The organism is Rheinheimera sp. SA_1 (genome assembly GCF_001669775.1).
Taxonomy (GTDB): Bacteria; Pseudomonadota; Gammaproteobacteria; order Enterobacterales; family Alteromonadaceae; genus Pararheinheimera.
This window is the reverse complement of the sequence record NZ_LXWK01000015.1, coordinates 57,672-173,014: the sequence shown is the minus strand read 5'-3', so window position 1 is coordinate 173,014 and position 115,343 is coordinate 57,672. Positions and strand designations below refer to the sequence as shown.

Genomic DNA, 115,343 nt, shown 5'->3' with positions numbered 1-115,343 from the left:
GAAACCGACGCCGATTCAGTTGCTGAACAGTTCCTGTGGACCTTACACGGTGAAAAACCAACAGCGCTGCACACCACAGTGATGCAAGCCTCACTGATTTTGTACGCTGAGCACGAATTTAACGCCTCAACCTTTACTGCCCGCGTTTGCGCTTCGACTTTGTCTGATATGCATTCTTGTATCACTGGTGCCATTGGTTCACTGCGCGGTCCACTGCACGGTGGCGCCAATGAAGCGGCGATGGAACTGATTGAACACATGCAAAACCCGGATCATGCCGAAGAAACCTTAATGGGCATGCTGGCGCGTAAAGACAAAATTATGGGTTTTGGTCACGCTATTTATGCTGAATCTGATCCACGTAACGCTGTGATCAAAGCCTGGTCTGAGCAACTGGCGGCCGCCAACGGCGACACTCGCTTGTACGATGTGTCGGTGCGCTGCGAAGCGGTGATGTGGCGCGAGAAAAAACTGTTCTGTAACGCAGACTTTTTCCACGCTTCGGCCTACAACTACATGGGGATCCCAACTAAGTTGTTTACGCCGATTTTTGTCTGCTCCCGTTTAACCGGTTGGGCTGCCCACGTGATGGAACAACGCGCCGATAATCGGATTATCCGGCCAAGCGCTGAATACACCGGCGTTGAACCACGTGAAGTGGCGCCGATTGCCAGTCGCGGCTAAGTCGCGGCCAAGTCACAGACCATCGCTTGAATAAGGGATGCAACCGCATCCCTTTAATGCCTTTGCAGAGTGCATACCCATGACCAATTTAAACACCAATTTCCGTAAGCCGCTTGCCGGCACCTCCTATGACTATTTTGATGCGCGCGAAGCTGTCAATAGCATCAACCCCGGCGCCTGGGAAACCTTGCCTTATACCAGTCGCGTCCACGCCGAAAACCTGGTACGCCGTGCTGATCCGGCGCAGTTAAACGCCTATTTGGGCCAACTGATTGAACGTAAACAAGAATTAGATTTTCCATGGTTTCCGGCCCGTGTGGTTTGCCACGATATTTTAGGCCAAACCGCGCTGGTCGATTTAGCTGGCCTGCGTGATGCTATCGCCTTGATGGGCGGTGATCCGGCCAAAGTGAACCCAGTAGTGCCAACGCAGTTAATTGTTGACCATTCATTGGCGGTGGAACATGGTGGTTTCGAGCCGGATGCTTTTGAGAAAAACCGCGCTATTGAAGACCGTCGTAATGACGACCGGTTTCACTTTATCAATTGGACCAAAAAAGCCTTTAAAAATGTTGATGTGATCCCACCTGGCAACGGCATCATGCACCAGATTAACCTGGAACGGATGTCGCCGGTGATCCATGCCATCGATGGCGTGGCCTTCCCGGATACCTTAGTCGGTACCGATAGCCACACGCCGCATGTCGACGCTTTGGGCGTCATCGCAATTGGTGTCGGCGGTTTAGAAGCAGAGAGTGTCATGCTCGGCCGAGCTTCGTGGATGCGGTTACCGGATATTATTGGCGTGGAGCTGACCGGTAAAGCGCAACCTGGTATTCAGGCGACTGATATCGTGCTGGCGCTGACCGAGTTTTTACGCAAGCAAAAAGTAGTGTCGAGCTACTTAGAATTTTTTGGTGAAGGCGCTAACAGCTTAAGCCTCGGCGACCGTGCCACTATTTCCAATATGACACCGGAATATGGTGCCACTGCGGCGATGTTCTACATCGACCAGCAGACGCTGGACTATTTAACCCTGACCGGCCGGGAAGCGGCGCAGGTGAAGCTGGTTGAAACCTACGCTAAAACCGCCGGTTTGTGGGCTGATAGTTTAATCACAGCACAATATCCACGGGTGCTGAGGTTTGATTTATCCAGCGTGGTGCGTAATATCGCCGGACCTTCGAATCCACATGCCCGGGTCGCCACCACTGAACTCGCCGCCAAAGGTATTAGTGGTGTGGTCGAAAACGAACCAGGCTTAATGCCGGATGGCGCAGTGATTATTGCTGCGATCACCAGCTGTACCAATACCAGTAACCCACGCAATGTGATTGCGGCCGGTTTATTGGCACGTAACGCACATAAACTGGGATTAAACCGCAAGCCATGGGTGAAAAGCTCGTTAGCGCCTGGCTCAAAAGCGGTGGAACTCTATTTAAAAGAAGCCAATTTACTGACCGATTTAGAAGCCTTAGGCTTTGGCATTGTCGGTTTTGCCTGTACCACTTGTAACGGTATGAGCGGCGCTTTAGATCCGGTGATCCAGCAAGAAGTGATTGATCGCGATTTATACGCGACCGCGGTGCTGTCCGGTAATCGCAACTTTGACGGCCGAATTCACCCTTATGCCAAGCAAGCGTTTTTAGCTTCTCCGGCTTTAGTGGTGGCATATGCCATTGCCGGAACTATCCGCTTTGATATCGAAAAAGATGTGCTGGGCGTAACTGCCGATGGTCGTGAAATCCGCTTAAAGGACATTTGGCCAACCGATGCTGAAATTGATGCGGTGGTGGCCAGCAGTGTGAAACCTGAACAATACCGTAAAGTGTATGAGCCAATGTTTGCGGTATCGGTCGATTTTGGCGAGAAAATCAGCCCACTGTATGACTGGCGTGGACAAAGTACCTATATCCGTCGACCGCCTTATTGGGAAGGCGCTTTAGCTGGTGCACGAGCTCTTAAAGGCATGCTGCCATTGGCGGTGCTGGGCGATAACATCACCACCGACCATTTATCCCCATCGAACGCCATTATGCTCGACAGTGCCGCTGGTGAATACCTGCATAAAATGGGCTTGCCGGAAGAAGACTTTAACTCTTATGCCACCCACCGTGGCGATCACTTAACCGCGCAGCGCGCCACTTTTGCCAACCCGAAACTCGTCAATGAAATGGCAGTGGTCGATGGCAAAATCAAGCAAGGCTCGTTAACCCGCGTTGAACCGGAAGGCGTAGTGACGCGGATGTGGGAAGCCATTGAAACCTACATGGAGCGCAAACAGCCGCTAATCATTATTGCCGGTGCCGATTATGGTCAGGGTTCATCGCGTGACTGGGCGGCGAAAGGCGTGCGCTTAGCCGGGGTTGAAGCCATTGTTGCGGAAGGTTTTGAACGTATTCACCGCACTAACTTAGTGGGTATGGGCGTGCTGCCACTGGAATTTAAAGCGGGTGTCAATCGTCAGACTTTGGGCCTTGATGGTACCGAAAGTTATGATGTGCTGGGCGATCGTATTCCAAGAGCAGATTTAACGTTGGTGATTCATCGTCGCAGTGGTGAAACGCTGCAGGTGCCGGTGACTTGCCGGTTAGATACCGCCGAAGAAGTGTCGATTTATGACGCGGGTGGGGTGTTGCAACGTTTTGCCAAAGACTTCCTTGGCCAGAGTAACTGAGTCACTGGCTTGAGTTGACGCTGTTGATCGCTTAGTTGATATAAGTATTGTCAGGCCGCTATGTTCAGCGGCCTTTTTCAAAAAGGGAATCGCATGACTTTTGCCCCACAAATCAAAATTGCTGCCACTTATATGCGCGGTGGCACCAGTAAAGGTGTGTTTTTTAAGCTGTCCGATTTGCCGCCAGCTGCACAAGTACCCGGAAATGCGCGTGATCAGCTATTACTGCGGGTGATAGGCAGCCCGGATCCATACGGCAAACATACTGATGGTATGGGCGGCGCGACGTCCAGCACCAGTAAAACGGTGATTTTAAGTAAAAGTGGCAAGCCAGACCATGATGTCGATTATCTGTTTGGGCAGGTCGCCATCGATAAAGCTTTTATCGACTGGAGTGGCAACTGCGGCAATTTAACTGCAGCTGTTGGCTCATTTGCCATTAGCAATGGTTTAGTCGATGCCAGTCGCATTCCGCACAATGGCATCTGCACGGTACGGATTTGGCAGGCCAATATTCAAAAAACCATTATCGCCCATGTGCCGGTGACCAACGGTGAAGTTCAGGAAACCGGTGATTTTGAATTAGATGGTGTAACTTTTCCGGCTGCCGAAGTGGTGATTGAGTTTTTAGACCCAGCCGCTGATGAAGAAGGTGCGGGTGGTTCGATGTTCCCTACCGGTAATTTAGTTGACCAGTTGGAAGTGCCGGGGATCGGCACTTTTGCCGCAACGATGATCAACGCCGGTATCCCAACCATTTTTGTTAATGCGGCAGATATCGGTTATAGCGGCATCGAGCTACAAGATGTCATCAACAGTGATGTCAACGCACTGGCAAGATTTGAAACCATTCGTGCTTATGGCGCGTTAAAAATGGGTTTGATCACTGACCTTGAGCAAGCCAAAAGCCGGCAACATACGCCGAAAATTGCGTTTGTGGCGCCACCGGCTGCTTACGTGTCATCCAGTGGTAAAGCGATTTTAGCTGCAGATACTGATTTATCGGTGCGTGCTTTATCGATGGGGAAACTTCATCATGCGATGATGGGAACCGCAGCTGTTGCAATTGGCACTGCCGCGGCTATTCCGGGTACTTTGGTGAATCTGGCAGCTGGCGGCGGTGAGCGCACAGCGGTGCGGTTTGGTCATCCGTCCGGTACTTTGCGGGTCGGTGCAGAGGCTGCAATGGTTGATGGTCAGTGGCAGGTAAAAAAAGCCATTATGAGCCGAAGTAGCAGGGTGCTGATGGAAGGTTGGGTGCGAGTGCCAGTCAACTGAAGCCGTCGATGCGCTTTTTAGCGCAGTCGATTGCAAATTAAGATTTTTCTGTTTAGATTGATACAATGAGTTTTCAACACAGCGGGATGCATAAGATGAAAAAGTTGTTTATTGCCGGCTTGCTGGCTGCCAGCATGGGATCAAGTGTTCAGGCAGCTGATCAAGACTATAAACTGGTGACGGTAGCCGGGTATCTGAACTTTTATTTGCTCAATCTGAACGCCTGCCAGGATTTTCATCCTTCGGTGCGTCACGCAGCTTATGATGCAGAAAAATCTTTGTATCCTTGGCTGGATAAGCTGGAGGCCAAAACTAAAAACAGTATTGATGCCAGCGTGATCAGCGACGTGGTGAAAAAGCGTCGTAACGCGTTAAATGCGCAAATCAATGAAGGTGATTTTACTGTGGATCACTGCCAGGCTGTCGTCAAACTGTTAACGGCTGACGGACTGGATAAAACCTTACTGAAAAACCTCGATTAAGCTAAAAAAGGACTTGCCCACTCGCGAAGTGGGCTTATCACTGATGTTGTCTATTCGCCTGATGCAAAGCGCCGATTTACCGGCGGTGATTAAATTGCAAGACCGTTGTTATGCTACCGAGCTATTTGAACCCGCGGATGTGGTGGTCAGTCGTTTTAAAAACTGTGCCGAAACCTGCTGGGTTGCCCTGTATCAGGACAAACTCTGGGGTTACCTTTTTACCTATCCAAGCCTTGCCGGCAAAATTGGCGCATTAGCCGAAGAATTTAGGCCAGTTGCTGCTGCCGATTGTCTGTACCTGCATGATATGGCGGTTAGCAGTGATGCGCGTGGGCAGGGCGTCGCGCGGGCATTACTGGAGCAAGCGCAGCACTATGCATCGACACAGCAGTTCCGAACTCTGGCACTGGTTGCGGTACAAAATTCCAGTTCCTATTGGCAACAACAAGGCTTTGAACCGCTAACCGAAACAACGCCGGAGCAGCAGTTACTTCTGGCCAGTTATATCGGTCAGCAAGCGCAATATCTGCAAAAAATCCTCTAATTGCACTTTTTGAACACATCTGATTGTCATGACGCCGTCATGTTTCGCCGCTAAGCTTCAGTTTTGGTTAGTTTGGGTAAGTGACGAAAAACATGGCGGTTTTGATGCGTTGGTTGTTGTTTGTTTTCAGTTTTAATGTCGCAGCCACCTGTCCAGAGTGGCCATTGGTCATAGCCCATCGTGGTGCCAGTGGTTATCTGCCTGAGCATAGTCTGGCGGCGTACCAGCGCGCGCTGGATCAAGGCGCCGATATCATCGAAGCCGATTTAGTGCCAACCAAAGATGGCGTGTTGATTAGCCGCCATGAAAACGAACTCAGCACTAGTACCGATATTGCCAGCCGCGCTGAATTTACGGATCGAAAAACCCGCAAAATGGTTGATGGTATTACCCTGGAAGGCTGGTTTAGTGAAGATTTTACCCTGGCTGAACTGCGGCGGATTAAATTACGCGAATCGATGCCAAAGCTGCGTCCGCAAAGTGCGGCTTTTAATGGTCAGTTTGATGTGGTCACGTTGCCGGAAATCCTGCAGCTGTTGCAGCGTCATCGGATTGCGACTGGCCGGCAAGTGGGCTTATATCTGGAAACTAAACATCCAACCTATTTTGCCCATGCCGGCACCCGGCTGGACGGATCACCGATCAATAATGATCTCAGCACCTTGTTAGTTGCGCAGTTGCAGCAGTATAAAAGCATCCTGCCAGCGGAGATTTATATTCAGTCGTTTGAAATGTTGAATTTGTGGCAGTTAAAACATCAGTTGCTCCCCAACAGTGAGCTCGCCGGACACAGCACCAAAATACATTTGATCCAATTGTTAGGCGATACCGAACAGGCCTATATGCTGCCACAAGGCAATTTTTCTGAGCCTTATGATGTGGTGTACTGGCGTGAGAAAATGTCAGAAGGGCAGCACGCCGCCTATGCCGCACTTGGAAAATTGCTACCGAAGCTAAATCAGTCCGGTTTTCATTATGGCGATTTGTTAACGCCGCAAGGCTGGCAGGCACTGGCCAGTTACGCCGATGGTATTGGCCCATGGCGCAGCAATTTATACCGCCGTATCGATGAGCCTAGGCCGGTACTGCGTAGTGTCCTTTCCAACGCCCGCCAGGCAGGTCTGTTAGTTCATCCCTATACCTTTCGGGCCGAGGACAATTATCTGACCCATAGTGCCGATGGGACACCAGTGCCGTTAACGCAAGAGCTTCAATGGTTATTCAGCCAGGGGATCGCAGGAGTTTTTACCGATTTTCCCGATGTCGCGGTACAGATGAGGGCGAAAACATGTGCAGAAGCGGCTCGGTAGTTAATACGGAAAATGTTAACAAATGATGATTAAGTTGATGAATATATTAAACAGCTAGCATTGTCATAACTTGTTACGGTTTTTCAGAATCACTCGTTTCATTATTCGCGTACACTCGGCAGAATAAGATATAACTCCTATATGTCATTGCCAGTGGATCTTCTGATGAAACACCAAACTAAAATTATAACTCTGATGGTTTTTGCACTGCTGCAAGGTTGTGGCAAACCAGTGCCATCAACCGAAGCCAAAGACGATAAGCCGTTGATCTTGTCACTGGTCACCGCAGATCTGATGTTGATTGAACAAGGAGAGTTATCGCGGGGACCGATGATTTCTGGTTCATTACAACCGGTGATTAAAGCCGAATTGAACGCTGAAGTTTCCGGTATTGTCACGCAAGTGCTGAAAGACAACGGCGATCTGGTGAAAAGCGGCGAGTTGTTAGTGCAACTTGATCAAACCACTTACCGTGACAAATTAATGTCGGCACAAGAAGCCGAACGTTCCGCAGCTGTTACTTCCGATCAGGCAGCTAAGCAGCTGCGCCGGATGCAATCGCTGAATAAACAAGGTCTGGTCACGGCCGAATTATTAGAATCGGCTGAAATTAAAGCCAATCAGTCACAGTCGGAGCTGGCATCAGCCAAAGCCCGCCTGGTTGAAGCGCGTCAACAGCTTGACAGAACAGCCGTACGTGCCCCCTTTGACGGCGTCGTGTCAATGCGTAAAACCTCGGCCGGTGATACCGCGCAAATTGGTAAAGCATTGATGGTGGTGATTGATCCTGCCAGCATGCGGTTTGAAGGTTATATTGCCGCGGATCAGGTTGGGCAGGTCAAAGTTGGCCAGTCGGTCAATTTCAAAATTAATGGTTATCAGGACCAGCGTTTTGACGGTGTGGTCGAGCGGATTAATCCGGCAGCCAATGAAAATACCCGTCAGGTGCAGTTATTTGTCGCTATTGATAACAAAAAAGATTTGGTCGCCGGTTTATATGCCGAAGGTTTTATTGCGGTGGCTAATCAGCAAAGTCTGATGGTGCCGCCATCAGTACTGGTACAGGAAGGTGATAATAGTTTTGTCTGGCAACTGGCCGACAAAAAACTTAAAAAAGTCAAAGTGACTATCGGTGGCCGCGACCCACGCTGGGGCACGGTGGAACTGTTGTCTGGCGTGAATAGTGGCGACCAGATCCTGCGCCATCCACAAGGAGCCTTAGTTGATGGCGCCGCAGTAACCTTGGATCAGGTGCTGTCTGATAAACCTGCCGAAAAATTACCGGTCAAAGAAACAGCTGCTGTTGCTGTGGTGGGGAACTAACCGATGATCCTATCCGATTTCAGTATAAAACGACCCTTGGTCGTGGTGGTTGTCACCATTGCGCTAATGTTATTTGGCTATTTTGCCCTGACCAAATTAAAAACCAACCAGTTCCCGGATGTGCAACCGCCGGTGTTGGTGGTGAATGTGCCTTATCCTGGCGCGTCGCCGGAAACGGTAGAGCGGGAGATTCTCAACCGCGTTGAAGATTCGATGTCAACCATTCAAGGCATTCGGGATATCCGTTCTTACGCCCGCGATTCCAGCGCCACTATTGTGGTGGTATTTGAATTTGATAAAGATTTAACCGCTGCCGCCCAGGAATTACGTGACAGCATCTCGACGGTCCGTGACAAACTGCCGGCCGAAATGAAAGAGCCTTTTATCAACCGGGCTGATCCGAATGCCCAACCGGTGATGTCGCTGGCGTTATCATCTGATGATCTGAGCCCGTTAGAATTGTCGCGGTTAGCCGAGATTGATATTGGCCGGCAATTGCGAGGCATTCCGGGCGTAGCCCTGGTGACGCTGGAAGGTGAGTTGGAACGGGAAATGACTATTTTCCTGAACAGCAACGCTATGCGCGAAGCCAAAGTGTCGGCGACCGACGTCACCAATGCGCTGCGTACGCAAAACCTTGCAGCACCAGTGGGCCGGGTGATGAGTGGCTTGCAGGAGCAAAGCATTCGCTTGCAAGGCCGGTTAAAAGATGTCAGCGAATTTGAACAAATGGTGGTGAAGCAAAATGGCGATCAGGCCATTCGTCTCGGTCAGATTTCCGACATCGTCGATGGCGGAGCCGAGCAGCGCCGCTTGTCATTTTTTAACGGTAAAAAGGCACTCGGCATTGATATCACCAAAGCGCGTGAAGCGTCGACCATCAGTGTAACGGATGACATTAAGGCCAAACTGGATGAGTTGACACCGCTGCTACCAAAAGGCGTCGAGCTGGTGGTGGTGCGGGATCAGGGCGAAGACGTTGCGGCCAGTATGCGAAACGTTACTGAAGCGCTGGGTTTAGGTGCGTTGCTGACCATTGTGGTGGTGTTTATTTTCTTAAACTCCTGGCGCTCGACGCTGATCACCTCATTGGCGTTACCTACCTCAGTACTGGCGTCTTTTATTGCGGTCTGGGCCTGTGGTTTTACGTTGAATTTTATGTCGTTATTGGGCTTATCGCTGGCGATTGGTGTATTGATTGACGATGCCATAGTTGTACGCGAAAATATCGTGCGGCATATGGAAATGGGCAAAGACAATATGACGGCCGCCCGTGAAGGCACCAAAGAAATAGGGATGGCGGTGACTGCAACCACCATGTCGATTATGGCGGTATTTATTCCAATCGCGTTTTTAGATGGCATGACCGGTCAATGGTTTAAGCCTTTTGGTTTGACCGTCGCTTGTTCGGTGCTGGTGTCGCTGTTTATTTCCTTTACCATCGACCCGATGATGTCTGCTTATTGGCATGACCCGGATCACGACAAAACCAAACAACGCCGTGGTTTAGGCCGGTTGTTTCAACGTTTTAATATCTGGTTTGATCATCAGGCGGAACGTTATTCAAGATTAATTGGCTGGGCGCTGAAGCACCGTAAATCAATGTGGTTCCTGGCCTTTGGCAGCTTTTTTGGCGCTATTTATTTGCAAGCAACGGTCGGTGGCTCTGGTTTTATGCCGGAAACCGATAATGGCGGCTTTATCGTTACTATCCGAGCACCGTCAGAATCAAGTTTGGAGTACACCAAGTTAAAAGCCGCACAGGTTGCTGAAATTACGCAAAAAATCCCTGAGCATCGTTATACCCAAACTACAGTCGGCACATCTGGCAACATTACCAGAGCGCAAATTTTTGTGCGGTTGGTGCCGGAAAAAGAACGAAGCCGCTCGGCGGAAGAAGTGGCGACTGATGTGCGGGCGCAAATTAAAAGTCTGATTGGCGCCGAGTTTACTGTCACCGCTGATTTAAGCGGCGGCGGTGGTGGCGATGGCAAAAAACTGCAGATCCAGTTCCGTGGTCCGGAAACCCGCGTGCTGGAAGGCATCGTGATGGATTATCTGGCCAAATTAAAACAAGTGCCGGGCGCAGTTGATGTTGGTTTGTCAGCGCAGGATCCAAAACCTGAGCTGCAGGTTGAATTTGACCGCGGTTTAGCCTCCAGCCTGGGTTTGTCGATGAGCGATGCCGCCAGTGCGTTACGGTTGGCGTTTGCCGGTGCGGAAATTGGCGACTGGGTTGACCCGACCGGTGAAACCAGAAACGTGTTCGTGCGGATCCGGCCGGAAGAACGTGCCACAGTGCAGGATTTAGAACAGTTGCCGCTGTTATCCAGTAAAACCGGCGCTATGATCCCATTAGAACAAGTCGCGACTGTGACTTTAGGCAAAGGCCCGGCGCTGATTGAACATTTGGACCGTGAAACGATGATGGCGGTTAGCGCCAATGTGGAAGGCCGTAGCTTTGGCGAAGTGTTTAAAGATGCGATGACGCTGGCCAAACAAATTAACTTCCCACCAGGATACGATTTAGTCGTCGGTGGTGAAGGGCGCGACCAAAACGAAGTATTTGGCAGTATCTTTGGTGCTTTAGGTTTAGCGGTCGTGCTGATGTACTTAATTTTAGTACTGCAGTTCCACAGCTTCCTGGCGCCGGTGTCGATTATGATGTCATTGCCGTTGTCGTTGATTGGCGTGGTGCTGGCGTTGTTGATTTTTGATTCGACCCTGAACCTGATGAGCTTAATTGGTGTGGTGATGTTGATGGGGATCGTGGTGAAAAATGCCATTCTGCTGATTGACTGCGCCCGCAAGAAAGAAGCAGAAGAAGGCATGAATCTGGAGGAATCGCTGATTGCGGCAGGCCGCGAGCGGTTACGTCCAATCCTGATGACCACTTTTGCACTGGTGGCAGGTATGTTGCCCGTTGCTGTGGGTATTGGCGAGGGGTCAGGTTTTTACCGGCCGCTGGGTATTGCGGTGATCGGCGGTACTATTACTTCGACAGTGTTAACCTTGTTAGTGGTACCAACTTTCTATGACAGTCTGGAATCGATGAAACGCAAAATCAAAGCCCGCTGGCGCCGCCGGTTTGGCGCGACAGTTCAGGCTACACCGGTGACGACACTGTAGGGCGTGACTCAGCCGCAGGCTAATCCGCCATGATGCTGTGACGATAATGCTATGATCAGAAAGTTGTGTTCATAAAACAATGCCAGAGCTCGCTCTGGCATTGTTGTTTTTAACATTTTTTCATCCAGCAATAATGACAAAAATGTTGCAATATAAATAAGTAACTGCTGATGGTTTATTAAAAATGTAATAGTTTATCCACAAAAAAGTCATCTGTTTCCCCCACTATAAGGCGCCGTCGGAACTGCTCCGACCATGATAAAAATCATCAAGCCTTAATTTTGGGAGATCTCCTCGTGTTAATGACTCGCTTAAGTCCAATCACGCTCGCTGTGGTACTTGCTATGCAACCTCAGTTGGTACTTGCCGAAGAAAATGTCGCTGCTGCTGAAGCTGCTGTAGAGGTGATTTCGGTCACTGGCAAAAAAGTGGCTTATGCCAACAACGTCGCTGATGAATCGGCCAAGCTGCAACAAGCTTCGATCGGTAACGTCATGGATTTGATTGATAAATTGCCTGGTGTCAACGTGGGTCAGGGCGATGCGTTCGGCAGTGATGATTACACCACCACGGTCAGTATGCGTGGTTTTGTGATTGACCGGGCCGATCAACAGTTAGGTATTACTATCGACGGCATTCCAAACGGTGGTTCAGCTTATGCTGGTGGTAGTAAAGCCAACCGTTATCTGGACAGCGAAAATACCCGTTTGGTCGAAGTGGGTCAGGGCTCGGGTGACATCAGCTCAGCATCTTTAGATGCACTGGGCGGTACCATCAACTTTGTGTCAGCCACGCCGGAAGATGAACAGAAAGCACGACTGGATTACAGCAATGGCAGTTTTAACGCCCGTCGTTATTTTGCCCGTTTTGATACTGGCCAATTATTTGGCAACACCAATGCTTATGTCAGCTTGTCGGATAGTTACAACAGCCGCTGGATTGGTACCGGCAGCAATGGTTACTCAGACCGTCTGCACTTTGAAGCCAAAAGTGTAACCCAGCTGGAAAACAGCCGTTTTACTGGCCGCATTTCTTATGACGACGCGCATGAAGATAACTACGACTACCGCAGCCTGACGCAATTTAAACAAAACCCAAAATTTGATGGTTTAACCAATATCTGGACCGGTAATCCGGATATCGATCAAAACTTTGCTGAAGCCTGGTCGACGCTGCGGGAAAATACCCTGGCCTATCTGAAAGGCGAATTTACGCTCACTGACGATCTGCAGCTCGATGTGACGCCTTATGTCCATCTGCAGGAAGGTCGGGGTGACTGGTTACCGCCATATCAGGTGTACGCGACCGACGGCAAAGGCAACCGTATTACCCTGGGTAATGGTGTGAAACGCGAAACTTACAATTATGTTGATGCACAGGGCCGGCCAATTCTGGATCCCAAAGCTGATACCAGCAAAGCAACACGGGTGTCGTCTTACCGCCATACCCATTATGACAAAGACCGTTTCGGTTTTACCTCAAACCTGCAATGGACTTTGGACAGTCATCAAGTTCGTGCTGGTTTGTGGTATGAACAACAACAACGTAATCAAAGCCGCGACTGGCATCAGGTGCTGGATCCTAAGGTTTATCACTACTTCAATGATGCACCGTATTGGGTTCAATTTAACGACGACTATGAAAACGATGTGCTGAAAATGTACCTGCAGGATAAAATCCAGCTCGGTGATTTGCAGTTGACGGTAGGCGTGCAGCAATATTTGGTGGATGTCAGCCGTGAAGACCAGTTTAACGCCGCTAATAACGGCAAGCTGGATAGTGATTCAGATCTGTTACCAAGCCTGGGTCTGGTGTATGCGCTGACCAACGATATCGAACTGTTCAGTGGTTATTCTGAAAACTTCAAAGCCATTCCGGATACATTACTGAATACCGTTGGTCAGGACTTCAATACCCTGGAGCCAGAAACTGCGGAGAACCTGGATTTAGGACTTCGTTATCAGGGCGAATCGCTGAACGCATCGGCCACCTTGTACAGCATCAAATTTAATAACCGTATTACGTTACTGGCCTATCAGGAATTAGACGGAGCGCCGGATTATCTGACTGAACTGGATGGTACCTTTGTCAACGTTGGTGGGGTGAAATCTAAAGGTCTGGAAGCCAATGCCGACTGGCGTTTCAGCGAAACGTTTAGCCTGACATCGGCTTTAACGCTGAACGATTCAACCTACACCGAAAACGTCAACGGCTATCGCGCTGGTGACAATGTGGCGGCAATTCCGGAAAAAATGCTCAGCATGGATCTGAAATATGATCAAGGAAATTACCGTGCAGGTCTGGGTGCGAAATATACTGCTACTTATTTTGGTGCGGCGAAGCGGGCAGTGATTAACAATGTGGCGCAGTGGAACCGCGACGAAATTCCAGCCTACACTTTGCTGAATTTATACGCTGGATACCGCGTGGATTTAGCTCAGGGTTCAGCTATTCAGACTTTGGATTTGTCTTTCCTGCTGAATAACCTGACCGATAAATCTTATATCGCCGGTGGCCAGGAAGGCGCTTATTTATTAGGTGCTGAACGGACTGCCAGCTTTACGGTAAGTTTGGGTTTCTAACTCTACAATTGTGCGAAGTACTAAAAAGGGCTGGCGATAACTTCGCCAGCCCTTTTTTACAATGCTTCCAACAGATAGTTGCCGGTTTTTAGCGCCTCAGCCAATTCTAACGAGCGTTCGGTGACTTCCAGCCAATAGGCGATGCGCACTTCATCCGTCATCTTGGAGAAATCGGTACGATCGGGAATTTTGCCAAAGGGCAGGGATTTTACCCAGGTCTCGCTTGGACACAACAACACCACATTTTGCAGGTTTTTTGCTTTGGCGCGACGCCAGCGCAGCGATTTATCAAACCAGCCCGGCGTGAGATGCGGGTAAAAATGCGGATACAGCACCAGGCCTTTGCTGCTAAACGGCCAGTCAAAATGGTAATCGGTTATACCACCATCGACAAAATGACCAAATCCGGCACCTGGAATATGTCGCACCGGAGCAATCACCAGGGGGATGGCGCCCGAGGCTAATAACGCCGGCTTTAAATTGTCGACCGTTAAAGAGATTCTTTGGGTTGGCAGGTCTTTGACATCAGCAAAAGCCGCCGCTTCACCGGTGAAGGCAGGTGTGGCAGATAACGGATGCTGAAACAAATAACGTTGATAAAACAAGCCCAGTGTTTTGCGACTCACTAAGTTAGCCGCTGCCGTTAAGGTTAATGCGCTAATTTGCGCTGCTTTACCATGGCCACTATTGAGTTTTCGTGATCTTGCGACAATAAAATTCAGCCGGAATACTGGGTTATCAATCACTTGTTGTAAATGATCAGTGGTTGGAAATACCGCATCCATCACTGTTGCTGAAGTTGCGGTAATGTCGGCAATCGTGGCATCTTTGGCATAACATAAGGTGCGGTAGGCGTCGCAAAAACGGCGCGAAGCCGCAGCTGGATCGGCCTGGGCATAACAGCCAAAGCGCCAGGCGCCGGCCGAACTTCCCAATAATTGCAGTGGTTTTTGCCGGCCTTGAAAAAATTCAGCCGCCAGATACTGATCCAAACCAAATAAACAAAACCATTTTGGGCCGCCGCTGGCGCCGACGAGTACTTCAACATCGTCGCTTTGCAGGCCATATTGCTGGATATGTCGCAGGGCGACTGGCCCGGCTTTTAGAACTAAAGGTGCATGCAAAGCTGTGTCCTTACGCTTCTGTTAGAAATGTACGTAGACCAAAAATCATTGAAGATGCGGGTTTAGTTATCACGAACCACGGCCAAACAGGCGTTGATACATCCGCTCGGCGTATTCGTCGGTCATGCCGGCAATATAATCACAAATAGCGCGGTCGCCAAGTTGCACTGCCGAAAGATCACGCCAGCGTTGCTGGGTATTAAACGGCAATAACCGCAGTGGTTCCTGGGCAAAAGCTTCAAACAGCGCTTGTACTATGGTTTGACCACGAAATTCCAGTTGCTGCAGGCTCGGGTGCAAAATGACATGCCGATAGACAAAGGATTTCAGCAGCTGCAAAATTTTCAACTCTTCCGGCGGTAACACCGCGTTATAACGGATCAAGGGTTCGGTGGCGAGCGGCAAACTTTCCTGCCATTGCACACTGGTGATCAAGCGGTTGACCAGCGCGCCAATGGCATCTTTACGGATATGATGCTGAGGTTTAAATAGTTTTTCACCTACTTTGGTGAGGAATTCAACCGTGCTCTGCTGCCAGTTGCCGGTATGTTTGGCGATTTCTTCCAGCCATAATTCACGCTGTACTGTGCCGGTAACGACCGCATCTTCCAAATCGTGCACACCGTAGGCGATATCATCGGCCAGCTCCATAATTGACGCATCCAGTGATTTATATCTGGATTTCAGAAAAGGTGCTGTTGCCAGGGTGTCCGCCGTCTGAAACTGTTCGCGGTCGGTTGGCGACAATGGCGCCAAAATCCAGTCGAGTAAATCGGTATCTTCGCGATAAATCGCTTTGCAGGGTTTGCTATTACTTCGATTCGTTGAAGCAACAGCATCTTTGGGTAACACCGGTTGTAACACCGGGTATTTTAATAAACCGAGCAAAGTCCGGCGGCTTAAATTCATGCCACCTTCGGCGGTATAAGGTTCAAGCTTGCCGACGATGCGCAGCGTCTGGCCGTTGCCTTCAAAACCGCCGGCCTGCTGCATACAATGGTGCAGCGCATATTCGCCGCCATGACCAAAAGGTGGATGGCCAATATCGTGCGCCAGACATAAAGCTTCCATCAGGCTATCGGCTGGCAGCAGCTGCGCCAAATCGGCGGACGGCGCGTTCAATTGCAACTGCGCCACCAGCGCGGTGCCAATTTGAGATGCTTCCAGTGAATGGGTGAGGCGGGTACGGTAAAAATCATTCTGGCCAACGCCCATGATCTGGGTTTTCGCCTGCAGCCGTCGAAAGGCGGCGCTATGTAAAATGCGGGCTTTATCGCGTTGCCATGGCGTGCGGTGATCCTGTGGCCGTTCGCTTTGTTCCTGCTGGCGGCGTTGTTGCCAGATTGACATGGCACTGTTCGACATTGTTGCTCCTTGCTTCAAGACTGCTTCGTAAGCGATAACTTTAATCCTACGCGAAAATACCGGCACAGGCGATACATCCCGCGGCGTCATGCTGATTTGCGCGATGAGAAAATTTTATCCGCAGCAGGGCTGGACAAACTTCAGATTAATACTGTATAAATAACCAGTATCTGATTATATGTGCAACTGAGGTGAGAAAAGCTATGGCTGTCATCGTGAAATATGTGATTGAACGCAACGGGGTTGAGAAAATGACTTTTGCTGCCAAAAGTGAAGCAGACGCTTATGACAAAATGCTCGATATTGCCGATGAGCTGTTTGTGGTGCTGGGCCAAAGTCAATTACTGGCCGATGAGTCACAGCAAGAGTCGCTGGCACTTTATCTGGCGCAAAATAAAGATGAAATTCTGCAGGCGCTGGGTGCAAAAGCGAAAACCGTAAAAAAGGATAAAGCAGCGGAGCCAGCGGCTGATCTGCTGACAGCTACTTTAGAACCGCTGGCGGATGTCGTAACTGAGTCTATCGTGGCTGCGAAACAAGCCGCCAAAGAGCTGATTATTGTGCGCGATGAAGACGACTTATTGCTGGATCGCTCCGCGGCATAACAAGCCGTGACAGTTGGTGCAATTTTGAATGAATTGTACCAACTGTCTGTCTAACTTCAGGTGAAACTCAAAGCTTAGCTGGCGGTTTAGCTAAGCTGTTGGTCTAGGGTTAGTCATCTTTAGCAACTGGGGCTGCAAGCGTTTCAGGCTCCTGTGCCGCCGGCGGCCAACCTGATTTCAGATGTAAATCCCGTTGTGGGAACGGCATGGTGATATTGTTGGCTTTAAACGCCCGCCAAATCGCCAGATTAATTTCTGATTTAACCGAAGCGGTGCCGTTTTCCATATCGGCAATCCACACCCGTAATTGCAAATTAATTCCGCTTTCGGCGAAATCCATCAGTCGCACAGTCGGCTCTGGTGTTGTGAGTACCCGCGGGGAAGCGTTGGCACATTGCAACATCAGCGCCATCGCCTGTTCCGGATCGTTGTGATAACTGATCGGAATTTTTACTTCCAGCCGCACGTTGGGGTCAGCATAACTCCAGTTGATCACTTCGGTGATAATCAGATTTTCATTGGGGATTAACGTATCAACGCCCTGCCGGTTGCGTAGTACCACATAACGGGCGTTCAGTTGTTCGACCCAGCCAAACTTATCACCCACGGTAATGATGTCACCCGGCTTGATTGACCGGTCAAATACCAGAATAAAACCGCTGATAAAGTTAGAAGCGATCCGCTGTAAACCAAAACCCAGGCCCACACCAAGCGCTCCACCAAAAATCGCCAGCGAACTTAAGTTAATACCCACGGCATTCAGTGCGAATAAAAAGGCTGAAGTAACCAGGAAAAACTTGGCGAATTTACTGAAACCAACCTGCATGCTAGGGCTGATGACCTTGGAGTTTTTCATTTTCTGGTTAATCACTTCAGCCAGCCACAATGCCAGAGTGAAGGCCAGAATAATGATCATAATAAGTTTGATCACCATCAACAGCGAAATCCGACTTTCGCCAAAAGTGACTGCCAATGCATCTAACAGTTTTAATAACGGCGCCAACCAACCCAGCAGATGTAACACCACTGTCAGCCAAATGGTAAATACCACAAAAGGCTCTGCTGATTTAATCAGCGGGCTGGATGAAAATGCTTTGCGTAGGATATACACCAGCAATCGTACTACGCCAAGCGCCAAGGCAACCGGCAATAACACATCTAATAATTTGCTTGGTATTTCATTAGCTTCCAGCAACGCGCTGCAAAACCAGAACAACAATGCCAGACTCAGCGGCATAATAATGCGCTGCGAACTACGTAAAGCTACATACATAAAGCCAGTTGGATTATGCAGTGCCAGTTTGGACTGAATATAAGAATTAAACAGCCAGGCCAGCACCAACGAGCCTGCAATTAAGGCCAGCTGGATTAAAAAATGCGGTTGACCGATCAATGTCAGTCCTTGTTGCCAAAAGTCTTGTAGTTGTTTGTTCATAGCTGTTTGTTCATGATAGGTGAAGCCTCAAATTGCCCGCAGGCAAATCTTGTCAGAGATTACGGTACCAACTGCTGAGTCATCGCAGCTGGTGCAGAATTTTGTTTATGGCGTAGTTAGTCCTGTTTGCCTAAACCTGTACTGAGTACGGTTTAATTCGTACAGTTATTGTTGCACCGGTTTTTCTTCGGCTTTTGTTTCAGCTTTTGGCGCTGCATTTGCAGCGGTGTCCGACCCGGCTTGAGCTGCTGGTGGCGCACCGGCTTTTATTTGTTGCTGTAGCTTTTGTACTTTCTGCTGCGCTTGCAATAAAGCATCGCTGGCGGCCTGTTGTTCAGTCTGTGCTTTCACCAGCGCTGCGTTTGCTAAATCTTGCAATGTGCCGGTGTTTGCCTGCGATAGTTGAGTTTCTGCCGCGATAATTTTCGCTTCTGCTTGTTCCAACGCCATTTCCGCCGCCATTTCCTGTTCGGTCGCTTTGGTTAATTGCGCTGTTAAATCTTCGACTGATTGTTTTGCAGTTTCCAAAGCCGGCGGTAGAGGCGTAGTCATTCCTCCGGTTGTTCCGGCTGTGGTTGCAGCGACCGCTTGCTGGGCTGTTAGCTGTTGTTCAGCGTCTTTTTGCGTATTGATCTGATTGATGATTGGATCGGTTGCTTCGGTAACAAATTGTTGTTTTTGTTCCTTTATTTGTTCAGCCGCGCTTTGTTGTTGGTATTTTTCGGATAGCTCTTTGACGCTGGTGCCCTTGGCGAGTTGCGCTGCGGCATCCGCTTGCTCAGCGGTGAGACCCAGATCACCGGTAGCTTTTTCAGTGGCGACTTCTGTGGCCTTTACCGTCGCTGCCTCAGTCGCCTGAGTCGCAGCCAATGCTTTGACATCTCCGCCGGTCGCCGCAGTTTTAACCAGTGCTGATTGATTTTTGGACAGTCCAAGGCTACTACTGGCTTTGTTAGTTGCTGCATCGGTCGCCTGAGTCACAGCCAATGCTTTGACATCACCACCGGAGGCAGCGGTTTTGACTAGAGCCGTCTGGTCTTTCGAAAGTCCCAGTGTGGTCGATGCTTTGCCAGTGGCAGCGTCAGTTGCCTGAGTGACCGCAAGCGCTTTGACGTCGCCGCCGGTGGCTGCTGTGGTCACCAGCGCGGTCTGATTTTCGGATAAACCCAGGTTACTGCCAGCAGTGGTGGCCGCTTTGGTCAGTGCCATCTGTTTCAGTTTGACCGGGTCGGTGTAGTTGACCAGTTCGCTTGGCCAGCTTGGGATCACTTTGGCTGCTTGTTGATTCAGCTGTTCGGCAAACACAAGTGGTGCGCCACCACTGACCAGTAATACCGCCATTTGGTTGGTTTCGGCGTTCCAGACAAAACCGGCTTTTTCAGCCAGTTGTGGGACCGGCGTATAGTTGGACACCAGATAAAACAGCGGGCCTTCTTGCTGAATTTTATTGGCGGTATTGAGCAATGAAACGGCGGTACTGTAGTTATCACCTAACAGCGCCTGCATCCGGCCTTTAAGGAGAGGTTGCTCAAATAAATTCGCGGTTTTCGGGTCTAAGCCAACCAGAGGTTTGAGCAGTGCCCACATCAATTGGCCTTGTGGTGACAGCAACAGCATGGGCGCCACACAGGCCGACAACGACAGCATTAATGCCAGGCTAAGTAGCCAGGTCCGGTAGCGATGAATGAATTGTTTCAAGCGAATAATCCCAGCGAAAGGTTGCCGACGACCGATGAATTTCAGGCCGACAAGGCTACCATAATCGCTGGTTGTTCAGCCAGAGCTGTCCATCGTTAGCGCACAGTTTTAAGCAATTTCGCGATGGTCGGCAGCAGACAGCTGCAGGCCGTTACTAAAGCATCAATAAGCTGAATCATGACCGGAATTACCGCGGCCAAACGCCGGATGCCAGTTGGTCCAGACTGGTTGTAGACCCAGCTCGGTCAGGCGCTGCGCCATTCGCCCGGCACTGCGATCATCATCAATACTAAATTGCTGCAGGCTTTCCGGCGCCACCTGATAGCCACCTGGCTGCGTTTTCGAGCCAGCGCTTAAACTGGTGATCATCAGTGGCAATAGCAGATCCCGAAGCTGAGGGCTTTCGCGGGTGGACAGGGTTAAATCAATTTCTGGCGCCAATAGCCGGAATGCGCAGTACAACTGGACTAATTCACGATCGCTAACCGGAAACTGACTTTCGATGCCACCACTGCAGGGGCGCAAGCGGGGTAAGGCGATACTAAATTGGCAATAAGGGTATTGTTGCTGCAGATACCGCAGGTGTGTTGCCAGTAGCACTGCATCCAACCGCCAGTCGGCCAGCCCCAGCAAAATGCCTAGGCCGATTTTGTCGACACCAGCCGCGCCAATCCGATCCGGGCAATCTAAGCGCCAGATCATATCCATCTTCTTGCCTTTCAGATGGTATTTGGCATAGGCCTGACTTTGATAAGTTTCCTGATACACCAGCACGGTATCAATTCCAAGCAGTTTCAGTTCTCGATACTCATCACACCCCAACGGCTGCACTTCCAGCATCAGCCGGCTAAACAATGGTTTTAACAGTGGGATCTGTTGGCGAAAATAGGTCATGCCGACTTTACGTTCGTGCTCACCTGCCACCAGCAATAACTGATCATGACCTAAAGCTTTAACGGCATTGGCTTCTTCGACCAGTTCATGGTCGGTCAGCACCCGGCGTTTAATTGCCTGACTCATCGAAAAACCGCAATAAGTACATTCGTTGGCGCAGAGATTTGACAGATATAAAGGTGCGAACAATTGCCGGGCCGCACCGAATTGCTGTGTCGTCAGCAAGCTGGCTTTTTCCAGCAGTTGCGGCAGCTTGGGTAATGCGGCCGGGCTTAGCAGTGCCTGAAAATCAACGAGGCTCAGTTTGGTTGAATTGAGCGCGCGTCGAACCGCAGCTTCATCAAAAGTTGCCATTTGCAAGGCGACTAAATCGATTTGGGTGAGGACTTCGCTGAAATTGTTCATCTAAAAGATGTCCTCAGGATAAAAATGTCAGCAGCGATTCAATCGGACTGCTGGCACTGGCTTGCAAACTTGGCGGCGCACAACGAGCGGATCGCGCAGCCATACCGGCCTCAACCGCCAGTCTAAAACCGTGGGCGGCCTGCACCGGATCGGCAGCGGTAGCAATCGCGGTATTGACCAGCACAGCCGCTGCACCCAATTCCAATGCAGCACAGGCATGGCTCGGTAAGCCGATACCGGCATCGACAATCACCGGCACCTTGGCTTGTTCGATAATAATTTCCAGCATGGCTTTATTCTGCAGCCCTTGATTCGAGCCAATGGCGGAGCCGAGCGGCATCACAGCTGCACAACCTGCCTCTTGTAAGCGCAGACAGAGCATTGGATCAGCACTGCAATAGGGCAATACCACAAAACCCAGTTTTACCAATTGCCGCGCGGCAATTAAAGTTTGTTCTGGATCCGGCATCAGATAACGGGCATCCGGATGAATTTCCAGCTTCACCCAGTTGGTCTGTAATAGTTCCCGCGCCAGCTCAGCGGCGAAAATGGCTTCCCGCGCATCAACGGCGCCTGAAGTGTTGGGTAAAATTCGTACCCCGGCTTGCTGCAGTGGGCTGATGAGATCCAGGCTCGGTTGGCCCGGTTTAATCCTTTTTAATGCCACGGTCACCAAGCCGCTGCCGCTGGCTTTGACCGCATCCAACATCCCTTGTGGGCTACTAAATTTGCCGCTGCCAAGCAGCAAACGACTGGGTAATTCAATGTCTGCCAATGTGAACATGCTAACCTCCGGCCACCAGATTAAACATCAGCACCTGATCCCGCGCCTGCAAGGAGCGATCAGCCCAAAGCCGGCGTGGCATAATTTCGGTGTTCAGCGCGATAGCCACATGCTGACCGTCAGCAAATTGTTGCTGCAACTGTTGTAAATCCATGCCAGCGGCGACTTGTAGCCGATCACCGTTTAAATATATATCAATCATTTCAGACATCTGCGGTAACTCCACAACATTCGCATTGGGGATCTGCCAGCAATTGGCACTGGCTGAATTGTTGGTGATGATGTTGGTAAATTTGCACAAAACTGCGCCGACGGCGGCCGTTTGCCAGTTGTTGTAGCGCCATACTGGCCAGTTGCAAGCCAAGCTGGCCGACTAACGGCGTGTAGACGCCTTGTTGCAGGCAGCCACCCGTCAATAGCGGTTGCTGGTGGCCAAGGCAATGTAAACAGCCGCCACTGGTCGGATTAATCAACCAGCTGTACCCCTGATAGCCACTGGCCGAGGCGCCGAGCCAGCACCGTTGTTGTTGTTGGCAAATCCGGTTAATGGCAAGTTTAGTGGCAAGGTTGTCGCTGCAATCGAGCACCAGATCAGCCCAGGCGATCCGTCTGGATAATTCAGCTTCATCCAACATTTGCGGCAATGCATCAATCCGGACAAACGGGTTCAGTTGTTGCAATGTTGCCGCAGCAGCTTCGGCTTTGTTCAGACCAATATCGCTGGTCCGGAACAAGGTCTGCCGCGGTAAGTTACTCAGTTCCACCTTATCGCCGTCAGCCAGTAGGAGCCAGCCGACACCGGCGCCGGCCAGATAAGTAGCGGCCGGACAACCAAGACCGCCCAGCCCGATAATCAATAGCTTTTTCTGCAGCAGCTGTAACTGGCGTTGTTCGGACCAGTCCGGCAATAACAATTGCCGGCTGTAATACAAAAACTGCTGATCGGGTAACGGTGATTGCAGCGATGCCGGTATGCTGTGGTTGGCTGATGTGATCAATTTAATAGGCATCCCGCTCAACCCCCGGTGTCAGTTGTAAGGCATGGCAATATTGCTGCAATTGTTGCAACGCTTTTTCCGGCTGTGGCGCGGCCAGAATGGCGGAAACAACCGCCACTCCACGCACGCCGGTTTGCACCACCGCCTGAATGTTGCGTTCATCGATGCCGCCAATCGCTACCGTCGGCACACTCGGCAATGTCGCGCACAACCTGACATATTGCTGCAACCGTTGCAGTCCTTGCGGCGCAGAAGGCATCTGTTTGGTGTTGGTCGGGAAAATATGGCCAAGTGCAATATAAGACGGCTGCAATGGCAATACCCTGGCGAGTTCGGCATAACCGTGGGTCGAAACCCCCAAGCGTAGGCCTTGTTCGGCAATGGCTGTCAGATCTGCATCCGCGAGATCTTCTTGCCCCAAATGCACGCCAAAGGCCTGATATTTAATGGCGAGCTGCCAGTGATCGTTAATAAACAGCTGGATTTGATAGTCGCGGCATAGTTCTACAGCGTGTTGAATTTGCCGTTCCAGCTCGGCGGCCGTTTTGTTTTTCAGCCGTAGTTGAATGGTCTGTACGCCTAGTGGCAACAGGCGAATGAGCCACTGTAAATCATCAACCACCGGGTACAACCCGATGGGCTGGGTTAAACGGGCAAATTTTAGCTGCTCAGGTAAAGGTGCTGTGCAATCCTGCCAGAGCGGAAAATCAGTTTGCTGACGCGGCCAGCCAGCCACGCCAAGGCTACCGGCACCGGCGCCTGTCGGATAACTTAAACGTAACGCCTGTTGTAAATAGGCGCGGGCAATAGTGACCGCATCTGGTTTGGCATAACCTAGCGCCAACGCCGTTGCCAAGGCGCTCGCAAGGGTGCAGCCAGTGCCGCGGCTATGGTTGCTGGCCTGCCTTGGTGCACTGATGAAACTGCTTTGTTGCCCGGAACACCATAAGTCGGTGCAGTGAAGTGGATCATCACCATGGCCACCTTTGAGTAAAATATCGCCGCTAAAATGCTGGCGCAGAGTATGCAATTGCGACAGCGCCTGCTCGTCGTTGACCGCTGTGGCGATGCGATCGGTCTGACTTAACCACGAAAGTTCAGCCAGATTGGGCGTCAGAATATCCACTACCTGCAACAATTGCCGGATACTGTCAAAAGAGAGCTCCGACAACATGGCACCAGAGCTGGCATAAATCACCGGATCCCAAATCACTGGTGTCGTTTCGGCGGTACGACTGCGAAGCTTTGCCAGCCAGTTTGCCAATGCCAACGCTATTGTCGTGTCCGGCAATTGGCCAATTTTGATGGCGGCCGGTGTTAAATCAGCTGCCAGCGTATCAAGTTGTGCCAACAGCTGTGGTGGCGTGACAGCAAATACTGCGTCCAGTTGCCGTGAGTTTTGCGCAGTGATGGCGGTGATCACCGTGCAGCCGTGGCCGCCGAGCGCAGTGACGGTGCGTAAATCGGCCTGAATGCCAGCACCGCCGCCACTGTCGCTGCCACCTATCAGCCAGACTAAAGGTGGCTTTTCAGCGCTGGCATTGCCTGCTGGATGTAAAAAGCGCTGGCCATTCATACCAGCTCCTTGGCCAGATCTGTTGTATCGCGATTGCCAGTGTCGGAACTAAAAGTGTCGGAAGTACTCATGTTGGTAGTTGCCAATTGCGGCCGCACCGCGTCTACCGGCACCGCTAAATCCCGCAGCTGCTGATTGAGCTTCATTGAACAAAACTTTGGTCCGCACATCGAACAAAATTCCGCATGCTCGTCGGCCTGGCCCGCTGGGGCACTTTGCTGGTAATAAGCGCGGGCGGTATCAGGATCCAAAGCAAGATTAAATTGATCCTGCCAGCGAAAATCATAGCGTGCCGCCGACAGCGCGTTGTCCCGCAGTTGTGCCGCTGGATGGCCTTTGGCTAAATCTGCTGCATGAGCGGCAATTTTGTAGGTAATCAGCCCTTGTTTTACATCTTCCTTGTCGGGCAGGCCGAGGTGTTCTTTGGGCGTAACATAACAGAGCATGGCGCAACCGAACCAACCTATTAAGGCCGCGCCAATGCCGGAAGTAATATGGTCATAACCCGGTGCGATATCGGTGGTCAACGGCCCTAAAGTGTAAAACGGCGCTTCATGGCAATGCTTTAGCTGCTCTGTCATGTTGGCTTCAATTAACTGCAACGGTACATGGCCAGGGCCTTCAATCATTACCTGCACGTCATATTCCCAGGCAATTTTGGTCAGCTCGCCTAAAGTGCGAAGCTCGGCAAATTGTGCTTCGTCATTGGCATCAGCGATGGAGCCAGGCCTTAATCCATCGCCCAGCGACAGTGAAATATCGTATTGGGCGCACAGAGCACAAATCTCACGAAAGTGTTGATAGATAAAGTTTTGTTGCTGCTTGGTCTGACACCACTGCGCCATAATCGCGCCGCCGCGTGAAACGATACCGGTCAGGCGTTTGGCGGTCAGAGGCAAAAATTCCCACAGTACACCAGCATGGATTGTAAAATAATCAACACCTTGCTCGGCTTGTTCCTGCAAGGTTTCGAGGAATAATTCCCAGCTGAGTGCGTCCACTTTGCCACCAACTTTTTCCAGACATTGGTAAATCGGCACCGTGCCAATCGGCACCGGGCTGTTGCGGATAATCCATTCACGGGTCTGGTGAATGCGCCGTCCGGTGGATAAATCCATTACTGTATCTGCACCCCAGCGGGTTGACCAAATCAGTTTTTCCACTTCTTCTTCGATGCTGGAACTAACCGAGGAATTACCAATATTGGCGTTCACCTTTACTAAAAAATTCCGGCCAATAATCATTGGCTCTGCTTCAGGGTGATTGATATTTAACGGAATAATGGCGCGGCCAGCAGCGACTTCTGCCCGTACGAATTCGGCATCAATTTGCTTTGGAATATGGGCACCAAAACTGCGGCCAGTTTGTTGCGGGTGTAACCGTTCATCTTGTTGCGACGCCAGATTGTTGATCGCCATATTTTCACGGCAGGCGATAAATTTCATTTCAGCCGTAATAATGCCGGCACGGGCGTAATGCAGTTGGGTCACGGTTTTGCCGGGCAGGGCGCGGCGGCAACCGGTGCTAAATTCGGTCGGCCATTGTTCCAGCTCAATATCATCTGGTGAAAACTGGCGCTGGGTCGGCGTGGTGTCCAGACGGGCATCCAGCCAGGTTTGTCGAAAAGCGGGCAGACCCCGGCGAACGTTAACCTGCTGCATTGGATCGCCAAAAGCGCCGCTACAGTCATAGAGGAAAATCTGGCTTTTTAGGGCGTCAGTTAAAGTAACAGCACGGCAGGGCACCTGAATATCGTCACCCGCATCCAGATAGACCCGGCTGGAACCGGAAAACTGATGCGGTGTGATCTGGTGAATATTCTGCATCGCCTGCTGGCGCAAAGCCCGACGGTTGGCGCCGGCGCTTGCGGTATTCAGGTTACTTTGGATATCCGAACTAAAAGTAGGGTGATCTAACAGTTTTGAAGACATAGCAATCCTTAATAAACCAATGGGTTAACAAAGTTGCTTGTCTGGAGTAAGTTGGAGTAATGACGGCTGTTGGCCGCTCGGATTGCATATGACGTACGACACTGTAGCAATCCGGTTTGACTGGCGGATTGATCCCAAAAATGACCCGAAAAATGGTCTAAATATGGGAAAAACTCCGGGTACATTACCCTTGTTCCCTTCGCAGGTTCTAACCTGATCAGGTTCAACGGATCCCGCGTAACGCGGTCTCAGCCCAAGTGGGCACTCCGACAAGAGCGCCGAGTATAGGGAAAGATAAAGTTTAAACGCAAGCAAAAACGCAGTTGTTTTTAAAACAAAGCTGCGCGGACGTGAATGAAAGGTACGCTAAATTGAGCGGGTGTTACGGTGAAACTGCGTTTTTGCTGCGGTACTTGATTGGAATTGCAGAATAATTTACTGAAAACCAGCATCTTTGGGTTTGGTCAGCGCATCTTGTTGTTGCTGCTGCTTGGTGTGAATACGCCGTTCGCGATATTGTTCCACCGACTTGGCAACACTGTGATAGAGCAGCGTCATTGGACCCATTTTCAGCAGATGCCCGCGAATGGTCCACCAGATATGTGCCAGTCGGTACCAGCTACTTTGGGGGTTGAACAATTGGGCTAATAACCAACGCATGGAACGACGCTGTGAGTGGTTGGCAAAAGGTTTTAACTGGCTCAGTGCCTGCGCGGAAACGTTTATCTGGAACAACCATTCGAGTACATCAAAGGCATAATAGACCGCAGCTTGCGCATTTAAATCAGTCGCGGCTTGTACGATGTCCGTTTCACCTTCAGCAATTGCATCCAGATATAGCTGGTATAAATCCCATAAGTCTTTGACCAGCTTATGGGTTTCATCCTGATAAAACAAATGCACACAGGCATGCACAAACATCAGTGCTTTGGTCGGCACGGCAAAGGACGAACCCGCCAGCGGGATCGACTGACGCAGCATCGGCTCAATGAGAATGTTTTCCTGCGACGACACCGGATAAATATGATGGTGCAAATCGATGGACACACCACGTAGATAGTGAATTAACGGCGGGTGTTGATGCGACCAGCGTAAGTAATAACGCCGGTCATAATCCGACATCCCAAATTCAATAAAACCGGCTTCATTTAACCGTTGCAATGCATCCGGAAACTGCTGCTGTGGCACCAGAATATCAATGTCAGAAAAGACCCTGCCTCGGGCCATCGCCAATTCAGTCAGTCGGTAAGCACAGCCTTTGAGCAAGACACATGGATAAGGCGCGTCGCTGAAAAAGGGTTCCAGTTTCAGCATTTCTTTGATTAAACTGATTTTTTGTTTTTGCGCGTAGATATAACCGGAATATAAATGTGTTTTTACTTTATCCGGGATCGCATCATATAAACCAGCATCCTGCAGTAGGAAATAACAACTGCCAAGCAGTGCTTGTTCCCGCGCCTGATGAATGAAGTCGGTCCATTGCTGTGTGCTGGCATTCTTAATAAATTGTGCTGGATTTTGCAGCAGTTGCAGGCAGACAGGCGTCATCAGTCAAGCTCCGCAATCAGCTGCAAAGCCTCGTCGGTATCTGCATATTCCAACCGGATCCCGACCACTTGCTTTACTAAACGTCCCAAAGTTTCAAACCCCACTTCTGCCAACACTGTGTAGTTAAAACAGTTCACTGCCAACTGCATGAACAACTGGCTTTGAGCAATACCGGAGAATTCTGTGGCAGCAACATTGGCATTGTATTTGGGGAAAATCACATAAGCAGGTTGCACCGGCTGATGCATCAACTGCCAGCTTTCTGCGGTGGGTGGTAAATAACCGATAGTGCCTTTAAAAGTATCCGGCACCACACATTGCACAATATTTTTGGCATAACGTTGATTGAGCACGGCAATGGAGCGGTTTTTTAAACTGATCGGCCGCACAAAGGGTAAAATTAATCCGGTTTGTGGATCAATCAGGCAATGTTCATCCGATAACAAACGCCAGCCAGACAACATCAACAGCGCGCATAAGGTACTTTTGCCAGAGCCGGGTGGCGCCGGCAAAATCAGACTGATGCCGCTTTTTTCAAGCACCGCGGCGTGAATGCAAAGGTAGCGGTTTTGATACGAAGACACCGCCCAGTTTAAACCCCATTCAAATACACTGAGTAACTGTGGTTTGGCGGTCATCCGAAAATGATGCTGACCCAATTTAAAGGCGTAGCTCTGACTTAATGATAACCAATTCTTTTTGAAGTCAATTTGAAAATCAACAATGTCAGATGCAGGTGTGCTTTGAAGTACCGACGATGGATAAAGTTGTTGTAGTTGATCATACAACACAGAGCCACTGGTATTGACCTGAAAATTAAAAGGGGCAGAGGCCAGCACAAAACTTGTTGTCATTGATGATCAATTTTCTACTGAAGAAGTGGTTACGTTAGCAGTTTCGGGCAGTTGGATCCATGTATCTTGCGTAAATACATCAAAACAGACCACACCCGAGTTGTCGTCGGTGGTGAGTGTTAATGTCGCAGAATGACAACCCCGGAGGATGCTTTTCGCATAGTCCGGGGCAGGGGATTGAGGTTTGTGCAAGCTATCATCAACCGATGGTATAGAACTTTAATAAAGTCCGTAAATCTTCGAGACCATTGTCACGGTTTAATGCGTCCTGATAAGCATCAATCAGGTCTTGTGGTGCCGGGTAACACAATTCACGGCTGCCGTATTGGTTACGGTATTCAGTGTGACGTTCCCAGACTGCACCGATAAAGGCTGCAACCAAATACTGTTCCAGCGTATCGTTCATGCTCAGGCATGTCAGGAAATTTGACGTGGTACCAGTACCAAAAATGTCAGAGAATTTGGTGGTATTGATCAGCACTTTAGTTCCAAACATACCTGGTTCACGTTTAGTGCCGGTAAATTTTGGATAATTTGAGTTGCTCTTTTTGGTGTAGCAAGTAGAAGCTTTAACGGTTGTCCACCAGCTTTTACAGTTGTTCTTGGAGATTTCGGTGTATTTGCTGCCTGATTTGGTGTACAGCGTGTACTGATAAGTGGCTAACAAATAATCATTAAAATCAACACTGAAGACATCTTTGATGATTTTAATGGTCGACCATTTTGGCTTTTTATAAGCTGCTGGTTTGCCATCGCTGGTGGATGTTGCTGATGCAACCGCAGAACCTGAGTTACTCAGGCTGGTTTCACCAGGCGTACATTTCAGATCAATACAACCCCAGGCACTACCGCTTTTGATTGACATGATAACGGGTAAAGAACCCACACCAGCGCGGGTTAAAAACTTACGACGTGACAACCCAGGAGCCTGTTCCTGTGGCAGAACTGCAGGGGTCGCAGTTACATCTGTGGTTTGTGTATCGTGATGTTGGTTCATTTTACTACCTCGAAATCAAATTCGATTGAGTTAAGCAAGAAATCAGCCAATATTATAAGTTGCTGATTTAGCAAACTTAAACGCTAGTATCCGTTAGCATTAACGCCAATGTGTAAAACACTCTGACACTTGAAATGTCGTGCTCGTTAATACCGCATATATTAGCGACTTATTTACTAAATTGCGATGTTAAAAACGATATTTCGCTATCTTCGGCACTCGGCAATTAACCGCTTACAAACCGATACAAGGCCTGCAATATTTGCATTTTTTTCGGGTCGTTTTGCTGACTTTCTGCCGCACTTTCCAGCGCCAGCGTGAAATCTTCAAAAGTTAATGCCGGCTGGTCCAAACCCAGCGTCAATTTATCATGACAATAACGCCGCCATTTTTCCATTTCGTCAAACGTCAGGGTGTGCGGGTAGTTCCGGGCACGAAACCTGAACAGTAATTGATTGAGCCGGTCATCCTGAAACTGAATACTATGTCCCTGCAGTGCCTCAGGCGCTAACTGGTGCAGACGTAGCATTTGTTGTTTGTCGTTGTCCGAAGTAAAGCCTTGATAAAGCATATAATCCGGGTTTGTCTCAGCTTTAAATTCAGCGGCCTGCTGATAAAGCACTACCACTTTTTGTTGGAGCTGGCGGTTTTGTTTTAACCAGTCAAGATTTACCAGGCAAGCTTTACGGTCTATCCCGAGTTCAACTGCGCGCGCTTCGGATAGGGTTTTGGCATTGGCCAGCACCGGACATTTATTCAAATGCACCAGCTTTAAGCCTGGTCTTGGTTCATCATCAGCTAAATCTGTCGTTTTACGGTATAGCCGTTCATTGAGCTGCTCAATGGTTAAATCCGCGAGCAAGCGTGGATCAGACTGTAAGTTAAAACAGATCACGGCATTTTTATTGGTCGGATGAAAAGCCAAAGGCACTATCCAACTGCAACAGCCCTGACTTGCCGGAAACTTCGACGACACATGCACCAGCGGCGTCATACCGGCCACATCAATCAGCGCTTGCACTTGCTGTTTTTTGCGATTCTCGAATAAGTATTGAAACAGCTTCGGCTGCGCTTGTTGCACCAGTTTTGCGATGCCGATTGTCGCATATACATCTGAGCGCGCATCGTGTGCATGCTGGTGCTCCAGGCCATTAGCCTTGGTCAAATCTTCAAGGCGAAAACTTGGGTTGCCGTTGTCGTGTCTTGGCCATTGAATGCCTTCCGGACGCAAGGCATAACAGGCACGAACTACATCAATTAAATCCCAGCGACTGTTACCTTGTTGCCATTCACGTCCGTAAGGGTCAAGAAAATTCCGCCACAAACTATAGCGGGTGATTTCGTCGTCAAAACGCAGATTGTTATAACCAACCACACAGGTTTCAGCAGTACTGAATTCCTGCAAAATCCGCTGCATAAACTGCACTTCCGGCAAGCCTTTCTGATTGCATAACTGGGGCGTTAAACCGGTGATTAACGCTGCGACCGGGTGCGGTAAATAATCCGCAGCCAGTTGGCAGTACCACATCTGCGCTTCGCCAAGCGGGTTTAACGCGAGATCGGTACGTAATCCGGCAAATTGCGCTGGTCGATCTTTTTTCGGATCTGCGCCCCAGGTTTCATAATCGTGAAAGTAAAAAGTTGCCGCCAAAATAACGTCCGCCCGCTGAAATGATTGGCCGCAGTATAAGGCAAAGTCGGTTACTGGCAAATCAGCGCCAGCTAATTTAATCAATTGAAATGCTGTGTAATAATGCGCGTGTTCGATCTGAATGGGTTTGATCTGAATGAGTTTAATCTGAAGTAGCAGTGCACTGATGTCTGTTGCCAAACAAGAGTGATAAAACAATGAAGTTCCAATGGCTGGTCGTTTACGCCGCTTTGTTTCAGCTGAAGAGCTTTGCTTTGCTGGCAGCTCCTGATGATTTTTCTGAAGCGAAACGTCTGGCGCAGCGCATCTACAGCGATGAAAACCAAACCTTTTATTGCGGTTGCCCACTACGTTGGCAAGGCGGTAAAGGTATTCCGGACTTAAAAGCCTGTGGTTATCAGGTGCGTAAAAATGGCCCGCGGGCACAACGAATTGAATGGGAACATGTAGTGCCGGCGCATCAATTTGGTCGTAACCTAAGTTGCTGGCAACAAGGCGGTCGTGAGCAATGTGGCCGCAATGACGCCGAGTTCAAACGGATGGAAGCCGATTTGTTTAACCTCAAACCAGCGATTGGCGAAGTAAATGGCGACCGTGCCAATTTTGCTTTTGCTGAGTTACCCGGTGTGCGTGCACAACATGGCGCTTGTCCAATTCTTATTGATTTTAAACGTAAACTAGCCGAACCCAGAGCCGAAATTCGCGGTGATATCGCGCGCATTTATTTTTATATGGCTGATAAATATGCGCTGCAGCTTGAACATTCACAGCAACAATTGTTTTTAAATTGGCATCAGAGTGATCCGGTCGATGCTAGGGAATTGCAATTACACCAGCGTATAGCCCAGCAGATGGGACAGCCCAATTATTTTGTGACCGGCAGCCGAGAGTGGTATCTGGGCTATCCGCCAACAGGTTATGGCAGAAGTGCAACGACGTCATCGGAAGCGATGCCGGTGCGCAACAGCCGCCAGGCGCCACTATCGGCTGCGGTGACTTCAAAGCAGTCATCGGCTGCGATTGCCGGTTCAGCCAAAGTATTAGGTAATAAAAACAGCAAGTTGTATCACTTATCACATTGCCCCGGTTTTAGTCAGGTTGGTGAGAAAAATCGCCGCTGGTTTATCAATGAGTCGGCTGCGATGGATGCCGGTTTTCGCAAAGCGAAAAACTGCGAATAACCAAGCGAGCTGTTCAGATCCAACGGCAAATGCTGTTAGAACGGCCCAGCTGTAACTGCCGATGGTCACTCACGGTTTAGCCAGGTATTTGACGCCCGCTTTATGCCGTCAACCGCAACCCAACGAATTTTCATTGCTATGGCATAGCTTTTCGCGATATTGCTAATCGAATCCGAATCATCCGTATCTTGTTTTACCGAGGAAAGTTATGAGCAGATTATTTTCAGCCTCCGGCATAAAACCACTGGCATTGGCGCTGGTTGTTGCCGGGCTTGCTATGCCTGTTATTGCCAAAACCGACTTTGCCATTGTTATTCACGGCGGCGCCGGCACTATTAATAAAGCCAGTATGACCCAAGCGCAGCAGGCTGATTATGAGCGCACACTCAAAACGGCGGTGGACGCTGGCTACGTGATACTGGAGCAAGGCGGCAGCAGTTTGGATGCAATTACCAAAGCAGTGTTAGTGCTGGAAGATTCGCCATTGTTTAATGCCGGTAAAGGCGCGGTTTATACCTATGACGGCGGTCATGAACTGGATGCTTCAATTATGCGCGGTGATACCTTGCAGGCGGGCGCCATTGCGGGCGTCACCAATGTGAAAAACCCGGTATTGTTGGCGCGCGCAGTGATGGAAAAATCCGAGCACGTAATGCTGGCAGGTAAAGGAGCCGAACAATTTGCCAAAGAGCAGCAGTTGGAATTGGTGGCCAATAGCTATTTTGATACGGAGTTTCGGTTTAAAGCGCTACAAAAGGCGTTGGAAACGATGAATAAAGTGCCGCATCAGGCGTCACAGCGGTTATCGCCAAGCTGGCAACCAGAGTGGAATATGGGCACTGTCGGCGCGGTGGCGCTGGATAAACAAGGCAATCTGGCGGCCGCAACCTCTACCGGTGGTATGACCGCCAAGCGTTATGGCCGGATTGGTGACGCACCGATTATTGGTGCCGGTAACTTCGCCGACAATAGCAGCTGTGCTGTATCGGCCACCGGACATGGCGAGTTTTTTATCCGTTATCGGGTGGCTGCTGATATTTGCGCCCGGGTGAAATATGGCGGCATCAGTGCAGCGGAAGCTGCGGATCAAGTGATCCAACAAGATTTGAAAAAAGTCGGTGGTACCGGCGGTGTGATTGTGATGGATAAGCAAGGTAACATCAGCTGGCCCTTTAATACTGAAGGCATGTATCGCGCCAAACGCAGTGCTGGTCAGGTTGCAGAAGTAGCTATTTTTCAGGAAGTTACAAAAAGCGAGTAATGCTACTGCCGAACCCGGATTTTTGCACTAGGCTTACAAAGTGGCTGCACACACAGCCACTGTCAGTCGCAAAGCTTGTCTGAAAGCTAGTGCTAAAATCAAAAATCCGAGGGGAATTGCATGAATTTACTTAAAGTGGCAGACCAGATGAATCATCATCCCGTCACTTTCCATGCCGAGATGACGTTGGAAACGGCGGTCGATAAACTCACCGATGCCGGCCAGCTTGGTGGACCGGTGATTGATAAAAATCACAAAGTGGTTGGTTTTTTATCTGAACAAGATTGTCTGGCACGGATGTTGTTATCGTCTTACCACGATCAGGTCAGCGCCCATGTCCGCGATGTAATGCGCAGTGAAGTCCTCACCGTCAAACCCAATACCAGCATTATTGATTTAGCCCAGCAAATGCTCGGTGCCAAACCGAAAATTTACCCGGTAGTTGACGATAATGGCGTATTAATCGGCGTCATTAGCCGCACCGATGTACTCCGAGCCATTGATCAGGAACTGCATTCGCATTATCGAGCGGTCAGTTAAGCGCCGCTTTTGCTGATTTGTGGCTGGTTTATGTCCGGCTTTGCTGGATCTGGATCTGCCAACCTTGTAGCATAACGCCCTTGCTGGAATGAGGGCGTTGTTTTGACTGCTGTACCATCTATGACTGCTGGACTATCTGTGATTGAAAGTGTTGCTGCGTTGCGTGAGCAATTGTTTGGCGAATTATCCAATTGTATGAATAAAGACCTGTTTGGCCTGAAAAAACGGCTGCACGGGGTGAATAAACTGGACGCTGTCAAACAGCAAGCCACACTTGAAAAAATTCAGGCCGACATCGATAAATCCAAAACCCTCAGACTTCAGCGCCAACAAACCTTACCTCGTATTACCTATCCGCCCGAGTTACCGGTGGTTGGCAAAAGGGAAGACATCAAAGCAGCCATTGCCGCGCATCAGGTGGTGATTGTCGCCGGTGAAACCGGTTCTGGTAAGACGACGCAGCTGCCGAAAATTTGTCTGGAACTGGGTCGCGGCATCAAAGGTTTTATTGGTCATACTCAGCCACGGCGTCTGGCTGCACGCAGTGTGGCGCAACGTCTGGCCGATGAACTGCAATGTCAGCTCGGCCAGCAGGTGGGTTTTAAAATTCGTTTTGGCGATCACAGCACGCCACTGTCCCACATCAAATTGATGACCGACGGTATTTTGCTGGCGGAAATTCAGCAGGACCGTTTCTTAAATCAATACGACACCATCATCATCGATGAAGCGCACGAGCGCAGTCTGAATATTGATTTTTTACTCGGTTATTTTAAGCAGCTGTTACCCAAACGTCCTGATTTAAAAATCATTATTACTTCGGCCACCATTGATCCACAGCGCTTTTCGAAACATTTTAACGACGCGCCGGTGATTGAAGTGTCCGGCCGTACTTATCCGGTGGAAGTGCGTTACCGGCCTGCAACAGAAAACGAAGATAAAGATGCCGATCAGCTGCAGGCAATTTTTGATGCAGTGAACGAGTTATACCGTGAACCTCCGGGCGATATTCTGATTTTCCTCAACGGCGAGCGCGAAATTCGTGACACTGCGGATGCGCTGGAAAAACAAAAACTGCCGCATACTGAAATTCTGCCGCTATACGCCAGACTCAGCGCGGCGGAGCAAAACCGCATTTTTAAGAATCATGTCGGGCGGCGGATTGTGCTCGCCACCAACGTGGCCGAAACTTCACTGACAGTGCCGGGCATTCGTTACGTGATTGACCCAGGCACCGCGCGGTTGTCGCGCTACAGCTATCGCTCGAAAGTGCAGCAACTGCCAATTGAAGCGGTCAGCCAGGCCAGTGCCAATCAGCGCAAAGGCCGTTGTGGCCGGGTGGCGGCCGGTATTTGTATTCGCTTATATAGCGAAGAAGATTTTCTCGGTCGGCCGGAATTTACGGATCCGGAAATTCTGCGCACTAACTTAGCCTCAGTTATTTTGCAGATGTTGTCGCTGGGTTTAGGTGATATTCAGCAATTCCCGTTTTTGCAAAAACCGGATAGCCGTTTTATCAACGATGGCGTGAAGTTACTCGAAGAGCTGGGTGCGCTGAAAACCGAGCGTGGCGAGGGCCTGCAGCTGGCACCGTTGGGGAAACAACTCAGTCGTTTACCGGTGGATCCTAAATTAGCGCGGATGATCCTTGCCGCCGCCGGGCAAAACTGTTTGCGTGAAGTGCTGGTGGTGACGGCGGCGTTGTCGATCCAGGATCCACGCGAGCGGCCACTGGATAAACAACAAAAAGCCGATGAACTGCATGGTCGTTTTACTGATCCGGATTCAGATTTTATCACCATGCTAAAACTGTGGGATTACCTGCAACAACAGCAAGAAGCTTTAACCAACAACCAGTTCCGCCGCATGTGTAAAGTTGAATTGCTGAATTACCTGCGGGTGCGTGAGTGGCAAGATTTATTTGGCCAGTTGTCGCAGGTGGCGCAGGAACTGCAATTTACGATCAATGAGCAGGCAGGCGATTATCACAGCATTCACAGCAGTATTCTGACCGGGTTATTGGGCCAAATCGGCACCCGCGATTCTGAAGCCGATTATATGGGACCGCGGCAAAGCCGGTTTTTTGTGTTCCCAGGCAGCGGCTTATTTAAGCGCAAACCCAAATGGGTGATGAGCGCAGAGCTGGTGGAAACCAGCCGCTTGTATGCGCGCACTATCGCTAAAATTGAGCCGGAATGGATTGAGCCGTTGGCGCAGCATCTGGTCAATCGCAGTTTTAGTGAACCGCACTGGGAGAAAAAACGCGGTGCGGTGATCGCCTACGAACAAGTGACTTTATATGGCTTGGTGATTGTCGCCAAACGCGCGGTGCTATACAGCAAAATTGACCCGGCGCTTTGTCACCAGTTGTTTATCCGTGAAGCCCTGGTGAATCAGGACCTTGGCAACAACGAGGCCTTTTTACAGCACAACCAACGACTGATTGAAGCGGTCACTGAGTTGGAAGATAAATCCCGCCGGCGCGATATTCTGGTCGACGAAGAAACTTTGGCTGGTTTTTATGCCGAGAAAATTCCGCAGTTTGCGAACAACCGCGTCGATTTTGGCAAATGGTGGCGTGAACAGCAGAAAAAAGATCCGAAGTTCCTGAATTTTGACCCGGATAGCTTGAAAAAACATGGCGCGGATGCGGTGACGGCCGACAGTTACCCGGAATTATGGCGTCAGGGCAATCTGACTTTGCCACTGGAATACCATTTTTCGCCCGGTGCGCCGGATGATGGCGTCAGTTTGATTATCCCGTTAACACTCCTCAATCAACTGCAAAATCAGGGTTTTGACTGGTTAATCCCAGGGCTTCGTCATGAGTTGCTGGTGGCGCTGATTAAATCGTTGCCAAAAGTGCTACGGCGTAATTTTGTGCCGGCTCCGAACTACGCCGATGCATTACTGCAAAGCATTAAGCCGGAAGACGGGCCTTTATTGGATGTGGTCAGCCAACGCTTAAAACGGATGAGCGGTGTGACCATTCCGGAAGGCAGTTGGGAATTATCGGTACTCGATGCCCATCTGAAGTTCAATTTTAAAGTGGTGGATGACCAGGGCCATACCCTAAAACAAGGGCGTTCGCTTGATCTGCTCAAACAAGAATTGCAGGGCAAGGTGCAGCAAACGCTGAGTCAGGTAGCCGAGCAGGGCATTGAGCAGCAAAAACTGACCGAATGGAGTTTTGGCGAATTACCGCGCGAATACATCAAAATTCAAAGCGGTTATGAAATCAAGGCCTTCCCGGCGCTGATTGATGATAAACACAGTGTGTCGATTAAATTGCTGGATAACCCGGAGCAAGCCAGGGCGCTGTCCTTGCTTGGGCTTCGCCGTTTGTTGCTGCTAAATATTCCTTCGCCGGTGAAATATCTGCAAGAATCGTTGCCGAATAAAGCCAAGCTGGGTCTGTATTTTAACCCCTTTGGCAAAGTATTGGAGCTGATTGACGATTGCATCGCCGCCGGTATCGATAGTTTGGTCAGCGAAGCAGAGTGGCCGGAAAGTGACACGCAATTTTTGCAACTGCGTGACAAAGTGCGGGCCGAGATTGGTGATAAGGTGGTGAGCATTGCACTCAAAGTGGAGCAAATTCTGACCATTGGCCACGATATCTCGAAAAAACTACGCGGCAGGCTCGATTTAGCTTTGGCCTATGCCAATGCGGATATCAAACAACAGCTCGATACTTTGCTGTTTAAAGGCTTTGTCACCGCGCACGGTGCCGCGAAACTGGATGATGTGAAACGGTATTTACAGGCATTGCAAAAACGGCTGGAAAAATTGCCGGTGGATCCGCAGCGCGATCGGTTAATGATGCACGAGTATCAGAAAGCGGCTGACGCTTATCAGGCGTTACTCGGTAAGTTTTCCGGCAAAGTGCTACCGCCAGAAGTGGATGCTATCCGCTGGATGCTGGAAGAATTAAAAGTGTCGTTGTTTGCGCAGCAGCTTGGTACGCCTTATCCGATTTCGTCAAAGCGGGTGTTATTGGCGGTGCAGGAATATAAATAACTTCTCGGTTAAAATTTGCTGAAACCGCCGTTGCGAAAATAACGCTGCGGCTTTCGCACCTTTACAGCGGGCGCTGAAAGAATTATAACAATCGGATGATTTATGCGCTGTATCTGGCCAACGCAACAGAGGATGTCATGCTGACTCGTAACGATAAACGAAATTACTTCCGGATGATGGTCAATTGTGATGTGCAGATGATCGTCAACGATCCGGAATCTGGCAGGGTACTCAGCGGTATTTGCCGTGATCTCAGTGCCACCGGGATGTCGGTGGAAATGGACGAACCACTGGAAATGGGCCTGATGCTGCATGTGCGGCTGGAATCGACCAATACCAGTCTGGTACCGCTCGATGCGCATGCCAAAGTGGTGCGTTGTAGTGCTGAAAGTGAAGATATCTATTTGCTAGGGCTGTTGTTTATTGAATTAAATTAGTGGATACCGCAAGGTGTTCCCAGAAACAAGGGCTTAACTGTAACCATAGCAGTGCGCGGAATGATGATGTATGGAGCGCAGTGAGTCCAGGCAGCAGCTGCCTCGTGATAATAGCCACATGCTACACAGTTCACAGTCGAACAAGCCCATTTGCACTTTGTGCAATGCTGCACAGCAGCGCCGAAAAAGCGCGGCGGCGCCAGGTCGGCAACTTCAGTTTTAGTAGCTTAGTCCTTCATCCCAACGAGCAAGGATGATAACTCGTCTGCATGCTCTTCTTCTTTTGCCAGAATTTCTTTGAGCAACCGTTGTGTCGTCGGATCTTTATCCAGCAGATAAGCAATCATTTCTCGATAACTTTCGATGGCGACCCGCTCTGCAATCAAATTTTCTTTGATCATATCTTTAAGAGAACTGCCTTCGATATATTCGGCATGGCTACGTTCAGCTAAACCTGCGGGATTAAAATTTGGCTCGCCACGCAGTTCAACAATACGTTTTGCCAGACTGTCGGCATGCTGCATTTCCTGATTGGCGTGCTCCAGGAATTCAGCCGCAACAGATGTGGCGTGAATACCAGTTGCCATAAAGTAATGTCGTTTATAGCGAAGTACACAAACAAGTTCAGTTGCAAGTGCTTCGTTGAGCAGCTGAATAACGGTTTCACGTTCGGCGGCATAACCAGCAGTCACAGCGCCTTCTTCGATGTGCTTTCGCGCCAGCGCGCGCCGCGCTTTTATGTCAGAAAGAACTGCTGGTGGTTTGGTCGTCTCTTTTGTTTTAGTTTCTTTTAATTTGGTTTCTTGCAATTTAGTCTCGTTTAGCTTTGTCGGTTTCATCGCTCACCTCATGTGCGTTATTTGGTCCTGCCAGCTTAAGTCTTCCGCCTTCGCAAGTTTGTGCGCCACAGTACAAATAGCTATTTAACTTTCAGCTATTACCTAGCATCGACACTACCGCATCTTCAAGGATGATGACTATAAACAGGCCTCGATGTTCGGTACCACGCAGACAGCAGCCTCAGGGCAGGGCATGCTCATAGGCGCGTATTGACTCATCACAGTTTGTTTGGTGTTTATTCGCAAATGTTCATCCTTCCACCTTTTATTGAGGTCAACCTTATGTCAAATACAAACACTGTCGCCTGCAACGCTCATAAAGCAGCCGCCGATGAACACAGGGCTTGTGCAGAGCTCCATAGCAAAGCGGCAGCTTGTCATCAAGATGGCAAACCGGAAGACGCGAAAGCCAGAGCAGAGCATGCGATGCGTTGTTGTAACGAGGCAAATAAGAAATCTGCAACTGCTTGTGGTTGTTGATGATTCTCGAATCTTGTCTCTCCTTGGCTAAGATATGTGCAGCAACAGAACAGCCTGGTAAGGCGGGGCGGTGGTGCTGATGTTTGAATTTATTGCTAGCTTCATCGTGTTAATGCTGGTGATGCTGGCCATGTCTTTTAGCTTTCTGCGAAGTGGACGTCACTTCAAACGCAGTTGCGGTGGCATCACCAATCTGAAAAAGTTGATTGGTTTTACGCCTTGCGAGGCATGCAAGCAAAAATCACTTACTTGTCCGCTCCGGCCGCCGCCGTCAAGAGACTGACGCCGCATGAACAGCCACGACGCGCTCATCATGATGTCCGGTCATTTGGGTGCAATAGCAGACCAGGATTTCATCGAGCTGCCTTTGCGTCTGGTAATTCCGCAAAATGACCTCAATGGTAAAGTTCTGGCAGTTACTTTTTGACCAGTTGCACGACATCACCCGTCAAACAGATGACTTTCTGCGTCAAAGTCATTACCCTTGCTGCAACTTCATTTTTCAAACCTGCAATCGCTATGTCTTCATCTTCAGTCGTAACTTATTTCAGCTGGCGTAATCTGCTGATTTTGCTTATCCCATCGATGCTTGGTTTGTTTTTGTTTATGACACCTATCGCCACTGAAAAAGGCCTGACCATCCCAGTGGCCATGTTGGCGAATATCCTGAAGCAAAGCCTGGGCACGCTGATGCCGCTGATACTAACTTTGATTGTTGGGCTGTCAGCTCTGCTCACTTTGTTGACCAAAGTTCTGCAACCGAAGTTTTTGCAACATCAGGCCTTATGGCAGAAGCTGTTTAATCCGACGTGGGTTTGGGTTTGGGTGCGTTTGGTCGGAGCGGTGTTTATCAGTTTGGTGTATGCAGGTGTCGGCCCGGAGTTTATCCGCAGCTCAGCCACTGGCGCCTTAGTATTTAACGATTTATTGCCGGTGTTGCTCTGTGTTTTTATCTTTGCCGGTCTGTTTTTGCCATTGCTGCTCAATTTTGGTCTGCTGGAAATGGTCGGCACTTTGATGACCAAAATTATGCGACCAGTGTTTCGGCTGCCGGGTCGTTCGGCGGTCGACTGTATCGCGTCTTGGCTCGGCGATGGCAGTGTCGGTATTTTATTAACCAGCAAACAGTATGAAGCAGGTTTTTATACCGCACGGGAAGCTGCGGTGATTGGCACCACTTTCTCAGCGGTCTCGGTGACGTTCTGTCTGGTGGTGCTGGGGCAGGTGAAACTTGAACATATGTTTGTGCAGTTCTACGGTACTATTTGCCTGGCCGGTTTAGTGGCGGCCATTGTGCTGCCATATTTGCCGCCGCTGCGCCGTAAACCGGATACCTATTTAACCGGTGTCGACCAAATGGCTGCTGAAGGTGGGCATTTTAGTCAGCGCTCCATCTGGAAACGCGCTTTTTCGCACGGTCTGCATCGGGCAAGTATGGCTCCAGGACCAGTTAAAACTGCGCAAGAAGGCGTTGAAACTGTATTGGATATGCTGTTTGGCGTATTACCAGTGATTATGGCGGTAGGCACCTGCGCCTTAATGGTAGCGGAATATACTCCGGTGTTTACCTGGTTAGGCGCACCCTTTGTACCACTACTGGAACTGCTGCAAATCCCATTTGCTGTTGATGCCTCCAAAGCGGTGATGGTAGGTTTTGCCGATATGTTTGTGCCGTCGATTTTGATTTCGACCGTGCCGAATGAAATGACCCGCTTTGTGATCGCCGCTTTATCGGTGACTCAATTGATTTATATGTCGGAAGTTGGCGCCTTGTTACTTGGCAGCAAAATTCCGGTGACGCTGCTTGATTTACTGCTGATTTTTTTATTGCGGACATTAATCACTTTGCCGGTGATTGCGGGTGTGGCGCATCTGTTGTTCTAATAGAGTGTTTTAACTGTGTGTTTTAGCATAAAACGGACAACAGAAATAAAAAGGGACAGCCAGTTGCTGTCCCTTTTTTATTGGCATTTAAAATGGTGCTTAACGCTTAAATTCCACATTAAAAGTTACAGGTACCAGCAGGCTAATGTCGTTCAGCTTGGCGATTTCCTGCAGCTTGCGAACACCGGTTTCCAATTTAAACGAAGCGCTGTTAACTAACACCGGCGCAGTGGTGGCCGCCTGAACTTTGCCATCGGCGAGTTTAGTCAAGGTCAGCTGTACCGGTAAGGTCTGAGTTTGATCAAGCAGCGTCAGGCTTAACTCGGTGCTGTGCTGCATACTGGCGCCAACCATTAAATCAGACAGCAGCTTTGGATCAATAGTCGCAGTAGCACTGATATTCGGGAAGGATTTAGCTTTCAGCACATGTTCCAGCATCCGCTCGTTGCGAATTGGGATCAATGTGTCGATTGTTGCCACCGGAATTTGCACTGAAACTTTGCCATCATCGGCCCAGCTCCCGGACAGCTGGCTAAATTTATGCACCTCAGCCACCACACCGTTTTTCACTGACACAAAACGTAATTGAGATTGCACCGGATCAAGCTGCCAGGCAGCCTGGCTGGCAAAAGTAGTAGAAAGGGCAACGGCGGCAAGTAATAAACGCATATCAACTCCTGTTGAAAGTTCGGGAAAAGCAAAACCCTATCATAACCAAGCGTGATGACAGCAACCAGTGAAAATCGGAACTTTAGTACAGGCTTTGTGTTAAATGGTGGGATTAAAGCGACTAAAAGGGCAGGATTTAGCCGTTGGAGATTACAGCGCCATCAGCCGAAGTGCTGATGGCGCTGTAAGTTCTATTATTGGATCAAGCAAACCAAGCCTTTCAGGTAATGACCTTCAGGATAAAAACTGGCGATTGGATGGTCCGTAGCCTGACTTAAGCGTTCGATAAACAAACAACCCCGATTGGCATCCAGTGCTGCATCCGCCACCACTTTGTGGAACAGACTTTCTTCAATCAAACCCGAGCAAGAGAATGTCAGCAGCAATCCACCTGGTTTAACCAGCAACATTGCCAGACGGTTAATGTCTTTATAACCACGGCAGGCGCCGACTAACTGACTTTTGTTTTCAGCAAATTTTGGTGGATCCAGAATGACCATATCAAACTGTAAACCCTGATCTTTATACTGACGCAGCAGTTTAAACACATCGGCCTTGGTGTTGGTCAGTTTTGACAAAGGCAGCTGATTCAGTTGGACATTGCGAGTCGCTGTTTCCAGCGCCAAATCAGATAAATCAGCGTTGGTCACGTGATTCGCACCGCCTTGCAGCGCCGACAGAGCGAAAGTGCCGGTGTAGCTGAAACAGTTCAGCACATTTTTGCCTTTGGCGTAACGGCCTGCCGCGGCGCGGCTGTCCCGTTGATCCAGATAAAAACCGGTTTTGTGGCCGTTAATTACATCAACCAGAATATTCAGGCCGTTTTCTTTAATCACCACTTCGCCAGACTCACGCGGCAAGTGCAACCAACCGGTTTTTGGCTCTAAACCTTCTTTTTTGCGAACATCGGCATCTGAACGTTCATAAATACTGTAACCGGCAAATGTTTGTTTCAGCGCATTAACAATGTGCTTGCGCTGACGCTCGGCACCGGCACTCAGTAACTGACACACCAGTACATCGGCGTACAAATCGATGGTGACACCCGGCAAACCATCGGATTCAGCAGCAACCACCCGGATACCATTTGTTTGGTCTAGGTCGAACAATTGCTGACGCACGGCCCAGGCTTGTTGAATACGACGTTGGAAAAAATCGGCATCGATGACTTCGTTTTGATCAAAGGTCCAGACGCGGGCGCGAATTTGTGAATTGGGTGAATATGCACCACGGGCAACAAATTCGCCTTTTTCAGTGACGATGTCTACCGTATCGCCAGCGTTTGGAGTGCCATGCACCTGTTTTACAGCCTGGGAAAACACCCATGGATGGCGGCGTTTTAAAGATTTATCGCGGTCGGCTTGTAAAATAATACTGGAGGTCATGGCATTGCTTCTGTGTTGGCGGAAAAGAGCGGCATTTTAGTGTGTGAAGCGTCAAAGCTAAAGCAAAAGTTATGATTTGGCGTGGTGTTTGTTTACGACTACGAGGTCATCGGTGTTTTCCCGCGATTTTCGAAACCAGGAGTGCATTGTCGCCAAGGGGGTCGATGCGTTAAGGTGAGTTTTTTAGATTTCAGGAAATTCCGATGAGCCAAGCCACTGAGCACTCACTAAATCCAAAGCTGCCAACACTGATGCGGGCGATTGATGTCATCAATCCAGGCCCAAACAGCGAGCTTCACTTCGTAGAGATCCCTCTACCAACACCGTCGGCACAACAAGTGTTGGTGAAAGTGGCTGCTGCTGGTGTGAATCGCGCCGATTTAGCGCAGCGCGCTGGTGTGTATCCGCCACCGCCAGGCGAAAGCCCGATCCTTGGGTTGGAAGTCGCTGGCACCATCGTTGCTGTTGGCAGCGATGCCGACAGCAGCTTCGTTGGCAAAAAAGTGTTTGGTCTGGTGCCTGGTGGCGGTTATGCCGAATATGCCGTGCTGCATCAGGACCATTTGTTATTTCAAAGCGAAGTGCAAGGTGATGTTGAAGCAGCTGCAACCGCCGAAGTATTTCTGACCGCTTTTCAGGCGATGCTGCAAATTGGTGGTTTACAGCCTGGTGGCGCGGTACTTTTGCACGCCGGCGCCAGCGGGGTTGGTACCGCTGGTATTCAGCTGGCAAAACAGCTTGGTGCTGTGGTGGCGGTTACTGTTGGCACTGATGCGAAAGCGCAGGATTGTTTGGCTCTAGGTGCGGATATTTGCATCAATTATAAAACGCAGGATTTTGTCAGCGAATTACAAAAATTTCGGCCACAAGGGTTTAACGTCATCGTTGATCCGGTGGCAGCTGACTATATCACCAAAGATTTACAGTTGCTGGCGCTGGATGGTCGGATTGTGGTGCTGGCGATGATGGGCGGGCGCACGGTGCCGCCGTTGGATTTGGCACTGATGTTTAAAAAACGCGGCCAGTTGATTTGTTCGACTTTGCGTAATCGCTCGGATGAATACAAAGCCCAGTTATGCCGTGATTTTATCAGCCAGTTTGGGCAGGCACTGGCGCAAGGGCTGATCAAACCGGTATTGGCGCAGGTGTTTGACTGGCAAGACGCCGCCGATGCACATCGATTGATGGCCAGAAACGCGGTCACTGGCAAGTTGGTGTTAACTATCCAGACTGGGCGCTAACCAGGCCTATCATGCTGTTGCTGGCAATGGCAGCTGATCCTGCTCCGTGAATAAACTGCGGGCAAAGTGATAAATATGACTTTGATTGGCCGCTTTAAAACTGACACCTTGCTGGCTGACTTCACACCACCAGGCGGATAAATCTGCCGGTTGCGTGCTGGCTAATGCCTTAGCGCTGAATAAACCAATACATAAACCGGTGGCCGGATCGCGGGCTGATGGATATTCAAAAGCTTCGATACCGCTACTGCGCATCGCTTTGCCAAGTTGCTGCGTTGCCTGATAGTGACTGCGGTCGGTAATAATAGCGACAACCTGGTCAAAAGGGGCATGTTGTAACTGAATGCCCTGTTGAGTTTGGTAAGCTACCGAAAACAGGCTATGCGCGGTTTGAATTTGCGCTTTGGGCGCAATGCCGGTCATCGAATCCCAAAACACCAATCTATAATATGCAGCTTCGGCCAGTGTGACATCCAGCGAACCGCCACCATAAAAAATGCCAGGTTCATGCACCTGGCCAAAACGCGAACCCCATTTTAGTGGTGGGTAGCGAAACGGCGTTTTGAGTAAATAATGCAAATGTTGGCAGTGCGCCGGATAATTAGGCTTGGTATCGTCCAGTAATGTTTCCAGCAACGCCTGTTCTTCCAGGGTATCGACATACCCTAAAGTGGCAATTTGTTCCTGACTTTCAACCAATCGTAACAGTACGCCCTGCACCGGTTTGATTTGCTGTTCGCCCTGGCATTGTTGCCACAGGCTCACACTTTGCCCCGGATCGCATCCAGAAACTGTACAACGGTCATTAAACCGGAAATGGACTGAATTTGTTTGGCCGGAATATCGCCGGTGATTTGATTTGGGCTATGCATAAAGTGGCGGATCCAGCTTTCGTCACCGCCGGTGACGGCATACAAAGCCCTGGCCAGACGAACCAGCAGCAGCGCCAGTTCACCTTGTTTAGAGGTTGGGGCAAGCGATAATTGTTGTTTTAACCGGCTGATAGCGGTGCGGTGAACACCCAGCACTGCCGCCAGTTCGGTCTGGGTTAAGCCCAGTTGCTGACTGGCATTCAGCACCGCTTTGGCGAGCACTAAATCGGCAGTAGGTTTGGCGAGTGCAATGGCTGACATAACGGACCTCCTGATGCATTTGCACAAATTATGCAGCATATGTGCAGTATGCACAAGATTAGGCGGAAGGCCTGTCTTGTTTTACCTGATCGGCCACAGTGGTAGTTTTCGCTGTCGCTGCAACTTCGGCAGCATCAGCGACCGGATGATTTGAATCAGGCTGATCTGCGATTGAAGAATTGGTTCCAATAACATCTGCTGCAGGCTCCGACTCAAACTGCATTTCATGCTGCATACCTTGTCCTGGCTCGGTTATGGCGTCTGCCGGCTCTGCCATCAGTTGTTGTTGTGCCGTTGCTAAATCAACCCTCGGATCCAAAGCTGCCGCCAGCGGCGATGACACTAAATCGCCCGAAGCCATCACATAGTCTTTCGGCTGCGCTTTGTCCTGTTGTTTTTGCTGATAGTTCACTTGGGTCAGTCGCACAAACAACAACGCCGCCACCAACGCCATAAAGGCATACAGCATCCGGCTGCCACCAAATTGCATAAATGCAGAAGCAATCAAAGGCCCGGTACTAGCGCCTAAACCAAAGGTCAACAGAATGGTAGCCGACAGGGCAACCCGTTCATCTTGTTCAATATGTTGATTGGCCATAGCGGTCGCCAGTGGATACAAGGTAAAAGCCAGGATGCCAAAGCAAAAAGTAAACACCAGCTGCAAAGGCCCGGACAATGGCAAAATTGCCATTGCTAAGACTAATAAGCCCAACAATACAGTATTGGTGCGAATAAGCCTCGAACGGCGCACCCGGTCGGATAATTTCCCCATCGGCCACTGCGCCAATAAACCTGCCACGACAGTGACCGCCATATATGCAGCAACTTGTTCAGTATTCATGCCCTGACTGGCGGCAAAAGCCGGTGCCAGACCATAAAACGAACCGACAATCATGCCAGCCAGTGCGATGGTGGTGAGTGATTGTGGTACTTTTTGCCAGAACACTTTAATTTTCAGCGGCGCCGGGCGCATCGGATGCGGGTGAATTCGGCGGGTCAACGCCAGCGGAACTATACAAAGTGCAAAACACATCGCGACTAAAATCAGCGGTTTAATCGTCAGTTCCGGGTTTAAACTCATCGCCCCCTGGCCAAGCACTAAACCGAGGTAAGAAACTATCATATAACTGGCAAACACCGTGCCGCGGTTTTTGCTGTCGGCTTGTTCATTCAGCCAGCTTTCCAGCACCATGTATTGGCACATCATACAAATACCCACCATCAGCCGCAGCACCAGCCAGACGTTGAGATCGTCAATCAGGGCATGACCCAGCGCAGACGCCGTGACAATACCAGCGGTCGCGACAAAAGCCCGGATGTGGCCAACCCGCGCTATGAGCTTGTGGCCAATTTTTGAACCCGCCACCAAACCCAGATAATAGGCTGACATCATGCCGCCAATCCAGATTTTGGACACGTCAATAGCGGCCAGGCGCAAGCCCAGATAAGTGGTGAGTAAACCTGCCGCCAATACCATTAGTAAGGTGGCTAAATACAATGAAGAAAATGAGCGGATAGTGGCAGACATCTGCTGTCCTTAAGCCTGTCGGGAACTTGTTATTCTATCAAAACAATATTTAAGGAACTGAGTTTAAAGCAATAAAATCAATAATAACGGCTAAAAATAGGACGCTTATGGGTAAGCGCCCTGATTTGTGGCTCCGGCTTACTTCACCTGCATGCCAGGTGTTGCGCCATCATCCGGCGTCAGCAGGAATATATCTGCGCCACCAGGGCCTGCAGCCATCACCATGCCTTCGGACATACCAAAGCGCATTTTGCGTGGCGCCAGATTGGCGACCATGACCGTTAAACGGCCGACTAAATCGGCAGGTTCATAAGCAGATTTAATCCCGGCAAATACCTGGCGGGTTTCAAAACCCAGGTCAAGCTGCAGTTTCACCAGCTTATCGGCACCTTCAACGTGCTCAGCGCTGACAATCCGCGCCACCCGTAAGTCGAGTTTAGCGAAATCATCAAAATTGATGGTTGGTGCCAGTGGTTCAAAGCCAGTTGCCGTGCTGTCTGTGGCCACGACCGCAGATTTGCTGTCTGTTTTCGCTGCCGTCTTAGCGGCCACTTTCACCGGCTCAGCACTGGCCTGCAGGTTATCTTTCGAGGCATCGACCATCGCCTGCACTTTGACCGGGTCAACCCGCTGCATCAATGGTTTAAAGACGTTGATGCGATGCGCAGTCAGCACTGTTTGGTAATTGTCCCAGCGTAATTCACTGTTTAAAAAGGCTTCAACTTCGGTCGCCATCGCTGGTAACACTGGTTTTAAATAATGCATCAGTACGCGGAACAGATGAATACCCATCGAACACACCTGATGGGTTTCAACTTGTTTGGTTTCATCTTTGGCCAGCACCCACGGCGCTTTGGCGTCGATATATTGGTTAGCTTTGTCGGCCAGCGCCATAATGTCGCGAATAGCGCGGGCAAATTCCCGTTGTTCAAACGAAGCTGCGATGTTTTCACCTTGCGCTACAAATTCGGCCAACAGTTCAGGCTCTGCAATATCCGCAGATAAAGTGCTGTCGAATTTTTTGCTGATAAAGCTGGCGCAACGACTGGCGATATTGACCACTTTACCGACTAAATCGGCATTCACTTTTTGTGAAAAGTCGTCGAGGTTTAAATCGAGATCAACAATGCCTGAGGTTAATTTCGAGGCGAAGTAATAACGCAGATACTCCGGATTTAAGTTATCCAAATAAGTGCGTGCCTTGATAAAAGTGCCGCGGGATTTCGACATTTTCGCGCCATTGACCGTGACAAAACCATGGGCAAATACGCTGCTTGGTTTGCGATAACCGGCACCGTCCAGCATCGCAGGCCAGAACAAGCTGTGGAAATAGATAATGTCTTTACCGATAAAGTGATACACCTCGGCGTCAGAATCGAGTTTCCAGAAGTCGTCGAAGTTGATCCCGGTTTTATCACAGAGGTTTTTAAAGCTCGCCAGATAGCCAATAGGCGCATCGAGCCAAACGTAGAAAAATTTACCCGGCGCGCCTGGAATTTCAAAACCGAAATATGGCGCATCGCGGCTGATATCCCACTGCTGCAAACCTTCTTTAAACCATTCCTGCAGTTTGTTCGCCATTTCGCTTTGCAGTGAACCGCCACGGGTCCAGTCCTGCAACATTTGCTCAAAGGCTGGTAAATCAAAGAAATAATGTTCGGAATCTTTCAAAACCGGTGTGGCGCCAGACACCACAGAGCGTGGGTTTTTCAGTTCAGTCGGGCTGTAAGTGGCGCCGCAAGAATCACAGCTGTCACCGTTTTGATCCACAGCACCACATTTCGGGCAATCGCCTTTGACAAAGCGGTCCGGCAGGAACATTTGTTTTTCCGGGTCAAACAGCTGGCTGATGGTTTTACGTTTGATATAACCACCGGCATCGAGTTTTTGATAAATCTCGCTGGCAAAAGCGCGGTTTTCATCGCTGTGCGTGCTGTGGTAATTATCAAAGGCAATCAGAAATTCTTTAAAATCAGCCTGATGTTCAACGGATGTTTGGGCAATCATTTGCTCTGGCGTTAAACCGAGCTGCTGCGCTTTGAGCATAATTGGCGTGCCATGCGCGTCATCAGCACAAACGTAATAACACTGATGACCGCGACTTTTCTGAAAACGTGACCAGATGTCGGTCTGAATATATTCCAGTAAATGGCCTAAATGGATAGGACCGTTGGCATAAGGAAGGGCGCTGGTGATCAAAATTTTACGTTGGGTCATCAAAAATGGCTCTGCATGCATAAATAACTGAAAAGAGATAACAACATGATACAATAACGGCCGTTAAAGCGCACCCCACAGAAGGTGCTGATGGTGTTTTTCTCTGTTGTGTTTTGCAGTGTAAGCACCTGAATTATGAGTCCCTGATTTTTGACCCTGCGGAGTTAAACAGATGTTTGGTTGGTGGAAAAATAAAACAAAAACCGCAACGATCACCGACGCACAGCTAGCAGTGATCCAGAATTTTCAGACCGATGAACTGCCGGTTGCACTGGGTGAGTTGTTGCTGGACCTGAAACTGGAGCAAAAAACAGCAGGCGATATCTTAAAACTGCAACTGCCGTTTGCTGCCCAATCAATAGCCCCCTTATTACTGCAGCAATTAAAAGAAGTCGGTTTTCACGGCCAACTTGAACTGAGTTCACTGAATCAACTGCCGGCGACCATCGGCAACATCAAACAAATTATTCTGATTGCTTCTGGCAAAGGCGGGGTTGGTAAATCGACCACGGCGGTCAACCTGGCGGTCAGTCTGGCGCAAGAAGGCGCCAGAACCGGTTTACTTGATGCCGATATTTATGGCCCCTCGATTCCGACCATGCTCGGACTTTATGGCGCTAAAGCCACTTCGCCCGATGACAAACATTTATTACCGCAGCATAAATATGGCATTTTTATGCAGTCGATTGGATTTTTAGTTGATCCGGAGGCGGCCTCGGTCTGGCGCGGTCCGATGGCTAGTCAGGCGTTATTACAACTGATTAATGAAACCCAATGGCCGGAGCTCGATTATCTGGTGGTCGACATGCCGCCTGGTACCGGTGATATTCAGCTGACGCTGGCACAAAAGTTACCTGTCGCTGGTGCCATTGTGGTCACAACACCGCAGGATGTGGCACTGGCTGATGCCAAAAAAGGCATCAGTATGTTTAATCAGGTGAATATTCCATTGCTCGGCCTGGTTGAAAACATGAGTTATTACCAGTGCAGCAGCTGTGGCCACATCGATGATATTTTTGGCAGCAATGGTGGTGTTGAACTGGCGCAACGCTATCAGGTACCGGTGCTGGGGCAGTTACCCTTGCTGAAAGCCATTCGTGAACACAGTGACAACGGCCGTCCTATTGCTTTAGACGAAAATGAACAATGTACTGATATTTATCGGAAAATAGCCAGACAAGTGATCTTCGCATTATACTGGCGCGGTAAAAAAATCAGTGAACAACAACCCCAAATTATCATGACGGACGATTAACATGAGACTGTGTGACCGCGATATCGAACGGTACCTGAGTGAAGGTAAAATCTGCATCGAGCCGATGCCAGAACAAGACATGATCAGCGGTGTCAGTGTGGATATCCGCCTTGGCCATAAATTCAGAAGTTTTACCGCTTATGCTGCGCCTTTTATTGATTTAAGCGGGCCACGCGAAGAAGTGCAGGCGGCGCTCGATTCAGTGATGAGTGATGAGTTGGTCCTCAACGACGACGAGGCATATTATCTGCACCCGGGCGAACTGGCTTTAGCCATTACGCTGGAATCGGTTACTTTGCCGGCTGATATTGTTGGTTGGCTGGATGGGCGTTCAAGTTTGGCGCGACTGGGGCTGATGGTGCATGTGACTGCGCACCGCATCGATCCGGGCTGGTCTGGCAATATCGTGCTGGAATTTTATAACAGTGGTCGGTTACCGCTGGCGCTGCGGCCGGGGATGAAAATTGGTGCGCTGAATTTCGAATTGATGACAGGCGCAGCCGACCGGCCTTACAACAAAAGAACCGATGCCAAATATCAGCAACAAACCGGTGCTGTGGCCAGTCGTATTGGGCAAGACGATCAGTCCTGAATAGTTTGACTGACCTCAGGTTTTTTAAGGCTATCAGTCCAGGCGCATAAAAAACCATGCTCCATAAATCATAGCGCCAGAAATGAAAAAGCCCATGCAAAACGCATGGGCCGAAGCAATAAAGCAAAAATGAAGCAGGGCGATTATGCGATAAATCTGCGAACTCATGCAAGTTGATTTTGTTGTTTATTGTGTTTTTTTGCATAACTACCCGATTTAACACTGCAGCTGTTGCTTCACATTGTTGCAGTTTCCACCTCAAAGTAGCGGAAGCGCCTGACATGTCATTACAGAATATCGCCCGACTTTTACTGTTAGCCGCCATCTGGGGCGCCTCGTTTTTATTTATCCGGATTGCAGTGCCTGTGCTTGGCCCGGCGTTTTTAATGAATGGCCGGGTGTTGTTTGCGGCATTATTTTTACTGCTGGCAGCGCTGCTGCTGAAAAAACGGTTATTGCTGGCGGAGCATTGGCAGCATTATCTGAAGCTTGGGTTTATCAATTCTGCCTTGCCGTTTTTGCTGTTCGCGTATGCCGCTGGTGTATTAACAGCGTCATTATTGTCGGTATTGAATGCCACGGCGCCGATTTGGGGCGCCGTCATTGGCATTATGTTTTATCGGCAGCCACTTTCGGCCAAAGTGTTATTCGGCTTGACGCTGGGCGTCAGTGGGGTGGCCGTGCTGGTTGGTTTTGACCCGGTGTTGTTACAACCCGGAGCACTGTGGGCTGTTGCGGCAGCGGCCAGCGCTGCCTGTTGTTATGGCATCGCCACTCATTACACCCGTCGCGCCAAAGCAGTGGAACCTTTTGCCAATGCCCACGGTAGTATGTGGGGCGCATTGTGTTGTTTATTGCCAGCAACTGTATTGTTTCCGGTACAACAAAGCATTACCCCAGGTGTTGCAGCTGCTGTATTAGCATTGGGTGTGGTTTGCACCGGTGTCGCTTATTTGTTGTACTTTAAATTGGTGCAGGAAGTGGGGGCGACTTCGACTTTAACGGTCACTTTTCTCATTCCGGTATTCGGCGTGTTATGGGGCTGGTTGTTCTTAAACGAACAGGTTGGCTGGCACACTTTAGCCGGTTCGCTGACCGTGTTAACCGGTACCGCGCTGGTCACCGGATTTAATCCTGGCAGCCTGTGGCAGCGGCGCCAGAAGCCCGTGCAAAGTACGTCTGACAGCTGATTATAGCCACTAGCAGTATTCAGAAATGGTTCAGACTGCACCGCGTATAAACGAAGGTATCACTGGCAATTTCGGACCAGTTCTATACCCAAAATCATTGAAGATCCGGGTATATTTTCAACCCATGTGTGATGACTGCTAAGGCAGTGAGGAGTGTTGTCCATGAACGGTGTCGGTTTTTCCCTATCCATGCTTAGCTTAGGTTTAGCCCTGGCGCTCACCGGAACCACAGTTTCGGCACAAACGACGCCTGACACCGGCACACCTATTCAGGCCAATGCTGCCGCAGTCACTTTTAGCCAGGCTGAACTTGACCAGATGCTGGCGCCAATCGCCCTCTATCCAGACACAGTGTTGTCGCACATCTTAATTGCCGCCACTTATCCGCTGGAAATTGTCAAAGCCACCCGCTGGCTCAGCGCGCAATCGGCAATGACTTCAGAACAAGCCCTAAAAGCTGCAGAAAACGAGCCCTGGGATCCAAGTGTGCGTGCCTTGGTCGCCTTTCCGCCGCTGCTGACCAAAATGAACAATGAGCTGGAATGGACGCAAAAACTCGGTGATGCCTTTCTTATTCAGGAAGCACAGCTGATGTCGACGGTGCAGGCGCTGCGTGAACGCGCTTATGCCGCAGGCCATTTAAAAGATCAGGAACACATTACCGTACAGCGTCAGGAAAAAGTGATAGTGATTGAGCCGCGGACACCGGAAGTGGTGTATGTACCAGTTTATGACACGCGTGTCGTGTACGGTGACTGGATGTGGCGCGAATATCCACCCATTCACTGGCCATATCCGGATTATTATTCAGGTGGTTCTTACGTCTATTGGGGCGTAGGCGCCCGGGTGTCGTCAGCGTTTTATTTCTCGACTTTTTACTGGCCACAACGGCAGATTGTGGTGATTAACCATCATCATCGTCCGAATTATTACTATCGTCCCCGTGACATTGTGCACCACGAAGAACGTCGTCATTGGCGCCACAATCCTAAACACCGCCATGGAGTGGTGTACCATCAAAGTTATCAGCCAACCCGCGAAATGCGTGGCCAGGGTTACCAACAAGCTGATGTTGGTGAAAGACGACGTTGGGCGGCAGATCAGCGTCAGCGTAATAATATCAGCGTGCCGGAAGATCGCCGGGTTCGTGAACAATACCCCGAGCAACAACGGGCGGCAGTGATCACGAATGAGCGCTCGGGCACCGACATCGATCGTGATCGGTTACGTCAGCATCGCGATGCTAGTCCGGATCGCAATGGTCAACGCACCCGTGAACAGGATGTCATCAATGACCTACAGGCAGACAGTCCGGCTGTCGAGCGCCAAATCAATGTAGATGCCGGTCGCCATCAGGGCAACAGCCGTGAAGTGCGCGGTCGTCTTGATCAAACGCAACCTATTCACAGCAATCAACCGACACGTGAGCGTTCGGTCTACAGTACGCCAGAGCAAGTGGAATCTGTTGAGCGACCAGCCATCGACACGGCTGAGCCAATCAGACGTGAACGTCCGGTGCTTGAAACTCCAAGGGTTGAACGGCAGGAACGGCCTGTCTACGAGATGCCAAAACCTATAGAACGGCAAGAACGACCAGTTTACGAAGCACCAGAGCGTCCGGTATTTGAAACGCCAAGGCCGATTGAGCGGCAGGAACGTCCGGTCTATGAAGCGCCAAGGCCGATTGAACGGCAAGAGCCGGTGTATGAAGCACCAAGGCCAATTGAGCGGCAAGAGCCGGTGTATGAAGCGCCAAGGACTATTGAACGGCAAGAGCCGGTGTATGAAGCGCCAAGACCAATTGAGCGGCAAGAGCCGGTGTATGAAGCGCCAAGGCCTATTGAACGGTCACAACCAGCCTATCAGGCGTCACGCCAGTTTGATCGGTCACAGCGTCAGGAAATGCCCCGTCATGAAGGCGGACGGCAAGAGCGGCAACGCACCGTCGAAAGTCGCCGTTCAATCGAATAACCAAACTGTAAAAAATGCTGTACTTGATAAAAACCACTGCGCTTTGCAGTGGTTTTTTGCATTTAAAGCCGTGTATGCTGCTGGCTTTGCACCTGCTCACTGGAGTTTAAATGAAACTATTCGGTTCGATGTCTTCACCCTTTGTCCGTCGTTTAAGATTGTTGCTCGTCAGCCAGCCGTATGAATTTATCAGTCTGAATATTTTTGAAACGGCCGGTCGGGAAACGCTAGTGCAGTTAAATCCAACGCGTAAAGTGCCGATGTTGCAGGACGGCGAACTGGTGATTTTTGATTCCGGCGTGATCTTCCGCTATTTATGCCAAAAGTTGCAGCTGCCAGCGCTGAGCTGGGCCGATGAAAACCGGCTGACAATGATTAATGCGGTGAACGATTCGCTGGTAGAAATTTTACTTTGCCAGCGCAGCGGCTTTGATACGCATAGCGATAAACTGTTTTTTAATCTGCAACATGAGCGGGTGGTTGGTACATTACAAGTGCTGGAGCAACAGGCTGCAGCGGGGCAATTTGATGATTGGGACTATCTGGCGATGAGTTTGTATTGTTTGCTGGACTGGGCCGAATTCCGGCAGTTAACCGATTTGAAACCCTATCCGGCATTACAACAATTCGTGCAGGCGGCGCAAGATCGGCCTGGCGTTGTCCAGACCGATCCGAGATTAGCCGGATAGTCAGTGAAAAAACTAGAGCGTGTTGACCTTTGGTGGATAGTTTTGCAGTAGTTTGGCTGGTTTTTATGCAAGGCATCGCCCGTGATGTGTAGTTATTCTACATGAGCGGGCGATAACGCCGCAGAAAGGGCAGCCAAGCGCTGCCCGCAGGGTTCAATCGGGAGCCGCGTAGTTAGCGACTTCATTGGTGAACAGGCGGCTCTCGAATGAACAAAATTCATACACCAATGGTCAACACGTTCTAATCCAAACCAATAAAACCACCGGTTTGATGCGCCCATAACTGGGCATAAATACCACCGGCAGCAATCAGTTGCTGGTGAGTACCTTCTTCGACAATCCGGCCTTGGTCCAGCACAATCAGCCGATCCATCGCCGCAATCGTCGATAAACGATGGGCAATCGCAATCACCGTTTTACCGGCCATCAGCGTATTCAGACTTTGCTGAATAGCAGCTTCAACTTCAGAATCCAGCGCTGAAGTGGCTTCGTCCAGAATTAAAATCGGCGCGTTTTTTAGCAGCACCCGCGCAATAGCAATCCGCTGCCGTTGACCACCGGACAATTTCACACCACGCTCACCAACCTGTGCATCGAGGCCGCTTTTACCTTTAGGATCAGTGAGATCTGCAATAAAAGTGTCGGCTTCGGCTGCTTTAATCGCCGCCAGTAATTCAGCTTCGCTGGCGTCCGGCTTGCCGTATAACACGTTTTCCCGTACTGAGCGGTGCAGTAATGACGTATCCTGCGTCACCATGGCAATTTGCGCGCGCAACGATTCTTGCTGCACCTGACTGATATCCTGACCATCAATCAGGATTTTACCTTGCTCCAGATCGTAAAAACGCAGCAGCAAGTTGACCAAGGTCGATTTCCCGGCGCCGGAGCGGCCGACTAAACCGACTTTTTCGCCCGGTTTAATTTGCAGTTGCAGCCCATCTAATACCGGGGCTTTATTGGTATGACTGCTGTCATTACCAAAAACCTTGCCATAATTAAATTTCAAATCAGCAAAAGTAATAGCGCCACCAGACACCGCCAATTGCTTGGCATCAGGCACATCCTGCACCAGTTGCGGTTGCGCCAGGGTAGTGATGCCATCGACTACAGTGCCGATATTTTCAAATAAACCACTGACTTCCCACATGATCCACTGCGACATACCGTTTAAGCGCAGTGCCAGACTGACGGCTATGGCAATTGAACCAATACTGACCGCCTGTTCGGTCCACAGCCATATCGACATCGCACCAATGGCAAACACCAACAGATAGTTCAGCGTTTGTACCGAGAACGTCAGCCAGGTCACCAAGCGCATTTGCTGGTAAACAGGTTGCAGGAATTGCGACATGCTGTCTTTGGCGTATTCAGCTTCGCGGCTGGTGTGCGAAAACAATTTAATAGTGTTGATGTTGGTATAGCTGTCGACAATACGACCGGTCATTTCAGAACGGGCATCGGCCTGGCGGGTGGCGACATCTTTTAGCCGAGGCACAAAATAACATTGCAGTGCAATATATAGCCCTAGCCAGACCAGGAGCGGCGTCACTAACAGTAAATCGGCATCGGCAATCAGGTACAACATGGTGCTGAAATACACCAGCACATAGACCATCACATCGAGTAACTTTGTAGCGGTTTCCCGCACAGCCAGCGCCGTTTGCATCACTTTGGTGGCAATCCGGCCGGCAAAATCATTCTGATAAAAACTGATGCTTTGTTTGAGTAAATACCGATGCGCCGACCAGCGAATGGCCATCGGATAATTGCCCAAAATCGTCTGATGAATGACTGCTGCGTGCAGCAAAATCAGCGCCGGAATACCAACAGCCGTTAACAAACCCATGGTTAGTAAAGTTTTACCTTCAGTCTGCCACAGGGTTTTTGGGTCTTTTTCAATCAGCCAATCAACCAATTGCCCCATAAAACCAAATAACGACACTTCCAGCATCGCAATCAGCGCCGTTAAGGTCGCCATCACTAATAGCGGCCAACCCATGCCTTTGCTGTAATGCAGGCAAAACGCCAATAAACCGCGCGGCGGTTGTTGGGGTTCGGCAGCAGGAAAGGGGTTGGTTAACTTTTCAAAAAAACGCAGCATAAAAGCCTGATCTCACTGATGAAAATTATAAAACTGCGGAATTATCGCGGGCATTATTACGAGCATAGTGCGCCAGCACCTGCTGACTGACCGCGATCACTAGTTGAATTTGCGCCAGGCTGACATCCAGATGCGTGACAAACCGCAACCGGCAACGCTGCCCATCAGCACTTTGATAGCTGCCAGCGGTGCACAGAATACCTTGTTCGGTGAATTGCTGCCGCAGAAAATCAGCTAGTTTTGGTGACAGATCACAAAACAAAATATTGGTTTGTACCGGATGGCATGAGAACTCCGCCTGCAACTGATGTTGAACGACAGCAGCATTCAAACCTTCGGCCAATAACTTGGCATGTTGGTGATCTTCGGCCAGGCGTTGCACATTGTTGGCAAGGGCATAACTGCCAGCAGCCGCCAACACACCGGCCTGACGCATACCGCCACCCAGCATTTTTCGAATACGACGCGCTTTGGCGATGAATTCATGCGAGCCAAGCAACAAGGATCCAACCGGCGCGCCTAAGCCTTTGGATAAACAGACTGAAATGGAATCAAAACCAGCGACTAATTGCCGGACCACTTGATAGGGGTCTTGTTGTTGCTGGGAGGCAATGGCGACTGCGGCGTTAAAAATCCGCGCGCCGTCGATATGACACGCCAGCCCTTGTGCTTTACACAGCTGTTGCACTTGCTGCATATAATCCAGCGACAACACCTGACCACCGGTGGTGTTTTCAATCACCACTAAACGGGTGCGGGCAAAATGTGGATCGTCTGGTTTAATCGCTGCCAAAATATCATGTAGTGCTAAAGAACCATCCGGTTGATGGGCTAATGGCTGCGGTTGGATCGACCCCAGCACCGCCATGCCACCGGCTTCCCATTTATAGGTGTGCCACTGCTGACCCACAATAGCTTCATCGCCGCGCTGGCAATGGCTCATTAAGGCAATCAGATTGGTCATGGTACCGCTGGGCGCAAATAGTGCTGCCTCAAAGCCCAATAACTGACAGGCTTGTTGTTGCAACAGATTGACGCTTGGATCATCACCAAACACATCATCGCCCAGTGGTGCCGCGAACATCGCTTGTTGCATGGCTTGGGACGGGCGGGTGACGGTATCACTGCGTAAATCAATCATAGTTGCACTCGGAACAGGAAGGAAAATTCGGCACTAGTGTGCCTGAAATCTGCAAGGCGCTAAAGTCATCTGCGGCTAACTGAGTGATTTATCTGATCTGTCGAGCGCTGTACCCGTTGTAAGTACGGGCGCAGCCGAGGTTTGCGGTGATGGCAGTGGCATGCTATGTTTCGGACATCTAGACGCTGGCGGTTGAGCATTTTGGCAGCTGTTTTTTTATCATCCATCCGGTTATCGCATCGCTTGCTGAAGTTTGTTGGCAGTTTGCTGTTGTTAAGCCATTTTTCGCTGGCGGCCTCCGATGTGCCGGTGCTTGAATGGTGCCTCGACCATTATCCAAATCGTCACGCGTATCCCAAAAATGCTGAACCCTATGGCCCCACCGTTGATTTGATGCGGGAACTGGCGGTGCGGTCTGGTTTTGTGCTTAAGTTCAGTCTAGATACCCCGTTTGCCCGTTGTCTGAAACAAATGGCCAGTGGCAAAACCGATTTAATGATTAATCTGAACCATAGTGAACAACGCGCGACTTATATGTATTTGCTGCCTTATAGCAAAGGACAACCGGAAGTGTTGTATCTGCACCCGAAACACCAGGCGATTAATCACTTTTTGCAACTGCAAAACAAAGCAGTGGCTTTGGTACGGGGTTATGTGTATGCCGACAGCTTGCTGCAAAGCATCCACCAGCAACAACTGACCGTGCATGAAGCCGATACGCTTGATAACGCTTTTGGTCTATTGCTGTTAAATCGGGTAGATGCTGTCGTAGCGCCGCAACAACAAGCCTTGCATGTCATTGCCAGCCATCCGCAATATCAGCAGCAATTTCGGGTGATTGCGCTGGACTCTGCCCTGGTCACTGAGTTGTACGCCCATCTGGGTTTTTCGAAAAAAAGTGCTTATCCGCAGTTGTTGCCAGCCATCAGCAAAACTTTGCAACAGCTGGTGGCTGAAGGGAAAATACCGCGCAATCATGTTGAAGCGGACGGTGAGGGATCGTTGAATAAACCTGAAAGAGCCCGGCAGTTAGATTGAAGTTGATCCGCTGTTCATTCAAATTTTTGCTGCAGATTGGCAAGATCCGGCACCAGCCATTGCGGGTCTATACAATCTGCCAGATGCTCGCCAATGTAACGGATCAACTGGCGCGAAGCCGCATCCAGTCTGCGATCTTTACGCCGTACCAGATACCAGTGACTTTCCAGCGGAAAGCCTGCAACTTTGAGCACAGCACAAGGTTGTGGCTGCTGCCCCAGGGTATGGGCGGAAATTACTGACAAGCCTAAGCCGGCCGCCACACAAAGCCGGATCGCTTCATTACTTTCAATCTGCATGGTTTGCAGCACACCCAGCCCCTGACTGCTCAGCCAGGATTCAAACATCAATCGGGTGGCAGAGCCAGGCTCGCGCATGAGAAACCGCTCTTGTTGCAGCTGTGAAAATGTCAGGTTAGGTAAACCAACGGCCCAGTGATCCGGCGGCGCAATCAACTGCAATGGGTTTTTCAGAATACGTGTTGCTTGCATCGTTTGTCCGGCTGGCGGATGACTAAACAAATACAAATCGTCTTGTTGGCGTTCAAACCGCGACAAAATATGCGCGCGGTTGCCGACGTTGACCGTTACTGTGACTTTGGGGAATTTGCGGTAAAAACCGCCGAGAATTTGCGGGATCACATACTTGGCGGTAGTGACAATACCCAGGCTGATTTGCCCAAGATTGCCATCACGCTCTTCGCTGAGAAAACTGCTGAAGTCGTCAAATCTTCCTAGCACGTCACAAGCCGCCTGATAGAGTTCCAGCCCGATATGAGTGGGCGTGATTTGCTGCGCCTGATATTCCAGCAGTGGCGCACCAACAGCTTCGGTTAACTTTTTTAATTGCAACGATACCGTTGGCTGCGTCAAATGCAGCATTTTTGCCGCCGCAGTGACCGAGCCCAAGCGCACCACCTGCACATAAACTTGTAACAATCGAAAACTCAGTTGCCGGACATCCATAGATGATTGTCTATACCTGACTCTAAAACAATTAATTATCCAATATAGCCATTTGTCGGCACAATCGCCAGCCGAGAGGTTGCAGGCCAAGTTTTTCGGAACATAGCGCTGCTGTTGGAAATTTACCGACCATGGGTTGAATTGGGAGTGAGCAGATGCCGGATATTGTAATTGCGTTTTTTGTGCTGGGGCTGACGGCCGGCTTGTTAAAATCAGATTTAAAAGTACCACCGTCCATCTACGAAACCTTGTCGATTATGTTGATGCTGGTGCTCGGTCTCAAAGGCGGCATGGCGTTACATGGCCAATATTCGCACGACATGTTAGAAAAACTGATCCCAATCGCCTTGCTGGGGTTGTTGATCCCGCTGTTGCTTTATCCGCTACTGAAACGTTTGATTGGTCTGTCGCAGGCCGATTCGGTCAGTGTCGCGGCGCATTATGGTTCGGTCAGTGCCGGGACTTTTGCGGTGGTGCTGGCGCTGGTGGAATCTCAGCAGCTACCGCTGAGCCCGGAAACAACCTTGTATTTGGTGGTACTAGAATTACCGGCCATCGTCGGGATGTTGTGGTTGCATCAAAAACTAAGCGGTGAGGGCAGTACCTGGAGCATTTTGCGTGAGTCGCTGACCAGCCGTGGTGTATTGCTGTTAGGTGGTGGTGTGTTGATTGGCGTGCTGTATGGCCCTGCTGGCCTGGCGCCGTTAACTCCGGTGTTGTTTGGTGGTTTTAAAACCATGCTGGCGCTGTTTTTACTGGAAATGGGCTTGTGTACGGCGCGCGCTTGTTCACCCTTGCCGCTGGCGCAGTGGCGTTTATTAGCCTTCGCCGCAGTAGCGCCTTTTGCATTGGCTTGGCTTGGGATTGGTTTGTCGCTTTGGTTACAATTACCGCATGGCAGTGCTTTGGTGCTGACGGCGCTCACCGCCAGCGCTTCTTATATTGCAGCGCCGGCAGCTATTCGCGCGGCTATTCCCAGCGCCAATATCGGGTTGGCGTTATTGGCGGCGCTGGGGATTACCTTTCCGGTGAATGTGTTAGTGGGGATCCCGGTGTATCAGCAGTGGTTGAGCTGGTTTTATCTGAACTCATAATACGCTCTAGCCTCGCGCCACTTAAACTATCCTAGCTTTGGCGCATCAAAATCAGCCGGTTCGTCTGAATAAACGCAGACGTTCCAGGCTTGAGCCAAACCATCGTCGGCTAAACAATACTTTTCAAAAAAGTTATTAATTTCAGCGCGTTGACAATGCGCTTCGAAGCTTGCCAAATCAGCCCAGATTTCATTAAAAACGATTGGATAACTGGTGCCTTGGGCAAAGGGGCTGGTGATGTGACGGGTGACACGGTATTGCAGGCAACCGTCTTCCCTTAAAGTATTTGGCTCCAGCTGCTGCAGCACCTGAAATAACGCCGCTTCCTGACCTTCTTTAGGTAAAAACTGTGCCAGGCAATAGACTTTTTTTGACATAAAAAATTCCTCCAGGTATTCAAAACCGCTCGAGTGTACTCCAGTAAGTGGCAGCTGTCAGCCAGGCTTTGTTGAAGTGTTCGCTACTACTTAGCGGAAATACCTTGATAAATAAATTTCTATCTAATTGATATTTAAGCAATAGATATTAATAGAGAACAAATCGGCGCCAAATGGAGACCCACACCAGCCCCGGCTGTTGTATTGCGGCGGCCGTTCACTGATGCTCAGGCACATCACTGCTTTGGCGGATAAGTCAGGGCAAAAGCAAGTTGTACAGGATTGGTTATGCATAAAAAAGGGTGGTTGCTGCTGGCGCTGGTGTTACAGGCAGGGCTAGGGCTGAGTTGGTTTTTCGATTGGCCGCTACATTTGCAGCAGTCGCAGGTGCAAGACGGACCTTATGTGTTTTTCGAACATGGGCAAACTATCAATGCGCTGTGGGTCTGTGATGGCGAAAAACAGCAATTGCAGCAAGCCAAAAGCACTTTATTAGCTCCGCGGTGTGGATATGCCAAACCGCTGCAAATCCGCGATCGGGCTGAACCTTTGCCAATGGTCAAATTCAGCGCGCCAAAACTGGCGGCACTCAGTGATATTCACGGCCAGTTTCATCTGCTGCAAGCATTGCTGCAACAACACGGTATCATTGACGCACAGCAGCACTGGCTGTTTGGCGATGGTCACCTGGTCATTGCTGGTGATGTGATGGATCGCGGGCCTGCCGTCACTGAAATTCTGTGGTTTTTATACCAGTTGGAACAACAGGCGCGCGAGGCCGGCGGTCAGCTGCATTTGTTGCTTGGGAATCACGAAACCATGGTGCTACGAGGTGACTTACGGTACCTGAACGACAAATATCAGCAGGTAGAGCAGGTGCTCGGTACCAGTTATCAGCAACTGTATAGCGCTGATTCTGTGCTCGGTGACTGGTTGCGTAGCCGGCCGGTGCTGGTGCAGGTCAATGACAGTCTGTTTGTGCATGCCGGACTCCATCCTGATTACCTGGCGCTTGGGCTATCGATGACGGAAGTCAATGAACATTACCGGGCTTCGCTGGGATTAGACAAAGCAGCGGTAAAACAACAACCGGTGCTGGAGTTTTTATATGGCTCGTTAGGCCCGATCTGGTATCGCGGTTATTTTCGTGGAAAAGGCGCCGTCAGCCAGGAAGAACTGGGTCAATTGCTGCAGCAACTGCATGCCCGACGGGTGATTGTTGGCCACACTAGTATGGACGCAATTTATTCACATCAGGGCGGACAGGTGATATCGCTCGACAGTAATATTAAAAAGGGTGAAAGCGGAGAGCTGCTGTTGTGGCAGTTGCCGGGTATGACGCAAGGGCAGTTTATGCGCGGCACTTTAAATGGTGACCGGTTGCCAATAACGACTTATGTCGCACCGGCCAGTGATTAACGCAGGCTACGTAGCCACTGCACAAGGGGTGACTGGCGAATTTTTCCATGGTAACTAATTGTTTAAAGTAGAGAAGATATTAAAAAGAGAGAAAAAGGTAACAAATGGAGTTGGTACCTGTTGAGTTGTCATTTTGACTTGCTACAAGTTGCAACCGCAAAACAGCACAAGTCAATCAGGCGCTGCTAATTCATAGCAAAGTGGCAAAATGAGCGCCTGTCATGAATGACATTTTTTGTTGGATAGTTGTATTTGACACATGAATCACAGCGGAACATAAAATTAAAACAGGAACATGAGCATGAATAATAAAACCCTGATCGCGCAAATTATCGGCACGGCACTGCTGGGCAGTTGCTGGTTACCGGCCATGGCGCAAGTGGCGCCAAACACTGCTACGGCCGATGACAAAATTCCGGAACGGATTGAAGTCACCGGTTCCAGAATTAAGCGCACCGACATGGAAGGTGTCGCACCGGTCACGGTGATCAGTGCCATCGATATCGAGATGAGCGGTTTTAGCAATGTTGAAGAAATTCTGCAGGCCAGTATCGGTAACGCTGGCCGCACCGTCGAAGGCAACGAATCGAGCTGGACTCAGGGCGCCAGTACCATCAATTTGCGTGGTATGGGCGAAAACCGCACTTTGGTATTGGTCAATGGTAAACGTATTCCGCAATACCCAACGGCCACCGGCGGCTCGACCAACTTTGTCGACACCTCAACTTTTCCTTCCAGTGCTGTGGAACGGATTGAAATTTTGACTGGCGGCGCTTCGGCCATTTATGGCTCCGATGCGATTGGCGGGGTGGTGAATATCATTCTGAAAAAACAATATGAAGGCTCGGTGCTGGAAGCCCGGCATGAAAACCCGCAGCACGGTGGTCGTGATAAGAGCAAACTGTCGTTCACCAGCGGTATCAGCTCTACACTCGGCGAAACAGTGCTGGTACTGGAATACACTGATGAAGAGATGTTAAGAGCTGGTCAGCGTGATATCACCGCGGGCTTTGGTCCCGATGGTGTCGGTACGTTCAGTTCAACTTCCGGCTACATCCGCGATCGCAACAAGGCCTATCACAAAGACGAATATGTGATGGCAACTGAGCAGCAATGTGCTGATTTGTTTGGTGAATTTGGCAGTTGGAATCCAGCGGAAAGTCGTTATAAATGTCGCTACAACAGCTTTGCCGAAGAAGGTATGCAAACCGCCAAAGAAGAATACAACTTAGTGCTGAATCATCAGGCTGAACTTGCCAATGACTGGACCTTAAGTGGTTTATTACAGGCGAGTGACAAGACCACCAACCGTGGTAATGCCCAAAAGAGTATCAGCCCGACCATTTATATGGATCGCAATAATCCGGGCAAATACAGCTACAACATCAATGATTTTGCCAGTCGGCGTGAGTTCCGGGTGTATCGCCGGTTAGACGATTATGGCCAGACCCGCGATTACACCGGTGAGCAGCAAAGCCTGACCAGCTCCATTGGCCTGCAGGGCGCAGTGGGCGACTATCAACTGGAATTTGGCTGGGCTTACGGCAAAAGTACTTTTACCCGCCAGGGCCGCAACCAAATGCTGGCGGATAAATTATTGGAAGTGATTAGCTTAAACCCAGCTGATTCAGCCAATCCGGATAAATGGTATCCGATGGACAAGATGACTCAGGCGCAGCAGGACAAACTGTACGCTGAAACCCTGACTGACGCAGGCTCTGGTTTGAATCAGCTGTCGGCAGTACTGACCGGCGATTTATTCGATATGCCAGCGGGTACTGTGCAGTTTGCCAACTCAGTGGAATGGGCCCGCGAATGGTATTTCGATTTAAAAGATATCAATACCACGAGCGGTAACTTGTTAGGTCAGGGCGGTACTCAAGGCCGTGGCGAGCGTAAACGTTATGCCGCCGCAACTGAATTTGCTGTGCCGTTGTTGGGTGCCGACAGTTCCATCGGGGCGCTGGAAATGAGTGCTGCCGTGCGTTACGACTATTATGATGACCGTTCTGATGTTGGCGGTGCGGCCACACCACAGCTTGGCTTTAAGTATCAGCCAACTGATGACGTGTTGGTCCGGTTGAATGTGGGGCGTAGTTTCCGGGCGCCAGATTTACACCGGATGTATGCCGGGGTCAGCCGCTCTTTTTCAGAAACCACCATCAAAGTTGATCCGGCACATCCGGTGGGTGTGGATGACAGTTTTGAATCAATTAGCGCCGGCAATATTGCGCTGACGGAAGAAAAAGGCAAATTTGCTAACATGGGTGTTGTCACCCAATTTACCGACGATTTAAGTGGCAGTATTGATGTTTGGCGGGTGTCGCTGGAAGGCGCAGTGTATAGCCAGAGCAGTACCCGTATTTTGGAAAATCCAATCTACAACATGACCGGCAAAGCGAATAACTGTAATGAACTCAGTGGCATTGGTTATTTACTGCAACAGCCCGATGGTCAGACTTACAAAGATGTGTTTTGTGTCCGCAGTGGCACCATCAACAGTGCTTATGAATCATCGCAGGGCATTGATGCTGAGCTGACTTATAAAATGGATTTGGGCGACTATGGCAGTCTGAAACTGACACCAAAATTGTCTTATACCGCGAAAAAGGAATATCAGGCGTTTGCTGAAAGTCCACGGGTAGAAGAAACCAAAGACGATTATTTACCAACCTGGAAAAGCGAAGTGGCCCTGCGCTGGAACTTGCAGGACCTGAGCGTCAACTTAAGCTGGTACTACCTTGGCACCGGTGAAGGCGAACATGACTGGACGTTAAAAGATGCGGCTGGCAAAGAATACCAGCAAAAAGTCTGGAGCAAGCTAAGTCCGTTTGAACGGGTGAACCTCAACAGCAGCTATCGCATCGATCAACACAACAAGCTGACGGTCGGCATCAACAACCTGACCGACAGCATGCCACCGTTGTTCGATAAAGGTCACCCAAGTCGTAACGAACATCCGTATTTTCTGGAAAACAGCGGCTACAACATCGTGGGTCGTACTTTTTATGCTTCGTATCAGTACAGTTTCTGATCACGCCGGCTGAAGTGGGTTCGTGAATGAGTGGGATCAGCACGTTGCTGATCCCACTGCTAGACAGATTTTGCAGATCTGTGGGCGATATTTATCTAAGCAACCCACAGGTCATCCCCGATGAATACAAAAAACCGAGATGTATACTTGTGCCAAGCTCAAATTGGAAAGGATTAAGCCGGAGTTTGTTGTTTGCCTGTGCTGTGACAGCTGCTGTTGCAACGTCTGTTGCGGCAGATCCGTATGCCAGACCGATAGCTGAGTTGGATGCGCTGGTCGATTTACCGAAACCGGCGCAAAGTCAGTTGTCGCCGGATCAACGTTGGTTATTGCAGGCAACGCCGGTCGCCCGGCCGACGATTGCCGCGCTGCAGGCGGATACAATTGCGCTGCGTGGCCTGGCGGGTATCGCCATAGATGTCAAACGACGTTTACTAAGTTCAGAACCACGGTTTGCCGGTTTTAGTCTGCAGTCGTCGAATGCTGCAACGGTTATCCATCATATTCAGGCGCCGGAACTTGGTTTTTTTCTGGCGCCGAAGTTTTCCCCTGACAGCCGTTATCTGAGCTTTCTGCAGGCAGACGCTGACAAGTTGCAACTGCAACTGCTGGATCTACACACCGGTCAGCGCGTGCCGGATTTAACTACGAACATTGCGTTAGCAGCAACAGCATTGCCGATCAATGCCATCACCGGTGTTTGGTATCAGTGGGCCAGTGACAGTCAAAGTGTGCTTGCACCAGTGGCCGAGCCGGTGCCCGCGGATTTAATGCAGCAACAGCTGGAGCCGTCAGTACAGCAATCGGTGCCGCAAAGTGACGGCCAGCGCCAGCCACAACGTACCATACAATTGTTATTAAAAACCCAGCAGCAACAACAGCTGTTTGCGGCACTGTTAAGTGCCACGGTGCAGCAGTTTGATTTAAAACTGCAGCCAACAAAGCTGACCGCGCCGCAGCCGTTACAGCATTTTGAGTTGTCACCGGACCGGCAACATTTATTGCTGGCAACTTTGCCATTACCTTATTCCTACCAAAGTCGGGTAGACCGATTTGCGATTGATCGCCAGGTACTCGATCTGGCGACTGGACAACATACCGATTTAGCATCACAGCCGTTAGATGAAGGCCGAAAAACCCGTAAAGGCGCCAGAGCCGTCCAGTGGCTGGCAGATGCTCCTGCAACCTTGCTCTGGCGCGAATTGCGACAGAAAAAGCGGCAGGCCGACACTTTGTGGTTATGGCGACCAGGGCAGAGCACGCCACAACTGTTGGCGACGTTGCCGTGGCGACTGGAGCAGGTGCATAGCGGCCCGTCGCAGCAACTGTTATTGCTGGAAGAAAAATCCGGGGTGGAACGTGCCAGTTGGCTGGATCTTAATAGCGGCAAACTGACTTTATGGTATCAACAGCGCATAGCTAGCAAGGCCTATCCCGGTACACCTTTAACCACCTATGATAAGGAGCAGTCCCGCTTGGTTTGGCAGCAGCAAAAGTTGTTGTTAAAACGTGAATCGCCAGCGCGCCAACAACAACTGTGGGCTTATGACCGGACTAAACCGGTGGCCAGTCAAACGGCACAGCTGGTGTGGCAAAGTCAGCTCCATGTTCGCGAGCAGGTGAAAGCAGTATTTTCTGATCAAAGTGTGCTGCTGGAGCGACAATCGCCAACACTGCCGCCAGCCTTGTGGCGCTGGTTTCCAGCACAGCAAATTCAATTAACAACCGCAGCAGTTTTACCGGCCAGTTGGGCCGGTGTTGAGCAACAACAAGTCAGCTTTGAGCGCGTTGATGGCACCAAGTTGTCCGGAACCTTGTATTTGCCCAAAGGTTTCGAGCGCTCACAAGGTCCGCTGCCAACCTTAATCTGGGCTTATCCGCGTGAATATGAAAGTCAGCAGGATTTGCAGGCCGCAGTGCCACATCCGCTGAACTATCCGGGGTTGTCGGCCAATAACGCGGCAGTATTGGCGGCTGCTGGTTTTGCGGTATTTGATAAAGTGACGATGCCAATTTTGGCTGCCGACAAAAAGCTGGCCAATGATCAGTATCTGCCACAGCTGATTGCCAACGCTGAAGCGGCGGTCGCAGTTTTGGAGCGGCTTGGTGTGGCAAAGCGCGGCAATATTGCCATTGGCGGTCATTCCTATGGCGCATTTATGGTGGCCAATTTACTGGCACACACCGATTTATTTGCCGCTGGCATTGCCCGCAGCGGAGCCTATAACCGGACTTTGACGCCTTTTGGTTTTCAGTCCGAGCACCGAAATTTATGGCAACAACAACCGCTCTATTTAGCGATGTCGCCTTATCTGGTCGCCGATAAAATCACCGCGCCATTATTGCTGATCCACGGTGAAGCCGACAGCAATTCCGGTACCAGGCCACAGCAATCGGAACTGATGTTTGCGGCGCTACGCGGGCTGGGTAAACCAAGCCGGCTGGTGTTATTACCCTATGAAGGGCACCATTATCAGGCGCAGGAGTCGGTGCGCCAGTTGTTGGCCGAGCAATATCAGTGGTTACAGCAACACTTAGCACCCCAACCTCGCAAGGCCAGTGCTGTTGTTGTAACGCGTTGAAATTGGTACATTAGCGGTGAATTTAGTAACTGATAACGATATGGCGGAGCCACTGAAAACCCAGACGTCTTGTTTTATGCTGGCGGGCATTCACGTTGATCCGATGGCGCTGACTTTGACAGCGCCCGATCAGACGACGCTGGCTATTCAGCAAAAACCGATGGAAGTGTTGCAGTTTTTGGTGCAGCAATATCCAAAGCTGGTTAGTCGTGAACAGTTGATTGATGTTGTTTGGGCGGGTAATCATTATGTCGGTGAAAAAGCGCTGACCAATGCCATCTGGCAATTGCGTCATCAATTACAGCAACTTGCCCCGCAGGAACTGATTTCTACCGTCCGCAAAAAAGGCTACCGGCTGCATCAGCCAGCGCAATTGATTGATCCATTGACTGTGGCTGAGTTCAAAGAAGCTTCGCCGGCGCCGGTTGATGCCATTCGCAGCCTGGACGGCATGTCGCAGATGCAATCAGATCCTAAAACGCCATCAACTACAGATGTTCAACATAAATCCCAACAGCTGTTTCATCGTTCAAACCGCAACCGCTTCTGGTTGGTGATGCTGCTCTGCACTGTGCTATTGGTCACGGCCGGTAGCTGGTGGTGTTTAACCAAGGCTAACCCTGTGAAAGAACAAAAGCTGACCCATGGCAGTGGCAGGGCGGTATTTCCGACGTTGTCGGATGACGGCCGTTATCTGGCTTTCAGTTGGCGCAAGTTTGAGCAGGCCAGCGATTTATATCTGATGGATTTGCAAAGCCCGGAGCAGCAGTTTAAACAGCTTACATTTACCAATGACAATGAAAGCCGGCCGGTTTGGGGCCGCGATAACCGCTATTTATATTATTCGACGACGACCGCCGTTTACGGCCGTTGTCAGATCATGCAGCTTGACCTTGTGACATTGTCCAGTAAAAAGCTAGCCAGTTGCAGCAGGCATAGTACCGTCTATCTGGATGTATCGCCGGATGGTCGTTTTCTGTTGTTTAACGGCAGCGTCACCGACGATGGCCGTAGCTTGTATCAGCTCGATTTACAAAACAGTGAAGGCCAGCCAGTGGCGCTGCCCTGCAAACGTAACTGTCAGCACCGGGTGCGGGATGTAGCCTTTTCACCGGACGGTAAATATCTGGCGATGACCCGCCGTGGTAATGCCTTGTCCGAACAAATTTATTTGCACGAACTGGCGACCGGTGAAGAAACGCAACTGACCCAAAGTGAAGAAGATATTCTTGGTATGGAATGGCACCCGGACGGCCGTCGGTTGGTGTATGGCGCTTCACGGCAGGGCAAACGCAAAGCGTTATTGCTGGATATTCAAAGTGGCAGCCGCGAAGATTTAGGTGTTGCTGATTTTGCCGGGCATAGCCGGATCACGCCAGATGGAGTGTTGTACTTTCACCGGCTGAACAGCGCCTCGCAACTGGCCTATTTGCCGTTGCAAGCCGGGATGGCCGGAGCGTTATTTCCGCTGACAGCTTCGGATGAACGTTACGAAAGCCCGGATTACAGCGCAGCGCGCCAGGCGATTGTGTATGTCAGCAATGGCTCAGGTTATATGGAAATCTGGATGGCAGCTCCGGATATGTCCAACCCGAAACAACTGACGCAGCTGCATGGCATCGTCAAAAATCCGCGCTGGTCGAATGATGGCCAGAAAGTGGTGTTTGTCGCCCGTTTTGCCGGTGAAGAAAATGACCGGCTGACGGTGCTGGATACGAACACCGGGCAACTGACCACACTGGCTACCGGCGCCAATTCGCATCGACGGCCGAGTTGGTGGCCGGATGATCAAGCGGTGGTTTACACCAGCGGCAATAATCTCCATCGGATTGATTTGGCCAGCGGTCAGATCAGTCGGTTGACGCGGGAAGGTGGAATTTTTTCCCGCATCGCCGACGATGGCAGTTTTTACTTTACCAAAGGTACCAATCAAGGTTTGTGGTTGTTACTACCCGATGGCAAAGAACAACAAGTGGTGTCAGGCGAGCAATTTTCGCCGAAATACGCCTGGACGCTGGTGGGGCAGGATGTTTATTTCCTGCAGCAAAAACCCAATCAGTTGGTATTGAGTCGCTTTGAACGGCAAACCGGCAAGGTGCAACAACTGCAGCTGTTACCAGCGGAGCAACTTTTTCCTCACAACACTATTAGTTACGATCCTCAACAACAACGACTCTTGTTAGAACTGGCGGCCTTTCCACGTGCTGATATTGTCAAACTAGAGCATCCGTTGCTGAAATAAGTGCTCACCAGCAGCAGTTCGTCTATCAACCGGCCGCAGCCTGCTTTTTGAGAACGGTTGCCAGACGCCTGTCTGAAAGTAAGTGTTCAACTCAATTTTACAAATGAGAATTAATCTCATTTGCGTGTTATGCTGTACTCTCTCTGTAAAGTTCACCGGAGTATCCATGACCCAATCTGTTGCCACAGCTGTGAGCTGGCCAGCTATCTGGCTGGCGCAGTTTAAAAAGCATCCATTACTGGCAACCAGTTTTGCGCTGATTCTTTTGTTGATGGGCTGGTCGATTTGGCAAAGTCTGCTGCCTTTTTTTATTGAAGCGAAGCCGGGGCTAGCGCCACAAACCCAGTTGAGTCAGGCATTTTTCTACGCAGTCCTGGGCGGCACCGCAGGTTTTCTGGCGACCACTTTAGGCGCCTTACCAGCCTTGTGGCTCAAACAATTATCGCAGCGTATGGAAGATGGTTTATTGGGTTTTGCCGCTGGCATGATGTTGGCCGCCAGTGCTTTTTCGCTGATTTTGCCAGGGCTGGCCGCAGCAGAGTTGCAATTGGGATCTGCTATGTCCGGTTCATTCCCGGTCGCCGCAGCCATTGCCCTTGGCGTGCTGTTGATGCTGGGGCTTGATACTTTTATCCCGCATGAACATGCTAAAACCGGACCTTGTGGCCCAGGTCATCAACAGTGCCCACGGTTGTGGTTGTTTGTATTTGCCATCGCTATTCACAATTTGCCGGAAGGGATGGCGATTGGCGTTGGTTTTGCCATGAATGATTTGGCAGTGGGAATGCCGCTGGCTTCGGCTATTGCGATTCAGGATATTCCGGAAGGCTTAGCGGTAGCGCTGGCGTTGATCCGGATTGGCATGCCAACATGGCGTGCGGTACTGATTGCCGCAGCCACTGGTTTGCTGGAGCCTATCGGCGCCGTGATTGGGGTTGGACTTTCCGGCGGTGGGGCTTTGGCCTATCCGATTGGGCTGGGTGCCGCTGCTGGCGCCATGTTATTTGTGGTGTCGCATGAAGTGATCCCGGAAACTCATCGCCATGGTCATCAAACCACAGCAACCATCGGGCTGATGGTAGGTTTTATCCTGATGATGGTGCTGGACACGGCGTTGGGGTGAGCGCCGCTGGCTGTTTTTAGCCATCTTGATCTTTAAACGACAACCATCTTTAACAATCAGTATCTGCCATCAAAGCTATCACCAAAGCTATTGATCAATCACAAATTCGTTGAAGGTCGCAGTGTTCGCCGCGACCTTAATATCCCGCCTGCCAGACATCATTGAATGCAAATAGTTCGCAATAAACATTGGAAATGCAACTAATAATGGTTATCATTAGCGAAATTTATTTTAACTTATTGTCATTTCAGCAATTTATTGTTGTCTCTAATCGCAGTACAGGAGTCCTTCATGTTCAAGTCCAAACCCGCCCGGATCGCCATCGCCTTGCAATTTGCCTTATTGGGTCTGCCAGCTGCTTATGCCCCAGCTGTCTACGCTGCAGTGCAGCCTGAAGCCAATGCCAGTGGCGATGCCGCAATTGAGCGGATTGTGGTGACTGCGTCAGGTTTTGAACAGAAAGTGGTGGATGCGCCAGCCAGTATTTCGGTGATCAGCGGCATTGAACTGCAAACCCGTCCTTACACCACGTTGTTGGATGTAGTACGGGAACTGGAAGGTGTTGATATCGGCGAAACCCGTGACAAAACCGGGCAGGGCACAGTGTCGATGCGCGGTATGGGTTCAGATTACACGCTGATTTTGATTGATGGCCGTCGTCAGAATAATAATGGTGATATTTACCCGAACAGCTTTGGTGGCAACCAATTTAACCATATTCCGCCATTGTCGGCGGTGGAGCGGGTGGAAGTGATCCGTGGCCCGGCGTCGACTTTGTACGGCGCAGATGCTTTAGGTGGTGTGATTAACATCATCACCAAGAAAATTACCGATAAAACCGTTGGTGCATTCTCGCACAGCCGTACTGTGCAGTCAGAATCAGTGTTCGGCGATGATACCACCACCGATTTCAGTCTGTTTACGCCTTTGTTGCCAGGTCAATTAGGTTTAGCACTACGCGGTAATGTGTACGAACGTGACGCATCAGATCCGGAATATGCACCGGCGATGGATCCGGACGGCAATTGGGTCAGCCGCGAATTAGGTTTTGGCGGTGGTGGTAAAACGGTGGATAACACCAACTGGTCAGCCGGTGCCACGTTGAACTACATGCCAAATGACAAACACACGGTGATTTTCAGCTACGATAACTCCGAGCAAAAATACGACAACGATGGCAATCAGCTAGGCACTGAAGATACCTTCGACGCCATGCTGCGCATCGTCAACGCCGCTATTCAGCCACGCGCTGGTTATGCCAAAGATCAACGTTTTGGCCGTGAACAATGGGCGCTGCAACATTTAGGCGAGTGGCAGGGTGATATTCGCAGCAACATTAGCCTGTCCGGCGTCGATACCAGCAACCTGGGCCGGACTTTACCTTACACCGTGGCCGAGCGTAACGGTTTACAAGGGCTTTGGAATGCTGCTTGTTTAAAAGCCGGTGGTAAAAATAACGCCGCATTGAACTGTGTGCCAACTTTTTTGAGTGGTCGCACCGATTCGATTAAATCCACCACCTTCACCAGCCAAAGTGAAGCGGCGAAAATGGCCTTTATGCAGGCCAATTTATCTGCCGCGCAATATCAGCAAATGTTGTCGTATTTACCACGTGATGCCCGTACCTTAGCCACCAACCAATATACGCTGGACGCTAAAATCGATATTCCATTTGAGAACCATCTGGTAGTCACCGGTGGTCAGTTGATTGACGGTGAGATGGAAGACAGCGTATTTGGCATGTACGGTGATGGTTATGTCGAAGGCACAGTGCAAAAACACGAGATGTGGGCGCTGTTCGCCGAAGATAACTGGACAGTGTTGCCAGATGTAGTGCTGACTGCCGGTATTCGTTATGACGATCACAACGTCTTTGGCGGCGAAGTCAGCCCGCGTTTGTACAGCGTGTGGACGGTCAACCCAAGCTGGACCATCAAAGGTGGTGTCAGCACCGGTTATAAAACACCAAAAACCAGTGATTTATTCCCGGGTATTGTCCAATTCGGCGGTCAGGGGGTAAGCCCTGGCGTGGGTAACCCATTGTTAACGCCAGAAACCAGCGTCAATACTGAAGTGGCTGTGTACTACGCGCACGATGATGGCCACAGCTTTAACGCCACCATTTTTAACAATAGATTTGACGATAAAATTTCCAACGGTGGCGATACCATTCCACCTTGTGATATTGCCAAACCAGGTCAACGCTGCGCTGACGTTGGGGCCGGTTGGGCTGATTTAGGTTATGTGTCGTTCTCGCAAAAAATCAACATTGACCGGGTCGATATTCTGGGTGCTGAACTGGCTGGTATTTATCAGTTGCCGTACGATTTAACGCTGCGCGCCAACTATACCTTGACCGATTCCGAGCAAAAAAGCGGTGCCAGCAAAGGGTTACCACTGACCAATACCGCGCGCCATATGGCCAACGCCACATTGGATTACGCAGCGACTGACTTACTGAAACTGTTTTTAACGGCCGAAGTGCGCTCGAAACGCTACCGTGGTTTTGATGCGACCCTAAACAAAGAGTTGTTTTACAAAAACTACGAAGTGTTCCATTTAGGCGCGTCATACAAAGCGTCAGATGCGGTGACCTTCAACGTCCGGATTAACAACCTGTTTGATATCGACTTCACTTCATACAACACGGTGTTCGCACCAGTGGCCGGTGGTGGTTATGCCGGTAGTTATGTTGATGATTTTAATAACAAAGACAAAGCCCGTAACCTGTGGCTGAGTGTCAACGTTACGTTCTAAGCGTTGTAAATAGCGCAGGCCTATTTGTGCTGACGATGTCGACGGCGGACTTCCATCGGTGAGTCCGCCCGATTTAATAGCTACATAATTTGTGTCATACACGGTAGGTTCGACAAGCGCAGCGCCATCGAACATGCTGGTGTTCCGGCATGACCGCCACCCCCGATGATTTTTCGTTAGTTTTCGTGGACGATGGAGCTACGCTTATCGGCGCTACTGCTTTTTAAAATCATCTATTTAAAATCATCACCTTGAGTAGGGCGCTACTCACCGCGACAGCGGTAGTACGCCGGATGGTAAATTTTAAAAGTGCAGTTTTTTACTTCAAAAGTGCCATTTACCCGCTGACTCCTCAACTATACTGGCTTTAACTTCTTGGTCGTCAGTCAGTTGAGGTTCTCAATTTGTCGCGTTCCGCCGTTCGGTTGCTGCTAAGTTCCGGAGTTTGTTGTTTACCTGGATTGTTACTTAGCTGTCTGATGAGCGCAGTGCCAATGAAGGCGATCGCAGAAACCCCGGTGCCGCAGCCGAAACTACAGCCGCAACTGATCGTCTTCGGCTATCCGCATCAAATTGTTGACCCCTTAACACTCTATCCAATTCGGCTGCTGCGCGCAGCGCTCGAAAAATCCGGCGAACCTTTTGCACTGCAAGCCTCACCGGTGCCGATGGTGCAGGACCGCTCACTACGCGAAATTGCCGCCGGTAACCTGGTGGACGTGTTCTGGAGCATGACCAGCATTGAACGTGAACAATATCTGTTGCCGGTACGGATCCCGATTGATAAAGGCCTGTTTGGCTGGCGCGTGTTCCTCACTACCGAAAAAAATCAACATCTTACCGAAACAGTGCAAACCATTGCGCAGCTGAAAAAACTAGTGATCTTGCAAGGCCACGACTGGCCGGACACCAAAATTCTGCAAAGCAACAAGCTAAAAGTAATTACCTCCAACCAATACCGCTCCATGTTCAACATGATAGCGACCGGCCGTGCCGAGCTCTTTCCACGGTCAATTCTTGAAGTGTGGAAAGAAATTGCACTGGAAAAACACAACCTGCGCGTCGACCCCAGACTATCCATCTACTACCCAACCGCCTTGTACTTCTTCGTCAGCAAAAGCCAGCCAGAACTAGCCAAACGCATCGAAAAAGGCCTGAATCAAATGATTGCCAGTGGCGAGTTTGAACAGTTGTTTTTAGAAGAATACGGCGCTGATTTAGCGGAAGCCGTGGCCACGAAGCGCCGGGTAATTTATCTGGAAAATCCTTTTTTGCCCAAGGAAACACCGTTGACGCGGAAAGAGTTATGGGTGGATTTGGAGGCTTTGGTGGGGAAGTAGGTTTTCGGCTGTTAGTTTTATTCGCAACAATTTAATGCTTCAGGTAGATCACTTTTATGGATGAGTGGATCTGACACAGGTCGGTTTCTGAATGGGCTTTTAAAGGAGCGCATTAATCCGACAACGCCGCTTACTGCATTTTTCTAGTCTTTATTGGCAGACAACACCATGTTAGCTGTGATTAACGAAAAACAATGTCGGAAATTGCCGTGGTATTGGGCAGAGGGATTAGGTGATTGTTCACGAGATAACATGGTCTAAAGTTAAATATATGCATTTTATTGCTCATTAAGTAATCGAAAATCAGGGTTTTATCAGAAATATATTAACTTTTATGAAGCATAAATTTGGTGTTTCTGAATACACTACAGCGGTGGAGTAATCGTTCTTTGAGGTTTTGTATTCGCACTCAAAGCTCGATGTCCATGTAGCTTAACTATCTGGAATTAAACGTAAACTTGCAAATGCAAACTTTCCGACAATTCTTTGGTGTTGTAAACTTGATTCAAGCGAGTTGGATACCATCCCCTTGTAGAGTCATATGGAAATTACACTCTCAATTAATGGATTTAATAGGATGAAAAATAAAATTATTTTGAAGTCGTTATTGTTAATGTCATTTTTGATGATGTTTACACCATCAGCTATAGCGGTGGAAAATGGCTTTTTTTGTAGCAACTGTACTTATCAGGAAGCTGCTGAAATTGCCAAACGCGAAGCGCCGCCAAAAGTTCATTGTGTGATCAAGAGTTCTCCTACAGAAGATTATATTGAGGAATGTACAAGTCTGACCAATCGCTTTTTTGTTGTAAACGAATCCAGCCGACAGATTTTTCCATTCACTGTATTTCATAACAACCAAAAAGGTAATCGACAACAGCTAACTCTGGCTACTCGCGACAGCTCTCTTACCAGTGAACAGCGTCTAGCCATCTTAAAAGCTCTAGATGCTAAACTTCAGTTAGGTCCTGCCTTACAAGAACTTGCCAGTAATATGTCAGGCCCGGCTGCAAGTATGGCAAGCTCGGCCAGTAGCAGCCTTACTAAAGATGCCGATAGCGCTTTGTACAGTCAATCAAATACTCAAAGTTCTGATCCTATGAGCGGCTGTGCTACTGACCCACACAAGCATGCCTTGGAAAATGCGTTATCTGAAAGTCACAGGGTGCTTTTAGAGTATAACGCTCGAGCTAGTTTTCAGGCGACTCTTACAAATTCGAAATATTCGTCGCTAAAGGAAGCATTTAACGAATGGAAATTTACTGGATTTGGTATGCAAGGTGGTGCTTATCAGGGTGGGTTTAATATAAGTTGGCAGCATTCTACTGGCGCTTATACTCTCTTCGAGAGGTATATTCACCTTACCGAACTTCACTGGTCCGTCACTCTGAATGAAGCTAACAACATAGACGTAAAATTAAGCTCAACTAACTCCATTATCGATGGTAATTCAGTTGCTTCTTTACTAAGTCGTCCGACCGGTGCATTACCTCCGAAAATATCTGTCTGTCTATTACAGGTGCTACAAGATTTACATTTTGATAGATCCTTGTCTGAAAGAGCGAACGATAGGCAAACACAACATTTTGATACTAGTAGTGAAATGATCGGACGAAACGAAAAACGTGACGACGGCTGGATTTGTCAAACCACCTTATACAACCGACATGGCAGTGTAATGATCAAGTTTTTGTCGAGATGCCGCTAGCTCTGAGAAATTAACTTATTGGCCGTAACTAATTTGATAAAGCCGCGCCGTGAAAAGCGTGGCTTTTTTATGCCATTGCAAGTAATGAGCTCAGCGTCAGAGCATGGAATAAAGTGTTGTATCTAACTGGATTGGAAGTTTTGATAATTTATCAAACCTTCTGGCTCATATTAATCAAGCTATGCGGTGCGTTACAATTTGGTGCGCAATTGGTGCGCTCAAAATTTAACCCGCGAAAGGAAAGCAATAAGTCTATATAAAACAGGGAAATTAATGGTCGGTACGAGAGGATTTGAACCTCCGACCCCTTCACCCCCAGCGAAGTGCGCTACCAAGCTGCGCTACGTACCGACATTGCGGCTTATCATAATGCTTTTGGCTGTGATTGCAACGCTCTCGAGCGCAAGCTCGCGCTAACTGCGTTATTTTTAATCGGTTTTTCGAAAATATCTGCGCCATCGCTTCTAGAAATCCGCTACATTACCTTTCTAGTTATCCATCTGGACTTCCGGCGTTGCCGCTGGCATTTTTCTTGATATTTCCCCAATTACTCAACAGCGGAGACCTGGCTGATGTGGATTTCGTTTACGCTGCTGGCGGCATTTATGCAGGCCTGGCGCAATGCCTTTCAAAAACAACTGTCGGTTGACGTCAATGTGCTGGGGGTAACCTTGGCGCGCTTTATTTATGCCAGTCCGTTAGCCGCCTTGTATTTATGGATTTTATATCGGGATCCATCGGCACAACTGCCGCAGTTTAGCGGCAATTTCGTGTTTTATGTGGTGGCGGCGGCGCTGATGCAAATTCTGGCGACTGCCTTGATGGTGGTGCTGTTTAAGCAGAAAAATTATGCCATTGGCGTTGGTCTTGCCAAAAGCGAAGCGATTTTTGCGGCGGTGCTTGGCGTGTTGTTTTTCGCCAGTACCTTAACGCCACTCGGCTGGTTGGGTGTGCTGGTAGGTAGTGTCGCGGTGTTTTTACTGAGCGGCCTGAGTAGCTTTATAACCATCAGTTGGCCGACGGTGTTGATTGGTTCGGCGTCGGGTTTAGCGTTTGCGCTGACGTCGTTATGGGTGCGCGAAGCCAGTCTGGCGCTGGGCTTGCCGTTTCCTTATGGTGCGGCCTGGGTGCTGTTGTTTGTGATTAGCCTGCAAACGTTGCTGTTATTGCTGTATCTGGCGCTACGGGATAGCGCCACTTTAGTCGCGTTATGGCAGCGGCCGCGACTGACCATCCTCACCAGTGTCACCAGCTGTATTGGATCTTTGGGCTGGTTTACTGCAATGAGTCTGGAAATTGTGCCTTTGGTGAAAACACTGGGTCAGGTAGAAGTGTTGTTTACCTTGCTGATTTCAGCGTTTTTCTTTAAGGAAAAACTGAAAAAGCAGGATTATCTGGGATTAACTTTGATTGTGATTGCAGCGCTCTTGGTGATGTGGGCTTAGGTTACCGCTGGAATTGTCGGTGTAAGTGAGACATTTGTTAAATCTGTAATATTCATTAATATTAATTAAGACAAATGTCATATTCTGGCGCTATGCTGATTTTGCGATGATAAAAACATCAGCAAAAATGCGGTAGCTCACTCGAAGAAAGGGCGCCGGAACCAAAAACAACTTTGCCCTAAATCATTGATGATGCAGGTAGGCGGCAACTGAACGAATCTGGAACGCCAGTCCGACCCGGAGCATAGTAATCCTATGTGACTGGGTCGGACTGACGCTTCAGTGAGTGATGGCGGCCAACAACCCTGCAGCTTCAAGGATGACGGGCAACTCTGGAGCAGCTATGCGCCTTCTTACCCTCGCGGCATTGTTTAGTCTGACCTTGCCTGTACACGCCAAACTATTAATTTCCGAAGTGTTATACGACGCACCGACTAACGATACCACTGAAGAATTTATTGAAATTTATAACGATGGTTGTGCCAGCGTTAATTTAAGTGGTTATTCGCTTGCCGATAATGGCGGCAGCTTTAACTTAAGCGGCACCGTCGCGCCAGCCAGCTATTTTGTGGTGGCGAAAAATACCGCAGCTATGCAAGCTTTGTTTGGCAAAACACCACAACAAACCGGCTTAACGCTGTCGCTTGGCAACAGCGGCGATTACGTCAAATTGCGCCAGGGTACGACTGAAATCGACAGTGTCGCTTTTGAAAATGCCATCAGCGGCTGGACGTTAAACGCTGTGGATAAATCGGTTGCCCGCAAAAATGTTGCCGACAGCAACACCATGGCGGATTGGCAGGTGTCGACCAACGCCGGAAACCCTGGCTCAGGTCTATTAACGACCTCATGCAGCGGCGGTGGCGATACCGTCAATCTGCCGACTTATTATGTCGGCACCAGCGGCAAAACCGGTGCTGCGTTAAAAACCACTTTAAACACCATTTTGCGTGGCCATCAACGGTTAAGTTACAGCGAAGTGTGGGACGCCATCAGCTACACCGATGAAGATCCGGCCAACACCAGCAACGTAATTTTATTATATGCCGGACGCAGCACCGCCAAAACCTTCCGTGTGAATACCAGCAGTTCACTGGATGCCTGGAACCGCGAGCACGTCTGGGCGAAAAGCCATGGTTTTCCAGCAGAAAGCCAATATGCCCATACCGATATTCACCATTTACGGCCGGAAGATGTGTCGCTGAATTCAACCCGCGGCAACAAAGATTTTGACAATGGCGGCACCGCTATCAGCGAAGCACCTTTGAATAAAACCGACAGTGACAGCTTTGAGCCGCGCGCTGCTGTCAAAGGCGACGTGGCGCGGATGATGTTTTATATGGATGTGCGCTACGAAGGGGGTGATGATAGCGGCACACCGGATTTATCCATTCCAAATATCGCACCAACCGGTAGCACCGCACCACAAATGGGTAAACTTTGTGTATTGCTAGCCTGGCACCTCGCCGATCCGGTGGATAGTTTTGAGCAGCGTCGCAACAACCGGATCTATGAGCTGCAGCAAAACCGCAACCCCTTTATCGATAACCCACAATGGGCGACTTCGATTTATGGTAGTCAGTGTCCATAATGCTTAATAAGATGTTGAAATATAAGTAAAGTAGGGCGTCACTCACCGCGAAAGCGGTAGTGCGCCAGCTTTGTTCTTGGTGTGACCGGATGGTTTTTCATCTGGTGCCGAAAGCCAAGTTCTGGGTAGAATAGAGTTCCGCTTCAAGCACTTTGCAAGGAATGATCGAATGTTACCGGCGTGGCTTTCTTCTGCTGATTTTCTGGCCTTTACTCTGGCAAACCCCGAAAAGTTGCCGACTGATCTGCAACCTCTGACATTTCGGCTCCAAAACGGTACCGATTGTCAAATCTGGGATACCGGCATTATCTGTTTTACCCCGCAACACTATGGCAATAACGATATTGTGCTGAGTTGTGGTGTGCATGGTAATGAAACAGCGCCGATTGAAATTTGTGCCGCGTTGGTGCAGGACATTCTGCAAGAACGGTTGCAGCTGAGCGAGCGAGTATTGTTTTTATTCGGTAATCCACCAGCGATTAATGCCGGTAAACGTGAACTGATTGACAATATGAACCGGTTTTTCTCCGGTGCGCATGGCATCAGCGATGATCGCGATATCGATGCCATCAACGATGCGGAAATTTCCTTTGAAAAACGTCGTTGTGCTCGTTTAGAGCAATATGTCAGCCGCTTTTATCAGGCGGTGCCGGCAGGGCGCGAGCGCTGTTTATACGATTTACATACCGCCATTCGCGGTTCGCAATTTGAAAAATTTGCGGTTTACCCCTTTTTACACGGCAAACCCTGGTCGGAAGCACAGTTTAGTTTGTTGGCCGCTTCTGATATCCACTGTTTCTTATTGATGCAAACACCTGCGACTACCTTTAGCTATTACGCCGCGCAAACGCATGGTGCCCATGCCTTTACGCTGGAACTGGGCAAAGCACGGCCACTTGGTGAAAACGATATGAGCCGCTTCACCAAGGTTGCCGACACGTTACGCGCCTTGATCAGCGGCGCTGATATAAAAACCAAACCCTTTGTCGAAACCGACTTTCAGTTGTTTGAGGTGTACCGAGCTATCAATAAACACACCGAAGCTTTTGAGCTTAGTTTTGCCAGCTCGATTGAGAATTTCACCCAGCTGCCATTGGGTACTTTGCTGGCAACAGACGCAGACATTGAATACAGAGTCGAGCAACCGGGCGAAGCAATTATTTTCCCCAACGCCAGTGTAGCGATAGGTCAGCGCGCCATGCTAATGGTCAAACCAGTTTCGGTTATTGGCCAAACCGGCTGATTAAGCGCCACAAAAACTCATTATTCAAAGCGCCGGAACATCGGCGTTTTGTGTTTATAAACGGTTTAAATGATGAAAATTCAATGGTTTATCCTTAGTTGGTTTTTGCGTCCGTTCAGCTGCCACAGGCGGGAATGGCAACAAAAATCGACGCAAGCCCTGCGCCGCTCTGCTAAATTTTAACGGCTGGCCGGGTTGCAATGCAGTTTACGTAAAGGTAAAGTTGCGGCGCATTCTAAAAACGATCATAGCAAGCGAAATGCACCGCATTCAGGTTGACGCGTGCGTCAAGCACCTACAGGTGCACCAGAAGAAGCAACCAACATCCGAAATCATTGATGTTGCAGGTAGGCGACAAGTGAGTGAGACTGGAGCGCCAGCCCGGCCCGGAGCATAGTTGACCTATGTGACTGGGTCGGACTGGCGCCTCAGCGAACGAGCGAAGGCAACAACCCTGCAACTTCAAGGATAAAGGAGGGCGGGCATAGCAAGCACGGGGAGAAGCTGCAGTATCTACCAATAACTGTCACAGAACAGCGGTAATACTGCAGTCTGGTTCAATTTCACGGTAAAGCAGGCAAACAACCAAGGTCCGCGTTACCCGAAACCAAAAGAGAGACCTATGACCAACCCTAATAACGCCACCATTTCGACTGTCCACACAGCCGATTTTACCAGTGGGCACGCGTTACAAATTCCAACCCTACGCATTTTACAAGACGACGGCACTATCTATCCCGGCGCAACTGCCCCGGATCTCGACCAAGAAACTGCCTTAAAAATGTATCACAGCATGAGCTTTATCCGGGTGCTGGACGAGCGGATGCTCGCTGCGCAGCGTCAAGGCCGGATCAGCTTTTATATGCAGTGTTTAGGTGAAGAAGCTGCCACGGTCGGCAGTGCAGCTGCACTTGACGACAAAGACATGATCATGGCGCAGTATCGTGAACAAGGTGCGTTGCGTTATCGCGGTTTCAGCTTAGAACAGTTTATGAATCAGCTATTTTCCAACGAAAAAGATTTGGGTAAAGGCCGGCAGATGCCGGTGCATTACGGCTCGAAAGACATCTATTACATGACCATTTCCAGCCCGCTGGGTACGCAAATTCCACAAGCGGCAGGTTATGCATACGCGCAAAAACTACGTGGTCTGTCGAACGTTACCATTTGTTATTTTGGTGAAGGCGCGGCGTCTGAAGGCGATTTCCACGCTGGTCTGAATATGGCGGCCGTGCATAAAGCGCCGGTATTATTTTTCTGCCGTAACAACGGTTATGCCATTTCAACGCCAGCCAACGAGCAATTTAAAGGCGACGGCATTGCCTGTCGTGGTGTCGGTTACGGCATGAAAGCCATCCGCATGGACGGTGCTGACATTCTGGCGGTATATCAAGCCACCAAAATGGCGCGTGATCACGCCATTGCCACCAACGAGCCGGTCCTGCTGGAATCGATCGCTTACCGTTTAGGCGCGCATTCTTCTTCAGATGATCCAAGTGGTTACCGCAGCAAAGAAGAAGAAGAACAATGGCGTAAAAACGACCCGATTTCCCGTTACCGCTTATGGCTGATTGCCAAAGGCTGGCTGGACGATGCCGCTGACAAAGCGCAAATCGAAGCCTTACGCGGCGAAATTCTGGACGCATTAAAAGTGGCGGAAAAAGTCGCCAAACCAGGTATCGAACACTTAATTTCTGACGTGTACGCTGAGCCTATCCCTGAGCTTGAACGCCAGCTGGCGGAACTGAAGCAGCACATCCGTAAATATCCGGATGCTTATCCAATCACGTCGGGGAGAATGTAATGGCTAAAATGAATATGTTGCAGGCCATTAATAACGCCCTTGATCTGGCGATGGCTAAAGACAGTACTGTGGTTTGTTTTGGTGAAGACGTTGGCCACTTTGGTGGTGTGTTTCGCGCGACTTCTAAGCTGCAGGAAAAATACGGTAAAGACCGTTGCTTTAATACGCCGTTAACCGAACAGGGTATCGCTGGTTTTGCCAACGGTATGGCGGCACAAGGCATGAAGCCGGTCGCGGAAATTCAGTTCGCTGATTACATTTTTCCGGCCTTTGACCAAATCGTCAATGAAACCGCCAAGTTCCGTTACCGCTCAGGCAATGAATTTAATGTTGGTGGCCTGGTATTCCGCACGCCTTACGGCGGTGGTATCGCCGGTGGTCATTACCACAGCCAGTCTCCGGAAGCCTATTTTGCGCATACGCCTGGTTTAAAAGTGATAGTGCCGCGCGACCCGTACCAGGCCAAAGGCTTGTTACTGGCCTCCATTGCTTCTGAAGATCCAGTGATTTTCTTCGAACCGAAAAAGCTGTACCGCGCCTCCACCGGCGAAGTGCCGGAAGAGTATTACGAAATTCCATTAGGCGTGGCCGAAGTGATGCAGGAAGGCAAAGATGTCACTGTGTTAGCCTGGGGCGCGCAAATTGAAATTTGCCAAAAAGCTATAGAAATGGCCGCCGCCAAAGGTATCTCCTGTGAACTGATTGACCTTCGCAGCATTCTGCCTTGGGATGTCGATACTGTGGTGAAATCGGTGCTGAAAACTGGTCGGTTAGTGATTAACCATGAAGCGCCGCTGACCGGTGGTTTTGCCGGTGAAATCGCTGCCACTATTCAACAGCGTTGTTTCCTGCATCTGGAAAGCCCGATTGCCCGTGTTTGTGGTCTGGATACTCCGTATCCGCTGGCGCTGGAACGTGAATACGTCGCCGACCATTTAAAAACTTTTGAAGCCATTGTCGCTTCAGTCCAGTTCTGAGCGAATTCTGATCGAGGCGATGATGAAAAAAGATTTTATTCTGCCGGATATCGGTGAAGGGATTGTCGAGTGTGAACTGGTCGAATGGCTGGTGAAAGAAGGCGATACCATTGTTGAAGACCAACCGGTCTGTGACGTGATGACCGATAAAGCGCTGGTGCAAATTCCGGCGGTGTTTAACGGTGTGGTCAGCAAACTTTATTACGCCAAAGGTGATATCGCCAAGGTGCATGCGCCATTGTTTGAAATGACGTTAGCCGGTGAAACGGCTACGCCTGCTATCGCAGCTCCGGTTGTGGCTGCTGTTGCGTCCGTAGCATCAGTTGCGCCAACTGCGCCTGCAACATCCGGCACTATCGTCGAAGATTTCCTGCTGCCTGATATCGGCGAAGGTATTGTTGAGTGTGAAGTGGTGGACTGGCTGGTCAAAGAAGGCGATATCATCGCTGAAGATCAGGCCGTCTGCGACGTGATGACCGACAAAGCCTTAGTGCAAATTCCGGCCAAATACGCCGGTAAAGTGGTGAAGCTTTACACCGCAAAAGGTGATATTGCCAAGGTGCACGCACCATTATTTGCCATTGAGCGAGTGATGGAAGGGGCCGTTGCAGCGCCAGTCGTTGCAGCACCGGTTGTGGCTGCTTCAACGGCAGCAGCGCCAGCACTTTCAGCAGTCGCTGTTGCAAATAACGGCAAAGCTGTGGCAAGCCCAGCGGTGCGCCGCTTAGCGCGGGAATTAAGCATCGATTTAACTCAGGTGCCTGGCACCGGTGCCAAAGGCCGGGTGTTTAAAGAAGATGTGCAAAACTTTGCGACTGGTGTGAAAGCGCCAGTGGCTGCCTGCGCTATAAAAGAAGCGGCAAAAGCAGCAACGCCTGCAACTGCAGCGTCAGTAGCCACCGGCGGTCGTCGCGTTGAACCCATCAAAGGCATTAAAGCAGCGATGGCAAGGCAAATGGCCGAATCTGTGGCGACTATTCCACATTTCACCTATTGCGAAGAGATTGATTTAACCGAACTCATCGCGCTGCGGTTAAGCCTGAAAGACAATCTGGCGAAGCAGGGCGTCAAGCTGACAATGATGCCGTTTTTTATGAAAGCAATGTCGTTGGCGCTGAACGAGTTCCCAATTCTGAATACGCAGGTGAATGCCGATTGTTCCGAACTGACTTATTTTGACGATCACAATATTGGTATTGCGGTGGACTCGAAAGTCGGTTTGTTAGTGCCAAATATCAAAGGTTGTCAGGCAAAATCAATTGTTGAAATAGCCAAAGATCTGACCCGCTTAACAGATTTAGCCCGTGAAGGTCGTGTCAGCCCGACAGACTTAAAAGGCGGCACCATTACCATTTCCAACATTGGCGCTATCGGCGGTACTGTGGCGACGCCTATTATCAACAAACCGGAAGTGGCGATTGTGGCGCTTGGTAAAGTGCAGCAACTGCCGCGGTTTGATGATAAAGGCCATGTGGTGGCCCGTTCGATCATGCAAATCAGCTGGTCGGGCGATCACCGGGTGATTGATGGCGGCACTATTGCGCGCTTCACCAACCTTTGGAAAAAGTACCTGGAAGAGCCAAGCGCGATGCTGGTTGCAATGCGCTAAGCGGTTGCTTGCGAAATAGTTGAGTTAAAACACCGGTTTAGGCCGGTGTTTTTTTTCGATGGTGTCAATAAGTGATGAGGCGGCAGACAAAAGCAGACCTTTTGCGGCATGGATGCCGCAACAGAGCCCCCAGAGATGGGTTCACGGCGAGTCTGCGTTGTCTGACGTCTCATCAGCTTGCATGGCTACATTTTTGTTAGGCTGCAACAATTTTTGATGGAATAACTGTTCATACCGGCCTGACTTTTTCGCTGCTGCCAATTGTTGATTAAACAACGTTTTTAACTTTTCACTCTGTGAGGACTGCTTCGGGAATAACAAAAAACTCTGATTGCGTAGCAGCGGTGTCGGATGATGGGTAATTTGCGCTGTCAATTCTTCAGACAAGCTTTGCAGCACATGATAACCAACCTGAATTTCCTCCCCGAACGCGTCAATCCGCCGGGCTATCAAGCGCCGGAAGTTTTGCTCGGTGGAATTGACGCGGGTCACGGTTAATTCGCCTTTAGCCAGTGCCTGATCAAAGGCGGGGCCGTAGCTATAACCCAGGCCACCGCCGAGCTGCAGGTTTTTCAAGTCGGCCAAAGTCTTCCATGCCAACGGCTGTTGTTTTAAATGAAACAACACAAACTTTTCTTCGAGCACCGCATCACTGTACAGATAATCGGTTAAGCGGTTTTCGGCGAACATCCAGATGGCGGTGGCATCGTAACGACCAGCTGCGGTGTCGTGGTAAGCGCGGGCCCAGGGCAAAAAGTGGAATTCGACGCGGTATCCGGCATTGGCGAATAGTTCACGGATCAACACTGCGGCGCTGCCATTGTTCGGCAAATGTTCGCCTAAAAACGGCGGCCACTCACCAGCGCTGATGGTCAGTGGGACCAGCGTTTTCTCCGGAGACTGCGCTGAAACTTCGACACTCATTAGCAACATCTGCAACGACAGCAGCAACAACATCAAATTTGCCAGAGCTCGGGTCCAAAACATCAATTTACGGGTTCCTTGCAGCATGGTAACTTCATTTTTTTTCAGTCGTTAAGTCATACGGCTGCAGCGCAGTAATCGTTCAGTGGCTGATTTTGGGATTATGATGGAAAAGCACCAACTAAGAAACTTCTACATTCCCGAAGAACAGTCGTTTTATCTGTTAAACGCCAACGATGCCAAAAAGCTCAAAGATTGGGTGGCGCTTTGTATCGAAGAGCTGCAAAAACTCGGTTACCGGCAGATAGAGTTGGTGGGTAAAGGCGCTTATGGCTTTGCCTTTGCCGGGCTCGATAGTCAGCAAGAGCAATGTGTGTTTAAGTTTTCCCGCATCAATTTGCCGCCGCATATTCAGGAGCGGCTGGCAGATGAAGCTTATATGTTATCGCAAATCAGTCATCCGAATGTGCCGCGTTATATCACTTATCAGGTGGTAAAAAAGCAAGGTATTTTGATGATGGGGCGCGCTAAAGGCGTTGATTTAGAACAATATAGCTTGCGCCACGGCCGCTTGCCGGTGCGGTTGATTGTCGATATCGCCGCTCAGTTGGCGAGTTTATTACTGGTGCTGCGCAATCATCAGAAAGACGGCGAAATCTGCCCGGTGGTGCATGGTGATATTAAACCGTCCAATATTGTGTATGACGAACAAAGTGGCCAAATCAGCCTGGTGGATTGGGGCTCGTCAGTGTTTGCCCAGACGGATGAACAGGGCCAGTACATCAGCAATAACGTGATGCAACTGATGTCGGCCGATTTACAAACCTCCAATGCCCGTTTAGGCGATGTGTATTTTATCGGTCTGGAACAGCGCAGCGGCGCATTGTCCAGCCCAAGGTTTGATGAGCAAGGTGTTGCCGGCACTTTGTACGCGTTGGCTTCGGGGCAATCCTGCAGGTTTGGCCGCAAAGCCTTGCCAGCGCGAAGTTTAGGTTTGCCGATGGAATTTGCGACTATGCTCGACAGTATGTTGGCCGACGATGTACAGCTGCGTTATCAGGCCGGAGATTATTTCCTAAAAGCCATGCCGAGATTAAAACGGCTGGTGTTACCGTCATTAACACTGCTCGCCGATTTACCTTTATTGCCGGTGCGGTTAAGTGCCGAAAAACAAGAGCTGGATACCGTAGTGTATTCTTCGCGTAAATCGTTTTTACGGGAACACAGCGACGAAGCTGGTATTCAGTATGTCGATGATGTGCAGCTGGAGCGGTATTACAAAAACTATTTAGAGGGCATGGGCGAAACCGAAAAAGCTTTTGTTGCAGCGGTGAGCCGCTTGGCACGTTATCCGGTGGTTGGCGGTTTGGCCATTCATTGGCAGCAGCAGGGCGTATACATCGACTGTAATTTGCATCTGTATGATGCCAAACAACAAAGTGCTTTTACGCTTGCAGTCAACAATGTGGTGTATCTGGCACAGGCCATCGCCAAAGTCGGTATTTTTAAAGCCTGTTTGTTTAATGCCCGGCAAACATTGCATTTATCACGCGAGCAACAACAGCAGCCGTTTCTGCCAACGGCGCAGATGAAAATCCCGTACGAAATCGCCGCTGCAACATCGCAGGATGAAAGCAGTAAACAACATTCCTATTTTGAAGATGGTAAAGATCCGGACGAACAACTGGTGCTGCCCGACGCGATTATGGCCGACATCGCCAGGCTTAATTTAATCCGTCACAGCGGTTGTATTATTTTTGAAGTCACGGCTTTGTACATGAAAATTCACAGCTACTTTCACTTGCTGGATCCGCAAGCTGAACCGGAATTTAGCGCGTTATTGGCGAATATTCTGAAAAATGTCAACCTGATCAGCGGTGAAGGTGTCGGGGGGTTTATGAAGTTGCCGCACAAAGATACCCGTTATTTTAAACATCAGATGATCCAGCCAACGCTGTATTATCCGGCCAATCCGTTACAAGCTCTCAACTAACATAAGAAAGAAATAATATATGCCGCAGCCGCGGCTGGCCTCTGCTACCTTTGATTCAGGTCTCAGTTAATCTGAGGCAACCATAACGGATTTTGGTTATCGCTATGAGTCAACGCTATGAGTCAAGACACTGACTGGTCACAGCGCCAGCTACAAATTTTTAAAGCTATTGCCGACAATGCCGGTGCCGTGATTGGCGCAAAAGGACTTGATGGCAAGTATCTCTATGTAAATCAGCAATATGGCCGACTATTCCACCGGCCACTCTCCGACTTTTTAGGCCATACCGACGCGCAGCTGTTTCCGCCGGAAATAGCGGCGCAGTTTCGCCGTGCCGATGTGATGGCGCAAAAAGCAACCCAGGCGTTTAGTGTGGAAGAAGTGGTGCCGGTAGATGGACTGGAACGTGACTTTTTATCGATTAAGTTCCCGATTTTTTCTGAAGATGGGGTGTTGTTCGCAACTGGCCTGGTCGCCGCTGATATCAGTAAAATTAAAGACTTACAGCGTCAGTTACAAAATATGGCTGATCACGATGTGCTCACAACCTGTTACAACAGGCGCAAAATCATGGAAATTGCGGCTTTGCATCTGAAAAAGGCCAAACGTTATCAGCAGGATTTGTCGGTGTTGGTGTTTGACTTGGATAATTTCAAACAGGTCAATGACACTTTTGGCCATGCAGTGGGTGATTGTGTCTTGATTGGTTTTGTCGAGCGGGTGAATGCCGAGCTTCGAAAACCGGACGAACTCGGGCGCCTCGGCGGCGAAGAGTTTATCGCTATTCTTCCTGACACCAGTGCTGCAGCAGCCACGGCGCTGGCCGAGCGGATCCGCAAGAAAATTGCGATTTGGTATCCTGTGGCACTGCAAGGGCAAGCCCAGACCTGCAGCATTGGCATTGCCGGTTATTCGTTATCACTGCAGTCTTTGGATGAACTCGTGGCAGCGGCTGATCACGCGATGTATCAGGCCAAAGCCAGTGGCCGCAATTGTGTACGCAGTTTTTAAAAGTTAGTTTTTAGAAATCAGTTTTCACAAAGGCAGTTTAAGCGCATCGGCCGCTAAGCGTGCAGCGGATGACTTTCTATTCAGCAAAGATAACTCTATGATAAGCCATTGCTTATCGCCGGAGTATTTAGATGTTGAAGTTATGGATTTTAACGACACTGCTGCTTAGCAGTTGTTTATCGGTGTTTGTGGTCAAGGCCGCGCCTGTAGATCACCACAGTTTTGCCAATATTGCTGAGGTGTATACCAACAAGCTCAGCCTGGATTTAACCGTTGATTTTGAGCAGCAACAACTGCATGGTTTTGCTGAGCATACCCTGACCCGCAAAGACCCAAAATCCAACCAACTGATCCTCGACAGCCGCGCCTTAGTGATTGAAAAAGTTTTGCAGGCCGATGACCAAGGGGCGTGGCGCACTGCGGCGTTTAAGCTTGGTGCTGTGGATGCCATCAAAGGCCAGCCTTTAACCATTCAGCTGACGCCTACCAGTACCAAAGTACGGGTTTATTATCGTACCACCGCCGAAAGTTCCGGTTTGCAATGGCTGAATGCCGCGCAAACCAGCGAAAAACAACAACCGTTTTTGTTTAGTCAATCACAGGCCATTCATGCCCGTAGTTGGATCCCATTGCAGGATACACCGGCCCTTCGCGTGAGTTATCAAGCCCGGATCCGTACGCCCAAACAATTAATGGCGGTAATGAGTGCCGATAACAGCAAAAACACCGAGCGGGACGGTGATTACCAGTTTGTCATGCCACAACCCATTCCGGCGTATCTGATAGCGATTGCGGTAGGTGATTTGCATTTCCAGCCGATGTCAGATCAGACCGGCATCTATGCAGAAAAAACCTGGCTGGCCAAAGCCGCGGCAGAATTTAGCGATACTCAGAAAATGATGGACGTGGCCAGTAAACTTTATGGTGAGTATCCCTGGGGTCGTTACGATTTGCTGATTTTGCCGGCCAGTTTTCCGTTTGGTGGCATGGAAAACCCGCGGCTTTCTTTTATTACGCCAACGGTGATTACTGGCGATAAAAGCCTGGTCAGTCTGATTGCTCATGAGCTGGCGCATTCCTGGTCCGGCAATCTGGTCACCAACAGTAACTGGAACGATTTGTGGCTCAACGAAGGTTTTACCAATTTCTTTGAAAACCGACTGATGGCGGAAGTCTATGGGCCAGCCCGGGCAGCCATGGAATACAGCCTAAGTGTGAAGGACTTACAACGTGATATTGCCGAGCTGGAACCCGCTGATACTGCGCTACAACTGCAACTGACTGGCCGCGATCCGGACGATGCGTTTAGCCAGGTGGCTTATGTCAAAGGTCAGTTGTTATTGCAGTTGCTGGAAAATAAATTCGGCCGCGAGAAATTTGATGCCTTTATCAGTGCATATTTTAAAAAGTTTGCTTTTCAGTCGATGGACACCCAGACCTTTTTGCAATTTTTACAGCAACAATTGCTGGATAAATACCCTGGCGTAGTCAGTAAAACCGAAGTTGAGCAGTGGGTGTTTGGGGCTGGTTTGCCCGCAGGATTCCCTATGCAACATTCCGATGCCTTTGCGCTGGTCTCCAAGCAACTGCAAGCCTGGTTACAACAGGACATAACACTTTCAGCTTTACCCACCAAAACCTGGACCGTGCACGAATGGCTGCATTTTATCAATCAGTTACCACGTGACTTGGCACCGGCAAAACTGGCCGAGCTGGACGCGGCTTTTGCACTGAGTCAAAGCAGTAATGCTGAAATTTTTGTCGCCTGGAGCCGACTCACCATTCCACTGAATTATTTGCCGGTGATGCCGCAAGTGCAGCAATTTTTACTGAACGTTGGCCGGACTAAGTTTGTAGTGCCGCTGTATCGGTTATTGTTGGAAAACCCCGCACAACAAGGTTTTGCTAAAGAAATTTATCAGCAAGCCAAGCCTGGTTATCACCCGCTGACCCAGGCACAGATTGATAAAGCCTTCGCCGGCTAACATCACTTCACAGTTTTTACAGGCGGTACTTGCTAGGATGCCGCCCGTGTCTTTCAGGGCAGATTCAGTTCTGGAGCCACATGCTGTTCCCGCCGTGCTGATTCTGAGATAAGGATTCTGCGGCAAGAATTCTGATGTTAACAGTCAAAGTGTTGTGGCTGTTCTGCTTGTTTAAATGATGGAGATCTCGATGAAAAAAATATTACCACTGCTGGTTGGCCTGACGCTGTTGCCATTATCTGCTATCGCTGAGCCTGAAATGGCGCTGATCACTGTCCAAGGCTCAGGTGCGGTGCCAACCCCACCTGATTTTGCCAGATTAACCATGACCATCGGCAGTCGCCAGACGGCAGTCAGTCAGGCTAAAACCGATGTTGATAACAAAGTGACACAAATTACCGCCATGCTGCAAAAGCTGGGCATCAAAAACACCGATATCAACAATGCGCCACTGCGAATTTACCCAGAGTATCAAGCCGAAAAAACCACCACTGAATTGTTTAAAGTGGAACGGGAAGTGACAGTGACAGTGCGTAACCTCAGTCAATATCCGGAAATTCTGGAGCAAGCAGCGGTGCTGGGCGTGACTCAGCTACAACCGGCCGAATTATTATCCTCAAAAGCCGAAGGTTTGTATCAGCAGGCTTTACAGCTTGCTTATGCCGATGCAGAAGAGAAAGCCAAAGCACTGGCAAAGTTAAGTGGTCGTAAAATCGCCAGAGTACACCAGATCCAGGAGCAGGGTAGTTCACCGGCACCGCGCCTGAAAATGGCCATGATGGAAGCAGATTCTGTGCAATTTGGCAGCAACAATGTCCGGGCTGACCTGACAATCCAGTTCGAACTGGCTAAACCCTGAGAAATGTTAGCGGCAAAGGTTTAAATTTCCAGCCAAACCAAGTATGGTATGGCGCATTGTTGCGACCATATGTTAAAGACCAATGCTTGCTGAAAAATTAGACTTTTACCGCACGTTAGTAGCCCAGGCTGAAGCCTTAATTGCTGATGAGCCGGATATGATTGCCAATATGGCAAACCTCAGTGCGCTGTTATTTAATGAAATGCCTGATCTGAATTGGTCAGGCTTTTATATTTTACGCCAGGGCGAATTAGTGTTAGGCCCGTTTCAGGGCAAACCTGCTTGTGTCCGGATCCCGGTTGGCAAGGGTGTTTGTGGTACTGCGGTCGCCACGGGAGACATTCAGCTAGTAACAGACGTACATGAATTCCCTGGCCATATTGCCTGTGATGCCGCCAGTAATTCCGAAATCGTGTTGCCGGTGCGCCATCTGGGCGAAATTATCGCCGTTCTGGATATCGACAGCCCGTCGCTTGCCCGATTTGATCTGTCTGATCAACAAGGCCTCGCTGAATTAGTCACTGTTTTTGAGCGCCGTTTGGATCAGACTTTATGAAAGATTTGGTTTCGATCCAGGACTATTTGTTGTCCATCGCCGATGTCGGAGACTGGGAAGGCGAAGAAGAGTTAGTTGCAGACCGGATCAATGCTATATACCATGCGGTTTGGGAAAAAATTCCGGATGACACCAGTGTCGATTTAATTGACCGGGTGCTCAACGAAATCTGGGATCAACTTCGCGGCAGCACCATTATTCTGGATGCCGATGAATATGAATTGATCGACTGGGCGCAAGCCCATATGCGTAAAACGCTGTCCAACGCGGATGAAGACGAAGACGATGCTGACGACAATCAAGACCATGACGACAGCGATACCGATGAAGAAAACGACGAAGAAGATGAAGAGTATTGATGCATGACTAGCCAAGTCGAACCACAAGTTAAACCGCACAACGTCAAAGAAATTGTTGCCCTGTTAACAGAGCAGTTTCCCCTTTGTTTCAGCCAGAGCGGCGAAGCCAAACCACTGAAAATAGGTATTTTCCAGGATTTAGTTGAACGCCTGAAAGACAACCCGTTATTCAGCAAAACGCAGTTGCGTCAGGCGCTGCGGGTTTATACCTCCAGCTGGCGTTATCTGGATGCGGTCAAGGCCGGGGTTGCCCGGATTGATTTGGAAGGTGTCGCAGGTGACCTTGTTGATGAACAACAAGCCGAACACGCTGCAAAAACTCTGGTCGAAAGCAAAGCCAAAGCAGCTGAAGTGCGTAAAGCCAAAGCGCTGGAACACAAAGCCCGTCAGCAACAGTTGAAAGCTCAGGCTGATGCATCACAGCCTGCTTCAACAGATGTTGCTAAAACAGACAAACCTGCTTACAAAAAAAATGCCCCAAGAACTGCCGCTAAACCAGCGAAAAGTTCTACTCTGAAAGAGAATCGTCCTGCCAAATCTGCAACTCCGGTTGTTGCTGAAAAAGCATTACAGGCAGTCACGACGGTTGATTTAGTCGTTGGTGCGAAAGTTTTAATTAAATTGGGCCAGAACCCAATGCCAGCCACTATAGTCGAAGTAGTTAAACAGGATGTCGTGGTGCAGTTAGCCTCTGGTATGGTGGTCAAAACGCATAGCGGCAGTTTGTATCAGGCTTAACAACACAGAGTCTCAGATGAAAAAATTATCCGGTATAGCCGCAGCACTTTTGATTGTGATGGGCAGCTCAGCGCTTGCCTCCGTGACCACAGACGTGGTGACAATGCCAAAATTGGCACAATTAGATCAGCATTTTACCGCCAGTAAACGTGTCGCCGCTATCTTCACCCGTGGCCATTATTTGCAGGTGAAAATAGATGATGAACTTTCGGCAAAGGTGTTTGAACGCTATCTGGATAGTCTGGACTATTACCACAATGTGATGCTTAAAAGCGACATTGATGCTTTTGCCCAATACAAATTTCAGTTTGATGATGCCATCCAAAAAGGTCAGTTTGACTTTGCTTTTCAAATGTTTAATTTGAGTTTGCAACGTCGCGCTGAACGATTTGACTACGCTATTTCCCTGCTGGAACAGCCCTTTGATTTCACTAAGCCTGACAGTTACGAATATGAACGTGAAGACGCGCCTTGGGCAACCGACCTGGCGCAGCTGAACGAATTATGGCGGCAACGGGTTAAGTTTGACGCACTCAATTTAAAATTGACCGGCAAAAAGCCGGAAGAAATTAAAGAGCTGCTGTTAAAACGCTACAAAAGCGCCAAAAAGCGCTTAGCACAGACCGAAAGCGAAGATGTATTTCAGCTTGTGCTGAACTCTTATGCGCGCAGCATTGAAGCTCATACTTCGTATTTATCACCTCGTAATGCTGACCGATTCCAGCAGGAAATGAACCTGAGCCTGGAAGGAATTGGTGCGGTACTGCAGCTGGATGACGATTACACAGTGATCGCCAGCCTGGTACCGGGTGGTCCGGCTGATATGACGAAGAAACTCAAGCCTAAAGACAAAATTGTCGGTGTAGCGCAGGGGAGCGAAGAGTTTGTCGATATCGTCGGTTGGCGTTTAGATGACGTTGTTGATCTGATTAAAGGCCCTAAAGGTTCTAAAGTCCGGTTACAGGTGATGGCTGCCAGCGATATCGCCGGCACCGCACCACAACAAATTGAAATTGTGCGGGACAAAATCCGCTTAGAAGACCGCGCCGCTAAAGGTGAGGTGTTCAAGTCGTTGTTGCATGAAAACGGCAAGAATATTGGTGTGATTAATATTCCGAGTTTCTACAACAATCTGACCGAAGATGTGAAAAAAGAACTGGCGGCGCTGAAAGAGAAAAAAGTGGACGGCATTATTGTCGACTTACGTGGCAACGGCGGTGGTTCATTGCCGGAAGCCATCACGCTGACCGGTTTGTTTATCGATAAAGGCCCGGTAGTACAAATTCGCGAAGGCAATGGCAGGATCATGCAAAACGATGATACCGACGCCAGTGTGTTTTACGAAGGCCCGTTGACGGTGATGGTTGATCGCTACAGTGCATCGGCTTCAGAAATTTTTGCGGCTGCGCTGCAGGACTACGGCCGTGCGGTAATTATCGGCGAAAATACCTTCGGTAAAGGCACAGTGCAGCAGCACCGAGGTCTGGGCCGGATTTATGATACCTTTGATGGTGAACTGGGCAGTGTGCAGTACACCATCGCCAAGTTCTACCGCATCAATGGTGGCAGCACGCAGCACAAAGGCGTGATCCCTGACATTATTTTCCCATCGCCAATCGACCCGGCAGAATGGGGCGAAAGCAAAGAGAAAAACGCTTTACCCTGGGACTCAATTCCTGCTGCAGCTTACGCCAGTACGCCAGATCTGAAAGTGACGCTGCCATTGCTTGCAGAAAAGCACCAGAAACGGATTGCCGCTGAGCCAGAGTTTAATTTCCTGATGCAGGATATTGCCGACTACAAGCGCGAAAAAGACGTTAAAACCATTTCGCTGAATGAAAAAGAGCGATTGGCGAAAAAAGATGAATTGGCGGCAAAAGAGTTAGTCCGTACCAATGAACGATTAGCCAGACTGAAATTGCCTGCAGTGAAAAAAGTTGAAGATGCACCGGAAACCCTGGAAAAATTAGATCCGTTCCTGGAAGAAGCTGCATTAATCACTTCTGATCTAATCATGAGCAACCGGCTGGCGAAGAAATAACCCCAGCAATACCGGCATTCGCCACACACCCGACAAAGGACTGACTTCAGTCCTTTGTTTTTATTGAATATCCAGGATTTAAACGAACAAATGCCGCCCCATTTGGGGATGTGCATTACAGTTTTAAATCAAATGGCCAGTGTTATTCAGCAAGCAAATTAAGGTTTTTTTAGATGCAACAACAGCGTCAATCCATGCATGGCCAATGGTCTAGCCGTTTCACCTTCATTATCGCGGCAACCGGCGCCGCCGTTGGTCTTGGTAATATCTGGAAGTTTCCATACATCATGGGACAAAACGGCGGTGGCGCATTTGTGCTGGTTTATTTGCTATGCATTTTGCTGATTGGCATTCCGGTGTTGATGGCGGAAGTGATGATGGGCAAACGTGGCCGGCAAAGCCCAGGATTAACGGCGCGGACGCTGGTGTTAGAGGCCAATGCCCATCGTTACTGGCAGGTTACCGGCTGGGTCGGCTTGCTGGCTGGCTTTTTAATCTTGTCATTTTATTCAGTGATTGCGGGTTGGGCTTTTGCTTATGTACCAAAAGCACTACAAAACAGCTTTTCCGGTAAATCGGCGGCCGAACTTGGTCAGATGTTTGGCGAATTTTCGGCAGATAGTCAGAGCTTGCTGTTATGGACCACCGTGGTCATTGTGTTGACTTGTGCAGTGGTTGCTCGTGGCTTAAAACAGGGGCTGGAGCGTAGTTTGAAGCTGATGATGCCAGCTTTATATGTGTTATTGATTTTGATGGCGGTGTACGCCGGGTTCACCGGGGAGTTCCTCAAAGCCCTGAATTACATGTTTTATCCGGACTTTTCCAAACTGACCGTTAATGGTGTGTTGATTGCACTCGGACATGCGTTTTTCACTTTAAGTCTGGCATCCGGTGTGATGATGATTTATGGCGCTTATTTGCCGAATAATGTTTCTATCGTCAAAACCTCCATTTGGATTGCGCTGGCTGATACCTCAGTGGCGTTGATTGCCGGGATGGTGATTTATCCGATTGTATTTGGCCAGGGATTGGATGCCGGGCAGGGGCCTGGGTTGATTTTTGTCACCTTGCCAATTGCCTTTGGCAGCATGCCGGGTGGGGCGGTGATTGGCACTTTGTTCTTTTTGATGCTGGTGTTTGCCGCTTTTACCTCGACCATTGCGATGATTGAGTCTGTGGTGGCCTGGCTGATTGAATCACGTGGTTTTACCAGGATTAAAGCCGCCATTTTGGCGGGATCAGTGTTATGGCTGATGAGTTTACTGACGGTATTTTCCTTTAGTAAAGCCAGCTGGACGCAGTGGCACTTTAATTTCATGGGCAAAGAAGTGCACAATCTGTTTGAAATCCTTGATCATCTGGCCGCAGATATTATGTTGCCGCTGGGCGGTTTGGCGATTGCGCTTTTTGCCGGTTGGGTGATGAAACAACATGCCACCGAACAAGAGTTGAATACTTCGCCACTTGCTTATACTATCTGGCGTTTCTGTATCCGCTGGTTCACACCTGTTGCTATTGGACTGGTGTTTCTGAATCTTGTCGGCGTACTCTGACCATAACTATAAAGCCCGAAAAAATCGGGCGCTGAGTAACGAAAATGACCCTGAATGTTAAACAACCCAGCCTGCTGGATGCCTTAATCCCCCTTGTGATGCTCATAATGTTACTGGGGCTGTCCGTTTATCTGTATGGCAGTGATTCCTCCTATGGGCCGAATCAAATTGCCTTGTTTGTTGCTGCTGGTGTCGCGCTGATTGTCGGTCTGAAAAATGGCCATCAGTGGTCGGCGCTGGAACAAGCGATGGTGCATGGCATTTCGCTGTCGCTCGGCGCTATTTTAATTCTGTTTGCCGTAGGGGCCTTGATCGGCACCTGGCTGTTGTCCGGTACTGTGCCGTCATTAATTTACTTCGGCCTGCAAGTGCTCAATCCTTCATGGTTTTATGCCGCGGCCTGTATTTTATGTGCCGTTGTAGCGCTGAGTATCGGCAGTTCCTGGACCACGGCCGCCACCATCGGGGTCGCCTTGATTGGCGTGGCGATGGGTTTGGGGTTGTCGCCGGTGGTGACCGCTGGTGCTATTATTTCCGGCGCTTATTTTGGCGATAAAATTTCGCCGCTGTCGGATACCACCAATCTGGCGCCGGCGATGGCAGGTGCTGAATTGTTTGAACATATTCGTCACATGACCTGGACCACTGTTCCGAGTTTATTTCTGGCGATCCTGATTTTCGCGCTGATGGGCTTTAATCATTCCGGTGAAGCTGATGCTGAAAAAATTGTGCAATTAAGTGCCGAGCTGGAAAAACAGTTTGATATTCATTGGTATCACTTATTGCCGATGTTGGTGCTGATGGTGATGGCCGTGAAAAAAGTACCGGCTTTTCCAACGGTCGCTATCGGCGCATTACTGGGTGGCGTGTGGGCTGTGATATTCCAGCCGGATCTGATCGCTCGCATGACAGATCAAAGCCTGCCAGCGTTTTTAGGCACCTTAAAAGTCGTCTGGACCACCTTACACAGTGGTTTTGTCATCGAAACCGGTAATGCCGAACTGGATAAATTATTGTCCGGTGGTGGCATGGCGAAAATGATGAATACAGTGTGGTTGGTGATGTCGGCCATGGTGTTTGGCTCTGTGCTGGAACACACCGGTTTACTGAAGCGCTTTGTACAAATTATTCTGGCACGGGCGCATAGTACCGGCTCTTTGATCACCAGTACCATCGTGACCTGTATCGCCACCAATATTCTGACTGCCGATCAATATATGGCAATAGTAATGCCGGGTCGGATGTTCAAAGAAGAATATGCACGTCGCGGCCTGGCACCGGTGAATTTATCCCGTACGCTCGAGGATGGCGGTACTATTACCAGTCCGTTAGTGCCGTGGAATACCTGCGGTGCTTATATGCACGGTGTGTTAAACGTCAACCCGCTGGATTATATTTTTTATGCCTTCTTTAACCTGATTAACCCGGTGCTGGCGATTATTTACGCTTATTGCGGGATTAAAATTCTGAAATTGACCCCGCCGCCAGCTGTGTTTAACCCGCTGGCACCCGTGGTTGAACCCGTTCCGGATGTTGCGTTAAAGTCTTAAGTCATTTATACCCGTCATCCTTGAAGATGCGGGGTTGTTGCCTTCGCTCGCTCACCCCAGTCACATAGGACAACTACGCTCCTGGGGTCTCACGAGCTTGTCGCCTACCCGAATCTTCAATGATTTTGGGTATAGTTCACTTCGCTGCAAAATTTTCAGCTAAGTGACTAGTTTCTGCAAGCGAAGCAAGGCTGTACCGACTTCAAGTCAGGGCAGCCTTTTACATGATAGTGTCCACTGTTCGCAGAACCGGGCATTTTGTCGGTATTTTCTGATGGAGTCGTTATGAGCCAGTCGCGTCAAATCAAACGTTTAGCCGATTATCAGGCACCTTCCTTTCTCACGCACAGTATCGAGTTGGAATTTGTGTTGGATCCAGCCGCGACGCAGGTCACCGCGATTAGCAAAATCAGCCGCCAGGGCGCCCATCAATTACCGTTGCAGTTAGATGGCCATGGTTTTGAGTTGCTGGGTATCTGGCTGAATAATGTGCCGCTGACCGACTATCAGCAGACCGATGAGCAGCTTATTCTGGCTCAGCTGCCGGACGAATTTGAGCTTAAAATTGTCACGCAGTTAAATCCGGCCGAAAATACCGCGCTTGAAGGTTTGTATCTGTCTGGCGGCGCCTATTGCACCCAGTGTGAAGCCGAAGGCTTTCGCCGCATCACTTATTATCAAGACAGGCCGGATGTACTGGCGGTGTTTACCACGCACATTGTTGCCGACGCTAAAAGTTATCCGCACTTGCTGTCCAACGGTAATCTGATTGCGGACACTCTCCTGGAAAACGGCCAAAGACGAGTCAGCTGGCAGGACCCATTTCCGAAACCTTGTTACTTATTTGCGCTGGTGGCAGGCGATTTTGATGAGCTTGCCGATAGTTACACCACGGGCAGTGGCCGTGAAGTGGCGCTGAAATTTTATGTCGATAAGGGCAACCGGCAGCGGGCGGTGTTTGCGCTGGAGTCGTTAAAACGCGCCATGTTATGGGATGAACAGGAGTTTGGCCTGGAGTACGATTTAGATATTTATATGGTGGTCGCGGTTGATTTCTTCAATATGGGCGCGATGGAGAATAAAGGCCTGAATGTCTTTAATAGCAAATACGTGCTGGCCAATCCACAAACCGCCACCGATGTTGATTATTTTAATATCGAAAGTATTATCGGCCACGAGTACTTCCACAACTGGACCGGCAATCGTGTGACCTGCCGCGATTGGTTTCAGCTAAGTCTGAAAGAAGGGCTAACGGTGTTCCGGGATCAGCAATTCAGCGCCGCGATGGGTTCACCAACCTTGTGCCGGATTGATGCGATTAAAACCATCCGTACTGCGCAATTTGCCGAAGATGCCGGCCCGATGGCGCACCCGATCCGGCCGGAACAAGTGCTGGAGATGAATAACTTTTATACCGTAACTGTCTACGACAAAGGCGCCGAAGTGATCCGGATGCAGCACACTTTGCTAGGGCAGGCCGGTTTTCGCCGTGGCATGGATTTGTATTTCCAGCGCTTTGACGGCAAAGCGGTCACCTGTGATGACTTTGTGCAGGCGATGCAAGATGCCAATCAGTTTGATCTCAGTCAGTTCCGTCGCTGGTATCAGCAGGCAGGGACTCCAGAGCTAAGTGTGACCACCACGCAGGATGATGCGCTGGCAAGCTTCACGCTGACGTTACAGCAGCAGACCGATGCTACCGCCGATGGCAGTCCAAAATTGCCTTTGGTGCTGCCGGTGCGGCTGGAATTAATCAGCGCTGATCTGAATTACCGGAAACAGCATTTGTTGGTGTTGACTGAAGAGCGCCAGAGTTTTGTGTTTGAGCAGGTACCAGCGAATGTGCGAGCGGTCGTGCTGGCCGATTTTTCGGCGCCGGTGAAGCTGGTGCAACAAATAAGCCTCGATGATTTATTGTTTATTGCTGCCAATGCCAGCGATGGTGTGGCGCGTTGGGATGCAATGCAACAGATTTGGTCTGATATGGTACGTCAGTCAGTCGACGCCGCTGACCCTGTGATGATACCGGCAAGTTTACTGTCGATGTTCCGCCAATTGCTGGACCAGCCGCTGGAAGATTTGGAATTTACTGCCGAACTACTGGCGTTACCTGGTTTTGATACCTTGGCTGAACAGTATCCACAGATCCCAGTGGACGGCATCCTCAATACACTGCAGAGCTTCCGGCAGCAAATTGCCAAAGCGCTGACGGCTGAATTAAGCCGCTGTTATCAGCGCTTGCCACGCCAGCCTTATCAATATCAATCAACACAGGTTGGCATTCGTAAATTGCAGAGCCTGTGTTTGGGCTATCTGGCACAATCCATTTCGACTGCTGGTTCAGTGCCAGAAAATGCTGTTGTCACAGCGCTGTTACAGCAGCATTATCTGCAGGCAGATAATATGACGGATCGTCAGGCCACCTTAACAGCCGCTGTGCAAGCCGGACTTGAATTAGCACAGCCGTTGTTGCTGGATTTATTGGAAAAAGACGGCCGGGATCCGTTAATTTTTGATAAATGGGCCAGTTTACAGGTCAGCCTACCTACGACAAAAGTTTTTGAAATTATTGAAAATATTGTCAATTATCCGCAATTTAGCTGGAATAATCCAAACCGCGTGCGTGCGGTATTCAGTGCTTTTAGCCATTACAATCCGCAGCAGTTTCATCGTGCTGATGGTCGTGGTTATCAGTTGCTGGCAAGCATCGTCGGGAAAATCGATCACAGCAATCCACAACTGGCAGCCAGGCTGGTGACGCCGCTATTGTCATGGAAACGTTATGACGAAGCCCGCCAGCATCTGATCCAACAGCAATTAGGGCAGTTACGCGACCAACCAGGCCTCAGCAATGACTTATTTGAAAAAGTTGCCAGAAGTCTGAGCTAATGCAGCGTATTTATCGATTCCGACTGGAGTTGTCACCCGAACAATGCCTTGGTTATTATCAGGGCATCATTCAATACGTGCTGGTGCAGGCCGAATCCGGCGAAAGAGTGCAGCTGCGCGCCGAGAATTTTCGTGCTTTTATCACGCATAACGGCCTATCTGGCCGCTTTGAACTGACCACCACCCAACATGGCAAGTTTGTCGCTCTAAAAAAAATAAATTAGAGTAACTACTTTAAACGGTAGATTAAAACGACTGCTGTATTTTCAGGTTATTTGCCTATAATTTTCATTGAGTTAGGTAATAAATTTGGCAGTTTCTGAAATGCAGTTAAACTTAACTGCGGCAGGAATGAGGCCGAACACTACAATTACAAAAAAAACTAAAGCCAAATCAACAGATTTACGACAAACCAAGCCTTGCGCCCATTAGAAAATGATGTAATTATTTTATCTAAGTGGGTAGAGATCAGAGCAGTTGAAATCACTCATTCATTACAAAAACAAAATATACCTGCAGGGACAGGGGGGGAGATCACAAGATGAACAAAAGGCCATTTGCCTTTGCTAAAAATCCTTTAGCATTGAGCGTCGCGTCTGCGCTGTTAGCCTTGTCTGCAACATCAATCCAAGCGGCCAGTTTTACTATTGGCGACGACGTTGAAGTTGTATTCGACTCAAGCTTTTCTTATGGTGCCAGCTACCGCACCGAAGATCGGAATTGGGACACCATCAGTAAAGTTAATCATCCAAGATTTAACTGGACTGGCTACAACGCCGCGACCAATAACATTTATCCACCGTCTGAAATCTGGAAGAATCCAGGTGGCTACTCATCAAATGGTGACGCTGGTAACCTGAACTACGATAAAGGCGACAAATTCTCCGAGTTATTTAAAGGAACTCACGAATTATCAATCACTAAGGGTGATTATGGTCTGTTTACCCGTTTCATGTATTTTTATGACTCGGCGCTGATGGACGACAAAGGGGCTTACACCAACCCGGTATCTGGTAATCATGTTGATGCCTGTGCCGATGATGAAGCCCGTGATTTAGCCTGCCGTGATATCCGATTACTGGATGCCTATGTTTTCGCCAATTTCTCATTAAATGACGGTGCGAACCCGTTATCAATGCGGTTGGGTAATCAGGTATTAAGCTGGGGTGAAAGTACCCTAATCCAGCATGGTATCAACATTACGCCGATTGACGTTGGTATTGCCCGCCTGCCGGGTGCTGATTTAAAAGAAGCTTATATTCCGGTTGGGATGTTTTCGGCGTCTTTAGGGATTACCGAACAGCTTTCTGCTGAAGTCTTTTACCAGTACGAGTGGCAAAACAGCTACTTACCTGTACCAGGTTCATATTTCTCCACCAATGACTTCGCCGGTAAAGGCGGTTATGCGCAAAACATTCAGTTAGGTTTTGCTGGTAACCCGGATATTGACTTATCCACCTTGTTAGCCGGATTAAACGGTGTTGGCACCGGAGTTGCCGCGGTCAGTGCCATTTTGGCCAATCCAAATGCAACTGCTGCGCAGAAACAAGCAGCTCAAACGCAGCTCGGTCTGTTGTCGCAAGCTTATCTGGCTTATCCAACCAAAGTGACATTACGTCCTTACGGTGATGCCGGTGAGATTGAGCCGGAAGATGGTGGCCAGTATGGTTTGAAATTTGAGTATTTCTCGCCAGAACTGAATGACACTGAATTTGCTCTGTACTACATGAATTACCACAGCCGTACCCCGGTAATTTCTGGTATCGCTTCAGATTTCCGCACTGCAGCTATTCAGGCTGACCTGGGTTTCCTGGCTGCGAACGCCGGTAAAATTACCAAAGAAAACGTCTCAAGCTTAAAAGCGATGTCCAAGGGTTTAATTGAATACCCTGAAGATATCAAACTGTATGGCTTCAGCTTTAATACCACGTTGGAAGGCACTTCAGTTGCTGGTGAACTGGCGTATCGTCAGGATGAACCGCTGCAAATTGATGACGTTGAAATTCTATACGCTGGTATGCCAGAACAGTTGGCTATCGCCGGTATCCGCCCTGATTTAGCAGGTATTTCACAAATCGGTCGCTTTGATGGCAAAAAAGTCCAGCCTGGTCAATTTGCTCAGGGTTATATCCTGGCTGATACCACGCAGGCTCAGGTGACTATCACTCACTTGTTCGGACCTGTGCTTAATACTGACAACTTCACCTTATTGGCTGAAATTGGCGGTATTAAGATCAAAGATATGCCGTCCGAAGATGTCCTGCGATTAAATGGTCCAAACACCGATCGCAGTGGTTATCCGCTGTATGGTACCAACGGTGTCGGCGGTCCATTAGTTTTAAAAACAGGTCTGCACACAGGCTTGTCTGATGGTGCTGAAACCAATCCGTTCCCAACGGCTTCAGCCTGGGGCTATCGTTTAGTTGCCATTGCGAACTACAACAACATTATGGCGGGTGTCAACCTGACGCAACGGCTGGTGTTTTCGCATGACGTGAACGGTATTACACCGGATCCATTGTTTATGTTCTCAGAAGACAAAAAATCAGTCAGCTATAGCTTAGCTTTTGATTATCTGAACCAGTGGTCGGCGGAAGTTTCGTACAACGCTTTCTTTGATGGCGTCGGCACCACCAACAACACTGAAGACCGTGATTTTGTGTCTTTTAACATCAAATACTCATTATAAGGGACGAGATAGTCTTATGAAAAAACTCACCCTACTATCGTCCGCCATTGCTTTGATTGTCAGCTGTGGCGCATTGGCTAAATTACCAGCCGACCAGGTTGCGCGTCTTGGTGCTGATTTAACACCGCTGGGTGCTGAAAAAGCTGGTAATAAAGATGGCAGTATTCCGGCATGGAACGGCGGTATTACTGCGGTTCCTGCGGGATACAAAGCCGGTGATCACCATCCGGATCCGTTTGCAGCTGATAAAGTTGTGATGACAGTAACTAAAGCCAACATGGAACAACACAAAGCGTTGTTGTCTCCTGGTCAGCAGGCGTTATTTAATCTGTACCCGGATACCTACAAAATGCACGTGTATCCAACGCAGCGTTCAGCGTCTTACCCACAATATGTGTACGATGCGACCAAATCGATTGCTGCAAATGCCGAATTAGTGCAGGGCGGTAACGGTATTATCAACGCTGCTGTGGGTATTCCGTTCCCAATTCCAGCCAATGGTTTGGAAGCGATTTGGAACCACATCGTGCGTTACCGTGGTGTAGCTGCAACCCGTAATGGTGGTCAGGCTGCGCCAACGGCGACCGGTGCTTATACCCTGATCGGCTTTAACGAAGAGATCATGTTTAAGTACTCTGACCAAAAAGCCACCGCTGAAGCATTGCAGGCAGAAAATATCCTGTTCCGCTTTAAGCAAAGCGTGACTACACCAGCACGTCTGGCAGGTACTGCATTGTTAGTACACGAAACGATGGATCAGGTAAAAACCCCTCGTCAGGCGTGGACTTACAACACTGGTCAACGCCGTGTTCGTCGTGCGCCAAACGTGGCTTATGACGCGCCAGGTACTGCATCTGATGGCCTGCGGACCACCGATGATTTCGACATGTTTAACGGCTCACCAGATCGTTACACCTGGGAGCTGAAAGGCAAACAGGAAATGTTGATTCCATATAACAGCTACAAGCTGCATAGCAAGGAAACCAAGTACGACAGCCTGTTAACGGCCGGTCACTTAAATCCTGATTATGTCCGCTATGAAAAGCACCGGGTTTGGGTTGTTGAAGCAACGCTGAAATCCGGCATGCGCCATGTGTATGGCAAACGGGTGTTTTATATCGATGAAGACAGCTGGCAAATTCATGTTGCCGATCTGTACGATGCCCGTGGCGAATTATACCGCGTGGCAGTGGCACATGGTCTGAATTACTACGAAGTACCTACCCACTGGAGTACATTAGAGGTTTATCATGATCTGAACTCGCGTCGCTATATCGCGATCGGTTTAGATAACGAAGACCGGATGTATGATTTCTCAGTGAAATTATCGGATAACGACTTTACTCCGGCGGCACTGCGTCGGGAAGGTACCCGTTAATCAACTGGTGTGATGACAAACGGTTGGCTTGTGCCAACCGTTTTTGTTTCAGTTTAACCCTTGAGTAATAGCTCTAATGATGTCGAAAATTTTGTCAAGATTAGGCCTTTGTTGTGTGTTGCTGCCGTCGCCTGTGCTGGCGCAGACTACGCCTCAGGCCGCTTACCAATTGCCACGTGCAGTGAATTCGGTGCTGACCGACATTGTACCGGTGGGCACCAAATTCTGGATGGCTGCCGGCGAACGCGGCCACATCTTGCAAAGCATGGACGGGCTGATCTGGCAACAAATGCCGGTGCCATTGCAATCAAACCTGAATTCAATTTATTTCACCGACGAAACCCATGGCTGGGCAGTTGGACATGACGCCAGTATTTTGCATTCGAATGATGGCGGTGCCAGCTGGCAGATCCAGCAATTCCTGCCGGAATTGGATAAGCCATTATTTGATATCTTTTTTAAAGACCCACAGCACGGAATTGCAGTTGGTGCATATGGCATGTTTTATCGCACCAGCGATGCAGGCAAAACCTGGGTCAATGAATTCCATCTGGAACTGGCAAGTGTTGATGATCAACAACTGTTAGCCGAGTTAAAAGAAACGGACCCTGAAGGGTTCGCCGTCGAAATGTCTTCGGTGCTGCCACATTTTAACCGGCTTTATGCCGATGGCACCACGCTTTATCTGGTCGGTGAAGCCGGCTTTTTTGCCAAAAGTCAGGACTTCGGTTTGACCTGGCAACGACAAACAGAATTTTATAACGGCTCATTGTTTGGCATCACCAGAACCAAAGCACTAAGTTTGATTGCCGTTGGTTTGCGTGGGCACGTGTTTCGCAGTACTGACCAGGGCCTGAGCTGGCAGCAAATTGCGGTACCGTCGCCATCTACACTGAACAGTGTAATCAACGATGAAAACGGCCGGGTCTATCTGCTGGGCAATGCCGGAACTTTATTATTCAGTGATGATGATGGCCAGACTTTTGCTGCGATGAATCAGCAAGATGGCAAAGCCATTTTAAATGCGGTGGTGATTGCCAACCAATTGGTACTGGCAACCGAAACCGGAATTAAAACCATACAGTTAAAAGAAAGCAAAGCCTTATGAGTACCAGTCGTTTTATTAATAAGTGCGAATATGCGCTGTTTCGTCACCGCGGTTTTGTGATCCTGGCGTTTGTCGCCATGACGTTATTTTTATTGTTTAAAGCCAGCCAGATTAAACTCGACGCAGCTTTTACCAAAAATATTCCGTTAAAACACGAATATATGCAGACCTATTTAAAGCACGCCAAAGATTTTGGCGGCGCTAACAATATTCTGATTTCGGTGTGTGACGCCTCTGGCAATATTTTTAACCCGCAGTTTTTCGATACCTTCAAGAAAATCCATGACCAGGTGTATTACATGCCAGGGGTGGATCGGGTGTTAGTGAAATCCTTGTTTAGCCCAAGCACCCGTTTTGTCGAAGTGGTGGAAGACGGTTTTGCCGGTGGCCCGGTGATCCCGGCTGACTTTGCCGCCGATGCCAATGGCCTGGCCATCGTTAAGCAGAATGTCGACAAAGCCGGTATTGTTGGTCGGATGGTTGCAGACGATTACAGCTGCGCTATGGTCACGGCGCAGTTGCAGGAAATTAATCCGGATACCAATGAAAAGCTCGACACCATCGCTTTTGCCAATCAATTGGAAAACGATGTCCGTGGCCAGTATGAAAACGAACAAATTTCAGTGCATATCATCGGCTTTGCCAAAATGGTCGGCGATGTAGCAAATGGTGCTAAAGGCGTACTGGCGTTTTTCGCGGTGGCTATCGCCATTACGGCGGTGATGGTCTACCTGTTCTCCAAATCTGTAACCCTGACAATATTACCTATTGCCTGTTCACTGATTGCGGTGATCTGGCAGATGGGATTATTAACAGTGCTCGGTTTTGGCATTGATCCGATGTCGATTCTGGTACCGTTTTTAGTGTTTGCGATTGGCGTGAGCCATGGTGTGCAGATGATCAACGCTACCGGCAAAAACGTAGCCGCTGGTCTTGACGCCAAAACGGCTGCGCAGGCCAGCTTCCGTCATTTAATGATCCCGGGCGGCGTGGCGTTATTGTCGGACACTGTTGGTTTTATCACCTTGTTAATCATCGAGATTGGGGTGATCCGCGAATTGGCGATCACCGCAAGTTTGGGTGTGGGCGTGATTATTCTGACCAACTTGTTCTTATTACCGGTGCTGATGTCCTTTGTACGTTTTAAACCTTCGTATGTTGAGGCGGTTTCGGCTCCAACACCAAAAGCGGATAAATTCTGGCGGGCGTTGTCGGCCAGTGCTGAGCCGAAAGTCGCTGCAGTGATCCTGCTGATATCAGCCGCCTTATTTGCCGGTGGTTATTATCAAAGCAAACAGCTGAAAATTGGTGATCTGCAACCGGGTGCTTCGTCTTTACATGAAGATTCCCGTTATAACCAGGACACTTTCTTAATTACCGACCGCTACGCTATTTCCGTTGACTATATCAATGTGATGGTAGAAACCGATGCCAACGGCTGTACCTTCCACCCGATCATGGACAAGATTGACCAGTTCCAGTGGCGGATGGAAAACGTGCCGGGCGTGCAAAGTGCGGTGTCCTTGCCTTCAGTGTCAAAAACCATCAACGCTGCTTTTAACGAAGGCAACGTGAAATGGCGCATTTTGCCACGGACCACCGAATCGCTGGTGCAATCTTCGTCGCGCGTTGAAACCAGTACCGGTTTGCTCAATGGCGATTGTTCGGTGATGCCGGTTATTTTGTTCTTAAACGACCACAAAGCCGAGACCATCGAAAAAGTCATCGCCGAAGCGAAAAAAGTCGGCGCTGAGCTGGGGACCGACACCACCAAATTTATGCTGGCATCCGGTCCGGTTGGCGTGATGGCCGCCACCAATGAAGCGGTGGCAGCAGCACAAGATCCAATGACCTTGTATGTGTATGGCGCAGTGATCTTATTGTGTTTAATCAGTTTCCGTTCGGTGCGGGCGACCGTCGCGGTGATCCTGCCGTTGTATTTGGTGACTGTATTGGCAACGGCCTTAATGACGTTGCTCGGCATTGGTCTGACCGTATCGACCTTGCCAGTGATTGCACTGGGTGTGGGTATCGGTGTGGATTATGGAATTTATATCCTGACCAATATGACGCAACCGCTGCGTGATGGTATGCCGTTACGGGAAGCATATTACAATGCGCTGAAATCAACCGGCAGTGCGGTGCTGTTTACGGCAATCACCTTGGCGATTGGCGTCAGTACCTGGGTATTCTCGGCGCTGAAGTTCCAGGTCGATATGGGCATCCTGCTGACCTTTATGTTTATCGTCAATATGCTGGGTGCGGTGTTTGTATTACCAGCATTGGCGGCATTCTTTTGGCGTAAAAACCGATAATGGTTAAGTAATTACCCAAAATCATTAAAGTTGCAGGTAGGCGGCAATTGAACGAATCCCCAGGAGCATAGCTGTTCTATGTGACTGGGGTGAGAGAAAGCGGCCAACAACCCTGCAATTTTAAGGATGAAGGGGAATCGCATGTTTATGCAATTAATCTAATGAAAATGGCCTGCGGGCCATTTTGTTATTTAATAAGCTTGAATATCTTGTCAAATCTGGATTTTAGCGCTGGTACAACCAGTATGAAAGCCTGAAATAAAGCTCGAAAAGCACTACAATTGGCAATAAACTTCGCACCTGACACGCTCTGTATGTAATGCACAATCCTGCTTCACCCTACGCAGAGATTAAAACAAGGATACAAAAATGGCACTGATAGACGGTCAACCATCTGTACTTCTACAAAACGTAAGTAAACTCATCAAACAAAAAGTAAAAGATCAGGTTGAACAGGTTGAGAAATTTGCTTTCACTCTCTATGGCAATGTTGCCAACGAAGATATGTTCGGCCGTAACGACAGCGATTTATATGGTGCTGCGTTAAGTCTGTGGCAAACCTTTAATACCCATGCTGATGACAGCGCAAAAATTCGTGTGTTTAACCCGGAAATCGCCCGTCACGGTTGGGAATCAAAACACACTATTGTCGAAATCGTGGTGAAGGATATGCCGTTTCTGGTGGATTCAGTCCGGATCGCCTTAAACCGCCACAACATCACCGCGCATTTACTGCTGCATTATCCACTGCAGACATTCCGCGATGCTAAAGGCGATATCACTGAATTCCATAAACTCGGCACTAAGCAAAATCCTTCGACTCAGCAAACGGTCTTTCATATCGAAATCGACCGGATGACTGACAAAACCACCATGGATCACCTGATTGCTGAACTTGATTCAGTAATGCAGGACGTGAAACTGGCGGTTGAGGACTGGAAACCTACCAAAGCCAAGCTGGAGCAGGTGATTGCAGAATTACCAGCCAACAGCGGTAAAGCAACGCCAGAGCAACTGGCAGAAACCACTGAGTTTTTAAAGTGGCTGGCCAAGGATAACTTTACGCTGCTCGGCTACCGGCAATACAGCATTGTGCCGGTGCAGGGTGACTACCGCATCGAAGGCATGGCCGATACCGCTTTAGGGCTAATGCGCCGTAGCGTTTCCCGCGATTTAATGTTGTCAGATTTACCTGATGTTGCGCGCAAACAAGCGCTGAGCACCGGTTCTTTGATCCTGACTAAAACCAATAATAAATCCCGGGTACATCGCCCGGCTTATATTGATTATATCGGGATCAAGCGCTTTGACGCTGAAGGTCATGTGGTGGGTGAGGATCGTTTCATCGGTTTGTATTCATCATCGCTGTATAACAACAGTGCCGGTGATATTCCACTGCTGAAAAACAAACTTTCTAAAGTGATGGCAGCTTCTGGTTTTGCCGTTGGCACCCACGCTTACAAAGCGCTGCTGAATATTCTGGAAACTTATCCACGTGATGAGCTTATTCAGGCTGAAGCCGACGAACTGTTAGATATTTCGACCGGCGTGCTGCAAATGCAGGAACGGGACATGACCCGGGTCTTTATGCGTAAAGATGCCTTTGGTCGGTTTGTTTCGGCCATGGTGTATGTGCCACGTGAGCGTTATAACACGCAGTTGCGCAAAGAAACTCAGAATATCCTGCAAAGTTTCTTAGGCAGTACCGAGCCGGTGGAATTTACCACTTATTTCTCTGAATCCATGCTGGCCCGGACCCATTATTTTGTCCGGATCAACGACAGCAATATCGAGTTCAATGTGAAAGACATCGAAAATAATTTAATTGAAGCTGCCCGCACCTGGGAAGATAAGCTGGCAAGCGCCTTAATCGGCCGCTTCGGAGAGCTGACTGGTCGTGAGCTTGGCCTGAAATATATCAACGCTTTCCCGCGCTCTTACAAAGAAGAAATGTTGCCAAACGATGCGCTGGTGGATATTGCCAAACTGGAAGCGCTGACCGAAGACAACACTTTGGAAATGCTGTTCTACCGGCCTCAGGAAGAGAAAGACGATTCCAAAGCGGTGCGGTTAAACCTGTTCCATAAAGACCACCCAATTCATTTGTCCGACGTATTACCAATGCTGGAAAACTTCGGTCTGCGGGTGATTGGTGAAACGCCTTATGCTGTGCGTTGCCCGGACGGTTCAGTCAGCTGGATCTTAAACTTCAGCATGGAACTGAACGGCAAAGTGCCACTGGATTTTGAAGCGGCGCAGCAGTTGTTCCAGGAATCTTTTGCCAAAGTCTGGAAAGGCGATTTAGAAGATGACGGTTTTAACCGACTGATTTTAGGCGCTGGTTTAACTGGCCGTGAAGCGTCGTTATTGCGCTCTTTTGCCAAATACAAACGGCAAATCGGCGGGACCTTTAGCCAGGCTTATATCGAATCGACTTTTGGCCGTTACCCGGTATTAGCGGGTTTATTGGTGCAGCTGTTTAACAGCAAATTCGCTTTGGATAATGCCGATGCTGCAGTTGCAGAACAATTGGAAACTGAGATTCTGGCGCAGCTGGAAAACGTGGCCAACCTTGATGACGACCGGATCATCCGTCGTTTCCTGGCCATTATTCAGGCGATTGTCCGTACCAACTATTTCCAAACTGCCGAAGATGGCAGCGACAAGCCGTATATTTCGTTTAAAGTCCGTCCGGCGATGATCCCGGATATGCCATTGCCATTGCCATTCTTCGAGATTTTTGTGTACTCGCCAAAAGTCGAAGGTGTGCATTTACGTTTTGGTAAAGTAGCCCGTGGTGGTCTGCGCTGGTCAGATCGCCGCGAAGATTTCCGCACCGAAGTGCTGGGTCTGGTCAAAGCGCAACAAGTGAAAAACACTGTGATTGTGCCGGTTGGCGCCAAAGGTGGTTTTGTTTGTAAAAAACTACCGGAAACCGGTGGCCGCGAAGCCTGGCTCAACGAAGGTAAAGCCTGTTACCGTACCTTTATCCGCGCGCTGTTGGATATCACTGACAACATCGTATTAGGCCAGATTGTACCGCCGAAAAACGTGGTGCGCCTGGATGAAGACGACCCGTACTTAGTAGTTGCAGCCGACAAAGGCACCGCAACGTTCTCTGATATCGCCAACGGTATTTCGCTGGAATACAACCACTGGTTAGGTGACGCTTTTGCCTCAGGTGGCTCGAACGGTTACGACCACAAAGGCATGGGCATTACCGCACGTGGCGGCTGGGAATCGGTGAAACGCCACTTCCGAGAAGTGGGTATCGATTGTCAAAGCACTGATTTTACCGTGGTTGGGATCGGCGATATGGCCGGTGACGTGTTTGGTAACGGCATGCTGTTGTCTGAACATATCCGCCTGCAGGTTGCTTTTAACCACATGCACATTTTTGTGGATCCTAATCCGGTGTC

Annotated in this window: 83 protein-coding genes, 1 tRNA gene and 1 riboswitch (2 of these 85 cut by a window edge); of the genes, 57 read left to right on the top strand and 27 right to left on the bottom strand. The window is 49.5% G+C overall.

Going from position 1 to position 115,343, the window contains the following annotated elements; all coding sequences use genetic code 11:
* From prpC to A5320_RS08010, 9 genes are all read left to right on the top strand, one after another.
* On the top strand, positions 1-684 hold the 3' portion of the coding sequence (prpC, locus tag A5320_RS08050; protein WP_068063343.1) for a bifunctional 2-methylcitrate synthase/citrate synthase. Its footprint begins 447 nt before the window's first position; only the last 684 of its 1,131 coding nucleotides appear in the window; its start codon lies beyond the left edge, outside the window; the stop codon is at positions 682-684.
* 79 nt (positions 685-763) lie between these two features.
* Positions 764-3,361, top strand: a complete 2,598-nt coding sequence (acnD, locus tag A5320_RS08045) for a Fe/S-dependent 2-methylisocitrate dehydratase AcnD (RefSeq protein WP_068063342.1) — start codon at positions 764-766, stop codon at positions 3,359-3,361.
* A gap of 93 nt (positions 3,362-3,454) precedes the next feature.
* Positions 3,455-4,639, top strand: coding sequence for a 2-methylaconitate cis-trans isomerase PrpF (prpF, locus tag A5320_RS08040; protein ID WP_068063341.1), 1,185 nt, complete (start codon positions 3,455-3,457; stop codon positions 4,637-4,639).
* A gap of 95 nt (positions 4,640-4,734) precedes the next feature.
* The gene (locus A5320_RS08035) at positions 4,735-5,121 is read left to right on the top strand and encodes a hypothetical protein (RefSeq protein WP_068063339.1); all 387 of its coding nucleotides are present in this window, start codon (positions 4,735-4,737) and stop codon (positions 5,119-5,121) included.
* A 43-nt stretch (positions 5,122-5,164) separates the two neighbouring features.
* Positions 5,165-5,665, top strand: a complete 501-nt coding sequence (locus A5320_RS08030; protein WP_082971635.1) for a GNAT family N-acetyltransferase — start codon at positions 5,165-5,167, stop codon at positions 5,663-5,665.
* Between the two features lie 104 nt (positions 5,666-5,769).
* Complete coding sequence (locus tag A5320_RS08025; protein ID WP_068063337.1) at positions 5,770-6,975, top strand: glycerophosphodiester phosphodiesterase family protein; 1,206 nt, start codon at positions 5,770-5,772, stop codon at positions 6,973-6,975.
* A gap of 165 nt (positions 6,976-7,140) precedes the next feature.
* Entirely contained in the window at positions 7,141-8,298 is a 1,158-nt protein-coding gene (locus A5320_RS08020; protein WP_068063335.1) for an efflux RND transporter periplasmic adaptor subunit, read from the top strand.
* Between the two features lie 3 nt (positions 8,299-8,301).
* Positions 8,302-11,427, top strand: coding sequence for an efflux RND transporter permease subunit (locus A5320_RS08015; RefSeq protein WP_068063332.1), 3,126 nt, complete (start codon positions 8,302-8,304; stop codon positions 11,425-11,427).
* Positions 11,428-11,771: 344 nt separating this feature from the next.
* Positions 11,772-14,009 (top strand): TonB-dependent receptor domain-containing protein, encoded by a 2,238-nt coding sequence (locus A5320_RS08010; protein WP_231916680.1) that lies wholly within the window; start codon positions 11,772-11,774, stop codon positions 14,007-14,009.
* Positions 14,010-14,065: 56 nt separating this feature from the next.
* On the opposite strand, the gene A5320_RS08005 is transcribed toward A5320_RS08010, so the two are convergent.
* Together A5320_RS08005 and A5320_RS08000 are read right to left on the bottom strand one after the other, a co-directional pair.
* Positions 14,066-15,133 (bottom strand): patatin-like phospholipase family protein, encoded by a 1,068-nt coding sequence (locus tag A5320_RS08005; RefSeq protein ID WP_068063327.1) that lies wholly within the window; start codon positions 15,131-15,133, stop codon positions 14,066-14,068.
* A gap of 69 nt (positions 15,134-15,202) precedes the next feature.
* Entirely contained in the window at positions 15,203-16,498 is a 1,296-nt protein-coding gene (locus tag A5320_RS08000) for an anti-phage deoxyguanosine triphosphatase (protein WP_197490037.1), read from the bottom strand.
* 203 nt (positions 16,499-16,701) lie between these two features.
* Here A5320_RS08000 and A5320_RS22440 point away from each other — a divergent pair, with 203 nt between their 5' ends.
* Entirely contained in the window at positions 16,702-17,103 is a 402-nt protein-coding gene (locus tag A5320_RS22440) for a YebG family protein (RefSeq protein WP_082971633.1), read from the top strand.
* Positions 17,104-17,212: 109 nt separating this feature from the next.
* On the opposite strand, the gene A5320_RS07990 is transcribed toward A5320_RS22440, so the two are convergent.
* From A5320_RS07990 to sbcB, 12 genes are all read right to left on the bottom strand, one after another.
* Positions 17,213-18,538, bottom strand: coding sequence for a mechanosensitive ion channel family protein (locus A5320_RS07990; protein ID WP_068063325.1), 1,326 nt, complete (start codon positions 18,536-18,538; stop codon positions 17,213-17,215).
* A 165-nt stretch (positions 18,539-18,703) separates the two neighbouring features.
* A complete protein-coding gene (locus A5320_RS22145; RefSeq protein WP_197490036.1) occupies positions 18,704-20,236 on the bottom strand; it encodes a hypothetical protein in 1,533 nt (510 codons plus the stop codon).
* A gap of 162 nt (positions 20,237-20,398) precedes the next feature.
* Positions 20,399-21,535 carry a 2-iminoacetate synthase ThiH gene (gene thiH, locus A5320_RS07980; RefSeq protein ID WP_068063323.1) on the bottom strand — a complete coding sequence of 379 codons (1,137 nt, stop codon included), beginning with the start codon at positions 21,533-21,535 and terminating at the stop codon, positions 20,399-20,401.
* Between the two features lie 13 nt (positions 21,536-21,548).
* Entirely contained in the window at positions 21,549-22,319 is a 771-nt protein-coding gene (locus A5320_RS07975; protein WP_068063321.1) for a thiazole synthase, read from the bottom strand.
* Position 22,320: 1 nt separating this feature from the next.
* Complete coding sequence (thiS, locus tag A5320_RS07970) at positions 22,321-22,530, bottom strand: sulfur carrier protein ThiS (RefSeq protein WP_082971632.1); 210 nt, start codon at positions 22,528-22,530, stop codon at positions 22,321-22,323.
* Positions 22,523-23,329, bottom strand: coding sequence for a HesA/MoeB/ThiF family protein (locus A5320_RS07965; RefSeq protein ID WP_068063318.1), 807 nt, complete (start codon positions 23,327-23,329; stop codon positions 22,523-22,525). The genes thiS and A5320_RS07965 overlap by 8 nt, the downstream gene beginning before the upstream one ends.
* Entirely contained in the window at positions 23,319-24,893 is a 1,575-nt protein-coding gene (gene thiE, locus A5320_RS07960) for a thiamine phosphate synthase (RefSeq protein ID WP_068063316.1), read from the bottom strand. Before thiE ends, A5320_RS07965 begins: the two co-directional genes overlap by 11 nt.
* Positions 24,890-26,719 carry a phosphomethylpyrimidine synthase ThiC gene (gene thiC, locus A5320_RS07955; protein WP_197490081.1) on the bottom strand — a complete coding sequence of 610 codons (1,830 nt, stop codon included), beginning with the start codon at positions 26,717-26,719 and terminating at the stop codon, positions 24,890-24,892. The genes thiE and thiC overlap by 4 nt, the downstream gene beginning before the upstream one ends.
* A gap of 282 nt (positions 26,720-27,001) precedes the next feature.
* Positions 27,002-27,103, bottom strand: a riboswitch (TPP riboswitch).
* Between the two features lie 156 nt (positions 27,104-27,259).
* Positions 27,260-28,372 carry a nucleotidyltransferase domain-containing protein gene (locus A5320_RS07950; RefSeq protein WP_068063314.1) on the bottom strand — a complete coding sequence of 371 codons (1,113 nt, stop codon included), beginning with the start codon at positions 28,370-28,372 and terminating at the stop codon, positions 27,260-27,262.
* Positions 28,372-29,226: an HprK-related kinase A gene (locus A5320_RS07945; protein ID WP_068063312.1), complete on the bottom strand. Its 855-nt coding sequence runs from the start codon at positions 29,224-29,226 to the stop codon at positions 28,372-28,374. Before A5320_RS07945 ends, A5320_RS07950 begins: the two co-directional genes overlap by 1 nt.
* Before the next feature lie 199 nt (positions 29,227-29,425).
* The gene (locus A5320_RS07940) at positions 29,426-30,223 is read right to left on the bottom strand and encodes a hypothetical protein (RefSeq protein ID WP_068063310.1); all 798 of its coding nucleotides are present in this window, start codon (positions 30,221-30,223) and stop codon (positions 29,426-29,428) included.
* A 226-nt stretch (positions 30,224-30,449) separates the two neighbouring features.
* On the bottom strand, positions 30,450-31,958 hold the full coding sequence (gene sbcB, locus A5320_RS07935) for an exodeoxyribonuclease I (RefSeq protein WP_231916679.1): 1,509 nt from the start codon (positions 31,956-31,958) through the stop codon (positions 30,450-30,452).
* Positions 31,959-32,071: 113 nt separating this feature from the next.
* Between sbcB and A5320_RS07930 the strand changes: the two genes are divergently transcribed.
* The 5 genes from A5320_RS07930 (at position 32,072) to A5320_RS07910 (ending at position 39,313) form a co-directional block, all read left to right on the top strand.
* Entirely contained in the window at positions 32,072-33,055 is a 984-nt protein-coding gene (locus A5320_RS07930) for an endonuclease (RefSeq protein WP_068063308.1), read from the top strand.
* Between the two features lie 208 nt (positions 33,056-33,263).
* Positions 33,264-34,316, top strand: coding sequence for an isoaspartyl peptidase/L-asparaginase family protein (locus A5320_RS07925; RefSeq protein ID WP_231916678.1), 1,053 nt, complete (start codon positions 33,264-33,266; stop codon positions 34,314-34,316).
* A 120-nt stretch (positions 34,317-34,436) separates the two neighbouring features.
* A complete protein-coding gene (locus A5320_RS07920) occupies positions 34,437-34,856 on the top strand; it encodes a CBS domain-containing protein (RefSeq protein WP_068063307.1) in 420 nt (139 codons plus the stop codon).
* A gap of 138 nt (positions 34,857-34,994) precedes the next feature.
* Positions 34,995-38,876, top strand: coding sequence for an ATP-dependent RNA helicase HrpA (gene hrpA, locus A5320_RS07915; protein WP_231916677.1), 3,882 nt, complete (start codon positions 34,995-34,997; stop codon positions 38,874-38,876).
* Positions 38,877-39,013: 137 nt separating this feature from the next.
* Positions 39,014-39,313: a PilZ domain-containing protein gene (locus A5320_RS07910; protein WP_068064733.1), complete on the top strand. Its 300-nt coding sequence runs from the start codon at positions 39,014-39,016 to the stop codon at positions 39,311-39,313.
* A gap of 227 nt (positions 39,314-39,540) precedes the next feature.
* On the opposite strand, the gene A5320_RS07905 is transcribed toward A5320_RS07910, so the two are convergent.
* Positions 39,541-40,152, bottom strand: a complete 612-nt coding sequence (locus tag A5320_RS07905) for a ferritin-like domain-containing protein (RefSeq protein ID WP_082971630.1) — start codon at positions 40,150-40,152, stop codon at positions 39,541-39,543.
* 559 nt (positions 40,153-40,711) lie between these two features.
* On the opposite strand from A5320_RS07905, the gene A5320_RS07895 reads away from it, so the two are divergent.
* The 3 genes from A5320_RS07895 (at position 40,712) to A5320_RS07890 (ending at position 42,516) form a co-directional block, all read left to right on the top strand.
* On the top strand, positions 40,712-40,915 hold the full coding sequence (locus A5320_RS07895) for a hypothetical protein (protein WP_157605737.1): 204 nt from the start codon (positions 40,712-40,714) through the stop codon (positions 40,913-40,915).
* Positions 40,916-40,921: 6 nt separating this feature from the next.
* Positions 40,922-41,059, top strand: a complete 138-nt coding sequence (locus A5320_RS21930) for a hypothetical protein (RefSeq protein ID WP_157605735.1) — start codon at positions 40,922-40,924, stop codon at positions 41,057-41,059.
* A 92-nt stretch (positions 41,060-41,151) separates the two neighbouring features.
* On the top strand, positions 41,152-42,516 hold the full coding sequence (locus tag A5320_RS07890; RefSeq protein ID WP_068063300.1) for a YjiH family protein: 1,365 nt from the start codon (positions 41,152-41,154) through the stop codon (positions 42,514-42,516).
* 99 nt (positions 42,517-42,615) lie between these two features.
* On the opposite strand, the gene A5320_RS07885 is transcribed toward A5320_RS07890, so the two are convergent.
* Together A5320_RS07885 and A5320_RS07880 are read right to left on the bottom strand one after the other, a co-directional pair.
* The gene (locus tag A5320_RS07885) at positions 42,616-43,185 is read right to left on the bottom strand and encodes a YceI family protein (RefSeq protein ID WP_068063298.1); all 570 of its coding nucleotides are present in this window, start codon (positions 43,183-43,185) and stop codon (positions 42,616-42,618) included.
* Between the two features lie 194 nt (positions 43,186-43,379).
* Positions 43,380-44,570 (bottom strand): class I SAM-dependent rRNA methyltransferase, encoded by a 1,191-nt coding sequence (locus A5320_RS07880; RefSeq protein ID WP_068063296.1) that lies wholly within the window; start codon positions 44,568-44,570, stop codon positions 43,380-43,382.
* Positions 44,571-44,773: 203 nt separating this feature from the next.
* Between A5320_RS07880 and A5320_RS07875 the strand changes: the two genes are divergently transcribed.
* On the top strand, positions 44,774-45,811 hold the full coding sequence (locus tag A5320_RS07875) for an NAD(P)H-quinone oxidoreductase (protein WP_082971629.1): 1,038 nt from the start codon (positions 44,774-44,776) through the stop codon (positions 45,809-45,811).
* 9 nt (positions 45,812-45,820) lie between these two features.
* Here the strand turns inward: A5320_RS07875 and A5320_RS07870 are convergent, their stop codons facing one another.
* From A5320_RS07870 to metG, 4 genes are all read right to left on the bottom strand, one after another.
* A complete protein-coding gene (locus tag A5320_RS07870; protein ID WP_068063294.1) occupies positions 45,821-46,576 on the bottom strand; it encodes an RES family NAD+ phosphorylase in 756 nt (251 codons plus the stop codon).
* The gene (locus tag A5320_RS07865; RefSeq protein ID WP_068063292.1) at positions 46,573-46,944 is read right to left on the bottom strand and encodes an MbcA/ParS/Xre antitoxin family protein; all 372 of its coding nucleotides are present in this window, start codon (positions 46,942-46,944) and stop codon (positions 46,573-46,575) included. Before A5320_RS07865 ends, A5320_RS07870 begins: the two co-directional genes overlap by 4 nt.
* Positions 46,945-47,002: 58 nt before the next feature.
* The gene (locus tag A5320_RS07860; RefSeq protein ID WP_082971628.1) at positions 47,003-48,472 is read right to left on the bottom strand and encodes an MFS transporter; all 1,470 of its coding nucleotides are present in this window, start codon (positions 48,470-48,472) and stop codon (positions 47,003-47,005) included.
* Between the two features lie 138 nt (positions 48,473-48,610).
* Complete coding sequence (gene metG / locus A5320_RS07855; protein ID WP_068063291.1) at positions 48,611-50,689, bottom strand: methionine--tRNA ligase; 2,079 nt, start codon at positions 50,687-50,689, stop codon at positions 48,611-48,613.
* Positions 50,690-50,861: 172 nt separating this feature from the next.
* Between metG and apbC the strand changes: the two genes are divergently transcribed.
* The 5 genes from apbC (at position 50,862) to A5320_RS07830 (ending at position 56,386) form a co-directional block, all read left to right on the top strand.
* Entirely contained in the window at positions 50,862-51,944 is a 1,083-nt protein-coding gene (apbC, locus tag A5320_RS07850; protein WP_068063289.1) for an iron-sulfur cluster carrier protein ApbC, read from the top strand.
* Position 51,945: 1 nt separating this feature from the next.
* Positions 51,946-52,536 (top strand): dCTP deaminase, encoded by a 591-nt coding sequence (gene dcd / locus A5320_RS07845; RefSeq protein ID WP_068063287.1) that lies wholly within the window; start codon positions 51,946-51,948, stop codon positions 52,534-52,536.
* 281 nt (positions 52,537-52,817) lie between these two features.
* On the top strand, positions 52,818-53,726 hold the full coding sequence (locus A5320_RS07840; RefSeq protein WP_068063285.1) for a DMT family transporter: 909 nt from the start codon (positions 52,818-52,820) through the stop codon (positions 53,724-53,726).
* Between the two features lie 162 nt (positions 53,727-53,888).
* Positions 53,889-55,697 carry a DUF3300 domain-containing protein gene (locus tag A5320_RS07835; protein WP_068063283.1) on the top strand — a complete coding sequence of 603 codons (1,809 nt, stop codon included), beginning with the start codon at positions 53,889-53,891 and terminating at the stop codon, positions 55,695-55,697.
* A 110-nt stretch (positions 55,698-55,807) separates the two neighbouring features.
* Positions 55,808-56,386 carry a glutathione S-transferase family protein gene (locus A5320_RS07830; protein WP_068063282.1) on the top strand — a complete coding sequence of 193 codons (579 nt, stop codon included), beginning with the start codon at positions 55,808-55,810 and terminating at the stop codon, positions 56,384-56,386.
* Between the two features lie 241 nt (positions 56,387-56,627).
* On the opposite strand, the gene A5320_RS07825 is transcribed toward A5320_RS07830, so the two are convergent.
* Both A5320_RS07825 and ltaE read right to left on the bottom strand, forming a co-directional pair.
* A complete protein-coding gene (locus A5320_RS07825) occupies positions 56,628-58,487 on the bottom strand; it encodes an ABC transporter ATP-binding protein (protein WP_068063281.1) in 1,860 nt (619 codons plus the stop codon).
* Positions 58,488-58,512: 25 nt separating this feature from the next.
* Positions 58,513-59,628 carry a low-specificity L-threonine aldolase gene (ltaE, locus tag A5320_RS07820; RefSeq protein WP_068063280.1) on the bottom strand — a complete coding sequence of 372 codons (1,116 nt, stop codon included), beginning with the start codon at positions 59,626-59,628 and terminating at the stop codon, positions 58,513-58,515.
* A gap of 201 nt (positions 59,629-59,829) precedes the next feature.
* Between ltaE and A5320_RS07815 the strand changes: the two genes are divergently transcribed.
* Positions 59,830-60,666, top strand: a complete 837-nt coding sequence (locus tag A5320_RS07815; protein WP_197490035.1) for a substrate-binding periplasmic protein — start codon at positions 59,830-59,832, stop codon at positions 60,664-60,666.
* Between the two features lie 14 nt (positions 60,667-60,680).
* On the opposite strand, the gene A5320_RS07810 is transcribed toward A5320_RS07815, so the two are convergent.
* Positions 60,681-61,631, bottom strand: a complete 951-nt coding sequence (locus A5320_RS07810) for a LysR family transcriptional regulator (protein ID WP_068063276.1) — start codon at positions 61,629-61,631, stop codon at positions 60,681-60,683.
* A gap of 155 nt (positions 61,632-61,786) precedes the next feature.
* Between A5320_RS07810 and A5320_RS07805 the strand changes: the two genes are divergently transcribed.
* Entirely contained in the window at positions 61,787-62,725 is a 939-nt protein-coding gene (locus A5320_RS07805) for a sodium-dependent bicarbonate transport family permease (protein WP_068063274.1), read from the top strand.
* A gap of 26 nt (positions 62,726-62,751) precedes the next feature.
* Here A5320_RS07805 and A5320_RS07800 read toward each other — a convergent pair whose 3' ends face one another.
* Complete coding sequence (locus A5320_RS07800) at positions 62,752-63,102, bottom strand: putative quinol monooxygenase (RefSeq protein ID WP_068063272.1); 351 nt, start codon at positions 63,100-63,102, stop codon at positions 62,752-62,754.
* Positions 63,103-63,390: 288 nt separating this feature from the next.
* Here A5320_RS07800 and A5320_RS07795 point away from each other — a divergent pair, with 288 nt between their 5' ends.
* The 8 genes from A5320_RS07795 (at position 63,391) to A5320_RS07760 (ending at position 79,307) form a co-directional block, all read left to right on the top strand.
* Positions 63,391-64,521, top strand: a complete 1,131-nt coding sequence (locus A5320_RS07795; protein WP_068063270.1) for a metallophosphoesterase — start codon at positions 63,391-63,393, stop codon at positions 64,519-64,521.
* Positions 64,522-64,822: 301 nt separating this feature from the next.
* Positions 64,823-67,555, top strand: coding sequence for a TonB-dependent receptor domain-containing protein (locus tag A5320_RS07790; protein WP_197490034.1), 2,733 nt, complete (start codon positions 64,823-64,825; stop codon positions 67,553-67,555).
* A gap of 188 nt (positions 67,556-67,743) precedes the next feature.
* Entirely contained in the window at positions 67,744-70,137 is a 2,394-nt protein-coding gene (locus A5320_RS07785; protein WP_197490033.1) for an alpha/beta hydrolase family protein, read from the top strand.
* Positions 70,138-70,153: 16 nt separating this feature from the next.
* Entirely contained in the window at positions 70,154-72,379 is a 2,226-nt protein-coding gene (locus A5320_RS07780) for a winged helix-turn-helix domain-containing protein (protein WP_068063265.1), read from the top strand.
* A gap of 166 nt (positions 72,380-72,545) precedes the next feature.
* Positions 72,546-73,502 carry a ZIP family metal transporter gene (locus tag A5320_RS07775; protein WP_068063263.1) on the top strand — a complete coding sequence of 319 codons (957 nt, stop codon included), beginning with the start codon at positions 72,546-72,548 and terminating at the stop codon, positions 73,500-73,502.
* A 291-nt stretch (positions 73,503-73,793) separates the two neighbouring features.
* On the top strand, positions 73,794-76,259 hold the full coding sequence (locus A5320_RS07770) for a TonB-dependent receptor domain-containing protein (protein ID WP_082971625.1): 2,466 nt from the start codon (positions 73,794-73,796) through the stop codon (positions 76,257-76,259).
* Between the two features lie 494 nt (positions 76,260-76,753).
* Positions 76,754-77,599 carry a substrate-binding periplasmic protein gene (locus tag A5320_RS07765; RefSeq protein WP_197490032.1) on the top strand — a complete coding sequence of 282 codons (846 nt, stop codon included), beginning with the start codon at positions 76,754-76,756 and terminating at the stop codon, positions 77,597-77,599.
* 577 nt (positions 77,600-78,176) lie between these two features.
* The gene (locus A5320_RS07760) at positions 78,177-79,307 is read left to right on the top strand and encodes a hypothetical protein (protein WP_068063262.1); all 1,131 of its coding nucleotides are present in this window, start codon (positions 78,177-78,179) and stop codon (positions 79,305-79,307) included.
* A 274-nt stretch (positions 79,308-79,581) separates the two neighbouring features.
* Here the strand turns inward: A5320_RS07760 and A5320_RS07755 are convergent.
* Positions 79,582-79,658 (bottom strand) — tRNA-Pro (locus tag A5320_RS07755).
* 221 nt (positions 79,659-79,879) lie between these two features.
* Between A5320_RS07755 and A5320_RS07750 the strand changes: the two genes are divergently transcribed.
* The 6 genes from A5320_RS07750 (at position 79,880) to A5320_RS07725 (ending at position 87,976) form a co-directional block, all read left to right on the top strand.
* Complete coding sequence (locus A5320_RS07750; RefSeq protein ID WP_157605730.1) at positions 79,880-80,752, top strand: DMT family transporter; 873 nt, start codon at positions 79,880-79,882, stop codon at positions 80,750-80,752.
* A gap of 343 nt (positions 80,753-81,095) precedes the next feature.
* The gene (locus A5320_RS07745; protein ID WP_157605728.1) at positions 81,096-82,343 is read left to right on the top strand and encodes an endonuclease; all 1,248 of its coding nucleotides are present in this window, start codon (positions 81,096-81,098) and stop codon (positions 82,341-82,343) included.
* Positions 82,344-82,512: 169 nt separating this feature from the next.
* A complete protein-coding gene (gene astE / locus A5320_RS07740; RefSeq protein WP_068063256.1) occupies positions 82,513-83,586 on the top strand; it encodes a succinylglutamate desuccinylase in 1,074 nt (357 codons plus the stop codon).
* Positions 83,587-84,208: 622 nt separating this feature from the next.
* Complete coding sequence (locus tag A5320_RS07735) at positions 84,209-85,390, top strand: thiamine pyrophosphate-dependent dehydrogenase E1 component subunit alpha (RefSeq protein WP_068063254.1); 1,182 nt, start codon at positions 84,209-84,211, stop codon at positions 85,388-85,390.
* Entirely contained in the window at positions 85,390-86,367 is a 978-nt protein-coding gene (locus A5320_RS07730; RefSeq protein WP_068063253.1) for an alpha-ketoacid dehydrogenase subunit beta, read from the top strand. Before A5320_RS07735 ends, A5320_RS07730 begins: the two co-directional genes overlap by 1 nt.
* A 22-nt stretch (positions 86,368-86,389) precedes the next feature.
* Positions 86,390-87,976, top strand: a complete 1,587-nt coding sequence (locus A5320_RS07725; protein WP_068063251.1) for a dihydrolipoyllysine-residue acetyltransferase — start codon at positions 86,390-86,392, stop codon at positions 87,974-87,976.
* Positions 87,977-88,117: 141 nt separating this feature from the next.
* Here the strand turns inward: A5320_RS07725 and A5320_RS07720 are convergent, their stop codons facing one another.
* Positions 88,118-88,987 carry a substrate-binding periplasmic protein gene (locus A5320_RS07720; protein ID WP_068063249.1) on the bottom strand — a complete coding sequence of 290 codons (870 nt, stop codon included), beginning with the start codon at positions 88,985-88,987 and terminating at the stop codon, positions 88,118-88,120.
* A 79-nt stretch (positions 88,988-89,066) separates the two neighbouring features.
* Here A5320_RS07720 and A5320_RS07715 point away from each other — a divergent pair, with 79 nt between their 5' ends.
* The 17 genes from A5320_RS07715 to A5320_RS07635 all read left to right on the top strand — a co-directional run.
* Positions 89,067-90,893, top strand: a complete 1,827-nt coding sequence (locus A5320_RS07715; protein WP_082971711.1) for a protein kinase domain-containing protein — start codon at positions 89,067-89,069, stop codon at positions 90,891-90,893.
* A gap of 117 nt (positions 90,894-91,010) precedes the next feature.
* A complete protein-coding gene (locus tag A5320_RS07710; protein ID WP_068063248.1) occupies positions 91,011-91,904 on the top strand; it encodes a GGDEF domain-containing protein in 894 nt (297 codons plus the stop codon).
* A gap of 131 nt (positions 91,905-92,035) precedes the next feature.
* Complete coding sequence (locus A5320_RS07705; protein ID WP_068063247.1) at positions 92,036-93,889, top strand: M1 family metallopeptidase; 1,854 nt, start codon at positions 92,036-92,038, stop codon at positions 93,887-93,889.
* A 190-nt stretch (positions 93,890-94,079) separates the two neighbouring features.
* Entirely contained in the window at positions 94,080-94,748 is a 669-nt protein-coding gene (locus tag A5320_RS07700) for an SIMPL domain-containing protein (protein WP_068063242.1), read from the top strand.
* An 82-nt stretch (positions 94,749-94,830) separates the two neighbouring features.
* The gene (locus A5320_RS07695; protein ID WP_068063240.1) at positions 94,831-95,304 is read left to right on the top strand and encodes a GAF domain-containing protein; all 474 of its coding nucleotides are present in this window, start codon (positions 94,831-94,833) and stop codon (positions 95,302-95,304) included.
* On the top strand, positions 95,301-95,663 hold the full coding sequence (locus A5320_RS07690) for a hypothetical protein (protein WP_068063236.1): 363 nt from the start codon (positions 95,301-95,303) through the stop codon (positions 95,661-95,663). The genes A5320_RS07695 and A5320_RS07690 overlap by 4 nt, the downstream gene beginning before the upstream one ends.
* Before the next feature lie 3 nt (positions 95,664-95,666).
* Positions 95,667-96,401, top strand: coding sequence for an RNA chaperone ProQ (gene proQ / locus A5320_RS07685; RefSeq protein ID WP_068063234.1), 735 nt, complete (start codon positions 95,667-95,669; stop codon positions 96,399-96,401).
* A gap of 16 nt (positions 96,402-96,417) precedes the next feature.
* Positions 96,418-98,442 carry a carboxy terminal-processing peptidase gene (gene prc, locus A5320_RS07680; RefSeq protein WP_068063232.1) on the top strand — a complete coding sequence of 675 codons (2,025 nt, stop codon included), beginning with the start codon at positions 96,418-96,420 and terminating at the stop codon, positions 98,440-98,442.
* Positions 98,443-98,615: 173 nt separating this feature from the next.
* The gene (locus A5320_RS07675) at positions 98,616-99,995 is read left to right on the top strand and encodes a sodium-dependent transporter (RefSeq protein ID WP_068063230.1); all 1,380 of its coding nucleotides are present in this window, start codon (positions 98,616-98,618) and stop codon (positions 99,993-99,995) included.
* A gap of 44 nt (positions 99,996-100,039) precedes the next feature.
* Positions 100,040-101,545 (top strand): Na+/H+ antiporter NhaC, encoded by a 1,506-nt coding sequence (gene nhaC, locus A5320_RS07670; protein WP_068063228.1) that lies wholly within the window; start codon positions 100,040-100,042, stop codon positions 101,543-101,545.
* Between the two features lie 285 nt (positions 101,546-101,830).
* Positions 101,831-104,434 (top strand): aminopeptidase N, encoded by a 2,604-nt coding sequence (pepN, locus tag A5320_RS07665; RefSeq protein WP_068063227.1) that lies wholly within the window; start codon positions 101,831-101,833, stop codon positions 104,432-104,434.
* The gene (locus A5320_RS07660; protein WP_068063226.1) at positions 104,434-104,658 is read left to right on the top strand and encodes a DUF2835 family protein; all 225 of its coding nucleotides are present in this window, start codon (positions 104,434-104,436) and stop codon (positions 104,656-104,658) included. Before pepN ends, A5320_RS07660 begins: the two co-directional genes overlap by 1 nt.
* Positions 104,659-104,975: 317 nt before the next feature.
* Positions 104,976-107,123 (top strand): DUF1302 domain-containing protein, encoded by a 2,148-nt coding sequence (locus A5320_RS07655; RefSeq protein WP_068063224.1) that lies wholly within the window; start codon positions 104,976-104,978, stop codon positions 107,121-107,123.
* Between the two features lie 16 nt (positions 107,124-107,139).
* Complete coding sequence (locus A5320_RS07650) at positions 107,140-108,501, top strand: DUF1329 domain-containing protein (protein WP_068063223.1); 1,362 nt, start codon at positions 107,140-107,142, stop codon at positions 108,499-108,501.
* 76 nt (positions 108,502-108,577) lie between these two features.
* Entirely contained in the window at positions 108,578-109,609 is a 1,032-nt protein-coding gene (locus A5320_RS07645; RefSeq protein ID WP_082971622.1) for a WD40/YVTN/BNR-like repeat-containing protein, read from the top strand.
* Positions 109,606-111,924, top strand: coding sequence for an efflux RND transporter permease subunit (locus A5320_RS07640; protein ID WP_068063219.1), 2,319 nt, complete (start codon positions 109,606-109,608; stop codon positions 111,922-111,924). The genes A5320_RS07645 and A5320_RS07640 overlap by 4 nt, the downstream gene beginning before the upstream one ends.
* A gap of 369 nt (positions 111,925-112,293) precedes the next feature.
* Positions 112,294-115,343, top strand: the 5' portion of a protein-coding gene (locus A5320_RS07635; RefSeq protein ID WP_068063215.1) for an NAD-glutamate dehydrogenase. The gene runs 1,786 nt beyond the window's last position; 3,050 of the gene's 4,836 nt are visible here — the first part of the coding sequence; the start codon lies at positions 112,294-112,296; its stop codon lies beyond the right edge, outside the window.

Excerpts from the sequence above, each read along its gene's own strand:
- thiS (WP_082971632.1), bottom strand. The coding sequence starts at position 22,530 with ATGTCTGAAATGATTGATATATATTTAAACGGTGATCGGCTACAAGTC.
- A5320_RS07770 (WP_082971625.1), top strand. The coding sequence starts at position 73,794 with ATGTTCAAGTCCAAACCCGCCCGGATCGCCATCGCCTTGCAATTTGCC.
- A5320_RS08025 (WP_068063337.1), top strand. The coding sequence starts at position 5,770 with ATGCGTTGGTTGTTGTTTGTTTTCAGTTTTAATGTCGCAGCCACCTGT.
- astE (WP_068063256.1), top strand. The coding sequence starts at position 82,513 with ATGTTACCGGCGTGGCTTTCTTCTGCTGATTTTCTGGCCTTTACTCTG.
- A5320_RS07875 (WP_082971629.1), top strand. The coding sequence starts at position 44,774 with ATGAGCCAAGCCACTGAGCACTCACTAAATCCAAAGCTGCCAACACTG.
- A5320_RS07865 (WP_068063292.1), bottom strand. The coding sequence starts at position 46,944 with ATGTCAGCCATTGCACTCGCCAAACCTACTGCCGATTTAGTGCTCGCC.
- A5320_RS07810 (WP_068063276.1), bottom strand. The coding sequence starts at position 61,631 with ATGGATGTCCGGCAACTGAGTTTTCGATTGTTACAAGTTTATGTGCAG.
- thiH (WP_068063323.1), bottom strand. The coding sequence starts at position 21,535 with ATGAACAATTTCAGCGAAGTCCTCACCCAAATCGATTTAGTCGCCTTG.
- A5320_RS07860 (WP_082971628.1), bottom strand. The coding sequence starts at position 48,472 with ATGTCTGCCACTATCCGCTCATTTTCTTCATTGTATTTAGCCACCTTA.
- A5320_RS07790 (WP_197490034.1), top strand. The coding sequence starts at position 64,823 with ATGAATAATAAAACCCTGATCGCGCAAATTATCGGCACGGCACTGCTG.
- A5320_RS07965 (WP_068063318.1), bottom strand. The coding sequence starts at position 23,329 with ATGCCTATTAAATTGATCACATCAGCCAACCACAGCATACCGGCATCG.
- A5320_RS07650 (WP_068063223.1), top strand. The coding sequence starts at position 107,140 with ATGAAAAAACTCACCCTACTATCGTCCGCCATTGCTTTGATTGTCAGC.
- A5320_RS07725 (WP_068063251.1), top strand. The coding sequence starts at position 86,390 with ATGAAAAAAGATTTTATTCTGCCGGATATCGGTGAAGGGATTGTCGAG.
- A5320_RS07675 (WP_068063230.1), top strand. The coding sequence starts at position 98,616 with ATGCAACAACAGCGTCAATCCATGCATGGCCAATGGTCTAGCCGTTTC.
- A5320_RS22440 (WP_082971633.1), top strand. The coding sequence starts at position 16,702 with ATGGCTGTCATCGTGAAATATGTGATTGAACGCAACGGGGTTGAGAAA.
- A5320_RS07800 (WP_068063272.1), bottom strand. The coding sequence starts at position 63,102 with ATGTCAAAAAAAGTCTATTGCCTGGCACAGTTTTTACCTAAAGAAGGT.
- A5320_RS21930 (WP_157605735.1), top strand. The coding sequence starts at position 40,922 with ATGAACAGCCACGACGCGCTCATCATGATGTCCGGTCATTTGGGTGCA.
- A5320_RS07880 (WP_068063296.1), bottom strand. The coding sequence starts at position 44,570 with ATGACCTCCAGTATTATTTTACAAGCCGACCGCGATAAATCTTTAAAA.
- A5320_RS07695 (WP_068063240.1), top strand. The coding sequence starts at position 94,831 with ATGCTTGCTGAAAAATTAGACTTTTACCGCACGTTAGTAGCCCAGGCT.
- A5320_RS07715 (WP_082971711.1), top strand. The coding sequence starts at position 89,067 with ATGGAAAAGCACCAACTAAGAAACTTCTACATTCCCGAAGAACAGTCG.
- A5320_RS07975 (WP_068063321.1), bottom strand. The coding sequence starts at position 22,319 with ATGTTCACATTGGCAGACATTGAATTACCCAGTCGTTTGCTGCTTGGC.
- A5320_RS07690 (WP_068063236.1), top strand. The coding sequence starts at position 95,301 with ATGAAAGATTTGGTTTCGATCCAGGACTATTTGTTGTCCATCGCCGAT.
- A5320_RS07660 (WP_068063226.1), top strand. The coding sequence starts at position 104,434 with ATGCAGCGTATTTATCGATTCCGACTGGAGTTGTCACCCGAACAATGC.
- A5320_RS07895 (WP_157605737.1), top strand. The coding sequence starts at position 40,712 with ATGTTTGAATTTATTGCTAGCTTCATCGTGTTAATGCTGGTGATGCTG.
- apbC (WP_068063289.1), top strand. The coding sequence starts at position 50,862 with ATGTTTGGTTGGTGGAAAAATAAAACAAAAACCGCAACGATCACCGAC.
- acnD (WP_068063342.1), top strand. The coding sequence starts at position 764 with ATGACCAATTTAAACACCAATTTCCGTAAGCCGCTTGCCGGCACCTCC.
- A5320_RS08010 (WP_231916680.1), top strand. The coding sequence starts at position 11,772 with ATGCAACCTCAGTTGGTACTTGCCGAAGAAAATGTCGCTGCTGCTGAA.
- prpF (WP_068063341.1), top strand. The coding sequence starts at position 3,455 with ATGACTTTTGCCCCACAAATCAAAATTGCTGCCACTTATATGCGCGGT.
- proQ (WP_068063234.1), top strand. The coding sequence starts at position 95,667 with ATGACTAGCCAAGTCGAACCACAAGTTAAACCGCACAACGTCAAAGAA.
- dcd (WP_068063287.1), top strand. The coding sequence starts at position 51,946 with ATGAGACTGTGTGACCGCGATATCGAACGGTACCTGAGTGAAGGTAAA.
- nhaC (WP_068063228.1), top strand. The coding sequence starts at position 100,040 with ATGACCCTGAATGTTAAACAACCCAGCCTGCTGGATGCCTTAATCCCC.
- metG (WP_068063291.1), bottom strand. The coding sequence starts at position 50,689 with ATGACCCAACGTAAAATTTTGATCACCAGCGCCCTTCCTTATGCCAAC.
- A5320_RS07645 (WP_082971622.1), top strand. The coding sequence starts at position 108,578 with ATGATGTCGAAAATTTTGTCAAGATTAGGCCTTTGTTGTGTGTTGCTG.
- A5320_RS07655 (WP_068063224.1), top strand. The coding sequence starts at position 104,976 with ATGAACAAAAGGCCATTTGCCTTTGCTAAAAATCCTTTAGCATTGAGC.
- A5320_RS07745 (WP_157605728.1), top strand. The coding sequence starts at position 81,096 with ATGCGCCTTCTTACCCTCGCGGCATTGTTTAGTCTGACCTTGCCTGTA.
- A5320_RS07840 (WP_068063285.1), top strand. The coding sequence starts at position 52,818 with ATGTCATTACAGAATATCGCCCGACTTTTACTGTTAGCCGCCATCTGG.
- A5320_RS08035 (WP_068063339.1), top strand. The coding sequence starts at position 4,735 with ATGAAAAAGTTGTTTATTGCCGGCTTGCTGGCTGCCAGCATGGGATCA.
- A5320_RS08000 (WP_197490037.1), bottom strand. The coding sequence starts at position 16,498 with ATGTCGAACAGTGCCATGTCAATCTGGCAACAACGCCGCCAGCAGGAA.
- A5320_RS07910 (WP_068064733.1), top strand. The coding sequence starts at position 39,014 with ATGCTGACTCGTAACGATAAACGAAATTACTTCCGGATGATGGTCAAT.
- A5320_RS07930 (WP_068063308.1), top strand. The coding sequence starts at position 32,072 with ATGAAGTTCCAATGGCTGGTCGTTTACGCCGCTTTGTTTCAGCTGAAG.
- A5320_RS08030 (WP_082971635.1), top strand. The coding sequence starts at position 5,165 with ATGTTGTCTATTCGCCTGATGCAAAGCGCCGATTTACCGGCGGTGATT.
- A5320_RS07765 (WP_197490032.1), top strand. The coding sequence starts at position 76,754 with ATGAAGGCGATCGCAGAAACCCCGGTGCCGCAGCCGAAACTACAGCCG.
- A5320_RS07950 (WP_068063314.1), bottom strand. The coding sequence starts at position 28,372 with ATGACGCCTGTCTGCCTGCAACTGCTGCAAAATCCAGCACAATTTATT.
- A5320_RS07730 (WP_068063253.1), top strand. The coding sequence starts at position 85,390 with ATGGCTAAAATGAATATGTTGCAGGCCATTAATAACGCCCTTGATCTG.
- A5320_RS07830 (WP_068063282.1), top strand. The coding sequence starts at position 55,808 with ATGAAACTATTCGGTTCGATGTCTTCACCCTTTGTCCGTCGTTTAAGA.
- A5320_RS07945 (WP_068063312.1), bottom strand. The coding sequence starts at position 29,226 with ATGACAACAAGTTTTGTGCTGGCCTCTGCCCCTTTTAATTTTCAGGTC.
- A5320_RS07760 (WP_068063262.1), top strand. The coding sequence starts at position 78,177 with ATGAAAAATAAAATTATTTTGAAGTCGTTATTGTTAATGTCATTTTTG.
- thiC (WP_197490081.1), bottom strand. The coding sequence starts at position 26,719 with ATGCAGAATATTCACCAGATCACACCGCATCAGTTTTCCGGTTCCAGC.
- A5320_RS07805 (WP_068063274.1), top strand. The coding sequence starts at position 61,787 with ATGCCGGATATTGTAATTGCGTTTTTTGTGCTGGGGCTGACGGCCGGC.
- A5320_RS07825 (WP_068063281.1), bottom strand. The coding sequence starts at position 58,487 with ATGCTGCGTTTTTTTGAAAAGTTAACCAACCCCTTTCCTGCTGCCGAA.
- A5320_RS07640 (WP_068063219.1), top strand. The coding sequence starts at position 109,606 with ATGAGTACCAGTCGTTTTATTAATAAGTGCGAATATGCGCTGTTTCGT.
- A5320_RS07940 (WP_068063310.1), bottom strand. The coding sequence starts at position 30,223 with ATGAACCAACATCACGATACACAAACCACAGATGTAACTGCGACCCCT.
- A5320_RS07920 (WP_068063307.1), top strand. The coding sequence starts at position 34,437 with ATGAATTTACTTAAAGTGGCAGACCAGATGAATCATCATCCCGTCACT.
- A5320_RS07750 (WP_157605730.1), top strand. The coding sequence starts at position 79,880 with ATGTGGATTTCGTTTACGCTGCTGGCGGCATTTATGCAGGCCTGGCGC.
- A5320_RS07735 (WP_068063254.1), top strand. The coding sequence starts at position 84,209 with ATGACCAACCCTAATAACGCCACCATTTCGACTGTCCACACAGCCGAT.
- A5320_RS07905 (WP_082971630.1), bottom strand. The coding sequence starts at position 40,152 with ATGAAACCGACAAAGCTAAACGAGACTAAATTGCAAGAAACCAAATTA.
- A5320_RS08015 (WP_068063332.1), top strand. The coding sequence starts at position 8,302 with ATGATCCTATCCGATTTCAGTATAAAACGACCCTTGGTCGTGGTGGTT.
- A5320_RS07775 (WP_068063263.1), top strand. The coding sequence starts at position 72,546 with ATGACCCAATCTGTTGCCACAGCTGTGAGCTGGCCAGCTATCTGGCTG.
- A5320_RS07925 (WP_231916678.1), top strand. The coding sequence starts at position 33,264 with ATGAGCAGATTATTTTCAGCCTCCGGCATAAAACCACTGGCATTGGCG.
- ltaE (WP_068063280.1), bottom strand. The coding sequence starts at position 59,628 with ATGATTGATTTACGCAGTGATACCGTCACCCGCCCGTCCCAAGCCATG.
- A5320_RS07885 (WP_068063298.1), bottom strand. The coding sequence starts at position 43,185 with ATGCGTTTATTACTTGCCGCCGTTGCCCTTTCTACTACTTTTGCCAGC.
- A5320_RS07990 (WP_068063325.1), bottom strand. The coding sequence starts at position 18,538 with ATGAACAAACAACTACAAGACTTTTGGCAACAAGGACTGACATTGATC.
- thiE (WP_068063316.1), bottom strand. The coding sequence starts at position 24,893 with ATGAATGGCCAGCGCTTTTTACATCCAGCAGGCAATGCCAGCGCTGAA.
- A5320_RS07890 (WP_068063300.1), top strand. The coding sequence starts at position 41,152 with ATGTCTTCATCTTCAGTCGTAACTTATTTCAGCTGGCGTAATCTGCTG.
- pepN (WP_068063227.1), top strand. The coding sequence starts at position 101,831 with ATGAGCCAGTCGCGTCAAATCAAACGTTTAGCCGATTATCAGGCACCT.
- A5320_RS07710 (WP_068063248.1), top strand. The coding sequence starts at position 91,011 with ATGAGTCAAGACACTGACTGGTCACAGCGCCAGCTACAAATTTTTAAA.
- A5320_RS07835 (WP_068063283.1), top strand. The coding sequence starts at position 53,889 with ATGAACGGTGTCGGTTTTTCCCTATCCATGCTTAGCTTAGGTTTAGCC.
- prc (WP_068063232.1), top strand. The coding sequence starts at position 96,418 with ATGAAAAAATTATCCGGTATAGCCGCAGCACTTTTGATTGTGATGGGC.
- A5320_RS08020 (WP_068063335.1), top strand. The coding sequence starts at position 7,141 with ATGAAACACCAAACTAAAATTATAACTCTGATGGTTTTTGCACTGCTG.
- A5320_RS07705 (WP_068063247.1), top strand. The coding sequence starts at position 92,036 with ATGTTGAAGTTATGGATTTTAACGACACTGCTGCTTAGCAGTTGTTTA.
- A5320_RS07700 (WP_068063242.1), top strand. The coding sequence starts at position 94,080 with ATGAAAAAAATATTACCACTGCTGGTTGGCCTGACGCTGTTGCCATTA.
- A5320_RS07720 (WP_068063249.1), bottom strand. The coding sequence starts at position 88,987 with ATGCTGCAAGGAACCCGTAAATTGATGTTTTGGACCCGAGCTCTGGCA.
- A5320_RS07795 (WP_068063270.1), top strand. The coding sequence starts at position 63,391 with ATGCATAAAAAAGGGTGGTTGCTGCTGGCGCTGGTGTTACAGGCAGGG.